Origin of the sequence: Bradyrhizobium sp. B120 (genome assembly GCF_049075665.1) — a bacterium.
In the GTDB taxonomy this organism is placed as follows: domain Bacteria; phylum Pseudomonadota; class Alphaproteobacteria; order Rhizobiales; family Xanthobacteraceae; genus Bradyrhizobium.
On the sequence record NZ_CP185242.1, the window covers coordinates 5,321,578 to 5,430,392 of the forward strand.

The following is a 108,815-nucleotide window of genomic DNA, read 5'->3' on the forward strand; positions in this document are numbered from 1 at the left end:
CCGGCCAACTGTCCACTGTCGCGCTCACCAGCGAAGCCACGCTGTAGAGCGCGAGCGCCGACATCATCACCGCACGGCGGCCGATCAGGTCGCCCAGCGTCCCCGCGAGCAGCGCGCCGAACAGATAGCCGACGAAGGTGCTGCTGCCGAGCACGCCGGTCTCGACATTGCTGAGCCCCCAGGCGGTGCGCAGCACCGGCAGGATGAACGCCAGCACGGCGGCGTCCATCGCGTCGAACAGATAGCCCAGGCCGCCCATCAGCAGCAGGTGCACATGGAAACGCGCGAACGGCAGGCGCTCGATGCGCGCCGAAATCATCGACATGAAATAGCCCCCCTCCGCCCCGCGGTCGGCACGCGCCGCGAGGTCAGTCCGGGGGAATGATAGACAAATCGGTATTATGGGAATAATTTATAATTGTTATCTGGCACATCACCATTGTGAATATTGCTCGTGTCCTTCCGCACGCTCGACCTCAATCTGCTGAAAGTCTTCGAGGCACTGATGACCGAGGGCAGCGTCACGCGCGCGGCGAGCGCGCTGACGATGACCCAGCCCGCCGTCAGCAACGCCCTCGCCCGCTTGCGCGACGCGCTCGGCGATCCCCTGTTCGTACGATCAGCCAGCGGGATCCGCCCGACGCAGCGCGCGGTGGCGCTGTGGCAGCCGATCGGCGATGCGCTGGAACACGTCCGCCACGCGCTCGACGAGGACGCTTTCGATCCGCGGCGCACCGAGGCCGAGTTCAGCCTGTCGATGTCGGATTACGTGTCCTCGCTGGTGATGCCGCGGCTCATCAACCGCTTCGGCGAAATCGCGCCGTCCGCGCGCATCCACACCTTGCCGAACACCATCCTGGAGATCGGCGACCGGCTCGAGGACAACCGGGTCGATTGCGTGCTGAGCGTCTATGTCAACGAGGCGCAGCAGCCGCCGGCCGCAATCCGCTCGCGCTCGTTATGGACCGTCGAATATGCCTGCATGATGCGGCGGGATCATCCGCTGGCGAACAGGAAGCGGCTCAACGCGCGCAGCTTCCTCAACGCCAAGCACGTCGATGTCAGCCTCGCCGGCAAGACGCTGCCGACCTACGACCAGTTCCTCGCCTCGCGCGGGCTGTCGCGCAATCTGGTCACGACCGTCAATCACTACAACGCCGCCTACGAGATCGTCCGCCAGTCCGACCTGATCGCGGTGCTGCCGCGCGATCTCAGCGCGCAGTCCCGCCACGCACCGCATCTGCATGCGGTGCCGGTGCCGCTGCCGGCGCCGCCGCGCATCGTCAGCCTGTTCTGGCACCAGCGCAACGACACCGTCCCCGCGCAGCGCTGGCTGCGCGAGACATTGGTGGAGCTGTTCGCACGGATGGAGTGAATGGGCGGCACTGATCGCGTCAGATGTAACCCATCTTCGCCCTCTTGGCATCGGGCTGCCTTCCCTCACTGGACATCTACCGGCAGTTCGCCTTGAGCCGGATCGCACTCTCTTACCCCCTCACACGAGTTGGCGGCGAGCAGCACCCTTGCATATCCGCTTGCAGCGGCTTCGGATCAAGCGAGAAATCGCTTGCGCACTATCAATAGTTGTGGAACCCTAGTTTCATACTTTGGGGACAACCATTATGTTTAGTCGATTTGCAGTCGCAGCATTTTGCTGCGCGGTGACGGCTGGCTGCGCAACCTTGCCTACCGAGCAAGCTGATGGTGTTTCACTAGCGCTCGTCGAAACTCGAGTGAAATGCGAGATTGGGCGAGCCTACAAAGAACTTGGCAGCAGGGTTGATGCGTCTGGCAAGCACGTTTTCCCGGACCTAAGCAGATGGGCCGCGGCCGTGACGTTGTCTATGTTGGTAGACACCACGGGAGGAATAGCCCCATCAGGTTCGGCGATCGGACCATTTGGTAGTCTAAGCCCTCTTGAGATATCTGCTGGTGCAAGCCTCAATGCCAAGCGTACTGCACTGTCCAACGTTTACACGGCGTTCGCAGAAGCTGCACTCCACGACTGTAGAAACATTCCTGTCGGCATCTTGCTCGAAGGTAATCTCGGCCTGGCTGAGTGGATTGTCCGCGTCTTCGAAGATCAACTCAAGGTTCAGCAGGCGGCCGAGGCAAGTGCTGGCTTCGGTCAGGCTTTGCCATTCACGGGCAAAGATAAGTCGATTGGATACACGCTCGATTTTCTTACCACCTTGAACGCCGGCGTAACTCCGAACTGGGCCTTCAGCGGTGGCTCGATAAAGGCTGGCATCTCATACGAAGCAAAGCTGACCAACTCGCTCGACATCGCGATGGTCGAGATGAGTCCAGGTGACTTCGAGAAGATTTTCCAACCCGTGCATATCAAAGCAGTGACCAAGCAGGTGGATGAGATCGATTCAAGCGGCCCCAATCTCGTGAAAAGGAAGAAGACCGTCATAGTGACTCCAGCGCGCACGGAATATCGCTATGTGGGAAGAACCGGGATCGGCTACGAAACTAAGGGCAACCTAGACGCCGTTTTACAACAATTGAACAACAAGCTCCTCGTTCAAAGCCTTAGGAGATAGCTCCACGGGACGCATGTAGCGTCCGGAGAGGTAGAAGCCGAAGACATTCGGCATCGATCATCCGATGCCCTCCGGCTATCTGGCCCTTCTGGCCTACCCGTTTGTCGCATGTTCTCGAAGCATAAGCGTGAAGATCCGTCGGGCGCCTAGGCGTCGGGGTCATCGGCCGTCGACCAACGAACCCGACGGGTGATGATTGCGAGGGTGGTGTAAGGCGGTGGAACGTGTTCGCCCCTGTCAGGTCGACGTGGGCGCGGGTTCGATCGACGCGGCGTCCGCGGCCGGCGACGGGACGCTCCGTGCCAGCGGACGTCCAAACAGCCGATGCAGGGCAAGGTAGCTCACCATCGCGACACCGATGCCGGTGAGCCACGACAGATCCACCCCGCCGGTCGCCAACGCAAGCGGGCCCTGCATGGCCTTGATCGTGCCCATCTGGAAGGCCCACGCCGCCGCGAAGCCGGCAGCAAAGGCGATCAGTCCCGCCCAGTTGAAATCACGATCCCGGCCCGGCTCCTCGTAGAGCGAACTGACATCGATCCGGCCGCGTCGCACCAAATAGAAGTCCGCGAGCGTCACGCCGGCCCATGGGCTGATCCAGACGATCAGGGCGACCATGAAATTGTCGAAGGCATGGGCAAAATCGCCCGACTGCAGGAAGCCGTACAGGATCGCGGAGGCGATCAGGCCGGACAGCACCGAGATCACCCAGCGCGGCCGCCGCAGATCGAGTGCCAGCGACGACAGCGCCGCTGAATAGATCACGACGATATTGGTCGCAATCGGGCCGTGGAGCAGCACCAGCAGCACCGGCAGCGCCATCGTGCCGAAGGCCGCGATGATTAGCTTCGACGGATCGGAGCCGGCGCCGGCCGACGCAATGGCCGCACCGAGAAAAGCGAGCCAGACCGTCGGCAGGAACATGCCGAGGAATGTCGCCCGAAACACCTTGGCGGCACCGAGCGAGGGCCTGGTGAACCGCGTATAGTCCGACGCATAGGTCAGCCACGAAATGCCCCAGCCGATGCCGATCGCGGTCATCAATTGCGTCGCCGCGGCGAATGCCGGCATGCCGGTTACGGTCGAGGCCTGCCACTTGATATCGACGCGCAGGAAAGCGAGCGCGGTCATGACCGCCATGATCAAGAGGATGAACGGCATGGTGTAGCGCTCGAACACCTTGATGGCATTGAAGCCCCAGGCCGCGATGGCGATCTGGAACAGCATCACCAGCACCGCGATCGCGTATTTGAGCTCGACGCCGCCGCCGATCCCCATCCGCTCCAGCGCCGCCATGCAGAGGTCGAGCACGATCCAGGTGTTGATCGCGACCCATCCCATCGGCATCAGCACCTGCGCCAGTGCCGGCAGATAGGCGCCGCGGCGGCCGAACGCCAGCCGGCCCAGCACCATCTGCGGCACGCCGGTGCGATGTCCCATCAGGCAGAAGGCGGCAAACAGCGCCGCACCGAACAGATTGCCGACGACGATGACGGCAAGCGTTTGCAGCAGGCTGAGGCCGAGCTGGATTCCGAGCGCGCCCAGCACCCAGTTGATCGGCGCGATGTTCGCGCCGGTCCAGATCCAGAACTGATCGAACGATGACGAGGTGCGGTGCGCCGCCGGCACCGGTTCAATTCCGTGGGCATCGAAGCCGGCCTCATCCTGCGCCGGAAGCTGTGTCTGCTTGAGCAACATGTTTCCCCCGTTGTCCGGCGCATTGGTTTGGGCCGGGATGGGGTATCTGAGCAGCAGGCAGCGCTGAGGCGATAATGAGAAATCCTCAAGCCGGGTTGAGACGACATCGAGAGTGAAGTTTGGGTGCCGAATGGCAACAGATCGCGCCGCGACCGGGCCCGATGATCGCGTCACTATGGCGCGCTGCTTCACTGTTGAGATTTTCTCAACTCAGCTGCCGGATTCGTCAATCACACCGAACCCGGCATTTGGTCATTGTGGGGCCAACGCATTGCTCCCAATCAGCCGAGGCCAGGGATGACGACACTTCTGCATATCGATGCCAGCCCGCGCGGCGACCGTTCGGTCAGCCGGAAACTCTCCAAATCGTTTGTCGAGCACTGGCTGACGCACGAGCCCAGCGCCACCATCATTTCGCGCGATGTCGGCCGCAACCCGCCGCCGCTCATCACTGAGGCGTGGGTCGCTGCCGCCTTCACCGCGCCCGGCGACCGCACGGCGGAGCAGCACGACGAACTTCGTCTCTCCGACGAACTGATCGACGAGCTTGAACGCGCCAATGTGATCGTCATCGGGGCGCCGATGCACAATTACGGCATGCCGGCGGCGTTGAAGTCGTGGTTCGACAAGGTGATCCGCATCGACAAGACCTTCAGCTTCGATCTCGCGCGCGGCGACTTTCCGCTCGAGCCGATCATGCGCGGCAAGGCGCTGGTGGTGCTGAGCTCGCGCGGCGAATTCGGCTTCGGCCCCGGCGGGGTGCGGGAGACCATGAACCATCTGGAGACCCACATCTTCACCTGCGCGCACTATCTCGGGGTGCAGGAGAGCCATCTGATCGCGGTCGACTATCAGGAGTTCAACGATGACCGCTACCGGCGCTCGCTCGCCGACGCCTCCGCCGCGATTCCGGTGCTGGTCCGGCAGTGTCTTGGAATCGACGGGCCTGTTAGTGTGGCCGCGGAATGATGCGCCGCTGTCCGCCGGCTGCACGAGGATGATCCGATGATCCGCAATCCCATCCCCTGGCCGAACGGGGCGCGTTGCGCCTGTGCGATCACGTTCGACGTCGACGCCGACAGTCTCATCCACATCGCCCGGCCGAAGGATTCGTTCGACCGGCTCTATCCGATCACGATGGGACGATACGGGCCGACCGTCGGCGTGCCGCGCATCCTGGAAACCTATCGCCGCCTCGGCCTGAAGCAATCGTTCTTCATGCCGGCCTGGACCATGCAGCGCTATCCGGATGCGGTGGAGGCGATCCTTAAGGCGGGCCACGAGATCGGCCATCACGGCTACATCCATGAGGACCCGACGGAGATTTCCTCGGCCGAGCAGCGCGAGGCCTTCGAACGCGCGCTCGGCATTCACGTCGCGATGACCGGGCGCAAGCCGCGCGGCTACCGCGCGCCGGTCTACAACGCCAACCAGACCACGATCGATCTCCTGATCGAGCACGGCTTTGTCTACGATTCGTCGCTGATGGCCGACGACATCCCGTACCAGATGCGCACGGCGCGCGGGTCGCTCTACGAGATGCCGCCGCACTGGGGATCGGACGACTGGCCGCCCTTCGCCCATTACGCGGAGATCGGCTACATGATGCCGGTCAAATCGCCGAGCGAGGGCCTTGCCGCCTCGTTCGAGGAGTTCGAGGCGGCCTATGAGGCCGGCGGATTCTGGATGGGGATCTGGCACCCGTTCCTCACCGGCCGACTTGCCCGCTGGCGCGTCGTGGAGCGCTGGCTCGAAGAGATCGTTGCCGAGCGCAAGGTCTGGTTCGCATCGCTCGAGGACATCGCCGCGCATCTCGACGGCCTGGTCGAGGCAGGCACCTATCAGGTCCGCGTCGAGACCCTGCCCTACTTCACGCAGCCCGTGTCATGACCTGTTCGGGAGCTGCACGAAAGGTGGCCGCCTCGGCTCGCAGCCAGTCGATGAACGCCGTCACCGCTTTGCGCCGGGCGGCACTCGGCGCATCGACGAGACGATAGGCGAAGCCCGCAAGTGCGGGGCCATCGAGCCGGCGCAACGTGCCCTGACGCAATTGCTCGTCCACCAGCGCATCGCTGCACAACAGCGGTCCGAGCCCGCGCTCGGCGGCGTGCAACGCCAGCGGCTCCTCGCTGTACCAGGAGATGCGAAAGTCCCGGCCGGGATCATGATCGGCCCCCGCGAGCCAGGCCGACCACGCCGGCGAATCCAGCGTGGCGTTCTTCCAGCGGTAGGCCAGCAGCGAGCGCGAGCGGACATCGTCAATGCCAAGACGAGCACCGGGCGGACAAATCGCGCTCGCCGCAACCGCAATGTAGCGATCGCTGAACAGCACCGACGTCTCGCCGGCGCGGTCAGCGCGGCCGTAGCGGATCGCCAGATCGACGCCGTCGGCGCCCGGCGTCCGCACCTCCTCGGTCGCATCGATGTGGACGACGAGGTGCGGAAACGCCGCGTTGAAGCGCGCGAGCCGCGGCATCAGCCAGCGCTCGGCGAAGGCGCGCGTGGTCGATACCGTGATCGCATTGCCGTCGGTCGGCGGACGGATCGCGGCAAACGCGCTCGCCATGCGGTCGAAGCCGTCGCGCAGCATGGGGAACACCGCGTGGCCCTCCGCGGTCAGCACGACCGCGCGGCCGGAGCGTTCGAACAGCTTGTGTCCGAGAATCGCCTCGAGTTGCCGGACCTGGTGGCTGATCGCCGTCACCGTGACACAGAGCTCATTGGCGGCGGCGGTGAAGCTCTCGTGGCGCGCAGCGGCTTCGAACGCACGGACGGCATTGAGCGGCGGCAGTTTGCGCATGATCGGTTCTCCGCGCTGACAGGATCAGGCGATGAGGAAGTGAGCGTCGGTCGGCCGCATGTCGTTCACCGGCACCATGTCCTGCGGACAGGCGGAAAACACGATGACGAGATCCATCTCGGCACGCAGCGCCACATACTGCCCGGCCTCGCTGACGGGAGGCTTGAAGTCCAGTTGTCCATGGTCGGCGACGGGCACATTCATGAACAGATTGAGCGGCGCCGGCGTCACCGCAGCCGACAGGCCGACCGCCTCGAGCGCGTGCGCCAGGTTCTGTGTGCAATTGTCGTGATGGCCGGCGGCGCCGAGCTCGCGATAGCGGTGAATGTCGCAGGCCGCGATCAAGGTGTCGTGGATCCCCGGCGTGGTGTCGGCGACCAAGGTGAGGATCGCGCGGCGCCGGTTGGTGGTCAGCGTGTCGCCCACGCGCGGAACGAGCCGCAGCATCGATGCGCGGCTATGCTCCATCGACATGAACTCGCCGGTGTCGCGGGCATTGAACGCCCAGGTATCGACCACCTGCTTGCCATGGGTGTTGACGACCATCACCGTCTCTCCCGCATCGAGGCGCGCCGCCACGCCGTTGCGGGCCGGAATCAGACGGGCGCGGGTCAGATCGATGGTTGCTGCGGTCATTTGGTGCCTCCTCAATGGCTCGTTGCGCCATTGGAGCACCGCTCGTCATGTAATCCTAATAATATTAATTGTGTCCATTATAGCAGATTCGTATAGTCGACCCATGCGCCTCAGACAGCTCGAATGCTTCCGCGCCCTGATGCTCCACGGCACGATGACCAGGGCGGCCGAACTGCTCGGCATGTCGCAGCCCGGCATCAGCACGATGATCGCGGGCCTCGAGCACGAGACCGGCCTCAATCTCTTCCTGCGCCGCGGCGGCCGCCTGCAACCGACCCCGGAAGCCAAGCTGTTCTATGTCGAGGCGGCGCGCGCCCTCGAAGCCGCCGAGAACGCGTCGCGCGTTGCGGCCGAGATCAGGTCCGGGCGGCGCGGTCACCTCGCGATCGCGGCCTATCCGAGCATTTCGATCAACCTGCTGCCGCGCCTGCTGTCGCAGTTCGCCAGGGGCAAGCCCGAACTGCAGATCAAGATCATCACGCGCAATTCCGCGACCGTCCGCGAGCTGATCTCGACGCAGCAATTCGATCTCGCGGTCGCCGAGCTGCCGCTGGATTATCCGACCTCGCACATGGAGGTGTTCTCGTATGAGTGCGTGTGCATGCTGCCGCATGCGCATCCGCTCGCGAAGCTGAAGCAGATCACCCCTGACGACCTCAACGGCGTCCCGTTCGTCACGCTGTTTCGCGGCGATCCGATCTACCAGCAACTGGCATCCGCCTTCTCCGAATATGGCGCGCGCTGGAACGTGGTGGCGGAGACCGAGTTCTTCTCGACCGCGTGCCAGCTCGTCGCCGAGGGCCGCGGCGTCGGCATCGTCGATCCCGTGGTGAGCAAGCCCTTTACCGACGGCCTCGCCATCCGCCCGTTCAAGCCGAAGATCCAGTACCAGATCGCGATCCTCTCCCCGACGCACGAAGCGCCGTCCCAGATGGCGCAGGATTTCGCCAAGCTGCTGCGGCGTGGGTTGCGGGGGTGAGTCGTGGTGGCGGCGCGAGACGCCTTGTCGGCATGCCCAGCGAAATGGGAGGAACGTGTCGAGTTGAAGTTCGTGGAAGCGAGGCCCTTGGCCAGTCCGTCTTCGCTTTCGCTCGCGCTCAAGCTACGCCGGACACGCTTTGCCCTGACGGGCCGGGCGTGGCTGCGCCACGCGTAGCCCGTCAGGGCGAAGCGTGGTGGGGGAGGCAGGACTCGAACCTGCGAAGCCATGAGGCGGCTGATTTACAGTCAGCTCCCTTTGCCACTCGGGACACTCCCCCGTCCAACAGCGTCGAACCGGCCGCGCGAGTGGCGGCGGACCGGGTCATCGAAATGACGCTGATAACCGGCCGACCCGAAACGGGTGCGCGGTCGGGCGCGTTTATGGGCGAAGGCGGTCCCCAAAGTCAACCAAGCCGGCGCGCAATTTGCCGGTTAAATTGCCATTCTGCGACACCCGTGACACAAGCCTCACATGAGCGATCGCGACCGCAAACCCAATTTCCGAGGCAAGGGCGGTAAACCCTTCCAAAAAGGGCCGAAATTCGGCCGCCCGCCGGCCCGGCGCGAGCGCGAATCCGGTTCCGACGGACCGGTGATTCTGTATGGCTGGCACACGGTGGCGGCGGCGCTTGCCAACCCGGACCGCCAGATCCGCAAGCTTTACCTCACCGAGAACGCCGCCAAGCGCCTCGCCGACGAAAACATCGCAACCCGGGTCACCCCGGAGCTCGTCCGGCCCGGCGATATCGACCGGCGCCTCACCCCCGATGCCGTGCATCAGGGCCTGTTGGCGGAGGCCGAACCCCTGCCCTCGCCCGGCATCGACACGCTGGCGCAGGAGGGCATCGTGCTGGTGCTCGACCAGATCACCGATCCGCACAATGTCGGCGCCATCCTGCGCTCGGCCGCGGCGTTTGCGGTGAAGGCGATCGTCACCACCGCCCGCCACAGCCCGGAGGCGACCGGCGTGCTGGCGAAGTCCGCGTCCGGCGCGCTCGAGCTGGTGCCGATGATCACCGTGCAGAATCTGGCACGCGCGCTCAACGAACTGAACGACCACGGCTTCCAGACCGTCGGCCTCGACAGCGAGGGCTCCGAGGATCTCGGCAAGGTGGCATTGCAACAGCCGCTCGCGCTGGTGCTCGGCGCCGAAGGCAAGGGCTTGCGGCAATTGACGCGCGAGACCTGCCGCGTCGTCGCCCGCCTCGACATGCCCGGCGAGATCAAGAGCCTCAACGTGTCGAACGCCTGTGTGCTCGCGCTCTATATCGGCGCCAGCCGGCTCGGGCTGATGTAAGCGAAAACGCCCGCTCGCTTGACGCGAACGGGCGCTGATATCTCGTCGACGATCGTTGGATCAGTAGTAGCGGCGCAGCACCGGATGGCCGTAGCGATGCGGCGCGTAGCCGTAGCGATAGCCGTAGTGCGGACGGTAGGGCCGATAGTGATGGCGGTAGCCGTAGTGGCGATAGCCGTAATACGGGCGGCCATAGCCTTGGCGGTAGTACGGGCGCGGCGCCCAATTGCCCGGACCGGTGTAGCTCGGTCCCTGGTTGACGTAATAGTACTGCTGCGCTGCGTCGGGGTAGGCCGCATCCGGGTCGGGCAGCCGTTCGACCGCGCCGTAACCGCCATAGCCGTAGCCGTAGCCACCGCAGCCCCCGCAGCCATAGGTCACGGCAGGCGCGGCATAAACCGGCGCACCGCAAGGGTTGAAACCGCACGCCATTGCGGGCGCGGTCACCATGACGGCCACGGCCGCAATCAGTCCTTTGATCATTTGACGCATTACTCTCTCCTGATGGTCTCTCTGTTCGTCGCGTAGCTCTTGGTGGCTATGAAGGCGCCCCGCGAGGGGCTGTTGATTTGGGACAGTTGATTTAGGGGCCTCGGGGACGCGGTGGCCGCGGGACCGGTCCGGGCAGCGGCCGCGGCCCGTTGAACTGCGGCGCGTAGATCACCGGCGGCGGATCGACCGGCACGTTGGACTGTGCCGGGAGCGGCGCGGATTGCGCCCCCCACGATTGATGATAACTCTCGGCCGGCTGCGGCAGGCGGCGGTTGGCCGGCGGCTCGATCTCGAGGCGGCCGTAACCCGGCATGTGGCCGAGGCTCGGATAATAGTGGCCGACATTCGGCTGGGGATCGATCGGGCGGCCGCCATAGACGGTCGGCACCATCGAGTCGTTGCGGGCCAGCCCCATCGCGCTTTCGACCACGGCGTAGGACGCGTCGACGCCATTGATGATGATGGGCACGCCGGGGCGATTGGGCACGACGATGTCGAAGCCGCCGCCGGCCAGCGCCGTCGAGGTCATCGCAGCCAATATCGTCAGCGCAAGACTTCCGCGCATGTTCACCCAGCGTCCCGAATTGTTCCACCCGCAGCCTAATCCAACGGCTTGGCGGAAGGGTTAAGGACGCAGGCCAAACTGGCGGTAAGCCTAACGCGTAAGCATCCGCATCAGGTCAATGCGGCCGTGCGGGATCAGGAATCGTTAACGGCGGTTCTGGGTGCGTATGCGTCAGGTGAACGCGTTCTCGATGATCGCGTGGATGCCGATCGCCATGGTGACCGCGCCGACCGCCATTTGCAGGCCGCGATTGGCCCAGGTCAGCCAGCGTGCGGAGGCCGCGAGCGGCACCGCGATCACACTGGACAGCACGCCCATCCCGATCATCGAGCCGACGCCGAACAGCGCGACATAGCCGAGCCCGATCACCGGGTTTGGGGCCTGCGACACCGTTAGCACCAACAGCGCCGCCGAGCCCGCCATGCCGTGCATCAGACCGACCAGCAGCGTGCGCCAGCGGAAGCCATGGGCGTGGCTGTGCGCCGTGCGGACGTGCGAGCTGGTTTCGCCGGCGTGACTGTGGGCGTGGAAATGCGTCATGCCATCGCCATGCGAATGGGTGTGGAAGTGTACGCGATCGCGCCACAGCCGCCACCACACATGCGCGCCGAGGCCGACCAGCATGATGCCGACCGCGGTCTCGATCGGCTGCGCGACCGTCTCGGGGATCGCGTGCCCGAGCAGGATCGCGGCGCCGGCGAAGACGAACAGCGTGAGCGTGTGACCGAGGCCCCAGGTCAGGCCGTGCTTGACGATGTCACCGACATGGGTGCGCCGCGCCGCGATGCTCGACACCGCCGCGATGTGATCCGGCTCCAGCGCATGCTGCATGCCGAGCAGAAAGCCAAGACTCAAGATTCCGAACATCAATCCCCCGCGCCGGCGCGTGACGGCAGATCAAACACCACATCGCCGATCTTGTCAGGCCGGCATCTCGTCAAACCAGCACCTCGTCAAACAGGCCTTGCATCGCCGCCCAGGAGCGGCGGTCGGCCCGCGCGTCGTAGAGCGCCGACTTCATGATCGAGCCGTCGGCGGACGGGTTGGTGAAGCCGTGCAGCGTGTTGCCGTAGCTGATCACCTGCCAGTCGGCAACCTTGGCGGCGCGCATCTCGTTCTCGAACGCCACGACCTGGTCGGACGGCGCCAGCGGATCATCGGCCCCGGTCAAGACCAGCACGCTCGCCCTCACCGCACCCGCTGCCGCAGGCTGCGTGGTCGAGAGCACGCCATGGAAGCTGACGACGGCCTTGAGGTCCGCGCCGTCGCGCGCGAGCTCGAGCACGACCGTGCCGCCGAAGCAGAAGCCGATCGCCGCGCAACGGGTAGCGTCGACCTCGGGCAATGCCGTGAGCGTCGCGAGCGCGGCGCGGGCCCGTGCGCGGAGCGTGGCAGGGCTTGTGCGCAAATGACCGATCAGCGCCATCGCCTGCTGCAGATCGGCGGCCTGCCGCCGCTCGCCGAACATGTCGGCGGCAAGCGCCACATAGCCGTGCTCGGCAAGCCTGCGCGCCCGCTCCATCGTGAAATCGCCGAGCCCGAGCCCTTCGTGGAATACCAGCACGCCGGGACGCTTTACGCCGCGGTCCTTGAACGCAAGATAGCCGCGCAAATTGGCGTCGCCGGCGGCGTAGTCGATGTCGCGTGCGTGCATCGAATTCCCTTCAAAAGCGCATGATCCGGAACGCATCGTGCGCGCGCGTTTGGGAACTTCACACTGGTTTGAACGCAGGGCAAGACCGCGCCGGAACAGGCACGGCACAGCGAGATTAGCTCTGCACTACGGCAAGAGGAGATCTCGCATGACACAGCTTAAGATCGTTGGCGCTGTCGCGCTCGTCGCCGCGGCGCTTGCGAGCCCCGTAATGGCGCAGCAGACCATCGGCACGCCCGCACGCTGCTCGAACGCAACTCCGGATGCCCGATGCCAGGCGATGGCTGCGGGCACGACCCGCACCACCTACCACCACCGCTCCGACCGGCGTGACCGCGACTGGCAGGGCAGCTACAACCGGTATGACCCCGGCCCCTTCGGGCCCGTCGACGCTGCAGCCGGTGTGGTGGGCGGCGTGGTCGGTGGCGCCGTCGGAACAGCCGCCGCGATCGCCACCGCCCCGATCGGCGGCGCGGAATATGCCCGGCAAAACGGCTTTGTCTGCACCCCCGGCACCTGGTTCCGCGGCAGCGACGGCCTGCGGCATCCCTGCCAGTAGCTCAGGCTAAACACTGATGTGCAAAAGGCGGCCTTCGGGCCGCCTTTTTTTGCCGCCGAGCCGGTGGAGGCGAAGCGGTCGATCCGGATCTCCCGGGTTCTGGGCCTTCGGGTTCTGGTCTTCAGGTTCTGGCCCCGGCGCACCAAGTCTGCTATGCGAGCGCGCAAATCATACCCATGTCGCCGGCTTAGCTCAGCGGTAGAGCAGCAGTTTTGTAAACTGAAGGTCGGGGGTTCAATCCCCTCAGCCGGCACCAGTTTTTCGCGAAAATCATTGAGACCGGTCGATTGACCGTCCCCCGGTAGGGGGTACCCAACCTAGTTGGTTTGGAGGGCGGGCGTTGGATAACCGGGGCGTGGAGGCTTGCACTCGCCGAAAACATCCCGCAAAATTGCTCAACAGGGAGCCACAAGCGGATTTCGGGCAGGGACCGGATGACGGAAAAGCAGTTGCGGGCGAGGACGTCGTTCCTGAAGGCAATGCTGTTGGTCTGCGCCCTGCTGATGGGCTACTCGGATCTCATCACCACCAACGAGATCTTGCAGCGGGGAATGGGCGAACTGAACCCGTTCATGTGGCTCACCCAGGAGTGGCTCGGTGAATGGTGGCTTATTGCCAAGCTGGGCCTAACCTACCTCGTGATATGGTTGCTCTGGCACGGCAACAGCGAACGCCAAGTGGCTTATGTGGTCGCCTTCATTGCACTGCCCGTCTACAATAATCTGTTCATCCTGGCGGGCGCCAATTGAGCTGACCTTGCGGTGATGCTGGCGAGCCGCCGTTAGCGCTGCCTGGCACGGTTGCCGAGACTCGCTGTTTCACAATGCACACTGCCAGGCGCGGTTCTGACTATGGACTGGTCCTATTATCTCGTCGGCGTTGCTGTTGCCCTGCTCCTCCTCGCCTATCGCCTGCATGGCGGGCTGTTCAGGAAGGACACGCTGCGGGACGAGAGACTGAATCGATTGATCGATGCACGCATCGATCGCATGGACCTGAAGCGCGACAAAAAGCACGAGCCGTCCGAGCTATGAAGACTGCTCAGCCACGCCTCGTCGCGCGCAGCTTCAGTCGGCCGAGATCGACCGTCGACCGCAGCAACCCCGCCAGCTCGTAGGAGAATACGGCAGCTCCGAGCATGGCGAAGCGGGCTTCGATGCCGGCGAACTGACCGAAGCACGATTCTTCGACGCAGATGCCGACGCGGTCCGTTGCTGCAAATCTCTTGATGATCCCGTGAACGTCGACCGTCCTGCCGGCGATGTCGCCTTCAAACCGAAGTGCCTGGGCATCGAGTCCTCCATGCGGATCTACACGGCTTGCGCCGCGCATTGTCCTTGATCGAAGCCGAGCACGTATTTGCGGCTCAATCAAAGAGCCTCGCTTGGATTACCCACAACGTTTAACGGAAGCCGTAGTCTTCCGGTCTCCACCAGATGCCAGGCATCACCGACGGCACTTGCGGAAACACGCAAGGCGGCGGCGACTCATCGAGAGAGCCTTGCTCGGCAGTTCGCAAGCAAAGCAGGATGATGTCCGTCATCTCAGTGCGCTTTGCGAAACGCAACTCGTAAGCCTGCCGCTGGACGCCGACGGCGGACAGCTGACCTATCAAGCTTGCGCCGGTCTCAAGCGCGTCTCGGATATCGGCGATCAGTAGCTGGTCAATGTCGACAGCGGTCGGGAACCAGCCGGACACCCTGCTCCCTGGCAGGAATCGTGGGATCATCCCCGTAGCATCACCCATCCGTTGCCTTGTTTCTGTCCTTGCAGCCCAAAACGCGGTATGCAGAATGAGGGATGGGACTCAGCCAATGACCTATTTGATCCTTGCCCGGGATGGCACCAGCCAAATCGTGCTGAAGCGCGACAGCGAAGACGCGGCCGAGAAGAAGGCGCGCGAGCTGAAGGAGATGGGTTGGTTCGAGGTCGAGGTCCGCGAGGACAAGGCCGGCCATCCGGTCGCGGCTACGACGACCGATCGGTCCAACACCCTTCAATAACGCCTTCGCTTCATGACGCCTTCCCTTCAATGACGTCTTGATGAACCTTTGCCGGACGGCCCTTACACATGTGTGAGGAGCCTACGATGTCCGACACAGCCCATTATCGCTTCCAGTCCGATCAGGCGCGACGGCTGGCCCGCCAGGTCACCGACGCCGCGGTGCGTGAAAAGCTGCTCGAAATGGCCGAGGAGTATGGCCGCTACGCCGACCTGATCGAGGCCCGCAGCATCGAACCGGCCCCCGTCGAGGCGATGGCTCACTAGGCTGACCCGCCCGCTCCCGCCGGCACACCGGGCTGGTGGACTCCCGACTTGAGCTCTCAGGTCTGCTCCTGACGCACTTTCTCAAGATTGATGTCAAACCGCGCGAAAACGCCTGAGGATTTGTTCGGAACATTATGCCCCCTCACGCGATTTTCCCCGCATGAGGGTACGCGAGACCAACCGCAATTTGATGCTTCTGGGCAGCTTCACGCTGCTGAGCGTGGCCGCTGCCGGCATCGTCGCCCTGCTCGATCCGGCGCCCGCGCCGGCCAACGCCGCGCCCCGGCCGGCCGCGAATCAGGCCCCGGTCCCAAGCCAAGCACTGACCCAGACGCGGGTCCGGATCGTCGGTACCCCGTTCGTCCCGAACACCAATCCCCGCCAGCGCTGACCGTCCTCGCGCCCGCGCACGTCACAATTTTGTCACCGTGCCTGCAAAACAGGCGTCTTCGTCAACCATCATGATTGCGAGTGCTTGCTTCCGCGGGGTTGCTCTGATGCAATCCGCGCGCTCAGGGTGCGCCATGAAGTGGATGAAGGAACGCGATCTCCTGATCGCGCAGACAATGGCTTTCGTACAGTCGGTGAAGGGCAAGCTGCCCGACGCCGAGCTGCCGACGCCTGCCCCGCGGACCGCCGTGCCGCCAGCGGCTGCCCCGCTGCCCGCCACCACGGCGACCATGGTCGAGCCAGCCCTTGAGACAAAGCCAGTCTTGGAGGCAAAGCCCGCCTTGGAGGCAAAGCCGGCTCCGGAAATCAAGCCTGCGGCCGAGGTCCAAAGGGTGGTCATGCCGCCGCCGCTGCCGGTGCCGACCGTGCTCGAGGGCCTGCCGCCCGCGCCGCCGCCTTTGACGGTGACCGTCGTCGAAGTCCCGCCGCCGCCGGCGCAGCCGCCGCAATTTGCCAAGCTCGACATCAGCGGCGACTTCGGATCCGAGGTGCGGGAGCGTGTTGCCAGTTTCCGCGCGCAGCAGCAGCGTTTCCTCAGGGAGCGCGAGGAATACTGCACCACGACCATGGCCAAGGTCCGCGCCGCGATCCGCGACAACAGCGAGCTGCCGCGCTCCGGCAAGTAACCGGCGCCCCTTCTCGCTGACCTTCAGCCGCGTGCGCCCGATTTCACCGGCTCGCTCAGGAAGCGCCCGCTCGATCGCGCCGGCGTCGGCTCCTCCACAGCGTCAACGGCAGGCTGCTTGCCTTCCACCATCGATCGCAGGCCGGCCACCGCCTGGGTCATCCGTTCGGCGAATTTGGCCGCGGCGCCATCGAGGAACGCCCGGTCCTTCGGCTTCGGCTTGGCGATCCGCAGCTCGAAACGGGACGTTCCGTCCGGGCCGTCGAGAACGGCCCGGGTCATGATGATGCGCGGCGCTCCGGGCACCGGCAGCGTGATGCCGACCGTGAAGTAATCGACCGGACGCCAGTCGAGCGTCTCCTCGACGTTGGTATGGTTGCCGTGCGCACAATGATTCTTGGTGCCGACACCGCGTCGCCCCTTGCCTGACTCCTCGACGATGTCGTCGGCGTCCCACCATTTCTGCCAATGCCCGGGCACGGTGATGAACTCCCACACCGTCTGCCGCGGCGCGGCGATGTCGAACTCCAGTATCGCGTAGGCGTCTTCGCGCGTCACCTCCATCCGCATTTGCGCGTCGTCGTGGCGCCACGCCGCCTCGAGATCGCGCGCCCACAGCGTCACATCGCCGATGATGTCGATGGTTTCCTGATGCGGGATCAGACCTTGTGCCGCCGGGTCGACGCCCATGGCACGGATCGCCGCGTCGCTGTAGAGCGCGTAGGCGCGCCCGCCGACCTTCTCGCCCACCGTGTTCTTGAGCAGCCGGTGGACCAGAATGACGTCGCGCCCGGCGAGCTCTTCCCTGCCGCCCATCTTCTGCTTCACCATCTCGCCGTGATGGACGACGAATTTGAAATCGAGATCGCCCATCGCGACGCAGGCCTTGCACTCGCAGGTCGAGGCCTGGCGAACGTCGCGCAGGCGCCGGCGGAATTTGAAATAAGCGCCCTCGATCGCGTCCTGCAGCAGCGAGCCGTCGATTGTCCCGGTCGAGTAGACGAAGGCGGCGTCGCCCTCGAACTTGGCGAGGCGAAACGGCGGGCGCAGCCCTTTCACCACCACGTCCATGAAATCGGCGATGATGTCCTGTGCATGGTCGAGCTCGACCGCCGCGAGGAAGTTGGTATAGCCGGAAATGTCGGCAATCGCGAAATATGCCGCTTCAGCCTTCGGAAGCATGGAGACCTCCCGCGTAACCTTTTCGTGCGATGACGCAGTCTGTCACACCGTATCGCGATCCGCGACCACTGTAAGCCGCCGCGCTCCGGCAAGTAGGCCGCTGTCTTTATCCCACCGCCCCGTCATGCCCGGGCTTGTCCCGGGCATCCACGTCTTGGTCTCCCATGCCAGGAAAGACGTGGATGGCCGGGACAAGCCCGGCCATGACGGATGCAGCACGTCCGGGCGCTAAAGTCAGCCGCCGCCGATCTTCTCCAGCACCGGCAGCAGATGCTTCAAGAACTCGGCTGGATTCTCGCTCATCGGGAAATGCCCGAGGCCCTTCATGATGGTGACCTCACTGCCGGCAATCCTGTTTGCCGCCGCCAGCGTCTCCTCCGGCGTGCAGGAATAGTCGTACTCGCCCGACAGCAGGAACAGCGGGCAGCGTTTGGTGTCGATCTCGGCTATGCGGGCGCGGATATCGCCGTCGATCTTGTAGAAATAGAGGTCGCCCTTGAACACGCCGGGCCCGCCCTGCATGTAGTGCCACAGCGTCTCCCACCGCTCTTTGTCGGGCGCGTCGGGCCCGACCAGACCCGAGACGATGGCGGCTGCGACCTCGCCGCCATGGACGTCCGGCCGGTGCAGGAAATTCAGGTCGTAATAGGGATCGACATGCGCGCCGGCCTGCAGGCCGATGATCGCGCGGAAGCGTTCGGGATGCTCGAGCGCGAGATGCAGCGCGATCCGGCCGCCGATCGAGCAGCCGATCACGATCGGCCGGTCGAGATCGAGCGCCTCCATCACGTCCAGGATCATCGCCGTGTATTGCGCCGAGGTGAGCTGGTACTCCTCGTCGTGCCAGCCCTGGGGCGGCGACGACTTGCCGTGCCAGGGCATGTCGAAGGCGATGACGCGATGGTTGCGCGTGACCCTGACATCGTTCATCAGGCCGCGATATTGCCGCCCGTCGGCGCCCGCGGTGTGCAGGCAGAGCAGCGGCGTGCCCTCGCCGGCCTCCTCGACATAGACGCGGTGCGCCCGGCCGGACAGCTCGAGATGCATGTAGCGGCCGATGATCGGCTCGAATTTGGCGCTCATGCGGCGGCTCCCTCGCGGCGCAGCTTGCCGAGCGCCTCCTTGAAGTAACGCAGGTTCGCCATGAAGATCTGCAGCTCGCCCTCGGCCTTCAGCACGCGGCGCTTGATCAGCGCCATCAGGTCGTTGGAGCCCGGCGGCGGCCGCTTTTCGCAGAACCGGTCCCACTCCTCGTCCGAGGTGCGCAGCGCAAACGACGACGACGGCATCACGAACGGGCCCTTGGTCACCGCCACGATCCGGCCCTCATGGATCGCGATCAGCCAGGCGGCCTTGCCGATCTCGAGCAGGAATGTCGTGGTGAGGTAACGGCCGCGCCGCACCAGGCCGGCGTCGCAATTGACCCGTTCCTTCAGCATCTCGATCATGACAGCTCCACCCCGATCGCGGCCCGTCCGCGCAGGCCGCGGCGGGCACTTGTTCTGCCGGCAATGATGGAAGGAATGGCCGGGCCGTCAATCGGTGTCGGCGTCGCGCGGCCACGGCGTTTTCGCGTGGGCCGCTACATAAAGGTTTTGGCTTGAGCCAAGTTTCCCTAGAGCCACGACCAGACCAGCGCCACGTTGGCGGCACAGGCTGCGAGCAGCACAACCGCAAGCGCGAGTTGCACGCGTTCGTAGGGGGGCTGGTGGATCGCTCTCATGGCTCGGAGCATCCGGCGATTCTACCCGAGGAGTCCCGGGGATTCTTTTTTCCGGGGTTTACCGCTCATTAAGGACTCAGGCCCCTCCGGCGAAAGGTCCGAAATGACTCATGTTTTCAGATGCTTGCCCGAATCCAGCTCACGGTTCCGTGATCGGAACGGCGATCTCGCGTGAAACCCGGGACGGGCCTTGGCGTTGTCGGTTGTTTGGGGAAACGACGAATGCCGTACGCGCTATTCTATCAAGACGCCAAGCTGAGCAAGGCCTACCCGACCGAGGCCGATGTCTGGAAGCTGGCCCGGAAGTCGGGCCTGGTGGTGGATACCGTCTCCGAGGAGGAGAAGTCCTCGCCGCGCCCGGTGCTGGACAATGACTACGAAATCCGGCCGTGCCAGCCCGAGCCGAACGAGGACCCGGTCAAGAACAAGGCCGATGCCGATCGCGAAGCACGTCTGGAGCCGCGGTTGAACTGAGGGACAGCGGGTCGTCCGGTGCGCATGGGCGGACCGGATGCCGATGCGGCCGTCGTGCTGCCCTTACGGCGTCGCCGTCGCCAGCGACGCCTGTTCGGCGGCGAGCGAGACGCAGATCTTCCGCCGATGCAGACCGCGGATCGACCCGGTCACCTTGAGCACCTTGCCGGCCGTGCAGGAGGCGTCCTGCACGAACACGACCTCGTAAGGCGCAAGCGCCAAGGGTTCGGATTTGAGGATGGTCTGGGCGAAGCACGGCACGGAGACCGCAGAGATGATCAGCCCTAACGCAAAACTACGCATGTTTGTTTGTCCACCAGCCCGGCGATCCCACAATAGCGCATCACGATGAAAGTTCCGTGCAATGCAGGAATTATTTTTTGCATTGCACGATCAGGCCTGAACATCGGGTGAATGTGGGGGCAAGCGGCAGACCAATGAAAAAGGCCGACCCGAAGGCCGGCCTTTCGATCTCGATGATACGAAGACGCGATCAGTAGCGGGAGCCGACCGGACCGCCCCAGCCGAAGCGGTAGTTGACCCCCAGCTTGACGGTATGCTCGTCGTTCCGGAAGCTCGCGCCGACGATGTCGGCCGGACCGCTGGTGAAATTGGTCTTGCCGAAATTGTAGTACTGGTACTCGGCCTTCGCCGACCAGTTCGGGGCGAACATGTATTCGAGGCCCGCGCCGACCGTGTAGCCGTCCTTGTGACCGCCATCGGTGGTGAAGGCCGCCGGCACGCCGCCGACCGACGCCGTAATGTTGTTGTTGTCGCGCCAGGCATAACCGCCCTTGGCGTAGAGCAGCGCCGGTCCCCAGGTGTAGCCGAGGCGACCGGTCACCGAACCGAGTTGGTCGGTATTGCCGGTCACGACCGTTCCGGCGGGGAACGTCAGGCCATTGTTCGAGGAGCTCGGCAGCCAGGAGTACTGCGCCTCGATGCCCATCACCCAGTTGGGCGCGAACTGATAGTCGAAGCCGCCCTGCACGCCACCCATGAAGCGCGCGTCGCTGCCCATCAGGTTGCTGCCGTCGGTGAACGCGCCGCCGACATGGCCGCCGATATAGAAGCCGGTCCAGTTGTAGACGAGCGCGGGGGCGGTATAGGGCGGCGGTGCCTTGGTATAGGTGCGGGCCGGCATGTCAGCCGCAAATGCCGGGCCCGCAAGGGCGGCCAGCGCGACTGTGCCGAGCAAAAATGTCTTCATCTTTGATCCCCGTTACGAACGCTGCGCTGTTAAGCCAAACAACGTGACGCCAATTAGGTTGCTTTGGGGCAATGCCTGACCTGTGATGTTTCCGAGCTGTGACAGGGTCGCAACAACGCCCGTTTGTTCCTTGGCACAGAAGGGTTTTTTCACCGGTTAAGCAGCCGTATTTCGGCTGTATGTAAGTCGCAAACGGCTAAGGTGAAGTTCAGCGCTCCCCGAAAAGTGATCAGAGCTCGCTAACGGTCCGGTGAGGCTTGCGACAACCCGCCGCGCCCCAAAGCGCGATGAGATCGCGCTTTGGCTCCTTCTCTGGGCATGATCTTGTCGGAAAACCGCTTCGCACTTTTCCGGATCATGCCTAGCGCGACATCTTTTCCAGATCCGGAAATGCCGCGTAGGACGCACCGGCGCAGGGCTCGGCGGCGCTGTCGAGGATGCGGTCGAGCCGGCCGTCGACGAACAGGACGCCGCGCTCCCGGGCAGGGCGGTAATTGCCGTCGGTCTCCTTTGCGCTGTAGCGCAGGCAGACAACGTAGCGCTGCCGGCCGCCGACCGTGCGCTGCACCGGCTCGGCAATCCCGCCTTCGCGGACTCCGACCGGATTGTTCAGGTAGGTCCTCATGAAGGCCAGGATCTGGTCGCGGTACCTGTCCGGAAACGGCTGGTTGGCGACGCCGCGATCGTCGGTAAAGGTGGTCGAGCTGCCGCCGTCGTCGCTGGTGAGGCAGCCGGCAAGCGGCATCGAGAGCAGCACGATCGCCGCCAGTTTTGATGAAGTCCGCAAAGTCAGCTGTTTCATGTTGCCCCGGCCGCGTCTCATAAACCGCCAGGCGGGGAATTCGCAACTCGGTTGTTGCCGCCCCGACGCACTCCGGCCCGTCGCCATTGGGGAAGCAATGGACGGACGGGCCGGTTCTGCATCCCCGCGCAAAGGCTTTGCCTTTGTCGCGGAGGGCGCCGCGGGGCAATGTGGATCGAACGACGCCCCTCGGATCAGGTTCAGTCGCGCTTGATCAGCCGCGCTTGGCCGGCACGACGTGCTTGGTGGCGACCTTCGCGTGGACGCGCTTGGTCGCATGCTTCGGCGCCTTCACCTTCAGCATGCCCATGTGCTTGTGGTGGCGGTGATGGCGATAGTGCTTGTGGTGCATCTTGGCGTTGGCGTTGCGCACCTTCGACGGCAGCTGCTCGCTCTTGATGACGGGGGCGGCCTTGGTCGCCGGGGCGGTCGTGGTCACCGGCGCGGGCGCAGCAGTCTTGCCGGCCTCAGCGGCGAGCGCGGGCGCTGCGATCACGGACATGGCGAGCAGCGCGGCGGAAATCGTCTTCAGCATGGTGGTCTCCTCTGCGGGATCGAGAGGTTTCCGGCCGGATGGTCGGCCTCACCGATCAATGCACGTGACCTTATGGGCCGCGCACTGAACCCGTTCTGAAGGGCATGGACGGAATTCATTCATGTGAATGACATCTTGGTCATGTTGGCCTGCCCCTGCCGGCCGATCGCAGGATCACGCAATCGTGGCATCGGCCGGGAATGTTCTGCACCCTCGGGTGTTCAAGTCAGCAGGCTTGGGTGTAGGATTACCGAGCACGATCAGGAACGATCAGGAGCAACCAGGAATGAGCAGGACGACGAAGTTTTTGGGCCTCGCAGTGCTCTCGATGACCCTCGCCGCCGGGCCGGTCATCTCGGCCTACGCCGCAGGCGGTGACAATCCCTCGCCGCCGGCTTCCGACAGCGGCAGCAAGGGCAAGAAGGCGAAGAAGGACAAGAGCTCCGCGATCGACGATCAGAAGTTCCTGGCCGGCTATCACGCCGCCTATGCCACGATCTACGACAAGCACGACTATACTGCCGCGATCGAGCAGCTGAAGGCGCTCGGCCAGGATGACCGTGCCGACGTCGCCAACCTGATCGGCTATTCCTATCGCAAGCTCGGCGACTACAAGGTCTCGCAGGTCTGGTACGAGCGCGCGCTCAAGGCCGATCCGGCCCATGTGCGCACCTGGCAGTATTACGGCCTCTGGCAGGTCGAACAGGGCAACCGCGATCAGGCGCAGTACCACCTGAACCGCATCGCCCAGCTCGCCGGCACCAGCAGCGATGAATATCGCTCGCTCGCCGCGGCGCTGGAGAAGCCCCCGGGCACCGGCCTGGTTTACTGAGCTAGGCAACCGTTCAAACATCGAGCCGGCGCAGTCACAATGACTGCGCCGGCTTTTTGCTGATCCCACGAACTACGACTCTTGCGCCATCCTGCCGACTACGCCTGCGGCAGGTCGGCCATCCGTGCCACATAGGCATCGAGCACGTCGTCGGCGCTGTAGGCCTGCCGCTTCGCGAAATCATCGCGCAGGCCGAGCTTGGCCGACGTCCTGAGCCGCGCGGCGGTTGCTTCGGTCATGATCGGCTGCAGGCCGATCTCGCGCAGCCCCTCCGCGACGCCGTCCATCTCGACCGCGCGGCGCTCGGCGTGCAGCACGTCGGTGCGCACGCACATGTCGACGAATTTGCTGTAGCGCGTCGCATCCATCGGTTCGCAAATGCCACGCAGCGCCTCGCTGCGCACCCCGGCCAGCGAGGCGGCGGTCAGCGCCTCCACGATCAGCGCCTCCATGCCCTTGGTCACCACGCTGCGCAGCATCTTCACCGCCGCGGCGGTGCCGGCCTCCGGGCCGGCGAGCTCGACGGTGAAACCCAAAGGCGCAAACAATTCGGCGAAGCGCGCGGCGCCATCGCCTGAGCAGTACAGCGGCACCGCCGCGCCGTAGATGCTGACCGCGCCCATCAAATTGGCATCGACGAAGGCGCCGCCGTTCGCCGCAACGGCATCGCCAACCAGCCGCTTGGCCCTGGGCGTCGAGGCATTGAGATCGACCACCAGCATGCCAGGCCGAACCAGGCTGGCTATGGCCTCGCCGACCGGCACGGCGGTGGCGACGACGACCGCGGAGAACACAATGTCGGCACGCGCCATCAACGCGGACAGGCTGTCGACCAGTTCAACCCCGCATGCGGACGCCATGCCCCGGAACCCTTCCGAGTATGGCGGACGATTGGTCTTGCCGTCGCAAAACACCAGCGGCGCCGGACCCCCCTTGGCCGCAAGATGTGCCGCGAAGCATTGCGCGGCCTCTCCGAAGCCGACGAAGCCGATCATCTGCTGGGTCATGCGAATGCCTTGCGTCATGTCGTGAGCGCCCGCCGTCGCGATCACGCCCATCGCATGGCGCTCCGTCCGCGACCGGGCCCGCATCACAACCAGACTCTAGCAAGAACCGTGCCCGCTACTCAGGATCGTGCAGCCGCAGTCGGCGAGGGCCCGGCGAGATCCCCAGGATTGCCGACAGTTACGGGTAGTGCTCGAGGCGCCGGTCTGGCTTTTTCGGACGACTCGCACCGACCGTATTGCCATCAGCGCTTTCCGCCGGTTTCGCCGGGTGCGCGGCCTTCGCCATCGGCTGGCCGCTATCGCCGGTCTGCTTGCCGGTATTGATCGCCTGGCCGGTGGTGATGTTGGCGGCCTGCCCGGCTCCCGCTGAGCCGGCCGATGGACCGGAGCTCTGCGCCAACACGGTTCCCGATAGCACCAATGCCGCCATCAGTATTGCCGCGTTGACTGTCATGGAGGGGGCCTTCTGCGCACGAATGATGCACAGCAACGCGCCGCTGCCACGGACGTTCCCCCGGCACCATCATTTAAGGTAAATGCAAGGCGAACTCCCGCGCCCGCGGTTGCTGGGGCTGCCGGCGGTGCTTCAGCCGACAGCCCCTGGTGCGCGGAGCGACGAGACAGGTGTCGCCTCACTTCGCCTTCTGGATCGCGGTGACGGTGTAGCCGCCGTCGCCCTCCTGGGCTTCGAACTTGACCTTGTCGCCGACCTTGACCTGCTTGAGCAGCGCGGGATCCTTGACCCGGTAGACCATCGTCATCGGCTCGTCCATGCCGAGGCTCTTGGCCGGGCCGTGCTTGAGCGTGATCTTGCCGGCGCCCTCGTCGATCTTCTTGACCTCGCCGTTGATGGCTGCGGCCTGCGCGAAAGCGCCGCCCAATGTCACCGCCAGCACAGCTGCGGCTGCAATCCGGATCATCCTGTTCATCGTCGTTGTCCTTTCTCTCGTTGCTGGTTTCATTTCACGATGACGCGGCCGGTCATCCCGTAGTCGCGGTGATCGGGGATCAGGCAGGAATATTCGAACGTCCCGGCCTTGGTGAACTTCCAGACGATCTCCGCGGTCTTCTTGGGCGCGAGGCGGACGCCGTTCGGATCGTCATGCTCCATATGCGGATGCTTCTTCATCACTTCGGCATGCTTCAGATTCTCCTCGGTGGTCGCGAGCAGGAATTCGTGATCCTCGGTGCCGGCATTCTTGATCACGAAGCGGATCTGTTCGCCGCGCTTGACCTCGATGCGGAACGGCGTGAACTCCATCTCCTTCATCTCGACCTCGACCGTGCGCGACGGCTTGCTGGGATCGCCGGGCTCGCCGGCCGAATAGGATTGGTGACCGTGTTTTTCATGGCCGCGCGACGGCGCCGCGGTGATCGACAGCGCAATGAGGGCGATGCCGATCGTGGTGCGGTGATTCATTGGATTCTCCATTCTGAGTTTGTTGCTTGCTTTTCGTTGGCCGGCGCGTCGATCCGCTACATCTTCATTCCCTTCATCGATGGCTTGGCTTTTCGCTCCGGAGCCGCCGGCGGCTGACGCGCGGGCTCGACGGTGGGCGCGTCGACCTCATAGGCAACGGTGCCCGCCGGATAATTGTAGGGACCGGGATCGGCGTAATCGTCGCGGCCGAGCCCCTCGCGGATCTTCATCACGGTGAACATGCCGCCCATCTCGATCGGCCCGAACGGTCCCGTGCCGGTCATCATCGGCAGCGTGTTGTCGGGCGCGGGCATCTCCATGTTGCCCATCGCCATGCCGGTTGATCCCATTGCCATGGCGTCGGGCGCGAGCTTGCCGACCGCCTTCGCCAGATCCTGGCGCGACACCCCGATGAAGTTGCGCACGTCGTGGCCCATCGCGTTCATGGTGTGGTGCGACTTGTGGCAATGGAACGCCCAGTCGCCGGGATTGTCGGCGAGCATGTCGAACGCCCTGACGGCGCCGACCGGCACGTCCGTCGTGGTCTCCGGATATTGCGCGCTCTGCGGCACCCAGCCGCCGTCGGTGCAGGTCACCGCGAAATTGTGCCCGTGCACATGGATCGGATGGTTGGTCATGGTCAGATTGCCGATCCGCACGCGGATCCTGTCGCCGAGCCGGATCGGCATCGGATCGATGCCGGGATAGACCCGGCTGTTCCAGGTCCACATGTTGAAGTCGGTCATCTCGTTGACCTTCGGCAGATAGGTGCCGGGGTCGATGAGGTAGCTGCTCATGATGAAGACGAAGTCGCGGTCGACCGGGCGGAACGCCGGATCGCGCGGATGCACGATGAACATGCCCATCATGCCCATCGCCATCTGCACCATCTCGTCGGAATGCGGGTGGTACATGAAGGTCCCGCTGTGCTTCAGCTCGAACTCGTAAACGAAGGTCTTGCCCGGCTTGATGTGCGGCTGGTTGAGGCCGCCGACGCCGTCCATGCCTGATGGCACGATCATGCCGTGCCAGTGCACCGTGGTATGTTCAGGCAATTTGTTGGTGACGAAGATGCGGACCTTGTCGCCCTCGACCGCCTCGATGGTCGGTCCCGGCGCCTGGCCGTTATAGCCCCACAGATTGGCCTTCATGCCGTCGGCGAATTCGCGCACCACCGGCTCGGCGACGAGATGGAATTCCTTCCAGTCGCCGTTCATCCGCCAGGGCAACGACCAGCCGTTGAGCGTCACCACGGGCCGGTAGTCGGGCCCGCTGGTCGGATGCAACGGCGGCTGCATCACCGCCCTGTCCATGGTCGGCGCCTCCGGAATGGCGGCAGCCTGGACGCGGCCGCTGACCGCGCTTGCCGTGACCAGCGCCGCGCTGCCCAAAAATCCTCGACGTGAAAACATCTACGTCTCCTCTCAATGATCGCCGGCCGCAGGCGCGGTCGAGGCGATGGCGGATGGTGTCGATGGCGCGGCCGCCGGGCCGCCGCCGTTGATCGCGGTCTGCAGGTCGGATTGCGCCAGCCAGAAGTCGCGTCTGGCGTCGATCGCGGCGCGCAGCGAGCCGAGCCGCTGCCGCGCTTCGGTCAGCAGCGCGAACACGTCGACCTGCATGCTGGAGAAGCGCAGCTGCATCTCCTCGGTGATGATCTGCCGCAACGGCAACACCTCGCGCTGGTAGTGGCTCGCGATGTCGTACGTGGAGCGGTAGACGCGGTAGGCGTCGCGCGCCTCGGAGCGGACATTGATGGCCTTCTCGGTCAGGCGGTTCATCGCCTGCCGGTAGGTCTCGGCCGCCTGCCGCACCCGCACTTCGCCGCCGTCGAAGATCGGAATCTGGAACTGGACATCGAAGCCGCGCTCCCTGAATGGCGGGCCTTCCGGATCGCGCGTCCGCCTGTCGATGCCGGCGACATCGAGCAGCGTGACGAAGCGCGTCGCCTCGGTGAGATCGAGCGCCTTGGCGAGAGCTACGATCTCCATCCGCGCGATCTGCAGATCGACGCGATGACCGACCGCCGCGACCTCGATCGACGGCTGTTCCAGTGGCCGCTTCGGCAGCAATGGCAACTTGCTGGGGAGTCGGAAGCCGAGATCGCCGTCCCAGAGCCCGAGCAGACGCGCGAGCCGCTCGCGCGAACTCGCCGCATTCTGCCGCGCGCTGGCGAGGTCCGCCGTGATCTCGGCGTAGAACACCTGCTCGCGGGCCTGGTCGAGCTTGTTCATGCCGCCGGTCTCGCCGAGTTTTTTGGCGAGCTGCGCGGTCGATTCGGCAGTCGCCTTCGCGTCCGTCAGCAGCGCGACCGTCTCGTTCGCGGCCACAGCCGCGACATGGGCACGCCGCACCTCGGCGGCGAGCCGCAAGGTAGCGAGCGCGGTCCTGAGCTGCGCCTGGCGGAAGCGTTCGCGCGCGATCTCCGAGCGCGCCGGCAAGGTCGCCAGCGCCAGGATGTCGCCGACCACCTGCCGCTCGACCTCGCTGGCGCCGTTGCCGGTGATGCGCGAGACCGAGAAGGTCGGATTCGGCGGCAGGCTGTCGGCGACGAGATCCGTCTCCGCCAGCGCCAGCTCGTTATAGGCAGCCTGCAAACCCCGGTTGTTCAGCAGCGCGAGCTGGACGGCGGCATCCGCGGTCAGGTTGCGCGCCAGCAGCCGCTTCACCGCGGCGTCGACGGTTGTGGCTTCGTCTTTGGTGCGAACGAAAGCAACGTCCTTGCCGATCGCCTTCTCGGTCACATCGGAGACGACGCCCATGCCGCTGTCGGGCGAGAACGACGCGCATCCCGCGAGCGCGGATGTCAGCAGCAGGATCGGCGCGATGGCCAGATGTCGCATGGCGCGCCCCTACCGATCAGATTTGGTTTGCGGCGTCACACCGTCGTTGCGCTCGCGCCAGGGCAGCGGCGTCGCCGGACGCAGGCTGCTGTAGGGCGCGATCGTCGAGCGGTAGCCGACGCTGGCCGTGCGCGCCGACGGGTTTGCCGGATCGCCTGCGGCGGCAAGCGGCCGGCCGTCGGCCATGCAGCCGGCAAGCGGTGCGGCCGCGAGGATGGCGGAGGCGATCCGCAACACGAATGTGGGTGGCGCGCGCCGGCCAAGCCGGTTGCCACGTCGTGTGGCCACGGCGGCGAGCCTCGCCCCGAAATGCGAAAACATGGATCTGTCCCGATCGTCAGATGAATGACAGGCATGCGCCCGCGAGCGCGCGGCGCAGCCACGATGTCAGCTGAGGATCAGGCGATGGGGGGACGATAGAGCCGCGCGGGCGCCTCGCCGTGCAGGCTCTGGAAGGCTTCAGTGAGACGGGTCGCGATCGGATGCAAGGGAGCAGCGACGGACGGAAGATCGGCCGGCAGCGCCGACACGCACATCATCGCGCAGCACGGTCCCGGCGCGTTCTTGCCGTCGTGGCTGTGCTTGACCGGTGCTTCAGCGCCATCGGCGGCGTGATGCATATGCATGCTGCCGTGATCGTGGCCGGCATGATCGTGCACGGCGCCATCCGCATGCGCCATCGAGGCATCATGCACGTGCGCCATGGCGACTGGCTGGACCTCATCGGTCAGGCACGGAAACGGCGCCCCGAATGCAAGCGCGATGGACGGCGCGAGGACGCAGAACAGATAGGCCAGGATGATGGAACATCCCGCCCGTACCCGCCCTGACCTCGTCAACCGCACCAACACCTGCGTGATCGCCCCGAACTCGCCTCGCCCGCACCGCGACTGCAAATCAGTTGGCCGCGAACCGCCATCCTATATACCCCCGCAGGGTATCATTCAATCCAGTTTGAACCCGCCAACGAATTCCCCGCCCCTGCTACACGCTGTCGCACGACCGGCGCAGCGACATCCGCTTCCGGCACCCTCGCGCGAAGCGCAAAGCCCTTCACGACGGCGAAGATCGCGGGAATCACGATCAGCGTCAGCAAGGTCGACGAGATCATACCACCGATCATCGGCACCGCGATGCGCTGCATGATCTCGGAGCCGGTGCCGGTGCTCCACATGATCGGCAATAGCCCGGCCATGATGGCAACTACCGTCATCATCTTCGGCCGCACCCGCTCGACCGCGCCCTCGATGATCGCGTGGTTGAGATCGTCGCGACCGATCGCGCGGCCCTCGGCAGCGCGACGCGCGGTGACCTCGGCCAGCGCCTGGTTGAGATACATCAGCATCACGACGCCGGTCTCGGCGGCGACACCGGCCAGCGCGATGAAGCCGACCGCGACCGCAACCGACAGGTTGAAGCCGAGCGCCCACATCAGCCAGAGCCCGCCGACCAGCGCGAATGGCAGCGACAGCATCACGATCATGGTCTCCGCCACCGAGCGGAAGTTGAGGTAAAGCAACAGGAAAATGATCAGAAGCGTCACCGGCACGACGATCTTGAGCCGCGCCGCGGCGCGTTCGAGATATTCGTATTGCCCGCTCCAGACCACGTAGGTGCCGGGCGGAAACTGCACGGCGGCCTGCACCGCGTGCTGCGCATCCGCGACATAGCCGCCGAGATCGCGATCGCGGATGTCGACATAGATGTAGGTCGCGAGTTGCCCGTTCTCGGTCCGGATCGTAGTCGGCCCGCGCGCCGGCGTGATATCGGCGACCTCGCCGAGCGGCACGGCTCCGCCCGCCGGCATCGGCACCAGGATGTCGCTGGCAATCGCGGCCGGATTGTCGCGCAGTTCGCGCGGATAGCGCATGTTGACGGTGAAGCGCTGGCGTCCTTCGACCGTCGTGGTCACGGTCTGACCGCCGAGCGCGGTAGCGATCGTGTCCTGCACGTCCTGCACCGCGATGCCGTAGCGCGACAACGCCTCGCGGTTCGGCGTGATCTCGAGATAGTAGCCGCCGAGGCCGCGCTCGGCATAGGCCGACGAGGTGCCGGGCACGCCCTTCACGACCTGCTCGACCTGGCGGGCGAGCTTGTCGATCACGGCGAGGTCGGGGCCGATCACCTTGACGCCGACCGGCGTCCGGATCCCGGTCGACAGCATGTCGATGCGCGCCTTGATCGGCATGGTCCAGGCATTGGAGACGCCGGGGAATTGCAGCGCCTTGTCCATCTCGGCGATCAGGCCGTCGAGCGTGAGGCCCTTGCGCCATTGCTGTTTCGGCTTGAGGTTGACCACGGTCTCGAACATCTCCGACGGCGCCGGGTCGGTCGCGGTCGCGGCGCGGCCGGCCTTGCCGTAGACCGAGACAACCTCGGGAAAGCTGCGGATGATGCGGTCCTGCATCTGCAGCAGCTCGGCCGCCTTGGTCACCGAGATCCCCGGCAGCGTGGTCGGCATGTAGAGCAGCGTGCCCTCGTTGAGGTCGGGCATGAACTCGGTGCCGAGTTGCCGGGCCGGCCATACCGTGACGGCGATCGCTGCGAGCGCGAGCAGGATCACCAGCGTCTTGGCCCGCAACACGCCGTTGATGACCGGACGATAGATCCAGATCAGGAAGCGATTGATCGGGTTCTTGTGCTCGGGGACGATCCTGCCGCGGACGAAGATCACCATCAGCGCCGGCACCAGCGTCACCGACAGCAGCGCGGCTGCCGCCATCGCAAACGTCTTGGTGAAGGCGAGCGGCGAGAACAGCCGCCCCTCCTGCGACTCCAGCGTGAAGATCGGCATGAACGACACGGTGATGATGAGCAGGCTGAAGAACAGCGCCGGTCCCACCTCCGCCGCGGCCTCGATCAGGATCGCGACCCGTGACCGGCCGGGCTCGGCCCGCTCCAGGTGCTTGTGCGCGTTCTCGATCATCACGATCGCCGCATCGATCATGGCGCCGATCGCAATCGCGATGCCGCCGAGGCTCATGATGTTGGAGCCGATCCCGAGCAGCTTCATCGCGCCGAACGCCATCAGCACGCCGACCGGCAGCATCAGGATCGCGACCAGCGCGCTGCGGACATGCAGCAGGAACACGAAGCAGACCAGCGCGACCACGACGCTCTCCTCGAACAGCGTGCGCTTCAGCGTGTCGATCGCCGCATAGATCAGGTTGGACCGGTCATAGACCGGCACGATCTCGACCGACTTCGGCAGGCTGGTCGCGATCTCCTTGAAGCGCTTCTTGACGTTTTCGATCACGTCGAGCGCATTGACGCCGAAGCGTTGCAGCACGATGCCGCTCGCCACCTCGCCCTCACCGTTCAATTCGGCGATGCCGCGCCGCTCGTCGGGGCCAAGCTCGACGCGGGCGACGTCGCGCAGCAGCACCGGCGTGCCGTTGTCGGTCTTGAGCACGATGTTGCCGAGATCGTTGATATCCCTGAGATAGCCCTTGCCGCGAATGACATATTCGAACTCGGAGAGCTCGACGGTGCGGCCGCCGACATCGGCATTGCTGGCGCGGATCGCATCGCGCATCCGCTGCATGGTGATGCCGCGGTCGCGCATCCGCTGCGGATCGAGGATCACATTGTACTGCTTGACGAAGCCGCCGACGCTCGCGACCTCGGCGACGCCTTCGGCCCTGGCGAGCGCGAATTTCAGATTCCAGTCCTGGATGGTGCGGGTGTCGGCAAGATTCAACTCTTTCGACATCACGGCATACTGGTAGACCCACCCCACCCCGGTCGCATCGGGACCGATGGTCGGCGACACGCCGGCCGGCAGCCGCGACGCCGCGCCGTTGAGGAATTCGAGCACCCGCGATCGCGCCCAGTAGATGTCGGTGCCGTCCTCGAAGATGACGTAGACGAAGGAGACGCCGAAGAACGAGAAGCCGCGCACGACCTTCGACTTCGGCACCGTCAGCATCGCCGTGGTCAAGGGATAGGTGACCTGGTCCTCGATCACCTGCGGCGCCTGGCCGGGATACTCTGTGTAGACGATGACCTGGGTGTCGGAGAGATCGGGGATCGCATCGAGGGGCAGATGCAGCAACGCGTAGAGGCCCGTGGCGGCCGCGAAGCCGGTGCCGAACAGCACCAGCAACAAATTGCGCGCCGACCAGGCGATGACACGGGCAATCATGGCCGACCTCCGTCCGTCATCTGACCGTCGGCCGCTGCCGCTTGCGCGGCGCCGGCCTCGGCAAAGCCCTTGATCGCCGCCTTCAGGTTGCTTTCGGCGTCGATCAGGAAGGTCGCCGAGGTGACGACCGCATCGCCTTCGGCAATCCCGTCGCGGATCTCGACATAGCCGTCGCCGCGCCGCCCGAGCTTGACCTCGCGCGGCTCGAACCGCCCATTGCCGCGGTCGATCAGCACGGTCTGGCGGCTCCCGGTGTCGAGGATGGAGTTTTCCGCCACCGTCAGCACCGGCGCCGCGCTGCCAATGTCGATCTCGGCGTCGACATACATGTCCGGCAGTAGCGCGAGATCGGCATTCTGCAATTCGATCCGTACCCGCGCGGTGCGCGTATCCTTGTTGACCTGCGGATAGATCACGCTGATCTGGCCCATGAACGCGCGGCCGGGATAGCTGCGGGCCCGCACCGCGACCTTCTGCCCGACCACGATGTTGCCGAGATCGCGCTCGGCGACATCGACCAGCGCCCACACGACAGAGACGTCGGCGATCCGGAACAGCACGTCGCCAGGCTGGGCCCGCATGCCCTCGATCGCGGCACGCTGCAGCACGATGCCGTCACGCGGCGACAACCACTGGATCGCGAGCGGCACCGTGTGGTTTTTCTCCATCTCGGCGATGACGGTCTCGGGAACGTCGAGATTGGTCAACCGCTGTTTGGAGCCGCGTCCGTAGGGCTCGATATTCGCGATCGCTTTCGAGGTCATGGTCGCGACATATTCGGCCGCCGCGGACGACACCGCAGGGCTGTAGATCTCCATCAACGGCTGCCCCTTGGTCACCCGGCTGCCGGTCGTGATGTCGGCGACCTTCTGCACATAGCTCTCGGCCCGCATCGCGATGACGGAGACCCGCCGTTCGTCGAGCTGGATCGTGCCGGGGGCACGGACCAGCGTGCGGATGCGGCGCAGCTCCGCCGCTTCGGATTTGACGCCGGTGCGCTGGATTTTTCCGGGCGACAGTCTGATCGAGCCGTCGTCGCTGTCCTCGCCGTCGTAGACCGCGATGTAGTCCATCCCCATGGAATCCTTCTTCGGCACCGGCGAGGTGTCGGGAAGGCCCATCGGATTGCGATAATATTTGACCTTGCGCTCGCCCTTGGCGGCCGTGGCGTTGCTGTCCGCCGGCATCGCCATCGGCGCTGCCGGCTCGTCGAAGCTGAGATCGGCGCCGGCGGCGACCGGCTGGTAGTCGCGGCCGTCAGGCGTCTTCTTCAGCGTCAGCGAGTAGGACGGCTTGCCGTCCGGATCGCGGAAATAGATCGGCGCGCCGGCTTCCGCCGCCTGCGCGGCTGAGGCGGCAAGATTTGCGCCCGGCCACGGCGGCAGGCCGCGACCAACATATGCGACGCCTGCCGCTGCAACGATCGCAGCGGCAACGCCTGCCAGTGCGAGCCGGTTCATTTCCCGGCCGTGACGACGAGCTTGCTTTCGACCGTGCCGGTCTCGCCCTGCACCTTCGCGCCGAGCGACAGCTGCCAACGCCCGGCCATGCCGAAGTTCGCCTTGAACCGATAGGTGCCGGGTTCGGTCCCCGGCATCGGCGTGACCTTGGTGGCCATCTCCTGCATGCCGTCCGGCGCCATGTCGAGCCGCGTCGCGAAGATCACGGCGTCAGGTACGGCCTTGCCGGTCTTCATGTTCATGAGCCGGACGGTGACGACCTTGTCCGGACCGGCCTGGACGGTCTGGTCGACGAGCTGGAATTCGTAATCCTTGATGTCGGCGAGCGCGACAGTGGCGGTGCCAGTCAGCGCTAGGCCGATGAGCGCGGCCGCTACGGCACGCGACGTATTGAACGACGTCATTTCGTTTCATTCCTCGATTGGATTTGGTCCGCCGCTTGCGCGGCATGCGACGTCCACGCGCCCCAGAGGTCGCGCGGCAGCACCGGCGCTTGCGGCGCCAGTCAGACCAAATGTCGAGGAGGATGGTCGGGAGGCGGGCGGACCAGCCCGTCAGCGACCAGATCGTCATGCGGATGCAATTGCAGCTGCGTCGACGGCCGCACCGCGAGGCCGACGGTCGATGGTCCCGCGTGCAGGACCTTCAACATGCAAATCGCAACCAGGGGACAATCCCGGCAATCATTGCTGTTCTGCTTGTCGGGGCAGCACGGCATATCGGCGGTCATGTCAGACATGTCCGCCATCTGGCTCATACCGGCCAGCGCAGATCCGGCCGCCGCGGGCACAGCCAGCGGCGCAATTGTCAGGCCTGCCGTCACGAGGACGGCGAGCAGCAATCTGAACAATTGGCGAACATTCATGTCGCGACAGTCTCACAAAGGACGGGTGCTGAAAAGGTCACCCTGTTCACAACTGCACCAGCGGGCGATTGGGTGGTTAATCGTTCATCCCGGCCTGGCGCCCGCATGCCGCGGCTATTGATATGGAGATTTCGGGCCACCGTGATAACGCCACGGCGTCCGGGTACCCTCCGGGGCACTTGCCGGTTGCAAGCCCGCCGCTCCCTGATCGTAGCCGAATGCAGACATCGGGTCGCGTTGCGCGGCAACCGTACCCGCCGGTGCGGTTTCTGAGGCCTCGTTGGGCAAGTATCTCCTGTCGGAGGCGGTCAGGCCCGCCTGCGCGGTTGCCGACGCCACCACCAGCGGCGCGAGGATTGAGAAGGCAAGAAGGCATTTGTTGATCGACATCATCGGCTCCATCATTTTCCTGAAGCGCATTGATTTGCGCTTCTGATCATGAGTTCGGAGCCAATGTTTCCCCGGTTACACGCTCACGCCGACGTGAGAGGTCTGGTCGCTGCCTTTCACCAGCGCAGCAGCCGCGGTCCTAGTAGCGCACCGGCAAGTGTGCACAGCACGATCGTGCCGCCGTACCACAGCGCGACAAAGGGCAACGAGTCGTCGGTGCAGTGGAGTGCATAGGCGACGGCGCTCACACCACCTGCGACAAGGCCGCCGAACGCCCCCGCCTGCACCAGATTGGTCGGCGCCGCCTTTCTGACTGCCCAGATCACCACGGCAAACGGCACGATCGCGATGATCGGAACCGAGATGAGGCATTCGAGCCATTGGTCTCCCATGACCATCCTGTCCCAGTGCGAGCTGGGGGCCTGTCCGAGGCTGATGGCGGCAAGCAGCATGATCGCCCCGAACGGGAGTGCGGCAAGTCCAAGCGAGATCTTTCGCTCGCCGCCCGGCCGCGCCAGCCGGGTCAGATAGACCGCCGCCGCGCCGACAGTCGCCAGCGCGAATGCGAGCTTCAGAAAGAGGAAGGTCACCGCGCGCGGCGTGGTCAGGTCGGCGCGGACGCCAAGCCCGGCAAGCACGAAGCCAAGCGCGGCGACCAGCGCCAGCCCGAGCGCGATAGCGACGGTCCGGCCGACCAGCCGCCGATCGACCGGCTCGACATTGTTGCTGAGCGTCGCGATGAGGTCATCGGTTTTCATGGCTTCGTCCTCCCGGCGATCAACGCGGCCAGAGCCTTCAGCCCGCGATGAATGCTGACCTTGACACTGGATTCCGATATGTCGCACCGCTGCGCCGCTTCTGCGACGCTCAATCCATCGAGCTTTACGGCCGCGATCGCACACTGCATGTTATCAGGCAATTGCTTGAGCAATCGCCTGAGGTCAAAGCTGCTCTCGGCGCCGATATGATCGTCATAGGCCGTGATGTCGTCGGCCTCATCGATCGGCACGTCGGCGCGCGAGGCCCGCGTGCGACGCAGGAAATCGATCAGCTTGTAGCGCGCGACCGCGTGTACCCAGGGCGTCAGTGGCTGTGCCGGGTCGTAGGTGTGCCGCTGGAGGTGAATTGCCAACACGGCCTCCTGCACCAGGTCCTCCGCCTCCGCCGCGCCGCGGCCGGTCCTCGCAAGCTTGCTCTTGTAGTAGGCACGCAAATGCCGGCTCAGGCGCTCCAGCAACGCCCGGTGGGCCGCCGCATCGCCATCCTGGCTGGCAAGCATCAGTGGCTTGAGCTCGTTTTCCGCGGTCGTCATGCAGCGCTTCTATGGTCTGGTTCGCTGAGGCGACCGGTTTGGTTACAGCCCGATCGGCCGGACCACGAATATTTTCGAAGCCGCGCCGGGTTTAGCTCAGTTCGCACATCATCCCGACAGTTTGCGGCTTCATCCCGGCTGGATAAGCCCGTCTTTGGCGACTGGCGATCACAATCCTGCCAGATGGGGCCTTGACCTGTGCAATCGCCGAAATGACATGAGGGACTGACCAACGGAGCCGCGGCCCATGCAACTCGTCTCCACCCTGACCTGTCCGGCCTGCGGATTTGCCGCGACCGAAACCATGCCGACCGATGCCTGCCAGTTCTTCTACGACTGCCGCGGCTGCGGCACCCGCCTCAAGCCGCTTGCCGGGGATTGCTGCGTGTTCTGCTCATACGGGACGGTCCCCTGCCCTCCGGTGCAGACGCGCGGCGCATGCTGTGGCGGATCAGGGGCAGCCTGAGCCCCCGCCACTGATTTGCCGGGCGGCGCACGCTCCCGCGGCGAAGATGTTTCGGTTTATCGGCTAGGCAGGCCCAGTCTCGCCGAGGCCAGCATGAAGCAAGCCCTGCGGCCGTCGATTCGAATGCGTCGCGTTAGTAGGACTGGGCGTAGGGTGCAGCATTCATCAGCAGCACACCAAAAAGAAGCACCAGATAGAGCATCGAAAACACGAACAAGCGACGAGCAGGCCGCCTTTCCTTGTCGTGGCTTCGACGTACCTGCCATGCGAGAAAGATCATGATCGCTCCCAGCATCGCCGCGGCCGCGCCATAGATGTCCCCCGCGAATCCCAGTGCATAGGGTAGCAGCGAGATCGGAACCAAAAGCGCGCTGTACAGAAGAATCTGGCGCTTTGTTTCGGTCTTGCCGGCGACCACCGGCAACATCGGCACACCGGCGCGGGCATAATCTCCAGCAAGATTGAGCGACAGCGCCCAGAAGTGGGGTGGCGTCCAGAGGAAGATGATCAAGAACAGGATGAGCGGCTCGAGCCCGACGCTTCCGGTGACCGCGACCCAGCCGATCACCGGAGGGAGTGCGCCAGCGGCACCGCCAATGACGATATTCTGCGGTGTTCGGCGTTTGAGCCACATCGTGTAGACCACGACGTAGAAGAAAATCGTGAAAGCAAGGAGTGCAGCAGCGGCCATGTTCAGCAAGGTGCCGAGGGCCAGGACCGCGCACGCGCCGAGCATCAATCCGAAAACCAGTGCTTCCGGGCGCGATACACGGCCGCCGGGAATTGGACGGATGGCAGTCCGCGCCATCACCGCATCGATGTCGGCATCGTACCACATGTTGAGCGCACCTGCGGCGCCGGCTCCCGCAGCTATGCAAGCAAGAGCAACGACGCCGGTGACGGGATCGATGCCGCCTGGTGCGACCATGAGACCGACCAGTGCGGTGAAGACGACCAGCGACATCACGCGCGGTTTCGTCAGTGCGACGTAGTCTCCGATGTTGGCATGGCTCCGGCGAAGAATTGAACGATTGATTTGCACGAGATTGATTCCTCGTCAGTTCGATACGCAAAAGGCCGTCGGTTGAAGGCCTCCTTCGCAGAGTCCCAGATGACGTGGCGAGTTCTCAGCCGTCCTGCCTCTAGCTCGCCGGCGCGAAAAACATGACCCGAAGCAGATGCGTATAGTCGGATTCGAACATCATGATCGCTACAAAGACCAGCACGAGCACCGGCGGCAACAGGATGGCGTAGGCCAACGCCAACCGCTCCCAGGCCATGTGCATGAACACGGCAACGATCAGGCCAGCCTTCAGCACCATGAACAGCAGGATCAGGGACCAGCGGAGATGGCCATGGATGCCGAAGAAGTCGACGAGGTATGAGCAGGTGCTGAGCACGAACAGCCATCCCCAGACCACGAGATAGAGCTTGATCGGATGCTGCTGGCCCTTGGCGTGCGTGGCTCCTGATGCGACTGCGTCGTGCACATACGCGTGCAGCCCATGTTGCGTTGCCTGCCCTTCCACATGTACCGCTGCGTTTGTCATGCGCCAACCTCACCAGAGATAGAAAAAGGCAAAGATGAACACCCACACCAGATCGACGAAGTGCCAGTACAGGCCCATGATCTCGACGATCTCGTAATACCCCCTGCGGCTCGTGAAGAAGCCGCGCCGCTCGACGTCGAAGTCTCCCCGCCAAACCTTTCGCGCGACGGCGATCAGGAAGATCACGCCGATGGTCACGTGGGTGCCGTGGAAACCGGTGATCATGAAGAAGCATGCGCCAAATTGCGGCGCGCCCCACGGGTTGCCCCACGGCCGCACGCCCTCCATGATCAGCTTGGTCCATTCGAAGGCCTGCATCCCGACGAACGTCGCGCCAAATGCCGCGGTGGCCAGCATCAAGGCTGCCGTTTTGGCGCGATCCCGGCGATAACCGAAGTTGACGGCCATCGCCATCGTGCCGCTGCTGCTGATCAGGATGAAAGTCATGATCGCGATCAGGATGAGCGGGATGTGCTTGCCGCCGAGATTGAGCGCGAAGACTTCGCTGGGATTGGGCCACGGCACGGTCGTCGACATTCGCGCCGTCATGTACGACAGCAGGAAGCAACTGAAGATGAAGGTGTCGCTCAGAAGGAAGATCCACATCATGGCCTTCCCCCAGGACACGTGCTTGAAGGCACGCTGGTCCGAGGCCCAGTCGGCGGCGATGCCGCGCAATCCGGGTATCGTGCCGGGCGACGTCTGGGGAGGTGCAAGTGTGGTTTCCGTCATCGCTTCCCGCCCTCGCTAGGTGAGTAACTGGCGACAGATGTCGATGAAATTGTCGGTCCAGCCCGTCAGCAGACCGAGCAAGATCAGCCACACCAGCAACAGGAAATGCCAATAGATGGCGCAGAGCTCCACGCTCAGGCGCATCTGCATCATCGGCGCGCCACGCCACACCTTGGCGGTCGTCCTGCCGAGCGCCACCAGACCGCCCATCAGATGCAGTCCGTGCACCGCGGTGATCAGGTAGAAGAAGGAATTGGCCGGATTGGACGCCACGAAATAGCCGGCGGCCTTCAGCTGCTGCCAGACCAACAGCTGCCCGGCCAGGAAGGTCACTGCGGATGCTCCGCCGATCAGCAGGCCGACGATCAAGCCGTCAATGTCGTCGCGTCGCGCGGCCATGTACGCCCATTGCAGCGCCACGCTGCTGACGACCAGCACGCCGGTATTGAACCACAACAGCCTGGGCAGGGGCAGCTCCCGCCAGTCCACCATGCTGTTGCGCATCGAGTAGGCGCTGATCAGGAGCGCGAACAACGAGCCGACGACCGCGAGAAACACGCCCAGTCCGATCTTCGCCGTCGGCACGGACGAACCGCGCTCACCGCGAAGATCGACGTCCACTCCTTGCTCGAGCCAGGGTTTGGCCGCCAGCCGTTGCTGCGAGAGCCACCATCCCGCGATCGCTGCGATTGTAACAGTGAACAGGATGATGGCACTCACGGATGGGCTCCCTGCGTCGCCAATCCGGCCGGCGGTTCATTCTGCGGCACAAAGTCCCTTGCGACGCCGGGCACGCTGTAATCGTAGGCCCAGCGATAGACGATGGGGAGCTCCTTGCCCCAGTTGCCATGCCCCGGCGGGGTTTCCGGTGTCTGCCACTCCAGCGAGGCGGCTCCCCAGGGATTGCTGCCGGCCTCTTTTCCCTTGAACAGGCTCCAGATGAGATTGAACAGGAAGACAAGCTGGGCGAAGCCGACAATCAGCGCCGCCACGCTCATGAACGCATTGAGGTCGTGGGCGGATGCCGGGACGAAGGTCGTCTCGCCGATGTCGTGATAGCGGCGGGGCATCCCGAGCAGGCCCAGATAGTGCATGGGGAAGAAGACCGCATAGGCCCCGATGAACGTCACCCAGAAGTGGAAACGTCCAAGCGCCTCATTGAGCATCCGTCCGGTGACTTTCGGATACCAGTGATAGAGCCCGCCAAACACGGCCATGATCGGCGCGATACCCATCACCATGTGGAAGTGCGCGACGACGAACATCGTGTCGGACAGCGGAACGTCCACAACCACGTTCCCGAGAAACAGTCCGGTCAGGCCGCCGTTCACGAATGTGATGATGAACGCGAGCGCGAACAGCATCGGCACCGTGAGATGGATGTCGCCGCGCCACAGGGTCAGCACCCAGTTGTAGACCTTGATCGCAGTCGGGATGGCGATGATGAGTGTCGTGGTGGCGAAGAAGAACCCGAAATACGGGTTCATTCCGCTCACATACATGTGGTGCGCCCATACGACGAAGCTGAGCGCACCGATTGCCACGATCGCCCAAACCATCATGCGATAGCCGAAGATGTTTTTTCGCGCGTGGACGCTGATCAGATCGGAAATGATGCCGAAGGCCGGCAAGGCGACGATGTAGACTTCGGGGTGGCCGAAGAACCAGAACAAATGCTGGAACAGGATCGGGCTGCCGCCGCCGTACTTCGTCAGCTGGCCCATCTCGACCAGCGTCGGCATGAAGAAGCTGGTTCCCAGGAGGCGGTCCAGCAGCAGCATGACCGAGGCGACGAACAGCGCCGGGAAGGCCAGCAGCGCCATCACGGTGGCCGTGAAGATGCCCCACACCGTCAGCGGCATCCGCATCAATGTCATGCCGCGCGTGCGGGCCTGCAGCACCGTCACCACATAATTGAGCCCGCCCATCGTGAAGCCGATGATGAACAGGATCAGCGAGGCCAGCATGAGAACGATGCCCCAATCCTGCCCGGGGGTACCGGAGAGAATCGCCTGGGGTGGATAAAGCGTCCAGCCTGCGCCGGTCGGCCCGCCGGGCACGAAGAACGTCGCGACCAGCACCAGCACGGCGAGCAGGTAGACCCAGTAGCTCAGCATGTTCACGTAGGGGAAGACCATGTCGCGCGCACCGACCATCAGCGGGATGAGGTAGTTGCCGAAGCCGCCGAGGAACAACGCCGTGAGCAGGTAGATCACCATGATCATGCCGTGCATGGTGATGAACTGAAGGTACTGATTGGCATCGATAAAGGAGAATGTGCCGGGAAATCCCAGTTGCAGCCGCATCATCCACGACAGCACCAGCGCAACCATCCCGATCGACATCGCCGTGATCGAGTACTGGACGGCGATCACCTTGGCGTCTTGCGAAAAGACGTATCTCGTCCACCAGCTATGCGGGTGATAGAGCTCGACCTCACCTACTTCGGCGGGCGGGATGCCTGCGACCTCATCAAACGGGATATCGACCATCGGAATAGCCTCCTTGGTCTTCCGCTCAGCGACGAGTTCACCTCATATCGGGCTGATCCTCGTCGGCATGTTCATTCGCTTCCAGTCTTGTACGCGGCCTTCGCGACGTCGTGCTGGCCTGACAACTCCGCAAACGTCCGCTGCTTCTCCAGCCACGCGTGATATTCTTTCGCTTCCTGCACGATGACCCTGCTCCGCATCTGCGCGTGCGCGGTACCACACAGCTCCGCACAGAGGACGTCGAATGTTCCGGTGCGGGTGGGCGTGAACCAGTAATAGGTCACCGAGCCCGGTATCATGTCCATCTTGGCCCGGAACTCGGGCACGTAGAAATCATGCAGAACGTCGATTGAGCGAAGCAACACCTTCACCGGCTTCCCAACCGGCAGATGCAGATCGTCGCTTTGAACGACGATGTCGTCCTGTCCGTTCGGATCGTTGGGATTCAACCCCAGAGGATTGTCGGGACTGATCAGGCGCGCATCTGACGTGCCGAGCCGGCCGTCTTTTCCCGGAAGCCGATAACTCCACATCCACTGTTGTCCAACGACCTCGACGTCGGTCGCGTCGTCGGGGACGGTGACGAACTGGTGCCAGACGACCAGGCCGGGCGCCAACATGGCGGCGACGCCGACTGCCGTCACGATGCTGAGCCACCATTCGAGCTTCTTGTTTTCGGGATTGTAGGCGGCCCGCCGTCCCTCCTTGTGGTGGAAGCGGAACACGCAGTAAGCCATGAACGCGATGACCGCGCAGAAAACCGCACCGGTGATCCAGAACGTCAGATTGATCGTGTCGTCGATGTAGCGCCAATTCGAGGCGATCGGCGTCCACCACCACGGGCTGTAGATGTGAAACAGCACCGAGGCGACTGCAACCAGGAGCAGTACGAGCGCGACAGCCATCCCTCATTCCTCCTTGCCATTGAAGGCTACGGAGACGAACGAAAGGGCGGAGCTCACGTCAAAGGTATGGTGTCAAAGGTATGGTGTCACGGACACCATCACCGTGCCTTTTGCCTCGCCCATTCTGCCGGTCGCGACGCTGGGACATCATGACAAAGGATCAACGTCACGGCCGCAATCTCATCGGAGCTTGGGGGCGTTCAGTGCATTCAAGATGGTACTCGTCGAGCCCGGCGTCAATAGAGGAGTATGTCCCGCCTCTGTCCGGCGCGCGTTGGCGCGAATGCATTGCGTGCCGGAGCGCACCGATCGGGACCCGCCATCGGATGGTGCATCGCAAAACCTGGCCTGTGCGATTGCACAATTTTCCCGACCGCGTTCGCCATCTTGCTTCTGCTGCGTATCGGACTAGTTTGATTGGACCGGTTGCGACGGATGTCGTCCGGCAAGCTCCTTCTGGTTGAATCTGATTTGCCGGACTCAGTCGCGATTTTCGCGCATGAGGCGGATGTGCGTGTGTTGATGGCGCTCCGTTCCCCTGCGGGCACAAGCAAGGAGACCGGAACCATGACCACCGTATTCGCACGACCCAAACTACAATTGTTCGGCGTCTCGACCGCCTTTGTCGTTCGCAAGATCAGCTTTTCCGACCTGGGCGACGCGCTGCGCCTGGGCTGGGAAGACTTCAAGGCCATCCCGACCCACGCAATCGTCCTGTGCGTGATGTACCCCGTCCTCGGACTTGTCCTGTTCAGACTTGTGATCGGCTATTCGGTGCTGCCGCTGCTGTTTCCGCTCGCCGCCGGCTTCGCCCTGATCGGTCCTTTCGCCGGATTAGGCCTCTACGAACTGAGCCGCCGCCGCGACCGGGGAGAGGAGCCAGGAGCCTGGGATGCAATGCAGGTGCTGCGCGCGCCGTCGTTTGGCGCCATGCTCGAACTTGGCATTCTGCTGTTCGTTCTGTTCGGGGTCTGGATCGCCGCCGCGGACGCGATCTACATTGCGACTTTCGGCTATGCTCCGGCTGCGAGCATTCCTGATTTCGCAGAGCGCGTGTTGACGACGCCCGAAGGCTGGTCGCTCATCATCGTCGGATGCGGCGTCGGCTTCCTTTTCGCCCTGGTTGCCCTGTGCGTCAGCGTCGTGTCGTTTCCACTGATGCTCGACCGCCATGCGACAGCGATCGATGCGATCCGCACCTCGATACGGGCCGTGATGATGAATCCAATTGAGATGGCCGCGTGGGGATTGATCGTTGCGGTATTGCTGGCCGTGGGCTCACTGCCATTCTTCGTCGGTCTCTGCGTCGTTCTGCCGGTGCTTGGTCATGCGACCTGGCATCTTTACAGGAAGGTGATCGAGCCCGACCCGAATCCTCCGCAAGAAGAGCCCCGCCCGCCGATCGGTCATCGCTACGCGGCCGATTTCCCGGCCTCGCTCTTCCCGTGGAGCCGTGAGCGTTAGTGATACCGGCGCGAGCTGGATCGCTCGCGGGGCATGGCGGACGTAGCTGTTGTCGCGCCGATGGCGATTGACGTCTCCCGTTGATTGTCTCTTTGGAGGCAGGTAAAGCGCTTGCGCAATTCGACGCTGATCGCGCCGGCGTCCCCCGGTGCGACGACCGCTCCATTGCCAGGTGCTCATCATGGCTTCTCCCGACGCATTGGCTGCCGTCTTCACTCATATCGAAGCCAACCGCGACAGCTTCCTGCAGCGCCTGATCGCTTATCTGCGCCATCCGAGCATCAGTGCCGAGAACATCGGCATCGCCGAGGTCGGCGCCCTGCTGGTCGAGATGCTCACAGGGATCGGCCTCGAAGCCGGCCTTGTCCCGACGGAGGGTTATCCGATGGTGGTGGCGCGCTGGGAGAAGGCACCGGGCAAGCCGACCGTCCTGCTGTACGGACACTATGACGTGCAGCCGGCCGACCCGCTCGAGAAATGGATATCGCCGCCCTTCGAGCCGACGATCCGGGACGGCCGGCTCTATGCACGCGGCGTCGGTGACAACAAGGGCCAGCACCTCGCCCAGATCCTGGCGATCGAATCCCATCTCAAGGTGCACGGCGAACTGCCCTGCAACGTCATCCTGCTGCTGGAGGGCGAGGAGGAGATCGGCAGCCCGCACATCGCCGGTTTCGTGCGCGCCAACGCGCATCTCTTGAAGGCCGATCTTGCCGTCACCGCCGACGGCCCGCGCCATGCCAGCGGCGCACCGACGATCAAGTTCGGCTCGCGCGGCGTCGTCTCCTTCGAGCTGCGCTGCCGCCATGCCAGCCGCGACGTCCATTCCGGCAACTTCGGCGGCGTTGTGCCGAACCCGATCTGGACGCTGGTCCACCTTCTCGGCACCATGAAGAACGCAGCCGGGGAGATCACCATCGAGGGGCTGCACGATGCCGTCGAGCCGCCGGCGGCTGAGGAACTGGCGGCGATCGAGCGCCTGCCGCTCGATATCGAGGCCGTCAAAGCGAGCCTTGCACTGAAGCGCCTCGACGCGCCCGCCGACCGCCCCTTCTACGACCGTCTCTGCTTCCAGCCGACGCTGACCATCAACGGCTTCCACGGCGGCTATGGCGGCCCCGGCACCAAGACCGTGCTGCCGAACGAGGCCTTCGTCAAATGCGACATCCGTCTCGTCGAAGCTCAGGACGCCGAGGACATCCTGCGCAAGGTCCGCGCTCACGTCGCCAAGCATGCGCCCGAGGTCGAATTCGTCGCTGCAGACATGGGGATGCAGCCCTCGAAGACGCCGATCGCCTCGCCCTACACCGCGCCGCTGCGCCGCGCCTTCGTTGCCGCCCATGGCCAGGAGCCGCTGCTGATACCGGCCGGCTTCGGCAGTCTGCCCAACTACGTTTTCACCAAGCTCCTGGGCATCCCTGCCTTCGTCACGCCCTATGCCAATCCGGACGAAGCCAACCATGCGCCGAACGAAAACATGACGCTGGACTGCTTCTACAGCGGCTTGCGCACCGGGGCCGCATTGTTGCACGAGCTCGGCCAGTTCCGGCGCGAGGGCTAGACCCGGCCTGTCGAGGCAATAAAACAAGACCCGTAAGGCCATCGCACAGGGAAAGCCGGGATTGCTCCGGTTACACCTGTGGCCCTACCTCCCCGTGCTTTTTGTTGCACCGGACCCATGGCTGCGATCGGCACCCGGCTTTCCCTGCGCCCTCTTCAAGCGAGAGGGCGCGCGAGCCGAAGTCACCCTCGACCCGCGAAGCACAGCCGTGCCATCCCTCAATCGGTCACGCCTGCTTCAACACCGCCGGATCGACCGGCATCTTTCGCAGCCGCTTGCCGGTCGCCGCGAAGATCGCATTGCTGATCGCAGGCACGATTCCCGATGTCCCGGTCTCGCCCATGCCGCCGGGCGGCTCGGTGCTCGGCACGATATGGACCTCGATGGCCGGCGCCTGATCGATCCGCAGCATCTGGTAGCTGTCGAAATTGCTCTGCTCGACGCGACCGTCCTTCAGCGTGATTTCGCCGTAGAGCGCGGCGGTGACCCCGAAATTGATGCCACTCTGCAGCTGCGCCTGCACGGTGTCGGGATTGACCACGGTGCCGCAGTCCATCGCGCAGACGACGCGGTGGACGCGGACCGAACCGTCCTTGGCCACCTCGATCTCGGCAATCTGTGCGAGGTAGCTGCCGAACACGAATTGCAGCGACACGCCGCGGCCGCGCCCGGCCGGCAGCTTGCCGCCCCAACCGGCCTTGGCCGCCGCGAGCTCGAGCGCCGCCTTGGCGCGTGGCGACTTGCCGAGCAGCGCCCGGCGATAATCGACCGGATCCTGCTTGGCGGCCGCCGCCATCTCGTCGATCATGCTTTCGGTGACGAACACGTTGTGCGAGGGCCCGACGCTGCGCCAGAACGCGGTCGGAATGCCGGGCGGCTCGACCCGGACATATTCGACGTGGAAGTTCGGAATGTCATAGACGAGATCGATCGCACCTTCTGTCGTGTCGGGGTCGAGACCGTTGCGGAACGCCGGCGGCGCCCATCGCGCAATGACGGAAGATCCCGCGAACCGATTGTTCCAGGCCACCGGCTTGCCCGATGCATCGAGACCGACCGCAATCCGGTCGCACCAGTACGGCCGGTACATGTCGTGCTGGATGTCCTCCTCGCGGGTCCACACCACCTTGACCGGCGCATCGACCTGCTTTGCGATCTGCACGGCGCGGATGACACCATCGACCTCGAGCCTGCGGCCAAAGCCGCCGCCGAGCAGATGATTGTGCACCACCACCTTCTCCGGCGGCAGGTCCAGCATCTTCGCGGCCACCGCCTGCACGCGCGACAGCGCCTGGTTGCCGACCCAGATTTCGCAGCCGTCGGCGCGAACATGCACGGTGCAGTTCATCGGCTCCATCGTCGCATGGGCGAGGAACGGCAGCTGATAGGTCGCCTCGAGCTTCGTCGCCGCGCCCGCCAGCGCCTTGTCGGCGTCGCCGATATTCTGCGCGACCGCGCCGGGCTTCGTGGTGGCGGCTTCGAGCTCGCGCGCGATATCTGACGTGGCGAGCTTGGCGTGAGCGCCCTCGTCCCATTCGATCGTGAGCGCCGCGAGACCTTTCTTCGCCGCCCCCATGTGATCGGCCACCACGGCGACGGCGTCATCGAGCTTCACGATCTGGCGCACGCCGTTGACGGCCTTCGCCGCCGCATCATCCACGCGCTTGATCCGCCCGCCGAACACCGGCGACTGCGCCAGCGTCGCGATCTTCACGCCGGGTGGCCGTGCGTCGATGCCGTAGACCGCCGAGCCGTTGATCTTGGAGGGCGTATCGAGCCGCTTGGCCGGCGTGCCGATCAGCTTGAACTCGGCCGGGCTCTTCAGCGTCACATTCTCCGGCACCGGCATCTGCGCCGCGTCGGCCGCCAATTCGCCGTAACCGAGCTTGCGTCCCGAGGCTGCATGATGCACCTCACCGTTCTCGGCGCGGCACGAGCCCGCCTCGACGTTCCAGCGCTTGGCGGCGGCTGCGACCAGCATCGCCTTCGCGGTGGCGCCGGCTTTCCGCATCGGCTGCCAGGCGCCGCGCATCGCATTCGAATTGCCGGTCGCTTGCACGCCGAGCAGCGGGTTGGCATAGAGCTTGTCGCTCGGCGGCGCATGCTCGAGCTGCACCTGCGTCAAGCCGATCTCGAGCTCCTCGGCGATCAGCATCGGGATCGAGGTGTAGGTGCCCTGCCCCATCTCGACATAGGGCATGGTCAGCACGACCTTGCCGTCGCCGCCGATCCGAATGAAGGCATTCGGCGCGAAGTCACCGGCGGCCGCGGCTTCGCCCTCGCGGCTCGCGAACGGCAGGCTCACGCTAAGTAACAGGCCGCCGCCTGCGATCGCGCTGGCGCGGAGGAAGTTGCGGCGCGACAGATCGGCGGAGCGCTCAGACACATTGTTCATCAGCGTCATGATCAACCTCCCGACTGCGCGGCTTGCTTGATGGCTTCGCGAATGCGGACATAGGTCCCGCAGCGGCAGATATTCCCCGACATCGCGTCGTCTATATCGGCATCGGTCGGCTTCGGCTTGCCTGCGAGCAAGGCGGCGGCGGACATGATCTGCCCGGACTGGCAGTAGCCGCATTGCGGCACCTCATGCGCGAGCCAGGCGTCCTGGATCTTCTTGCCCGCCGGCGTCTTGCCGACCGCCTCGATGGTCGTGATCTTGGAGTCGCCGATGCTGTCGATCGTCGTGATGCAGGAACGCACCGCGCTATCATCGAGATGCACCGTACAGGCGCCGCACAGCGCCATGCCGCAGCCGAATTTGGTGCCGGTCATGCCGAGCACGTCGCGCAGCACCCACAGCAGCGGCGTATCGCCATCGGCATCGACCGAATGACTGGTCCCATTGATCATGATCTGGAAAGGCATCCTGACACTCCTGTCCTGGTTCGAGACCCGCCCGGACTGCGCCCCTCCGGGCGCAACCGCGACATTCCAAAGCGATTGAACGCGCATTCGCGCCGATTGCTCACTTGTGGTAATAAATCCAATTCCAATGCAGCGTAACTGGCGCGATGATGCGCAATGAAATAACCATTGGTTTATAATCCATGGACCGACTGACCAGCATGTCCGTGTTCGCCCGCGTCGCCGATCTCGGGTCGTTCACCGCGGCGGCCAAAGAGCTGCGGATCTCGCCGACCATGATCGGCAAGCATATCCGTTTTCTCGAGGACCGGCTCGGCTCGCAATTGATCAACCGGTCGACCCGGCGGCAGGGTCTCACCGAGCTCGGCCGCAGTTATCTCGATCACTGCAAGCAGTTGCTGGAACAGGCCGAGGCCGGCGACGCGCTGGTCGAGGAGGCGTTGAGCGCGCCGCGCGGCAAGCTGCGCGTGGCGACCTCGGTCGCCTTCGGGTCGTACAGCCTGGCGCCCGCGCTGGTCCGCTTCATGAAGAGATATCCGGAAGTCTCGGTCGACCTCATCCTCAGCGACAAGATGGTCGATCTGCTCGAGGAAGGCCTCGACGCCGCGATCCGCGTCGGCACCCTGACCGACTCCACCATGATGTCGCGCTCGCTGTCGCCCTACACCGGCGTCGTCTGCGCCGCGCCAGGCTATCTCGCCGAACACGGCACACCAACGCACCCGGGGGATCTCATCCACCATGAATGCCTGCGCTATCCCGGCTGGTCGGACGGGCAGCGATGGACCTTCGTCGGACCGGAGGGCGAAGTGCATGTCGATGTCGGGAGCCGCCTCTTCATCAACAGCGCGTTCGGCATCCGCTATGCGGCGCTGGCCGGCGCCGGCATCGTGCTGATGCGCGACGAGCTGCTGGCCGACGATATCGCCGCGGGCCGGCTGCAGGTGCTGCTGCCGAACTACTCGACGCAAAGCCGCGCACGCCAGATCCTGTGGCCGAAGCACCGCAAGATGACCCCGAAGCTCCGCGCGCTGATCGACTTCATCGTGGAGACCTATGGCTGAGACCGATTGACCCAGTGCAATTCGGAAGATCATGTCGCGAGAACGCGGATGTATGACTCACCGCCGCGCAACACATTCGCTGTCGTCCCGGCGAAAGCCGGGACCCATAACCACCGAAGGGTGATTGTTGCGCGACGCTGGGGCCACAGCCCTCTTCAACAACACGACCCTGTGGTTATGGGTCCCTGCTTTCGCAGGGACGACGATCGGGATGCAGGAACGCGCCAGACATTCGATGTCGTCCTGGCGAAAACCAGGACGACGACAATATTGCCACGGGCAGCGCAACAACTCACTGTCGTCCCTGCGAAAGCAGGGACCCATAACCACCAATGTAAATTGATGCGCGCCGCTGGAACGACGAGTCCCGCTGACAACATCCGCCGCGGCGTATGGGTCCCTGCTTTCGCAGGGACGACGGCGGTATGCGTGGCGCCGGCGACGCAATCCACGCCGCCACCTTCCCCTCACTTCACCAGCGCCTCGACCTCCTTGCGGAAGGCCTGGCGCGAGCCGTCGCGGGAGTAGAACATGTGGCCGCCGGGATAGACCACGAGCTTGGTGCGGCTCGGACCCGCGAAGGCCGGCAGCTGGTCGAGGATGATCTTCGAGGCGAAGTAAGGCGTTGCGAGATCGAACAGGCCGTGACCGATCAGGAGCTTCAGCTTGGGGTCGAGCGCCAACATCTGGCGCAGCTGCGTCACCGATTCCGGCGGGCTGATGCCGTGGCCGAACTCCCAGCCCTTGCTCACGCTTTCGCTCAGCAGATGATAGGAGCCGTCCGGCCGCCAGTTCAGTCTGCGCGTCGTGAGGTCGACGGCGGCGCTGGTCAGCGGCGCCATCAAGGGATCGCCGGACGGATCGTTGAAGCGGAAGGAGCTGGAGTCCGGATAGGGATCGAAGCCTTCGATCGAGGCGTCGTAGCGGCCGGTCACCTTGCCGTTCTTGCGATCGAACTCGCGGCGGAATTCGCCGATGTCGAAGCGGCCGGCGAGCCTGCGGCTCACCGCCGGATCGATGCCGGTCAGGCTCGCGACCTTGTCGGCGAGCCGCGCGGTGGCCTCGGTATCGGCCTGCCCCTTGACGAGATCGAGCAGGAAATCGCCGCGCGCGTAGCTCTCGACGTCGGCAAGATCCTCGCGCGTCACCGGCCCCTTGGCCTGTCGCGCGACCGCCGTCATGGTCGGCAGGCTCGCGACATATTGCAGGAGGCTGGAGCCGGTATAGTCGCGGAAATCGAGCACCGGCGAGATCAGGATCAGGCCGCGTACGCCGACACCCTGCTGCATTTGCAGATTGCGCACCACCTTGGGTCCGCGAATGCCGCCATAGCTTTCGCCGGCGACGTATTTCGGCGAGGTCAGCCGGTCGTATTTCTCCAGCCAGCGGCGGATCACCAGCGCGACCGAATTGGCATCGCCATCGACGGTGAAGAAGCGCTTGCGCGCATCCTCCGAGGTGGTGACGAAACGGCTGTAGCCGGTGCCGACCGGATCGATGAAGACAAGATCGGTGAAATCGAGCCAGGTGTCGGCATTCGGCTGCAGCTCGGGCGAGGCCGAGGCCACCGCTCCGTCGAACGGCAGTCGCCACGGCCCGACATTGCCGAATTGCAGCCAGGCGGACGCGGAGCCCGGCCCGCCGTTGAACAGCAACGTCACCGGCCGGCTCGCCTTCTCGGCGCCGTCGAGCTGATAGGAGGTGTAGGCGATGTCGGCGAGCGGCTCACCCTTGTCGTCGAACACGCGGATCGAGCCCGCGGTCGCGCTGAAGGCGAGCGTGCGTCCGGGCAGCGCGACCGATTGCTTGGTCGTGGAATCCGACGGCAGGCGGTGCTGCTCGGCGGCAGGCGCGTTGGCCGCGGCGCTGGCGCTGGAGCCGGTCTCGCCGCGCCCTGCCCGTCCCTTCTGGCCGCTTGGGTTCTGGCCGCTTGGGGCCTGCGCGCTCGGCGACGGCGACGGCTGCGGGGTCTCGTCGTCGGCCCGCACCGCGGTTGCGAGGCAGGCCACCAGCAACGCCGCGGTGAGCTGTGTCGCAAAACTGTTAGCCATGCCGTTCACTCCCTGGGCCGACATTTACGCATATCACCAGCGAACTGCGCTAGTGTGGCGGCACCCGTTGGGCATCGGGTCTCTTACGGGACCATCTCGACAAGGCCGCCCGGGATGTATAGACGAGCGCGGCGTGTTCCGTGCCAAACGAGTTCGTGAGCGATGGCTAGCTCCAAGCGGTATGACAAGATCGCCTTCGTCGCCAGCGCGAGCTCGGAAGCGCAGACGGCGCTCGAGCAGCTGACCGCGATGTACGGCAACCATTCGGCCGCCGATGCCGACGTTGTGGTTGCGCTCGGCGGCGATGGATTGATGCTGCAGACGCTGCACGCCAACATGCGCAGCGGCAAGCCGATCTACGGCATGCACCGCGGCACCGTCGGCTTCCTGATGAACGAATATTCGACGCACGATCTGCGCACGCGGCTGGCGGCTTCGCGGGAGTCGCTGATCAATCCGCTGCTGATGCGCGCGACCGACATCCATGGCGCGGTGCATCTGCATCACGCCATCAACGAGGTCGCGCTGTTCCGGCAGACCTACCAGGTCGCCAAGCTGCGCATCCTGATCGATGAGCATGAGCGGATGCCCGAGCTGATGGCCGATGGCATCCTGGTGGCGACGCCGGCCGGGTCGACCGCCTACAATCTCTCCGCCCAGGGGCCGATCCTGCCGATCAACGCGGCGCTGCTGGCGCTGACCCCGATCAGCGCGTTCCGGCCGCGGCGCTGGCGCGGCGCGCTGCTGCCGAATTCCGCCTTCGTGGTGATCGAGGTAATCGAGGACGAGAAGCGCCCGGTCGCCGCGGTCGCCGACCATGACGAGGTCCGCGATGTCCGCCGGGTCGAGGTCTTGTCCGACAAGACGATCGCGATGCGGATGCTGTTCGATCCCGGCCACTCGCTCGAAGAGCGTATCCTGCGCGAGCAGTTCGGCTACTGACGGCGCACGGCCCCACCCTGCCCGGCAACCAATCATTAACCCCGGGCGGGATATGGTTAACGCTGGGTAATACCGCATTGGCCCGGTATGCCCGTTCGGGACCGGACCATGTATCGCATCGATTTCAACAAGCTGCGATTTTTGATTTGCGACGACAATCCGCACATGCGCCGCATCCTGCGGACGCTGTTGCATTCGTTCGGCGCGCGCGAGGTGTATGAGGCCGAGGACGGCGCCACCGCGCTCGAGATGTACACCCATTACGTGCCCGACATCGTCATCACCGACTGGTCGATGCCGATCTTCGACGGGCTCGAGCTCGCGCAGATGATCCGGCAGCCGGAATCCAAAGGCAATCCCTACGCGCCGATCATCATGCTGACCGGGCATTCCGAGAAGCGCCGCGTCACGGTGGCGCGCGATGCCGGCGTCACCGAATTCCTGGCCAAGCCGATCTCGGCCAAGGGCCTCTACCAGCGCATCATGAACGTGGTCGCCAATCCGCGCCCGTTCATCAAGACCAAGACCTATTTCGGTCCCGACCGCCGCCGCAACACCACCAACACCTATATCGGCCCCGAACGCCGCGGCAGCGGCGAGGTCGAAATCCTGCAACAGCCGTCGCTGCTCGAGAAGGCGCGCTCGACCATTTAGGATATCGCCATGGCGAAAGACAAAACCGGGACGATCGAGGTCAAGAGCTTCGGCACCCATCACGTCATCACGCAGCCGAACCCGCTGCGCAAGGTGCTGCTGCGCGTCCCCGAGAGCGATCTCGACGATCCGGTCGGCCGCGCCGAAAAGGCGCTCGCCGGGCTGTCGGGCGAGTTCAAGGAATGGATGACGATCGAGGCCGACCGCCTCTCCGCCGCGCACGCCACGGTGCAGCGCGAGGGCTTCAACGACAAGACGCGCGAGGAGCTGTTCCGCGCCGCGCACGACATCAAGGGCGATGCCGCGACATTCGGTTATCCCTCGGCGGCGGCGGCAGCCGAAAGCCTGTGCCGCATCATCGAGCACGCGCCTGACCTCGCCACGGTGCCGGCGCAGCTGATTGCCCACCACATCAACGCCGTGCAGGCGATCGTGCGGAACCGCACCAAGCTCGACACCGCGGTCGTGGCCGGCGTGCTGAGCAAGCAGCTCCGCGGTATCGCCGATGAATTCCTGACCCACGCCAACCGCGACCGCCCCGAGCATCTCGAGGCCATCCTCGCGCCGAGCATCGTACCCGGCGAATAGCCGCGCGCCGCGGCGGCGGCCACGGCTTCAATCATCGTCGATCACGGGAAAACGCGGCCCTCAGGCCGCGATCAGATCGTCGTCGTAAGGCAGCACCGCGACCGCGTCTTCCGCGGCGAGCTCCTCACAGAACATGCGCGCATCCTCGCGGGCTGATTCCGTCGCGAAGCGGCGCAGCAGGATCAGCAGCGGTTCGGCGGCCGAATGATCGGTCTCGCAATGGGTCAGCACGCGCTCGACCATGCGGCGATGCAGCCGCGCGGCACCGTCGCCGCTGTCGACATAGCCGACCTCGTGGCTGGCCTCGAGCGCGACGCGGAACGCCGCGTAGGTGGATTCCGGCAGGCCGGCGCGCCGCAGCAGCGCCTGCAGGCCGTTGCCGCCGCGGTCATTCAACAGCGCGGAAACCCGGCCATAGGGCAGTCCGGACAATTCGGCGAGCGCGGCCCCGAACAAATCGAGATTGCCCGACAGCAGCGCGCGCAGGATCAACCCGGCGGTGAGCTGGCCGGTGGCGCGCAGATGCGTGATCAGGTTCTGCATGTCGTCGCCGAAGGCACGCGCGGCGATGTTCACCGTGGAGCGCTCCTTCGCCTCGCCGGCGATGCGGTCGGCGCGGTCGGCGCCGAGCCAGTTTCGCGCGACGACGAACTGCGCCAGCGTGTCGGAGAGCTTTGCGACCAGCGCGAGCCGCGTCGCCGACGGCAAATCTTCCAGATGCAGCATCGATTCCCGGATGGCGGCGAGATGGCCGTGGCGCTCGACGATGCGGTCCCAGGAGAACGGCGCAAGCCCGGCGTAGGGATTCTCGATCAGCTCGAGCGCGGCTGCCGCCGACCCGACTTCGGCGATCGCCGCGGCGACCGAGGCCGGCAGATTGGCGCGGCGCGCGATCGCGCACTGCATCTCGTCGGAGCCGGTCGCGACGATGTCGACCAGGTCGGCATCGATCAGCAGCGGTGAATGCTCCAGCACCGGCAGCGCGATCGCCGGCTGGTCGGCCGACAGCGCCTGCACGATCGTAGCCGGCGCCTCCGCGCTGTATGCAAATACCTCGGCCATCGCCTGTCGCACCAACGGCGACGGGTCGTCGAGCAGCATCAGCAGCGCGCCTTCGGCTGCGATGCGGTCGTCCTCGGTGAGATCCGAAATGAGCCAGGCCCGGGCCAACGCCCGCGTCGCCTCTGCCCGCTCGCCTGCTGGAGCGGTCCTAATCCAACTAATGAACTGCCGAACGATCATGGTCCTGCCGGCTTACGCAACGAGACGGCATCGACCTACGATGCCAACTACAAGGAAAAATAAACCATGACGCTTAACAAAGGGTTCACCATAAACGTTTGGGATTATTGACGTTTCGTTAAGATGGCCACGGCGCGCCAACGCACCTGCGAGACAGCAACGCTAGCCGCTGCTGTAGGTGCCGTTCGGGTCGCTGAACAGATCAAGCCGCCCGGGCGCGCGGACCTTTGGCGTCGCCGACGTGGTCAGCGATGCGGAATTGCCCCACAGTTCCTGCACCGCCGGCGAGATCGGCTCCGAACGGTCGCCGCCCTGGTAGAGCGAGCGGAAGGCCGGCGCCGGCTGTGCCGATGCGACGGCCGAGGTCGCACCGGCCGATGAGGCCGCGCGGGCATTCGGGAAGGTCGAAAGATAGGACGCGGTGTCCATGGCCGGCGCTTGTGTCGGCGCAGCGCTCGCGATCGCGTAGGGGCTCATGGTGTCGCCGCCCGCCGCGGCAAAGGCCGTGCGCGTGTCCTTCGAATTCGCAGCCGCGGCGTAGCGTGTGGTCAACACCGAATAGACCTGGCTGACGCTGCGCGCGCTGCCCGACTTGTCGTAGAAGATCGACTGGTTGGCGGCGGCCGCTTTCGGAAACATCGCGGCGGCATTGGCGCTCGGACTGTCCTCGGCGTTCGAGATCAGCTTGCCGGCGCCGCCGACGCCCATGAAATGCGCCATATAGAGCTCGGCATCGGTCGGACGACGGCCGAGCGTGCCGGTGAGCTTGAAGCTGTTGGATTGAGTCAGCACCGCCGCCATCGACGACGCCGCATCGGGATCGTCGCGCAACTTCATCACCGCGTTGCGCGCGGAGGGATCGCTGACCGAATAGCTGCCGTCGGAATTCTTGGTGATGGCGTCGGCATATTGGCCGTAGCCGAGCTGGCTTCCGGCCTCCTTGACGGTGCCGAGCCAGGTCTGGTCGATGAATTGATAAAGCCCATGCGCCGACGAGGTCGTGGCGCCCGCCCGCGGATTGAAATTGGATTCCATCTTCGCGGTCGTGAGCAAATATTCGAAGCTCGTGCCGGTGGTCGCGGCCGCCTGCTTGATCGAACCGGCGACCTTCAGGCGCGAAGCATCGACACCTGCCGAAGCCGTCGCATTGAAGAGGTCGACCGCCATCTGTCCGGGTGCCTTGCCGGGCGCCGGCAATCGGCACCCATGTCCCGACAACCTGCCGCAATTATGGTTAATGGCACGTTAAGATCCAGAGAGCCGAGCAGGACCCGCTATTTGCGGTAGACCTGCGCCGGATCGAACAGCCGCTCGGCGTCGACAAAGGACAGGCTGACATTGCCGCCCTCGCCCTTCACGGCGCGATAGAAGCAGGAGCGCCGTCCGGTGTGGCAGGCGGCGCCGATCTGCTCGACCTTGATCCACACCGCGTCCTGATCGCAATCCATCCGGATCTCGATCACGCGCTGGGTCTGGCCCGAGCTCTCGCCCTTGCGCCACAGCGCATTGCGCGAGCGGCTGAAGTACCAGCCTTCGCCGGTCGCGATCGTCTTGCGCAGGGCTTCGTCGTTCATGTGCGCGACCATCAGCACGTCGCCGGTCGCGGCATCGGTCGCGACGCAGGTCACAAGACCTGTCGCGTCGAATTTGGGCTGGAAGGCCAGCCCTTCTTCGCGGTCGTGATCGTGGGTCGATGCGGACACGGCAAACCTCGCTTGGGAAAATGCGAGGTTACCGGCTCGGTCCTCGCACCAGGGACAGGAAACGCTGCTGCTCCGCCGGATTGTCGCGGAACATGCCGGTGAAGCGGCTGGTGAAGGTCGACGCACCATGCTTGGCGACGCCGCGCACCGACATGCAGGTATGCTCCGCCTCGATCAGCACCGCAACGCCACGGGGCTTCAGCACTTCGTCGATCGCGGCCGCGACTTGCGCGGTGAGATGCTCCTGCGTCTGCAGGCGGCGGGCGAAGATATCGGTCAGCCGCGCCAGCTTGGAGAGACCCACGACGCGCTCCACCGGCGTGTAGGCGATATGCGCCCTGCCGTAGAACGGCATCATGTGATGCTCGCACTGCGAGGTGAATTCGATGTCGCGGACCAGGACGAAATCGTCGTAGCCGGCGGTCTCGCCGAAGGTGCGGTTCAGCACTTCGGCGGGGCACTGATGATAGCCCTGATAGAGCTCGTCATAGGCCTCGACGACGCGGCGCGGCGTGTCGAGCAGGCCCTCGCGGCCGGTGTTCTCGCCGATATAGGCGAGCAAAGTCTTCACGGCGTCCTCGGCCTCCGCCCGCGACGGGCGCGGCTGGTCGGCGCGAACGGCCGCTGCCATGAATTCTGCAGGATCGAGCTCGGTGGCCTTCGCGTCGGCCGGCTTGTTGGGGCGAATCGGTTTGATCAAGGCGTCCATGTCTTCTCCGTTCGACCGGCCAGGCATTTGCCTTTGGCCGGATGTGTCACCGGGCAGACGGGGCGGATCGTCGAACCGCCGGGCGCCTGAGTCCCATCTTTGTAGCACCGCCGCGGCGCAAGTGGCCCGCGGTGGAAGCATAGCCGGGCTATGTTTCGGACGATGCCGTTCATATATAGGACGGTGAGACCCAGCCGCCAAGAGCGCCCGGCGCAGCCGGAACCAGGCATCTACCCCCATGCTGAACGACATTTATAACAAGCGGATCATTGAGTTGGCCGGCAATATTCCGCGCCTCGGACGACTGGCCGAGCCGGACGCCAGTGCCACCGCTCATTCGAAATTGTGCGGTTCGACCGTCAAGGTCGACCTCAAGATGGACGGCCCCGTGGTGACGGACTTCGCACATGACGTGAAGGCCTGCGCCCTCGGCCAGGCTTCCTCCTCGATCATGGCAAGCCATGTGGTCGGGTCGACCGCGGATGAGCTGCGCGAATTGCGCGAGACCGTCCGCAAGATGCTGAAGGAGAACGGCCAGCCTCCGCAGAGCGGCAAATGGGCCGACATCGCGCTGCTCGAGCCGGTGCGCGACTACAAGGCCCGCCACGCTTCCACCCTGCTGACTTTTGATGCCGTGGTCGATGCGATCGGCCAGATCGAGGCCAAGGCAAAGCAGCCGGCATAAGCCCGACCGCCAGCCTCAACCTTACTGCGACGGCTGGACCGGCGCCGGCGCGGCGGTGCCGCCGGTCGGCACCACGGCCTCCGCGGTCTTGGTCGCCTTGGCGGCCTGCGGCAGCGCCTCACCTTCCATCGCGCTGCTCGCGAAGCGATCGGCGTTCTTCGGCTTCGCATCGGCGACCGGGATTGCGTTGTCCTGATGCGGCAGCACGTCGGCGACTGCATCGGTGGTGACGAGATTGGTCAGCCGCAATTCGGCCGCCGACAATTCGTGCAGGTCTTCCCACGGCGGCACGCTGAGTGCGAGCGACAACAGCTCACCCGCCCCACCCATCTCGAAGGTGTATTTGGCAAGACGGCCGATATCGCGCTCGACGATCATCAGGTCCTGCGCGGTGTAGCTGGCGGCCTTGGCGTCATCGGCGCGATCGCCCATCCAGATTTGATGAACCCGGATGTGCGCGGCCGGTGGAACATAGCGCGTCTTGCCCGACAACAGCAGGAACACGCACATCGACTCGCAATAGGCATCCGGCAGCACGCTGGCGCGGTCGCCCTGTACGGCCGCATTGACGACGCTAGTGCCGACCGTAGTCAGCGCGCCAAGACCGCGGAAGCGGCGGCCGAGCGCGATTGCCTCGTTGACCGAGCCGCCGCTGGAGTCGAGCACGATGGTGGCGCCGCTGAGCTGGCGGCTGCGCGCGAATTCGTCGAATTCCTTGGGGCTGTCGGCCGTGATGATGCCGACCGCCGACACCCAGCCGCGGCAATTCGGCTGGCAGGCGATCCAGCTGAACTTCATCGGCAGCTTGCGTTCTTCGAGGGTCGAGCTGGTCTGCGTGGAGCTGCCCGCCCGTGCGGCGGTACCGGAAACCGCGACGCAAAGGGCAACGGCGCCGGTGAGCACCCAACTGCGCAATGAAAGCGAGTTCGCGAGCCTCAATTTGGTTCCTTCCCCCAAGCCCTCGGTGATGCGAGCGGTGGCAATGGCCCCATGGCAATGCGCCACGAATCTGTCATCGGCGCGTAATGGGAACGGTAGCGTTGCCGACCTGGGTCGTCCATAGAGCCCTTGCTGCAGCGCCACCGGTGCTGTGCAGTAATGGCCAACTGTGGCGTAAATATCTGCAATTGAACAGTTCCTTAGCTTGGAACCCCCGCAAGATTACGTACATACTTGCGTATGTCACCGACCGATCGTTCAACGACACACCATCCGCGATGCATGGACTGTGCCACCACCATGCGCCGCATGCCGCGCAATCTCGGCCGCGCCCTCATCTGGATCTACCGACACACGCTGTCGCCGCTGGTCGGCTACAACTGCCGGCATCTGCCGACCTGCTCGGTCTATGGCGATGAGGCGATCGAGCGCTTCGGACTCTGGGCCGGCGGGTGGATGACGCTGGCGCGCCTGCTGCGTTGCCAGCCCTGGGGAACCTCCGGCATCGATAATGTCCCGCAGACGAGGCCGCCTGGGGCACACTGGTATCTGCCGTGGCGTTACGGCCGCTGGCGCGGCGTCAACGACGCTTGATCTGTTGCGGCGCTCCCCAACGCCACGCGCATAGCTGTTCCGGCGGAACTGTGGCGATACTTGGCGCATTGTTTCATCGCCCGCATGGGATCCCCTCGGGGAGGAAACAACAATGCGCTGGAAACTCAGCCACAACGGGCACGATCCCCGGCAGATCGATCTGCTGGCGGTGCTTGCCCTGCTGGTCGTGATCGTTGCCGCCTACGGCTACTTCACCCACAATCCGAGCAAGCCGAGCACGACGGCGTTCATCGTGCCCAGCCAGAGCGTGAAGTGGTGACGCGCAGCGCGAACAGCCACAGTACCAAGCCTCGGTCCATCTGCTGACCTCACCCCATGTGGTGTTGACGACCGAGCGATCCGCGCCGTGCGGCATTGTCTGCATCCCGCATGCACCATAGGCTGCAACTATTGGGACAAATGTTTTTCTCGGGGGTGGGCATTGCAGGAAGGCTTGTACAAGCTCGAATTTCACACCGTACATGGCACCGGCACCGGTGTGCTCTACGCGACGTGCGGCAAGCTGCGCGGCGGCAACTCGGCCTTTGCCTTCGTCGGCAATTACACCGACCGCGGTGACGGCATTCACGTCAAGGTCTCGACCCAGCGGCATAATCCCGATCCCGCCTTCCGGCCGCTGTTCGGGACCGACATGATCACGTTGATGCTGAAGGGCACCGCGAACGGCGACATGGTCGATTTCGAGGGCGAAGCGCTGCAGCTGCCGGGCGTGAGCTTCAAGGCGTTCCTGACCCGGATCGCCGACTAGGAGCATTCGATCGACATGGGCGCCGATTCGCGCAGAGGGCCGCGCTAAAGCAAGAGCCTCACTCGGCTGCGGCAGCGCGCACCGTCTGTCGCGGCCGCGTCATGACCACGACCGCGAGGGCCGCCGCGACGAAGGCCGTGGCCACATAGCCCGCGCTGTGGAGCCATTCGCGCGCGAACAGCAATCCGCCAATCGCGGAGCCGATGGCCTGGCCGATGTAGAGCACCGAGGTGTTGAGCGACACCGACGCCGATGCGAGCGTCGGCGCCGCGCCGACCAGACGCACCTGCTGCATCGAATTGGTCGACGCAAAGCCGAGGCCCCACACCGCAACCGAGGCGGCCATCATTGCGTAGGCGCCGGCGCTCAGTGCCCAGCCGGCGACGCCCGCGAGCAGCAGCACCGTGAACAGCACCGACGTCTTCCAGGCGCCCCAAGAATCCACGATGCGGGTCGCGATCGCGATGCCGACGAACCCGAAGATGCCGTAGAGCGCGAACACGATGCCGACGGCGTCCGCGTTGGCACCGGTCAATTTGCCGAGCAAAGGCCCCATGAAGGTGAACACCACGAACTGGCCGGACATCTGCAACGTCGTGATCGACAGCAGCAGAATGACGGTCGGATTGCGGCCGAGATCGGCCCAGGTCCTCAGGTCGACCGGCGCGCCATGCAACCCGCCGGGCAACCGCCACCACAGCAGCAGGCAGCTCACGAGCCCGGTCAGCGCGATCGCGCCGTAGGTCACGCGAAATCCGTAACGGCTTGCGATGAAGGTGATCAACGGCAGCCCGATCGCAGCGGCGAGCGACCAGCCGAGGAAGATATAAGCGATCGTGCTGCCGCGCTTCTCCACCGGCACGATCAGCGCCGCGGTACCGGCGGCCTGTGGCGTGTAGAGGACACCGACCGCGAGCATGACCAAGCGGATGATCAAGAGACTGTCGTAGTCCGGCGCGAAGGCCGATGCCGCGTTGGTCAGCGTCAGCACCAGAAGCGTCGCCGTCAGCAGCGCACGCCGCTCGAACCGGCTGGTCAGCCACGCCGTCACCGGCGAGCCGACGCAGAGCACGATCGCGCCGAAGGTGATCAACAGACCCGCGGCGTGGATCGTGACGCCGAGCCCGCTCGACAGCTCCGACAGCATGCCGGCCGGCGCCAGCACCGAGCAGCCGGTGACGATATTGCCGAGCATCAATGCGGTGGGAGCGAAGCGTTTCACGCCGCGTTGATAGCAGACCCCGAAATCAATGCAACTGCATCTAAATGCATAGCACGTGATTGGTGGCAACTGATCGAATGGCGCCTCTTGCGCTCACGGCGACGGCGATGCGGCCGGCACCGCGTTGACGCTCGGCGACACAGCGGCCGGCAGCGGGCTCGCGGGCTTCGGGCCGGCGCTCGTTACCGGGCACGACGCCAATAGCTGCGCCCAGCCCTGCTCCAGCCCGGTCGTGTCGATATCGAATGTCGCGAAGTCAGGCTTGAGATCGGCTTTGGGATCGGCTTTGGAATCGGACTTGCCGCCCGACGACGGCGTGCTTTCGCCGATCTGCAGATGCGCGACCGCCAGCATCGCCTTGACGATGTCCGACCCCACCGGGTCGCTCCAGACCTCGTATTTGCCGAACCGCGCCGGCAACCTGCCGAATGCGATCGCCTTGGTGGCGCCGGCCATCATCACGACAGTGCTTCTGCCGGCGGCGCCCTCGTCGAACTCGCGCACGAACATCAACCGCCCGCGATCCTTGTTCTCGCAGAACAGCCGCCACTCCATCATGCGGAACGTGCTGCCGTCGCCCTTCTTCTGCTGCGCGATCTTGCGGACATAGGGCCGGGTTTCCTTTTCCACTGCCCACAGCGTTTGCGGCAGCGGCCGCGTATCAATTCCGAATCGATAGAGCTCCGGCCGCGTCAGCACGTGCAGGTTCTCGAACTTCACGGTCCGGATCAGCTCGCTGAGCTCATGGCTGATTCCCATCGCCGCGAGGAACAGGTTGCGGTCGCGATCGGCGCTGACCATCTCGCGCCGCCTGAAGTCGGCGACGACCTGCGGCGGCGGATGGCCGTGGACCACGAACATCAGCCTCGAGTTATGCACCGCGAGCACCGAGTCGGGCGCCACTTCACGGTCGGTCGCGCCCACGAACAGATAGGCGCAGGCCGAAACGCACATCGCGTTGCGCGTGGTGAGTTCGGCCTCGACCTCCCCCTTCGCAGCCTTGACCTTCAGGCAGGCAGCGTCGGTCTGCGTGCCCGTTGAACAGGCCGGCACGGTGGTGCGACCGACCCGGGCAATCGCCTTGTGTGTGCGCAGAAACCGCGCGATCGCGTAGGACTGCTCGACATTTCCGCCTGGCGAATGGAGGTAGATCGGAAGCTGCTTGTCCTTGATGGGAAAAAGGAAGGTGCGAATCCGCTGCGCGGCTTCCCGATCGATCTCGCCTTCGATCGCGATCCAGCGATCGCAACCGGCGCCGCAGGCATTCGCCGGTCCCTTGGCGAGGTAGATGGTCAGCTTCTTCGCAAAGCCGGCCTTCTCGACCGGTGCTTCTTCCGCCCGCAAGATGCCCGGGACCAGAAGCAACGCCACGAAAAGCAGGAGACGGGAAAACATGAACCTTGCGGATCGCGCGATGGCGGGAAAGTGGACAGTTGACGTTAAACGATGATCGGCAGCGTCGCAACGCTTGGTGCCGCCAAGTGCAGGCGAGCTGCTCTCGAATCGGTGCGGCCGGAGGCCCATTTTCTTGATATTGCCGGATTGCAGGCGTCAAATCCCCTGCTATACCGCTGCTTTCCGCTTACCTGCGCTCGTTCGCAGGAGTGAGCTACAGGAGACCTCGATGGCAGACACGCCCAAATCCGGTTCCGGATTCCAGTACAGCCTCTCTAACCTCAAACCCGCAGAACCCGTGAACAAGATCGCCCTCACCTTCCCTGATGGAGCGAGGCGCGATTTCCCGAGAGGGACCACCGGCCTCGACATCGCCAAAGGCATTTCGCCCTCGCTCGCCAAGCGCACCGTCGCGATGGCGCTCGACGGCACGCTCGCCGATCTCAACGATCCGATCGAAGCCGACGCCAGGATCGAGTTGATCAACCGTGAAGACCCGCGCGCGCTGGAACTGATCCGGCACGATGCTGCGCATGTGCTCGCCGAAGCCGTGCAGTCGCTGTGGCCGGGCACCCAGGTCACGATCGGCCCGGTGATCGAGAACGGCTTCTACTACGACTTCTTCCGCAATGAGCCGTTCACCCCGGAAGATTTTGCCGCCATCGAGAAGCGGATGCGCGAGATCGTCGCGCGCGACAAGCCGTTCACCAAGGAAGTCTGGGATCGCGAGAAGACCAAGCAGGTGTTCCGCGACAAGGGCGAGGCCTTCAAGGTCGAGCTGGTCGACGCGATTCCCGGCAACGAGCCGATCAAGATCTATTTCCAGGGCGACTGGTTCGATCTCTGCCGCGGCCCGCACATGACGTCGACCGGCAAGATCGGCAACGCCTTCAAGCTGATGAAGGTGGCCGGCGCCTATTGGCGCGGCGATTCCAACAATCCGATGCTGACCCGCATCTACGGCACCGCATTCGCCAAGCAGGAGGACCTCGACGCTTACCTCAAGCAGATCGAGGAAGCGGAGAAGCGCGACCATCGCAAGCTCGGCCGCGAGCTCGACCTGTTCCATTTCCAGGAGGAAGGCCCCGGCGTGGTGTTCTGGCACCCTAAGGGCTGGACCATCTTCCAGCAGCTGATCGCCTATATGCGGCGCCGGCTGCTCGGCGATTACAGTGAGGTCAATGCGCCGCAGATCCTCGACAAGGTGCTGTGGGAGACCTCCGGCCATTGGGACTGGTACCGCGAGAACATGTTCGCAGCGCAGTCCGCCGGCGACGAGGCCGAGGACAAGCGCTGGTTCGCGCTGAAGCCGATGAACTGCCCGGGCCACGTGCAGATCTTCAAGCACGGGCTGAAGAGCTACCGCGATCTGCCTCTGCGGCTCGCCGAGTTCGGCGTCGTGCATCGCTACGAGCCGTCGGGCGCGATGCACGGCCTGATGCGGGTGCGCGGCTTCACCCAGGACGACGCCCATGTGTTCTGCACCGAACAGCAGCTTGCCGATGAGTGTCTCAAGATCAACGAGCTGATCCTGTCGACCTACGCCGATTTCGGCTTCGACGGCGAGCTCACGGTCAAGCTCTCGACGCGGCCCGAAAAGCGGGTCGGCACCGACGAGATGTGGGATCACGCCGAGCGCGTGATGGCGACCGTGCTGTCGGAGATCAAGGCCAACGGCAGCAACCGGATCCGCACCGAGATCAATCCGGGCGAAGGCGCGTTCTACGGGCCGAAGTTCGAATACGTTCTGCGCGACGCCATCGGCCGTGACTGGCAATGCGGCACGACCCAGGTCGACTTCAACCTGCCGGAACGGTTCGGCGCGTTCTACATCGACCACGACGGCTCGAAGAAGGCGCCGGTGATGGTGCACCGTGCGATCTGCGGCTCGATGGAGCGCTTCATCGGCATCCTGATCGAGCACTATGCCGGCAACTTCCCGCTCTGGCTGGCGCCGACCCAGCTCGTGGTCACGACCATCACTTCCGAGGGCGATGAGTACGCCAAGGTGGTGGCGGCGGCGGCGCGTCGCGCCGGCCTGCGCGTCGAGATCGACCTGCGCAACGAGAAGATCAACTACAAGGTCCGCGAGCATTCGCTGGCCAAGATCCCGGCCCTGCTCGTCGTCGGCAAGAAGGAAGCCGAGACGCATTCGGTCTCGGTCCGCCGCCTCGGCAGCGAGCGCCAGACCGTGATGCCGACCGATGAGGCGATCGCCGCCCTGGTGGATGAAGCGACGCCGCCGGACGTGAAGCGGGCGCGATCCGTCGCCTGATCTTCACAATCGGTCTAAACTGGCTTTCGCAGGCTTGGTCGTGCCCCCATCTTGGGGGCACGACTCCACTTGAAGGACATTTCCGTGCCCGATGCCATTGAACTCCTGAAGACACGCCGCTCGATGAAACCGCGCGAGATGACCGGCCCGGGCCCGTCCGCGGCCGAGCTCGAGACCATCCTGACCATCGGTGCGCGCGTGCCCGACCACGGCAAGCTGGCGCCCTGGCGCTTCATCGTGTTCGAGGGTGAGGCCCGCGCCCGCGCCGGCGACGTGATCGCGAAGGTGTTTGCCCGCAAGAATCCCGGCGCGCCGGCCTCCGACATCGAGGTCGAGAAGAAGCGCCTGACCGATGCGCCGCTGGTGATCGGCGTGGTCTCCTTCACCAGGCCGCACCCGAAGGTGCCGCCGTGGGAGCAGGAATTATCGGCCGGCGCGAGCGCCATGAACATCGTCACCGCCGCGACCGCGCTCGGCTACGGCGCCTGCTGGCTGACCGGCTGGTTCGCCTTCGACCGCGACGTGCTCGACGGCCTCGGCCTGAAGCCGGACGAGAAGCTCGCTGGGCTCATTCATATCGGGACCCCGACCAAGCCGAGCGAGGATCGCCCGCGTCCGGTGCTGTCGGATATCGTGACGCGGTTCTGAAACCGCAGATCTGTCATTGCCGGGCTTGACCCGGCAATCCATCTACCGAAAGAATCTTCTGAAGAATGATGGATGGCCGGGTCAAGCCCGGCCATGACGAGTGGAGAATTACGCCGCCTTCGACGCGCGCGCCGCAAAGCCGCTCATCAACGCCGCGATCTCGTGCCCGGGCCGTGCTGCGCTGAACAGGAAGCCCTGCACCTCGTTGCAACCTTCGGCGCGCAGCCAGTCGAGCTGGTCGGTCGTCTCGACCCCTTCCGCGGTCGTGGTGATCTTGAGGCTGCGGCCGAGGCCCGAGATCGCGCGCACGATCGCCAGGCAATCGGAGCGCCGCGCGAGGTCCTTCACGAAGGAGCGGTCGATCTTGATCTTGTCGAACGGGAAGCTGCGCAAATAGCTCAGGCTGGAATAGCCGGTGCCGAAATCGTCCATCGAGATGCTGACGCCGAGTTCGCGCAGCTGATGCAGGATCGCGAGATTGGCCTCGGTCTCCGCCAGGAACACCGACTCGGTGATCTCGAGCTCGAGCCGCCGCGCCGACAGGCCGGAATGCGCCAGCGCCGAAATCACGGCCTGGACCAGATTGCGGCTGCGGAACTGCACCGGCGACAGATTGACCGCGACCTTCACGTCGGCGGGCCACTTCATCGCCTCGGCACAAGCCTCGCGCAGCACCCATTCGCCGAGCGCGACGATCAGGCCGATGTCTTCCGCAACCGGGATGAACTCCGCGGGCGAGATCATGCCCTTCTGCGGGTGCTGCCACCGCAGCAGCGACTCGAAGCCACTGATGCGGTCGGCGGCGATGTCGACCAGCGGCTGGTAGTGCAGCTCGAATTCGCCGTTGCTGAAGGCGGCGCGCAGATCGCGCTCCATGTCGCGGCGCTTCTGCGCCTGCTGATCCATCTCCGGCTCGAAGAAATGATGCACGCCGCCGCCGTCGGACTTGGCGCGATACAGCGCCATGTCGGCATTGCGCATCAGGTCCTCCGACGTCGTGCCGTCGCCCGGCGACAGCGCGATCCCGACGCTGGCGCCGACCACGACCTCGAGCCCGTCGATCTTGTAGGGCGCGCTCAGGGCATCGATCAGCCGCTCGGCAAAAGCGCTCGCTTCGTTCGGCGAGACATCCGCGGCAAGCACGATCGCGAACTCGTCGCCACCGAGACGGGCCGCCACGTTGTCGTCGCGGACCACCTCGCGCAGCCGCTCCGCCACCAGCTTGAGCAGCCGGTCGCCCATCGGATGCCCGAAGGAATCGTTGACGTTCTTGAACAGGTCGAGATCGATGCACATCACCGCGACGCGCCGATTGCCGGACCGGCTGCGCTCGAGCGCCTCGCGCAGGCGCTCCTGGTAGAAGTCGCGGTTCGGCAGGTTGGTCAGACCGTCATGGTGCGCCATGTGCGCGATCCGCGCTTCGGCGGCGCGGCGTTCGGTGATGTCGACCACCGCGACCAGATAGCCGTCGCGGCCCTCGAACGCCACCCTGCGTCCGAAGGTCAGCACATGGATCTCGGTGCCATCAGCCTTGATGTGCCGCCAGTCGCGGCTCGATTGATAGACGTCGCCGACCTCGCGCAAGGCGGCGCTGTGCATGGCCCACTCATCCTCCGGCCAGATCTGGCGCAGCGTCATGCCGAGAAATCTCTCCCGGCTGTATCCATAGTGCTGAACGGCGGCGTCATTGACGCTGAGGAACTCCATCGTGCCGGCGTCGAATACCCACATCGGCATCGGGTTGTTCTCGAACAGCAGGCGGAACGACTGCTCGCGCTGCTTCAGCGCGGTGACGTCGGAGACGGTCAGCGACAGCATGTCGCCGAATGCCGTGACGCCGAGCCGCAGGCAGCGATCGCCGCTGTCGATCTCGAACTGGCCGCCAGGACCGTTGCCGACGAATCCGCTTCCCACGAATCCGCGCAGGCGGTTCATCACCGCCGGCGCTGCCAGCGGATTGCCGCCGGCGCTGAGCCGGCGCCACAGCAATTCGGTCGCGGGCTGCATCAGGAGCCTTGCGGCGCCCTGGTTGAGATGCACGATCTGGAAGTCGGCCGCCTCGCCCCGCGCGTCGCGGATCGCAGCGAGCGACAGCACGCCCTCGTCGGTGGCCGAGAAAATCGTATCGAGAAGATTGTACTGCGCATTGCGCTCGTTGACATAGACGCCGACCAGGATGCCGCCCCAGCGCGACCGCGTCGGCAGCGCCAGCACGTCGAAGGTCCGCACCAGACCGTCGCGCACGCAATGCGCCGACGCGAGATAGGGCCGGCAGTTCTCGCGCGCATTCGAAGCAGCTTCGGTCAATGCCGTCGCGCAGTCCGGCGGCAGCGCGCTGAGTGGAATGTCCCAACGCTCGTCGTTCAGCCAGGTCTGGACATAGCGGCCGGTGTGGGAGACGCTGAGCACGCCGTCGACGTTGCGCAACAGCACGATGTGATCCGCGAGCCGGCCGAGACTGCCGAGCATCACGTCTTCATAATGCGGCAGCTTTTCGCCGGGACGGACTGCCGCCTGCCACTTGCGTTGCAGAACCGGAACGTCGGCGAACATCTCGGAATTGAACTTGGCCGAAGTCGTTGCTGATTTCTTGTTGGCCATGATCATGGCACGCCCCGTTCACGCAAACGCCGGAGCATGATCCGGAAAGTGCGACACAGCTTTCCGAAGGGATCATGCTCAAGCAAAAAGCCAAGGCGCGATGACGACACAGTTTGAACTCAGCGCGCTTTAGTCCCCGTGGCATCCAAGTCATGCCGCGGCTTAACGCCATGTAAAAATAGCGAGCCCGTGCGTCGCCGCCAGCGATTATGACAGCTCAAATTGGCGCGATGGTTAGTTCACGTTAGAGACTATGACAGCTGCATGAATGCAGCGCGGCCGGGCGTCAGCGCGCCACGACCTCGACTTCGCCATCGACGCCGTTGACGACGTTGAAGGGACGCTCGAACACCTTGCCCTCGTTCTTGGCGATCGCACGATACTCGCCTTCGGAGAGCACGACGCGCGGGAACGCGCCGATCGATTCCTTGATCACGTCGCCGCCCGGCGTGATCACCGACCATGCGGTGTTGGCGAGTGCCTCGCCGCCCTTCTCGCTGACCAGCTTGAGGGTGATGACGGCCGCGCGATGCGTGACCGTGACGTCGGTGAGCTTGCCCGCTCCGACGCGAATGTCGGAGCGCACCACCGAGTTGGCGTCACCATAGTTGGAGACGATGTAGTAGGTGCCCTCCGGCAGCAGCGCGACGTCGCCGGCGGACACGTTGGGCACCAGCGGGCCACGGTCCGAGCCATCGAACTGGCTGCCCTTGTAGATCGCAAACGAAATCTGGTTGGCCGGGATCTTGCTGGAGCCGACCCGGCCTTCGATCCGCAGGCCCCCGGCCGGCAGCACGAAGGACTCGCGGTCGGTCTCCGACTTCAGGCTGACGGCGCGGACCGCGCTGACGAGGCCGAGCGCGACATGGACGACATAGTTGCCGGGCGGCAGCACGACGTTGGGCGTCGCGCCGCGCTCCTCGCGGATCAGCTTGTAGGTGCCGTTGTCATCCGGCTTGTCGGCGAAAACCCGCCACACCAGCCCGGCATTGATCACCGGCAGGTCCTTGCCGTATCGCGCCGTCAGCGACAGCACCGCCTGCCCGGCGGTCGGCGAGCCGGCCGGCGGCGTCACCGGAGGCACGGTCGCGATCGACGGCTGGACGATGGTCGGCTGGGTCAGCGGACCGGGCAGGATCGGCCCCGAACCGGGCCCGGACGGCGGCGCCAGATTGAGCGCCGGGCCGGACGGTACGTCCGGAACCGAGGCAGGCGGGATCGGCGGCGGCCGGTCGCTGAAGAACTGCGCCGACACGGAAGTTGGGACCAGGGCCAGCAAAAATGCCGCAAGCGTCAATAGCGGAAGGAGCCGCATGCCCCGCCCGCATCCGCCGATGCCGTTGCCCCTCGAAGTCATCATCATGCTTTTCAACGAAAACGCGGCAAATTCAAGCCTTCTTCCAATGCTTTGTCACAGTCTCGGAGGCGCCATCCCCGGTTTGGAACCGCACGATCAAGCCGATGTTAGCCCTATCGTCGCGGTCAAGTCACATTCCCTGCCTACCGCGGTCCACCCGGGGCATGAATCATGCCTGTGGGGAATAACCATGAAACCGGACGACGCTGGCGCAGCCATGCCGCGCGGCCTAGTCTCGCGCTGGCAGGAGATTTGCCGTGTTGGATAGCTGGATGGGCCGAGGCCAAAAGAGCTCCGACGGCCCCGACAAGGTAGGACTGGGAACGGTTCGCCGGCCGGTGATCGGGCTTGCGCTCGGCGGCGGCGCCGCACGCGGCTTTGCCCACATCGGCATCATCAAGACCCTGCTCGCCCATGGCATCGTCCCCAACGTCGTGGTCGGCACCTCGATCGGCTCGGTGGTCGGCGGCGCCTATGCGGCCGGCCATATCGACAAGCTGGAGCAGTGGGCCCGCAGCCTGCAGCCGCGCAGCGTGCTCGGCTACCTCGACATCCGCCTCAACGGCTCCGGCCTGATCGGCGGCGCCAAGCTCGCCGCCGAGATCGAGGCCGCGCTGGGCCAGGTCATGATCGAGGACCTCACGGTCAAGTTCGCCAGCGTCGCAACCGAAGTCCGCACCGGGCACGAGATCTGGCTGACCCAGGGCCGCGTGGTCGACGCCATGCGCGCCTCCTACGCCCTGCCCGGCATCTTCGCGCCGGTGCTGATCGGCGACCGTTGGCTGGTCGACGGCGCGCTGGTCAATCCGGTGCCGGTTTCGGCCGCCCGCGCCCTCGGCGCCGAGATCGTCATTGCAGCGAACCTCTCCAGCGACGTGTTCGCGCACTCGACCACGATCTACAATCACGGGCCGTCCGCCGCGCCCGAGGTGACGGTCGCGGTGACTGCCGAGGCCGAGATCGAGCCGGAACCTCCGAAGCGGCGGTTCGGCCGCTTCTTCTCCGCCGAACGGACCGTGAAGCGGGAGTTCTTCGGCAGCGCCAGCCGGCCCGGAATCTCGAGCGTCATGGTCGACGCCTTCAATATCATGCAGGACCGCATCACCCGTGCGCGCCTCGCCGGGGATCCGCCCGACATGCTGATCTCGCCGCGCGTCGGTCAGATCGGCTGGTTCGACTTCCACCGCGCCGACGACCTTATCGCACACGGCATCCGCGCGGCCGAACGCGCCATCGGCGCGATCGAGGAAGCGATCGATATCCTGGTGCCGCCGTCCAACGGCGCGGGCACCACCGGGAAGTAGCGCTTACGCGGTCTTGCTCAGGCGGTCTTGATGTAGTCGCGCAGCGCTTCCTGCTCGTGCTCATATTCCTGCACGCGGCGCTTGACGACGTCGCCGATCGAGATCAGCCCGACCACCTTGCCGTCCTCGACGACAGGGAGGTGGCGGAACTTGCCGGTGGTCATCATCTCCATCAGGCCGCTGACCGTATCGGACTCGCGGCAACTCACGACCTTCTTGGTCATCACCGCGCTCACCGGTTCGTCCAGCACGCCCGCGCCGCGCTCTGACAGCACGCGCACGATGTCGCGCTCCGACAGGATGCCTTCCATCCGGCCCTGCTCGATCACCAGCACGGCGCCGATCTTGCGCTCGCCGAGCAGTTTGACCGCGGCCGAGAGCTTCGCGCCGGGCGCGACGCTCATCACCTGATGGCCCTTTGCATCGAGAATGGAACGTACCGTCATTGCCGCCTCCCTGAATCCGCTCGCGCCCGCTTCAGCGGGGCCGAGCCTGTTCGCCAGAGTCTTCAATCAACAGTTCCGCGCCGATTTCGGTTCCGGGGCGCGGTCGATAGCTGGGCTCGATGTGTCGGCCCGCTTTGTTCTGTGTCGCAAAGATGATGATGGAATTCGAACCGAGCCGCAAGCGGCGATCAGACGCGGCCGGACTGGTCCAGCGACGACGCATCCGCAGCATCATCTCGCGCGCGCGGAATCGGATCGAACAGCGAGAACAACAACAGCCCGGCGAGGAAGCCGCCGATATGCGCCTGCCAGGCGACGCTCGCGTCCTCGGCACCGAGCGACAGCGAGGTGGCGCCGAACAGGATATTGACGCCGAACCAGATCGCCAGGAACGCAAGCACCCGCCCGTTGCGCAGCGCCCGCCAGAGCGACAGCGCGGGCACCTTGGCGGCCGCGTCCGCATCACCGCGGCTGAACGACAGGAAGCTGCCCTTCACAAAGGCGAAGCGCATCGCCGCAGCCATCGTCCCCGACACCGAGGCCGACGCGCCGATCATCGGCGCAATGGCGTGCTCATGGGTCAACAAATGCGCGAGCGCGCCGGCGGCCGCCGTCACCGCCATGAAGACAAAAAACCGCACCGCACCGAAGCGCCGCGCCAGCGCGCTGCCGAACGGCAGCAGCCACAGCACGTTGAAGCCGATATGGGTGAGGTTGGCGTGCAGCAGCGAATAGGTGACGAAGGTCCAGACCTTGGCGCCGTCTCCGCCCGGGAAGGTGATGTCGAGCAGCGTCGAATCGTAGCGCTTCGGGATGAAGCCGAAGACGTCGATGGTCCAGTTTTCCATCTCCGGCGGCAGCAGCACCCGCAGATGGATCACCGCGATCAGGAGGATGTAGGCGGTGAGCGCCGGCGGCAAGGTCAGGATCGGCTCGCGCGGCGCCTCCGGCGGCGGCTCGAGCGGGGAATCGGGATGGGAGTCCAAGGGGTCGGCGACCTCGCACGCGGCTGTGCATCCCAGATAGGCGGCTTTCATACCGCTGTGCAAGTGCACAATCCCGAAATCGGACACGGGGTGTCGCCGCGTGGGATCAAGACAAAAGCGATCGGGACAAAAGAATAGGGAGGGCGCTGAGAACGCCCTCCCTGCTCGGCTGGTCTTCTCGTGCCCCAGAGGGATCGGGAGAACATCCCCACCCCTCCCCGCACGGTGACCAAACTGTTTGACGCCACCTGTGTACCAACCACGCCGGCGCTTGGGGCAGCCGGCGAACGGGAACGCGCGGACCCTACGCGCTGGTTCCACCGACGCCAAGGACATAGTTAAATTTACGTTAACAACACAAAGCTGCCGATAAGCCGCCCAAACCGCGGCCACGGCATGGACGCTGCACAGCCTTCCCTGCACAACAGAGAAGGGAAGGCGCCTGAGCAAAACCGGGACAGATGTGTCCCGCCGAGCCGGGTGCCGGGCAAGGTTCTTTAGATGAAACACAGCTCGAGCCGCGATTTCTTCGCCTATTGGAATGCGAAGCGCGGCACTGCGCGTGCACCCGACCGGAGTGAGTTCGAACCGTCCGCGGTGCGCGAGCTGCTGTCCGACATCTTCGTGCTGTCCTATGACGGCGAGACCCGCTTTCCGTTCCGCGTCGCCGGCACCCGCACCTCCGCCCTGCTCGGCTGCGACCTCAAGAACCGCAGCTTTTCCGCCCTTTTTACCGGCGAGAGCCGCGGCGAGATCGAGGACATCATCACCTGCGTCGTCGAAGAGACCCTGCCGGCCATCGCCGGCATCACCGCCACGACCGAAACCGGCTCCAAGGCGCACCTTGAATTGCTGCTGCTGCCCTTCACCGCCCGCGTCCATATGCCGGCGAGCCTGACCGGCCTGCTCGCCCCATTCGAGGATGACGTCACCCGGCTGCACGACCTCGTCCTGACCTCGTGGCGCTACCTGCATCCCCAGGAGCGGCTGGTGCCGCGGACCCTGCGCAAGCTCGCCATCGCGCGCGGCCTGATGGTCTACGAAGGACTGCGCTAGCCCCCGACGCCCGCCCCGGTCCGGCGGCGAGACCGGCCACGCCGGTCGCTTGCACCGCGGCCCGCGGAACTCTATTAGCTGGTTCGCCGCCATGGCGGGGGTGATCCGCTTATTGCAGTTGCGGCCGGGCTGGGCATGTTTCGCAATTCGATCAGGCAGAAGATCGTCGGCATCGCCGCGGGACTCATCGTCCTCGCGGTGATCACCTCGCTGCTGTCGATGGTGATGGCGGGCCAGGTCGGCCATCTCCTGGATGAGCTCACCAACCGCTACATCCCCGCCTATGGTCATCTCGCCCGCGTCAACATCCGCTCGCTGGAGCGGTCCCTGGCGATGCGCCGGATGATGATGGCGAAGATGCAGGCGCCGGGGGAAGCCAGCGGCTACGACGCGGCGCGCAAGACCTTCGACGAGATCGAGCCGACGATCAAGCGCGAGGCCGATGCGGCACGCGTGCTGATCGATTCGATCATCGCCGATCCCTCGACCCCGTCGGACAACGCCGCCCTCGGGCGCCTCGATGACCGCATCGACAATGCCGTCAACGATCTCTTGATGCGCCTGAACGCCGAGAACAAGACACTGCTCGACCAGCTCGACGCCCAGGACTTTGCGGCCGCGAAAGCGACCACACTGCGCGCCGATATGCTGCGCGACGACTTCAACAACAAGATCGAAGGCATTCGCACCGACATGCTGGCGCAGGTCGCTTCGGCCGCCGCGAAGGTGATGAGTGCCCAGCAGCGGGCGATCATCATCTCCGGTGTCGTGACCGCGATTGCCGCGATCCTCGGCTTCGTGTTCGCGATGCTGGTCGGCAGCGGCATCACGCGCCCAGTGATGCGGCTGCTGGAGGGCACCCGCGAGGTCGAAGCGGGCCGCCTCGACGGCACAATTGCGATCACGACCCAGGACGAGATCGGCCAGCTCTCCGCCGCCTTCAACCGCATGATCGAGACGCTGCGTCACAACCAGCGCATCCGCGAGACCTTCGGCCGCTACATCAATCCGCGGATCGCCGAGGGCCTGCTCGAGCAGCCGGCGATCGCCGCCACCGAAGGACAGCGCCGCATCATGACGGTGATGTTCTGCGACATGAAGGGCTTCACCAGCCTGAGCGAAGGCGTGACGCCGCGCGGCCTCGTCAAGATCATGAACCTCTATCTGTCGACGATGTCGGCGCCGGTCCATGCGCATCGCGGCATCATCGACAAATATATCGGCGACGCCATCATGGCCTATTGGGGCGCCCCCTTCGTCGAGGAATCCGAACAGACCCATCTGGCCGCGCTTGCCGCCATCGACATGATCGGCCAGGTCAACCAGCTGCGCAAGGATCTGCCCGAACTGCTCGGCGTGCGCGCCATCCCGGCCGATTGCGACATCCGGATCGGGATCGCCACCGGCGAAGCGCTGGTCGGCAGCATCGGCTCGGAATTCATGATGAGCTACACCGTGCTCGGCGACACCGTGAACCTCGCCTCGCGGCTGGAAGGCGCCAACAAGTTCTACGGCAGCCGCAGCCTGATCTCGGAGACCACCGCGAGCGCCTGCGCCGCGACCATCGAGCTGCGCGAGGTCGACCGCCTCGTCGCCGTCGGCCAGACCCAGCCGGTCGCCGTGTTCGAGATCCTCGGCAAGAAGGACGAGCTGACGCCGGCGCAGACCGAGTTGCGGCAGCGCTACGCCGATGGTCTCGCCGCCTATCGCGACCGCCGCTGGGACGACGCCGAGCAAGCTTTCGCGGCCGCGCTGGCTGCGGCGCCGGGCGACGGACCGTCGATCACGATGAAGGCACGCGTCGCAGCGTTCAGGCAAAATCCGCCGGCGGCGGATTGGGACGGCGCCTGGCACCTGGAGCAGAAGTAGCGACACTTGCAGCCCGCATGAGCCAACGGCTCGCGCGAAATGCACGCCCGATGACGGGCTCCGCGATATGCGGAAGGAAGGATCCCGGATATCGCTTCGCTCATTCGGGCTACACGCATTGACGCTGACCTGCCCCTTACATTGTCCTCGCGCGACCAGCGCGATTCTAACACCGATGTTAGTTTCGGCTCCGCCATTCGATGGTGCGAACAAAACATTCGGCGCACGTGCACGCGCGACGTCCGGAAGCGACAGTGCGATTGCCGCATCGGCAAACAATTTTTCAGAACGAACGGAATGTCTCTCGCGATCGGGAGTTAGTCCTTCAGGTCAACGACTGCCCACATCAAATCGGGAGATGCGCATGATCAAGTCACCGATGAAGCGCGCAATGCTTGCGGCATTTCTGACAGCGCCGATCATCCTGTTCCCACCGCACACCGCCCTCGCCGCCGGCGGAGGTGGTGGTGGCGGCGGAGGAGGACCAGGCGGCGGAGACTTCTACGGGTCGAGCTACAGCACACCTGCGCCGGCGTATCCTCAAGCGAAGGACAGAAAGACCACGCACAGGGTCAAGAAGCCGATCAAGCAATCCGGCTTCGATGATCCGGCATTCCGCGACGGCTATCGCGCGGCCTATGCGACGATCTACGAACGCAACGACTACGCCGCCGCGATCGATCAGTTGCACGCGCTCGGCCGCGACGATCATCCGAACGTCGCGAACCTGATCGGCTACTCCTATCGCAAACTCGGCGACTACAAGCAGTCGCAGGTCTGGTACGAGCGCGCGCTGAAGGCCGATCCCAACCACGTGCTGACGTGGAACTACTACGGCCTGTGGCAGATCGAACAGGGCAACCGCGACCAGGCGCAGTATCATCTGCAGCGGATCGCCGAGATCTGCGGCTCCGACTGCGAGGAGTACCGGACGCTGGCGGCCGCACTGGAGAAGCCGCCGGGTACGAACCTCGTCTACTGAACGCACCGGCGCTGAGCCGGCATGAGCGGAATGCGGGATCACTCGATCCGGCCCGGACATCGCTTCGCGCGTCCGGGGTGCACGCGCCGTTGGCTTCCTTCGGCGCCGTCCGCTATCGTGGGCACCCGAACCATTTGCGAGTCCGTCATGCCCGACCTGATTGATTTCGGTACGTTGCAGCTCAAATTCCTGCAGAGCAAGGAGACCACCGGCGGCAGCGTCGATCTGTTCGAGATGACGCTGCAGCCGAACGCCCGGATGCCGATTCCGCACTATCATGAGAGCTGGGACGAGACGATCTACGGGCTTTCCGGCGTCTCGACCTGGCGGGTCGACGGCAAGGAGATCGACATCGCGCCCGGCGAGTCCGTGTTCATCAAGCGCGGTGTCGTGCACGGCTTCACCAACCGCTCGAACGGTCCGGCGACCTGCCTCTGCCTCCTCAGCCCCGGCGCGCTCGGACCGCAATATTTCAAGGACATGGCGGCCCTGATGGCGGGGGGTGCCCCCGATCCAGCCAGGATGAAAGAGACGATGCTGCGCTACGGCCTGGTGCCGGTCGCCTCCTGACCGCTCGGCGAGCGGGCTTGCACCGCCGGCGGGCCCTGCTCAAAACCGCGTCGTGCCGAGCGGCAGGCCGAGCTTTACGCGGCCAACCAGCCCGTAGCTGATCGGTGTCATCGCGACATGCTTGATCGCGGCCTGGACGTCGCGGATCGAACGTTCGAGCGTGCCGGTCTCGAAGATCGCGGCCGTGCCGGCGGCCGCCGCGATCATCTCGACGACGCGGGCCGCGCTCTCGCCGGCGTTGGCGCAGGCGATCCGGTGCAGCAGCCGCGCTTCGATCAGGCGCTCGCCTCCGGCCTCGCTCGCCGCCATCAGTTCCGTCATGTCCTCGACCAGCAGCGCCCGCGCCGAGCGCAGTGCCGTTTCGGCTCGGCCGACCATCGACTGGACCAGCTCGCCGTCGCGCAGCTGGCCGACGCCACCCAGCCGCGGCTTCTTGCCTGCAAGCGTGATGAAGGCGTCGAGCGCGCCGCGCGCGATCCCGAGCGGCACCACCGAGACCGTCCAGGAAAACGCCGCCAGACCCGGCAGGCGGTACGGGATACCCGGCTGGGTCGGCTTGAAGTCGACCAGCGGATGGGTGTGGCTGAGCGGAACGAAGCAATCCAGCATCTCGAAGTCGCAGCTTCCGGTGGCGCGCACCCCGGACACGAACCAGGTGTCGTGGAGGCGGACGTCGGCGCGATCGACGTAGCAGCAGATCGGCGGGCCATCCTTGCCGTCCGGCCCCTTGACACTCGCCAGCCCCATGAACCTGGTGGCGTGGGGGGCGCCGCTGCCGAACGGCCAGCGTCCGCTGATCCGATAGCCGCCCTCGACCTCGACCGCCGTCCCGATCGCCCCGGTGGCGCTCGCGATGAACGCCAGCGGGTCGGCGAACCAGCCCCGCACCACCTCCTCCGGCAGATAGCCGCCGGCCCGGCTCATGCCGCCGCCATTGCCGACCAGCCAGCCGACCGAGCCGTCGAGCGCGGCGGCGGCCTCGACGATCGTCATGAAGTCGAGCGGTGAGAATTCCGGCCCGCCCAGCGCCTTCGGCAGATACAGCCGAAACATGCCGGCCTCGGCCAGGGCGCGGACGACGGCGTCGGGAAGCCGGCGCTCCCGGTCGAAATCCGCCCGTTGCTCGGCAATCAGCGGGGCAAGCCGCTCGAGCGCGGCCAAATGGCCGGCAACAGTGGGCAAGTCAGGATCTTGGGCAGGCTGGGGCATGACGCCTTCCTTTCCGAAACTGGCAATATCGGGAGTTCAGCGCGGCGACGCGGATTTGGCCATGGCGCCTGGCGTCGCAGAGGGATTGTCATCTCTTTGTCATGAATTGTGCAGACAGGTTCAGCGGACCAGTTTCGGGGACATGCATGGACTATTTCAAACGCTTCAACTTCCTGTTCGCGGCGCCGGTTTTCGAGGCCGACGACCTCGAAGGCATCCGCTTCAACCAGATCATCGCCGAAATCGAGCGCTCCGGCTTCGAGGTGGTCCGCGCCCGCAAGCTGGAAGATGCCGAGATCGCGGTGCAGACCGATGCGGCGATCGGCTGCATGGTGGTCGATTGGGGCAAGAAGGGTCTCGAGGGCAAGACCGCGGCGCTGATCAACCTGATGCGCCGGCGCGGCCTCGACTTCCCGATCCTCCTGCTGATCCGCCGCAAGCGGTTCGAGGACTTGCCGGTCGAGGTGCTCGATTTCATCGACGGCTACGTGTTCCTGTCCGAGGAAACCCCGTCCTTCATCGCCAAGAACCTGATCTCCAGGCTCAAGCAGTATGCCGAGAACCTGAAGACGCCGTTCTTCGGCGCGTTGGTCGACTATGCCGAGGAAGGCAACCAGCTCTGGACCTGCCCGGGCCACAATGGCGGCGTGTTCTACAGCCGCAGCCCGATCGGCCGGGTGTTCGTCGAGCATCTCGGCGAGGCCGTGTTCCGCGACGACCTCGACAATTCCGTGCTCGATCTCGGCGACCTCCTCACCCACGAGGGGCCGGCGCTGCGGGCGCAAAAGGAAGCCGCCAAGATCTTCGGCGCCGAGAAGACCTATTTCGTGCTCAACGGCACCTCGACCTCCAACAAGGTCGCGCTCGGCTCGCTGGTCACCGACGGCGATCTCGTGTTGTTCGACCGCAACAACCACAAGGCCGCCCATCACGGCGCACTCCTGATCGGCGGCGGCATCCCGGTCTATGTGCCGACGGTGCGCAACGCCTGGGGCCTGATCGGCCCGATGCGCTGGGACCTGCTCGACGAGGGGAGCTTGCGCGACCAGATCCGCAAGCACCCGCTGGTCAAGGACGAGAACGCCTGGAAGAAAGAGCGTCCGTTCCGCGTCGCCGTGGTCGAGCAGTGCACCTATGACGGCACCATCCACTCCGCCGAGATGATCCTCAAGCGGATCGGCCATCTCTGCGACTACATCCTGTTCGACGAGGCCTGGGCCGGCTTCATGAAGTTCCACCCGATCTATTCCGGCCGCTTCGCGATGGGGCTCGCCAATCTCGGCCCCGAGGCGCCCGGCATCATCGCCACCCAATCGACCCACAAGCAGCTCGCGAGCTTCTCGCAGGCTTCGCAGATCCACATCCGCGACCGCCATATCAAGGGCCAGAAGCGCCGGGTCGAGCACCGCCGCTTCAACGAAAGCTTCATGCAGCACGCCTCGACCTCGCCGTTCTATCCGATCTTCGCCTCACTCGACGTCGGCGCGCAGATGATGAAGGGCCGCTCCGGCGAAGTGTTGTGGGATGACACGATCCGGCTCGGCATCGAGCTGCGCAAGAAGATCCGCGCGGTGAAGCGCGAGTTCGAGGAAAAGGAGACGCGCGCCGAGCGGCGCTGGTTCTTCGAGCCGTTCGTGCCGGACCGCGTGATGATCCCCGACGTTGCGCGCGAAGGCGGCGTGCACAATGTCGCCTGGGAAACGATCTCGACCGATCAGCTCGCGACCAATCCGTCCTACTGGCAGCTCAGTCCCGGCCAAACCTGGCACGGCTTCCCCGAGCTGACGGAAGGCTTTGCGATGACCGACCCGAACAAGCTCACGCTGCTGACGCCGGGCTTCGATCACGCTACCGGCGCCTATGCCGACCACGGCATCCCCGCGCCGGTCGTGGCGCAATATCTGCGCGAGAACCAGATCGTCGCCGAGAAGAACGACCTCAACTCCCTGCTCTTCCTGCTGACGCCTGGCGTCGAGGCCAGCAAGGCCGGCACGCTGGTGTCCGGACTCGTCGCCTTCAAGAAGCTGCACGACGACAACGCGCTGGTCGAGGACGTCATCCCCGAATTCTTCCGCCGCCGCCCGCAACGCTACACCGGGGTGCGGCTGCGCGACCTCTGCGGCGACATGCACCGCTTCTTCCGCGACGGCGGCGTCAGCACGCTGCAGGCCAAGCAATTCCTGCCCGAACATCTGCCCGAGATCGCGATGTCGCCGCGCCAGGCGGCACAGTATCTGATCCGCAACGACGTCGACTATCTGCCGATCGACCAGATCTTCGGCCGCATCGCCGCGACGCCGTTCGTGGTCTATCCGCCCGGCATCGCCACCATCGTGCCCGGCGAACGGCTGTCGGAACGCAGCAAGCCGATGATCGATTACTTGCGGATGTTCGAGGCGAGCTTCAATGCGTTCCCGGGCTTCGAGGTCGAAGTCCAGGGCATCTACAAGGAGATCGACGACGCGGGCCGCGTCCGCTTCTACACCTATGTCGTGTCCGAATAGCCGAGCGGGCGCAACACAATGGAGAATGATCACAAGATCACCGTCCGATCCTCGCGCGACAGCGACGTCGATGCGATGCTGTCGATCTACCGCTACCACATTCGCCACGGCATCGAGGAGAGCGTCGACGATTCCGGCACGCCGGAGCCCGACGACCTGCGCGACCGCCGCAAGAATCTGCGCAACACGCGCCTGCCGCATCTGGTCGCGCTGTGCGACGGCGAGGTGGTCGGCTACGCCTACGTGGTCCAGTTCCGCAAGCGTCCGGCCTATCGCTACACGGTGAAGCATTCGATCTATATTCACCACGACTTCACCGGCAAGGGCGTCGGCGGCCGGCTGTTGCAGGAACTGGTCGACACCTGCGCGGCGGCCGGCTTCCGCCAGATGATCGGCTACATCGACAGCGACAATGCCGCGTCGCTGGCGCTGCACGACCGCTTCGGCTTTGCCCGCGTCGGCCATCTGCCCGGTGTCGCCTATCGCTACGGCCGCTGGTCCGACACCGTGATGGTGCAGCGCTCGCTCGCCGCCGGCTCGACCGCCCCGCCGCCTCCCGCGCCGCTGTCGCGGCGGTGATGGGGGGCTGCGCCATCCGCCGTCGTCCCTGCGAAAGCAGGGACCCATACTCCGCAGCGGATGTCGTGACCGGGACTCGTCATTCCACCATCGCGCAACAATGGCTAGAGGTGGTTATGGGTCCCTGCTTTCGCAGGGACGACATCGAATATGCTGCCCGGTCTCGGATTCACGTTTCCGCATTCTCGCGGCCGCGCGCCCCTATTCCAGCGTGAACCCGACCCGCAGCGCCACCTGGTAGTGGCGGACCTTGCCGTCTTCGATATGGCCCCGGGTCTGCACCACCTCGAACCATTTCATTTCCCGGATCGTCTTCGACGCGCGGCTGACGGCGTTCTCGATCGCCGCCTCGATGCTCTTGTCCGATGATCCGACCAGTTCGAGGATCTTGTAGACGTGGTCCTTGTCTTGCGTGGTGGGCATGTCGACCTCCTTGGGTGGATGCGCGATCCGGACAATTTGCACTCCGATCCGGACCGTCCGTCGTCCGATGCGGGCTGTCGTCAAACCAACAAATGCTGCGCGGCAACACACCGGACGAATTGAATCAACGCGTCGCGGCGCCTTTGGTGCCAGCATGCATTTCGTGCCAGGGAGGCACCCGCCCTTGTCCGCTCCGTTACCTATGGTAGCATGGTTTGACCTCGTATTCGGGAGCGATCGATGTCCACAGCGTCCAGCTCACCCGCCACACCTCCTCACAGCCTCGGATCCGGGCTTGCCAACCTTCGCGCGAAATGGGGTTGGATCGTTGCCCTTGGCGTGATCTACCTGATCGCAGGCGTGCTCGCCTTCGGCAGCGTGTTCTTTGCGACCGTCGTCAGCGTGCTGTTCGTCGGCGCCATGATGATCGTCGCCGGCGTTGCCGAGATCATCAACGCGTTCCAGTTCAAGACCTGGGGCAAGTTCCTGTTCTGGCTGCTGCTCGGCGCGCTCTATGTCGTCGCGGGCTTCATCACCTTCGAGAACCCGCTGCTCGCAGCTGCGACGCTGACGCTGTTCCTCGGCATCGCGCTGGTGGTCTCCGGCATCGTCCGCATCTTCCTGGCGTTCGGCATGAACTCGGCGGCGCCGTGGGGAATGGTCGCGATCTCCGGGCTGATCACGCTGGTGCTCGGGGTCATGATCCTGGCGCGCTGGCCGGTGTCGAGCCTCTATGTGCTCGGCATCTTCCTCAGCGTCGACCTGATCTGCGCCGGCGTCAGCTGGATCAGCATGGGCATGGCGCTGAAGCAGCGCGCCTGACTTCGCAAGCCGCAGGCGAACCGGCCGGCCCGGCATAAGGCGCGAGCCTTCGCGCCTTCACGTTGTCGTGTCCATATCGCCAAATCGCAGCTTCGCGCTCGAACCCACTTCCATCAGGTCCCGTCCAATTCGACGCGCGGACCATTCCGGTTTCGCCGAACCGAAGGATGGAATTGGCTATGTCGATACGATCAAGATTGTTTTCAGCAACATTATTCACCGTCGCGACGACCACTGCATTCACCGCGGCCGCCGTGCTGGCCACAACCGTCGCCACGACGGCGCTGACGACCACCGCAGCCCATGCATTTCAGCCGCGTGTCGTCCCGCCCTGTAGTTTCTTCCTGTTCACGGAGGGATGCGGGCAGCCTGCCCCACCTGCCGATCCGGGTCGTGCGCGCAACCGCGACATCTCGCCAGCCTACATGAAACAGTCCGATCCGCGCTACAATCAGAGCCTGCTGAACGCAGGCGGAGGTGGTGGTGGCGGAGGGGGTGGCGGTGGTGGCGGCCGCTAGCACGAACGCAGGGCGGGTTAGCCGTCGCGTAACCCGCCACACGTTTCGTGCGTGAAGAGAAAGCGGGTTACGCTTGCGCTAACCCGCGCCTCTCTCTGCGTACCCTCAGGGCTGCACGAGATGCCAGGCGCCGTTGAGGAAGCCGTCGCCGGTGATGTCGCCGGCCTTCTGGTCCTTGGCGAAGGTATAGAGCGGCTTGCCCTTGTAGGCCCACTGCTTCGAGCCGTCGTCACGCACGATGATGGTGTAACCGCCTTCGGCCTTGTCGCTGGCTTCCGCCTTCAGCACCGGCCAGGCGGTCGCACAGGGACCGTTGCAGGCCGATTTGCCTTCGGTGTCCTTGTCGAAGGTATAGAGCGACATGCCCTTGGTGTCGGTCAGGACCGAGCCCTTCGCCGTGGTGCCGGTCTTGGTCGGCGGTGCGGCAAGCGCGGCGGATGCGAGTGCGAACGAAGCGGCAGTAGCGAGCGCGAGTGCGAGCGTTGTCTTCATGATGTCTCCTTTTCGAATGCAATGGCTTGCATGCGTAGGACGCCGGAAGGCGCGCGCTATTCCGGCGTCGGCGCGGAAACAATTTCCGGCCGAGCGACGGGCGTGAGGGGAATAAAGCCGAGAGCGTGTGCCGATACCAGCAGCTACCGCCTGATCTCCTCGGCCGCGCGCACCAGCGGGCGGTCGGAGAGCTGGATCGGGCCGGAGAACGGCGTGCTCATTTCGAGGATCAGATAGATCGCGGCCGCGATCAGCGCCGCGGCGGCGATGTAGGTCGAGACCACCACCGCATTGCGCGGCGCGCGAAAGCCGAGCGTCGCGAACATCAGCGTCAACCACCCGACCAGGATGCAGATCAGCGGTGACGGGAACGAACCGTCGGACTGCTCGACAAAGGTCCAGCGCTGCTGCACCGCCTGGCGATAGACCGAGCGCGCGTCGTTCCACAGCGCGATCTTCTGCTCGTCGTTGAATTTCAGCTCGCGGAGGCTGGTGCCGACCTCGTCGAGCAGATGTTCGGACACCTCGTTCGCGCGCGAGATCGGGGTATCCTTGAGCGCCTGCTCGACATAGGCGAGCAGCCGCTTGCGCGGCTCGTCGGCGCTGGAGCCGAGCGGCCGCAGGCTGCGGTCGAGCAGGATGAGGTCGGTCGCGAAGACGTGCAAATTGCGGTCGACAGCCACATAGGTGTTGGCCGAATTGTTCATCATCAGGCCGAGCAGCAGCGACGGCATGGTGACGAACAGGGTCGCGACCAGGCGTACCGAGGTATTGGTCTCGTCGCTGCGGTGATGCTCCCCGAGCCGGCCATGGACCGCCATGGTCGCAAGCGCGGCACCGCTCAATAGCATGAAGATCAGGATGGCGACGACGACTGCAACCACGGCTTGCGAAGACCTGCGAGAGAATCAGGTGCGCAGGATAGCAAGTGCTGCGCGGCGGCGCATGTCCGGTTGACTGGCCCTCCCCACGCGCTATCAGTCCGGAGCGCTTTTTGGGGCGTCCGGCGCGCCCGAGGAGAGAAACAGTGCATATTGTCGACGACCGCGAGGTCAACCGCGTCCTGACCTTTCCGATCCTGATCGAGGCGATCGAGGCCGCGCACCGGCGGCCGAAGATCGCGGTGCACGACAGCTATCTCGGCGACGACAGGGGCCAGCAGCTGGTGACCCGCAGCGCGGTCGACGCCGGCCGCTTCATGATGACCAAGCTCTACACCAGCTTTCCGGGCAACCTTGCGCACGGCAAGCTGCCGGCCGTGCAGGCGGTCTGCGTGCTGTTCGACGGCAATGACGGGCGGCCGCTGGCGGTGATGGACGCCGCCGAGATCACCCATTGGAAGACCGCCGCGGACTCCGCGCTCGGCGCCAAGCATCTGGCGCGGCCGGACGCCGCGACGCTGCTGGTGGTCGGCGCCGGCGAGATGGCGCGCTGGCTGGTGCGCGGCCACCGCACGGTGCGGCCGTCACTGAAGCGGGTGCGGGTCTGGAACCGGACGGTCGAGCGCGCCGAGGAACTCGCCGCGCTGTTGAAAAGCGACGGCATCGCCGCCGACGTCGTCACCGATCTCGATGCCGCGACGCGCGAGGCCGACATCATCACCACCTGCACCCGCTCGCGCGAGCCGCTGGTCAGGGGCGCGAACTTGCAGCCCGGCACCCATCTCGATCTGGTCGGCGGTTTCACCCCCGACACCCGCGAGGCCGACGACGAGGCGGCGCGGCGCGCGCGCATCTTCGTCGACCGAAGGGAATCCGCCTTCGACGGCGTCGGCGACATCCTGCAGCCGATCGCGAGCGGCGCGATCAAGGAGAGCGACGTGCTCGGCGATCACTACGACCTCGCGACCGGCAGGGTCGCCGGCCGGCAGTCGGCCAGTGACATCACCTTCTTCAAGAACGCCGGCGGCGGGCATCTCGATCTGATGACCTGCGAGACGGTGCTTGCGCAGTTGGGGAAGCAGTTAGGATGACGGCGAAAACGTAGGGCGGGTTAGGCGAAGCCGTAACCCGCCGCGCCGCAGCGCAAGGAAAGACGGTGGATTACGCCTTCGGCTAATCCACCCTACTCCTTACGTCTCCCGCAGCCAGACCTCGCCGATCGAATGGTCGGAGCGCTTGCGCAGCACGACGTCGGCTCGCGTCCGCGTCGGCAGGATGTTCTCCCTGAGATTGGCGCGATGATGCTCGCGCCACAGCCGCTCCGCGACCTCGCGCGCGTCGCCGGGCGGCAGGTCCCGGTAGTGGTGGAAATAGGAGGCAGGGTTCCGGAACGCGGTCGGCTGCAGCCTGAGGAAGCGCTCGACATACCAGGATTGGATGTCGGCCTCATCGGCATCGAGGTAAATCGAGAAGTCGAAGAAATCCGACACCACCACCGGCGCCGTGCCGCGCGCCAGCAGCACGTTGAGGCCCTCGAACACCAGGATGTCCGGCTGCTGGATGACCTGCCGTTCCGACGGCACGATATCGCCGATCAGGTGCGAATAGACCGGCAGCTCGAGCTCACCTTCACCTGCCTTTGCAGCCGCGAGAAACCGCAGCATCCGCGGCAGATCGTAGCTCTCGGGAAAGCCCTTGCGCCGCATCAGGCCGCGCTCTTCCAGAACAGCGTTGGCATGCAGAAAGCCATCGGTCGTCACCAGCTCGACGCGTGGGTGATCCACCCAGCCGGCCAACAGCGCACACAGCACGCGGGCAAAGGTGCTCTTGCCGACGCCGACGCTCCCGGCCAGCGCGACGATGTACGGCGAATGGCGAGCCGGCCGGCCGAGAAACTCCGCCTTGACCTGCATCAGATTGCGCGCCGCCGAGAAATGCAGGTTCAACAGGCGCGTCAACGGCAGATATACGTCGCTGACTTCGGCCGACGTGATCGGCCCGTTCAAGCCGCGAAGCGCCGTGAGATCGGCGTCCGACAGCGTCAGCGACGTGCTCGCGCGCAGTGCGGCCCAATCACTGCGGCCGAAGGTCATGTTGGCGGAGAGTTCGTCGGGGTGGGTCATTCTCCGATCTTGCCGAGGCATGGACTGCCACGTCAATGGCGCAGAAACCGTAGGGCGGGTTAGCGAAGCGTAGCCCGCCGCAGCCCGATACGAGGAAGCAATGGCGGGTTACGGCTTTGCCTAACCCGCCCACCGCTCCCTACTCCGCGGCCTGCTGCGTTGGCGCATCGAGCGCGGCCGAGACCTTCGGCGGCGACATCGGCAGGCTGTAGAACCGCTTGCCGAGCGCGTGGTGGACGGCGTTGGCGACTGCGGCCATCACCGGGACCAGCGGCACTTCGCCGACGCCCTTGACACCCTGCGGATGCTTCGGGTTCGGCACCTCGACCAGCGCGCAGTCGAGCATCGGCAGGTCGGAACAGACCGGCATCCGGTAATCGAGGAAGCCCGGATTATCGACCTTGCCGTCCTTGTTGTAGATGTACTCCTCGTTCAGCGCCCAGCCGATGCCCTGCGCGACGCCGCCTTGCAGCTGGCCCTCAACATAGCTCGGATGCACGGCACGGCCGACATCCTGCACGGCGGTGTAGCGGATCACCCTGACGATCCCGAGATCGACATCGACCTCGACGTCGCAAATGTGCGTGCCGAAGCCGCCCTCGGCGCCTTGGGTATTGAGCTGTACGCTGGCGCCGATCGGGCCGCCCTGCGACGGCGCCTTTTCGGCAAGGTCCGCAAGCGTCAACGGCTCGAACTGGCCGGCGTTTGGACTGACGGGATGCGCGGCGCCGTTCTCCCACTTCACCGCCTCAGGGTCGATCTCCCAGATCTTCGCGGCGCGCTCGCGCAAGGTGGCGATCACCTTGTCGGCCGCCTGCGTCACCACCATCGAGGAGGCGAACAGCACGCGGCTGCCGCCGGTGAGATTGGAGAAGCCGACGGTCTGGGTGTCGCCGATGATCACGGAGATCCGCCTGTAGTCGATGCCGAGCAGCTCGGCGCAGATGTTGGCGATGCCGGCGCGCGAGCCGCCGATGTCGGGGTGCCCCGTGGTGACGACGACATTGCCGTCCTCGGTGATGTTGAGCTGCGCGGAGGATTCACCGCCGGCGTTGAACCAGAAGCCGGAGGCGACGCCCCTGCCCTGATATTTGCCAAGCGGCGCGGCATAATGCGGGTGGTTCTTCGCGGTCTCCAGCGTTTCGATATAGCCGATGCGTGGAAACACCGGGCCGTGCGCGGCCTTGGTGCCTTCCTTGGCCGCGTTCTTCAGCCGCAGCGCCAGCGGATCCATCTTCAGCGCTTCGGCCAATTCGTCGAGCACGCATTCCACCGCATAGGCGCCGATCGGCGCACCAGGCGCGCGATAGGCCGCGACTTTGGAGCGGTTGGAGCAGACGTCAAAGCCTTCCGACAGCACGTGCGGAATGTCGTAGGGCGCGAAGCTGCACCCGACCGCGCCGCGGATCGGCGAGCCCGGGAAAGCGCCGGCCTGCAGATAGAAGCTGCCGTGGGCGGCGACGATGGTGCCGTCCTTCTTGGCGCCGATCTTCACGGTGCTCTTCGAGCCCGAGGTCGGCCCGGTGGCCCGCATCACCTCCTCGCGCGTCATGACCATCTTCACGGGCCGGCCGGACTTCTTGGCGAGCAGGGTCGCGAGCGGTTCAAGATAGACGATGGTCTTGCCGCCGAACCCGCCGCCGATCTCGGCGGGAATCGCGCGGATGTCGCTCTGCGGGATGCCGGTCAGCATCGAGGTCATCGCGCGCACCATGAACTGGCCCTGGCTCGACGACCAGATCGTGGTCTTGCCGTCGGCGGCGACCGAGATCAGGCAGGCATGCGGCTCGATATAGCCCTGGTGCACCGGGCGCGTGGTGAAGGAGCGCTCGATGACGATCTCGGCGTCCTTGAAGCCTTGCGCGATATCGCCCTTCTTGGACTCGATGCGACCCATGATGTTCGAGGGCTTGCCGTCGAATTTGTTGAACTCGTGCAGGATCGGCGCGTCGGGCTTGAGCGCGTCGTCGATCTCGATCGCCCAGGGCAGCACCTCGTAGTCGACCTCGATCAGCTTGCAGGCTTCCGCCGCGATCGCCTCCGTGGTCGCGGCCACGGCGGCGACGGGATGGCCGGGGAACAGCGCCTTGTCGCGCGCCATCACGTTGCGGCACATCCAGCGCATGTCCTGGATGCCGAGCATGACGGCGCCCTTCTCGATCGTGAAGTCGACGATGTCACGCGAGGTGACCACCGCCTTCACACCGGGCAGCGCCTCGGCCTTCGCGGTGTTGATCGACTTGATGCGGGCGTGCGGATGCGGGCTGCGCAGCACCTTGCCCCAGATCATGCCGGGCATGGTGGTGTCGGCGGCGAACGCCGCGCGGCCGGTCACCTTGTCGACGCCATCGGGCCTGATGGTGCGCTGGCCGATCCATTTGTTGTTGACGACGTTCATGGGCGAGCCTCCCGCATTTCGGCGGCGGTCTCCATCACCGCGCGGACGATCTTGTCGTAACCGGTGCACCGGCAGAGATTGCCGGCGAGCCAGAAGCGGACTTCCTCTTCGGTGGGATTTGAGTTCTTCGCGAGCAGCGCCTCGGAGGCCACCAGCATGCCCGAGGTGCAGATGCCGCACTGAAGCGCGGCGTGCTCGAGGAACTTCTGCTGCAAGGGATGCAGTTTCTCGCCCTTCGCCATGCCCTCGATGGTCCGGATCTCGTGGCCCTCGGCCTCGGCCGCGAGCATCAGGCAGGAGCAGATCAGCCGGCCATCGAGCGTGATCGAACAGGCGCCGCAATCGCCGGAGGCGCAGCCCTCCTTGGAGCCGGTCAGCCCCAATTGTCCGCGCAAGGCATCGAGCATGGTCTCATACGGCTCGCACAGGAATTCGACCGGCTCGCCGTTGACGGAGGTGGTGACGTGCAGTTTCGGCATGGTGCTAGTGTCCTCCGGCGCGCTGGGCGGCGATCGCGGCGGTGCGCTTGAGCAGCACGCCGGCGGTTTTTGTCCTGTAGGCGATCGTGCCGCGCTTGTCGTCGATCGGACGGCAAGCGGCGCGGCATGCCGCAGCGGCGGCCTCGAGCGCGGCGTCGTCGAGCTTCGAGCCGATCAGCGCTTGCGCGGCCGGCGCGACCAGCAGCACGGTCGGCGCCACCGCGCCGAGGCCGACGCGGGCCGCGGTGCAGACGCCATCCTTCAGGGTCAGGCTGACGCCGATGCCGACCACCGCGATGTCCATCTCGGTGCGCGGGATCATGCGCAAGTAAGCGTCACCCGAGCCTTTGGGCCGCGGCGGCAAGGTGAAGCCGACCAGGATCTCGCCCGGCTTGAGGTTGGTGCGGCCCGGTCCGGCCGGCACGTCCTCGACTTTCATCTCGCGGCGGCCATTCGGACCCTGCACGGTGACAACGGCGCCCGCCGCGATCATCGCCGGTATGCTGTCGCCGGCCGGCGAGCCGTTGCAGAGATTGCCGCCGGCGGAGGCCCGGCCCTGCACCTGCTTGGAGCCGATCAGGTTCACGGCTTCGAGCACGCCGGGCCATATCTTGCCGAAGCGCGGGTGGTCCGCGAGCTCCATGCCGGAGACGGCGGCGCCGACGCGGAAACCGCCGTCGGCGGCCTCAGAGATCTCGGTCATCTCGCCGATCTTCTTGATGTCGACGATCAATCCCGGCCGCACCAGGCCGGAGCGCATTTGCACCAATAAGTCGGTGCCCCCTGCCATAATGCGGGCGGCACTCCCGGCGGCAGCAAATGCGCCGACCGCTTCATCAAGCGTGCGCGGTGCTACGTATCGGATATCGGTCATGACGGTTCTTCTGGTCTCCCTCGGCTGCTTGTTCCCTCAGGGATGTGCGGGATATGGCCTTATTGCTGGCCGGCAGACCGCAAGCCTACACGGCGGATCGCCGTCCGAACAGCCTGCGAGGTGCGGCAGGAAGCGCAGGCTCCTATGCAGGATGCGCGCTTGCGCGGTGCCGCGCGCTGCGGCCGCGGGTCATCAAACGTTCACGTCACGGGTCGATGCGAACCCACCGCCGAAATTCCGAGATTGGCGGCATGGCCCTTGCTTGCTTTGCGTCACGGATTGGTGAAGCATGCAGGTCGCTGCGGCCTGCGTGCCGGCGCAACGACAAAATCGGGGGACGGCGAATGGTCGAAGTTTCGCGCAGAACGCTCCTCAAGCTCGCGGCCAGCGTGCCGCCGGCGATCGCGGCCCCGGCTATCCTTTCATCAAGAGCCATCGCCGCCGGCAAGGGCAAGACCATATCGGCGGTGATGCATTCGGACCTGCGCATCATCGATCCCGGTTTCACCACCGCCTACATCACCCGCGACCATGGCTACATGGTCTACGACACGCTGCTCGGCATCGATTCAAGCTTCAAGGTCCGGCCGCAGATGGCGGACTGGACGATCTCGGACGACAAGCTCACCTACACCTTCACGCTGCGCGACGGCTTGAAATGGCATGACGGCGCGGCTGTCACGGCGGAGGACTGCATCGCCTCGCTGAAGCGCTGGACCGTCGTCGACGGCATGGCGCAGAAGCTGGCCGAGTTCACCGCCTCCCTCGAGGCCGGCGGGCCGAAGACGATCGTGCTCAAGCTCAAGGAGCCGTACGGCCTGGTGCTGGAGTCGCTGGCGAAGCCCTCCTCCTATGTCGCCTTCATGATGCCGAAGCGGCTCGCGGAGACGCCGCCGGGCAAGCAGATCGCCGAGCAGATCGGCTGCGGGCCGTTCAAGTTCGTCCAGGCCGAATTCCAGCCGGGCGTGAAGGCGGTCTATGAGCGCAACGCCGACTACGTGCCGCGCAAGGAAAAGCCGGATTGGCTGTCGGGCGGCAAGGTCGCGAAGGTCGATCGCGTCGAATGGATCACGATGCCCGACGCGCAGACCGCGATCAACGCGCTGCAATCCGGCGACATCGATTTCCTGGAACAGCCCTCGATCGACCTGGTGCCGGTGCTCGAAGCCAATTCCGATCTCACCGTGGCCGTGCTGAACAAGTTCGGCTTCCAGATCGAGGGCCGGATGAACTTCCTGCACCCGCCGTTCGACAATCCCAAGATCCGCCGCGCGGCATTTCTGGCGATGAACCAGAAGGACGTGCTCGACGCCACCGTCGGCAACGCAAAGTATTACGAGATCTGCGGCTCCTATTTCGCCTGCGACACGCCGCTCGCCAGCGACGCCGGCGCGGAGACGCTGATCAAGGGCAACGGCATGGCCGAGGCGAAGAAGGCGCTGGCCGCCTCGGGCTATGACGGCACGCCGGTCGTGATCATGATCCCCGGCGACGTGCAGACGCTGAAGGGGCCGCCGACCGTCGCAGCGCAGCTGCTGCGCGCGGCCGGCTTCAACGTCGACGCGCAGGTGACCGACTGGCAGACCGTGGTGAGCCGCCGCGCCAGCCAGAAGCTGCCCAAGGAAGGCGGCTGGAACCTGTTCTTCACTTTCACCGGCGCGACCGAGGTGATGAACCCGATCGTCAACAACCAGATCGCCGCGAACGGCAAGCGGGCCTGGTTCGGCTGGCCCGAGGACGCCAAGCTCGAGCAGATGCGCGACGCCTACGCGCGCGCCACCTCCCCGGAGGACCAGAAGAAGCTCGCGGTGGAGATCCAGAAGCAAGCCTACGAGCAGGTGATCTATGTCCCGCTCGGCCAGTTCCGCCTGCCGAGCGCCTGGCGCAAGTCGCTCACCGGTGTGCTGGACGGCCCGGCGCCGCCGGTGTTCTGGAACGTCGACAAGACGGAATAGGATCGGTGGCGCTTCTGCGCGCTGCCAAAATATCGAAAACAACCCCATGCAAAGGAGCCGAGGGCCGCCGGCGTTCGACGGGGCAACTTGACACGTCGGGCAAATCAGGCATATATTTCGAATATTCCGAAATCGTGCATGCAGCCCCTCGCCCGCAATGGCGGGGCTATCGCATATCGGCTCGATCTCCCACGAATGCGTCATGCCTGGCCTTGTGCCGGGCATCCACGTCTTGGTTTCCGCGCGAGAGAGACGTGGATGGCCGGGACAAGCCCGGCCATGACGACTGGGGAAACGGCAATGCCAAGCTTCTCGCTGCCATATACGAGTGCCCTCCCCCGCAAGCGGGAGAGGGAGCACAGCATCTTTGCGGCCGCTCGCTCGACCGCATCGCACGATCGTCACCTCACTGACCGTTGGTGCGGCGCGCGGCCTTCGGTGCCTCGTCCTTCAGCTTCTCCAATGCGCCGGGCATCATCTGCCCGAACATCGAGCTCAGCATCGCAGTCGGGATCAGGCCCGCGCTGTTGCCCTCCTGCCCCTGCCCGCCCGACATCAGGAATTGCGGCACCAGCGGCTGGCTGATCCGCGTCAGCGCATCGGCGAACTTCGCGAAGTTCTGCTCGGCAAGCCGGTATTCCGGGCCGCCATAGGCATCGACCGACAGCTTGGTCGCCTGCGCGTTGGCGGTACCGACCGCGAGCACCCGGTCGGCCTCGCCCTGGCCTTCGAGCCGCGACTGCTCGCCGACCGCGGCTGCGGTCACCTTCCTCGTCTCGGCATCCTTCTGCGCGCGGGCCAGCGCAGCCGCGCCCTCGTTCTCGTTGACCTTGACCTGGATCAGCGACTGCGTCAGCGCCGACTGCGCCGCCGCCGTCGCCTTGGCTTCATTGAGCGCGCGCTCCTGCACCGCGGCCTTCTCCTGCTCTTGATAGGTCTCGATCTGCTCGCGCGCGATCTGGCGCGAGCGGAGCTGGATCAGGATGTTCTCGATAGTGTGGTCACCGGGGGCCGCGCGCGGCGTGCCGATCAACACCTCCTGAAGGTCGAGCGAATAGCTCTCGAACCTCGCCTTCATGTCGTGCGCCGCTTCCGCCTGGATCGCGGCGCGGTTCTGCAGCAGCTCGATCAGTGTCATCTTCTGCGCGATGTTCTTGAAGAACGCGCTGACCATCGGGTCGAGCGTCTGCTCGACCAGCTTCTTCACGTCGCCGAAGCGCTGGATGATCATCGGCGCCTTCTTGTAGTCGATATGCATCACCACCGAGAGCGGCAGCGTCGGCTCGAACGCGTCCTTGGTGATCAGCGAGATCTCCGACAGGTTCTCGTCGAGCTTCATCGAACCGACCTCGCCGCGCATCCATTTCAGGATGAAGTTGACGGTCGGGATCACCTCGATCTTGCCGGCATAGGTGTTGAAGGCGTACTTGCCCGGCAACAGCGGGTCCTTCCAGACGCCGCGGCTGCCGTTGAGCACCAGTTCGCCATGGCGATACTGCTCGCCCGAGACGTCGTCGGTGCGCGGGCCGGTGTAGAAGATGACGACGCCGACATTGCCGACCGGGATCACCGTCTTCGGCACCGCCTCGACGGTCGCGAACAGGCGGTTGATGTACCAGGTGCCTTCGACGATGACCTGGAGCTGGCGGCCGCGATAGCCGCCGGCGCGCAGGAATTTCTCGGGCTCCTGGAAATTGTTGTGAAAGGTCGCAGCATCGCGCAGCTCGATGCCGACTTCGGGCGCGATGATCTCGCCCGGAGGCAGCGACGGGCCGTCATGCACCGTGACGACGCCGACCAAATCGTGATCGGCCGCCAGCACGACCGGCGCAAAGCCCCAGCGCTCGGTGATGGTGAGTTGCATGCTCTCCAGCACGCCGCGTTCCCGCTCGCTGAGCGCATGACCGTAGACGCGCTCGTCGGTGATGACGGCGAACTGCGTGGTGTTGATCGCATAGGTGCCTTCGCGCAGGATCTTACGCTGCGGCCCCTTCTGGCCGCCGCCGAGCAGGAAGCGGCGTGCGTCCTGGAAGTCCGACTTGTCTTCGGTATCGTTCGCGCCGAGCACTTGCGACGGCTCCAGCGCTGCACCGTCGCGCGCGAACACATAGGCGATCTTGCCCTGGCCGACGGTCACGAGGTCCGAGCGGTGGATGCGGTACATGAAGGGAAACATCACGTGCAAGCCGCCGCGCAGCACCTCCGGCTCGTAGCCGGCCTCACCGTTCAGTGCGATGAAGCCGCCGTCGACCGAGCCCTTGATCGCCCACAGCTTCTCGACGATGCCGACCTGATTGTTCGGAATGTAGCGAAATACGTTCGATATGCGCAGCAGGATCACACATGCGACCGCTGCAGCGATCCAAATGGCAGGCTGAGTTAAACCTGAACCATTAAGAAAACCGAGGAAGTCCATAGCCCATCTCCACAATTCGCAACTGGGCGGTTTGGGAGCCAAACCTCACCCAAGAATTGCGGTGCGGACATGTGGTGCGGCCTTGGCGGCGCAAGGCGTGAACATTATTCGCGCTGCCGATCTTTTTTTTGATGAGGGGATGAACCGCCGAACGCCTCGCGCGACATCGATTGGCGCGAACGATTTGCTGCGATTGCACATCATTCGCAGCAGCGCGCTTGACGCGGCGTTGGCGCGCAAGAGGCGCGAAGTCCCGGCCGGGGAGCTCACGCCTTCATAGCAATGTGGCTCGCTGATCAGCCGGGAATATGTCGACGCCGCTTCGGGCAAAACGCCCGACACATCGCGAGACCGCATGCGCGCGCTAATGCTATGGAGTCTGTTTGCTGAACCGGCGTCGCGAGAAACCGGCATGGAAGCACGCGGATTCTACCATGAGGGAATGCTTGCGTTGCAGCAGGCCGGCGCGCGCGACGTCCCGTCGACGACATCGGCAGCCGTGGAGCCGCGTGATGCGTAAGAGCTGGTACAGACCAGCAGCTGGAGCCGCAATCATCAGCCTCAGTCTGTTTGCTGCAGCCGACCTGCTCGCCGCAGACCGCAAATACGATCCCGGCGCCAGCGATAGCGAAATCAGGATCGGACAGACGATGCCCTATAGCGGCCCGGTGTCGGCTTTCTCCGTCATCGGCAAGGTGCAGGCCGCCTACTTCCGGATGATCAACGACGGCGGCGGCATCAACGGCCGCCGGATCAACCTGATCTCCTATGACGATGCCGCAACACCGGCCAAGACGGTCGAGCAGGTTCGCAAACTCGTCGAGCGCGACGAGGTCCTGTTCACGTTCCAGGGCGTCGGTAACGCCTCAAACATGGCGGTGCAGAAATATCTCAACGACCGCCGTATCCCGCAGCTGTTCGCGGGTGGGCGCGCCACGCGGTTCGAGGATCCGGTCAGCTTTCCCTGGACCATGGGGTTCGCGCCGAACCTGCGGACCGAGATCCGCGTCTATGTACGGTTCATCCTCGACAATTACCCGAACGCCAGGATCGGCCTGCTCTACCAGAACGACGAGAGCGGAAAGGAATATCTCGCGGGGCTGAAGGACGCGCTCGGCGCGCAGGCGCCGGCCATGCTGGCATCCGAAGCCCCTTATGATGCGACGGACCCGACCATCGATACGCAGGTGGTCCGGCTCAAGGCCGCAGCGGTCGATGTGCTGATCGACATGGCTGCACCGAAATTCGCCGCCCAGGCCATCCGCAAGACGGCCGAGCTCGGCTGGCAGCCGCTGCATTTGCTCGGCGTCGGCTCGTCCTCGATCGACGCGGTGCTGGTGCCGGCGGGAGTAGAGAATGCCAAAGGGCTGATCTCGGCAAGCTCGTTCAAGGAGGCCGCCGACCCGACCTGGGCCGACGATGCGGGCATGAAGCGATGGCGCGCGTTCATGGACTCGTATTATGCGGACGGCGACAGGAAGAGCCTCTTCACGGTCTACGGCTATAGCGCAGCCGAGCTGCTGGTGCGCGTGCTGCAACAATGCGGCGACGATGTCTCGCGCGACAACATCATGCGTCAGGCCGCCAGTCTGAAGGACGTCAAGCTCGACCTGCTGCTGCCGGGCCTTGCCATCAACACCAGCCGCACCGACTATCGCGTGATCAAGCAGTTCCGGATGATGCGCTTCACCGGCGAACGATGGGAACCGTTCGGGCCAATCGTCGCCGACTAGAGGCTCCACCGGTCATCTCGGATGCTCAACGTTTCGGGTTGCGCCCGCGGATGTGGTCAAAGCCTTGCTTGATTGCGGCGAAGCGCGCTTCGACCATCGGCTCAAATTCGAGGTCGGTGAAAATATATGGCCAGTCGTTTTCGATGCCCTCGCGGACGAGTTCACCGACATAGTTGGGTTCTATGCCCTGAGAGATGCGTGCCCGGACCATATTGATCTGCTCGGCACGTGGGCCCGAAGTCGGCAAGGTGCGGACCGCCCCCTCGAAGCGCTTGGGGAGATTGCGCCTTGAGTCCACGATTTGAGTGCGAATGAACCCTGGACACAGCACCGATACGCCAATCCCGCGGGGCGCGAGTTCATGCCGCAGGCCCTCGGAGAGCGCGACGACGCCATACTTGGAAACGTTGTATGCATTGCTCTCCCCTGAAATAAGGCCGGCGATCGAGGCTGTGGAGACGATATGTCCACCCTCGCCATGCTCCTCGATCAACGGGCCGAAAATCTCGATCCCCCAAATGGTCGCCATCAGGTTGACGCCCATGGTCCAATCCCATGACGCGTCGGTCCAGGCGCCATAGGGCCCACCGCCGCCGACGCCCGCGTTGTTGACGAGGATATGCACCTTGCCGTAGCGGGCCGTCGTGGCTTCGGCGGCCGCCGCGAGTTCGGCCTTGAGCGAGACGTCCGCTTTCACGCCTTCGACATCGACGTTGGTGAGCCTCAGTTGCTCGAGCGCCGCGGACAGAGCCGCTTCTTCGATATCGCAAAGCATGACTTTCGCTCCCGCCTGGGCGAGAGCGGTCGCGATCCCCAATCCGATGCCCGACGCTGCACCGGTGACGAACGCAGTCTTTCCAGCGAGTTCCTTCACGCGCATTCCCCCCGCGCAAGCGGACACCCTCGCCCGAAGACGCCAAGTGTCACCGGACGCTATATGACCGCACTTTCAAACGATTGGGAAGTGTGCGGGATGTCCGCTCCTGGTCCAAAGCGGACATCGTATCGGTCGGAGCCGACGTCGGCATTTGACCCATAGCGGACATAAAGGTCGATCTGTCCAATTATGCCGGTTCGACCGTTGCGCGACGTACGATGATCCGTTCACCCTCTTCAAGAAACTTGAGTTCGTCGTTGTATTCGCTATGGACCGGCCAGATGTCCACCGTCCGGCCCTTTACCTCCCGCTCGCAAACGAGAACGCTCCCTTCTTTCAAACCTGTGAGTAGGTCGAGGTAGTCGAGTTCAATGTAGTTACCGCGAGCATCGGCGAACATAAGATTATCGTGCACATGCCACGGCATGCCAAGAAAACCGATCAGGCAGTCTTCCTCGCGCTCGGCGTTCTGAAAACACAGAATTGCGTCACGGCCAAGATCGACCTCTACACGATGGTCGTTATGCAGTCGCACTATCATTCCGATTTCTCGGCATAGCTGGCTAACCAGAGCGAAGTCGTAGCGCATGGCAGGCACCAATCAGCGAGTTGATACGTTCATTGAGGAGGCGCCATCGCAGCAATTCCAGCCTACGATGTCGCCAATTGGCCCTTAGCCAACATCGATTCAGACCACCATCGAAGTCGGCTTTGGGGGAGAAGCCGATGCGGATTTCTTGAGAGCACGCTCTATCTCGGATGCCACCAGCGGCCGCCGATCACAACGCCTTCGGAGACGATCTTGCGATCGCCGGTCAGGTGTTCGCCGACCACGTCGACATAATCGAACTGCCCGTCCCTGATCGAGAGCAGCGTGGCGTCGCCGACGCTGCCGGGCTTGAGGCTGCCGAGCTCCGGCCGCCGCAGCGCCATCGCGGCATTGACGGTGGATGCGGCGATCACGTCCGGCAGCGACATCCCCATGCAGAGGAATTTCGACATCGTCGTCACCTGGTCGAACGCAGGACCGTCGATGCAGAGCTGATGGATGTCGGAGGAGATGGTGTCGGGATAGAAGCCGTTGGCGAGCATCGCGCGCGCGGTCTTGAAGGCGAAGGAGCCCTTGCCGTGGCCGATGTCGAACAGCACGCCGCGCTCGCGCGCCTCCAGCACCACCTTCTTCACCGTGCCCTGCGCGGTCGCGGGCGTGTTGGGGAACGGACGGAACGCATGGGTCAGCACATCGCCCGGGCGCAGGCGCGCGAGCACCTCCTCATAGCTCGGCGGCGGGTGATCGATATGCGCCATCAAGGGCATGCCGACCTCCTCTGCAACCTCGAGCGCGATCTCGAGCGGCACCAGCCCCGAAGTGCCCGAGGCGTGCAGGCCGACCCGCACCTTGATGCCGACGATGAGGTCGCGGTTCTCGTCCGCCACGCGCGCCGCCTCGACCGGATTCATCAGCCGCAACTCCTCGCTCTCGCCGACCATCACACGGTCCGAGAAGCCGAAGATGCCGGCATGCGAGACATGCAGATAGGCGAGGATGCGAACCTGGCTCGGCTCGATCACGTGCTTGCGGAAGCCGGCGAAATTGCCGGGACCGGCGCTGCCGGTGTCGACCGACGTGGTGACGCCGGAGTTGCGGCAAAATTCCTCCGCGTCGATGCCGAGCGAGGTGCCGCCCCAATAGACATGGGTGTGCAGGTCGATGATCCCCGGCGAGACGATCAGCCCGGAAACGTCGCGGACCTCAGTTGCGGGATCGGCCTTCAGCTCCCGGCCGACCGCCGCAACCTTGCCGCCGGCAAAGGCGACATCCGTCACCGCGTCGAGCTTTTGCGACGGGTCGACCACCCGTCCGCCGCGCAGAATCAAATCGAAAGGCATCGTCATCTCCGGATTTTCGGCCGGCACGATGATCGAGTTCGGCGCCGCCTGCAAGACGTTCAGCCGACGACGCGGGCCTGATGGGACATGGGTGCGGTCACCGTCGTCGTCTGATCCGCGCTGTTGTTCGCGGCCAACTCCGCACCCGCGTCCGTCCCCTTGGCCGACGCGACGATCGCTGCAACGGCCGGATGATGCGCTGCCTCCGAGGCTGCAATGGTCTCCTGGGCCCAGCGGTACGAGGATTCGAAGATTTCCTGGTGGCGATCGAAATCGGTCACGTCGATGCCATCCGGCGTCGGCGGGCGCATCACGAAGTCGAGCGGCGTCGTCGGCAGCGTATCGTAGCGCTGATGCGCGACGAGGCTTCGCCACAACACGTTGACGGCGCTCGGCGCTGATGGAAGCGCCTTCCGCCGGAATGGCGTCAGCAGCGACGCGAGCAGCTCGAACCTTCCCGGCAGCGCGGCATAGTCGACGTCGAACATCTCGGTCGCCGGCTCGCCGAAATGCACCACCAGATTCGGCCCGCTCTTCAGCTGGTGCATTTGCGCGAGTGGAACGTTGTCGACGAGGCATCCGTCGACCAGCATCAGGCCATCGCGGGTGTAGAACGGCGGCAGCAGGCCGGGGATGGCGCTCGATGCCCGCACCGCCTGCCAGAGCAGGCCGGTCCTGATCAATTCGAGATTGTGCGTCGACAGATTGGTCGCGACCGCCGCGAACGGCCGCCAGCAATCCTCGATCCGGCAATTGTGGCCGTACTGATCGGCGAGCGCCCGATCGAAGGCCTTGTGGTCAAGCAGCGCGTAGCGCGGCCAGGTCGGGCGGCGGAAGCTGCGGCTGGAGACGAAGATCTCATGGGTGCCGCGCTCGAGATGCTCGGCGTCGTAATTCTTGGCAAAGCCCGCCGCCATCGCCGAACCGACACTAGTGCCGACAAAGATGTCGAACATCGTGCCGCGCTCGCGAAACGCCTTGTAGACGCCGACATGCGCCGTGCCGAGGCTGCCGCCGCCGCCGGCGACAAACCCGACGGCGCGACCGCACAGGAAGCGCACCAGGCTCTCGATATCGATCTGGTCCTCGAGCGCGACATGGTGATGCATGAAGCAAGGCAGCCGCGCCAGCCAGGCCGCGGTGCCGCTGACCTCGTGTTGCCTGATATCGTGAACACGAACCAGGCGCCGCGCCGACGCCGGATGCACCCCGCACGCGAAGCTCTCGATCTCGGTGAGAACCGGCGGCGGAGCATCACCGCGGCAGGCGAGCACGACGAGGTCGGCCTGGCGAATGGTCTTTCGCGCCCATTCGGATGCTTCCGCACCACCGAAATAAGCCACCAGCGGCGCGTCGTACTCGATCCGGTTGAGCCAGTCGGCGACCTCGGATGAGTCCAGCGCGCGGCCGGGAAACATCGCCTGCACGCGCGCGAGATCGACGATCTCGGCGCCTGCTGCGGCAAGCCCTTCGCGCAACCTCCGTTCAAAGGCAGCCGGCACCGGCTCCCGTCCGCCCGCAATCAGCGCGACGGTGCGCGCCTTTGGTGACGCCCGGACGGGCAACAGGCGCGCGGTCTGGATGGCAAAGCGCTGCGCAAGCGCGGCAAGCAGCGCCTCGACGATGCCGGGCGCTTCCTGGACCAGCCTCGCATAGGCTGCGCGCGTCAACACCAGCACGCTGGAATCGCGGATCGCGATCACGTTGGCCGTGCGCGGTATGTTGGCGAAGAAGCCGATCTCGCCGACCAGCTCACCGGCGCGAAGCTCCGCAATCGGCTCGGGATGATCGGTCCGGTACACGGCGAGCGCGCCGTGCAGCACCAGGAACAATGAATCCGAGGCGCCGCCCTGCTCGACCAGCAGCTCGCCGCGCACCAGGTCGCGCCGGGTCATTGCGCCAAAGGCGATCAGCCGCTGCTCCGCGCTGAGCGTTCGGAACAGCGGAAAGTCCTCGGACAGGTTTCCCCACGCAAACGTTGCGCTCGGCGGCACACGGTTCGATTGCATGCGCGGATGTTAGCGCCGGGCCGCCGTCCCGGCGAGCGATATCAGGCCGCCCCCGGCGGCGCCCCGGCCGGCATTCCTTGGGAGCACTGCAACAGGAATAGCGACGCTCCCATTGGCCTGCATCATCCGACCAGCTCCGGCCACGGCACGATGGTCGACTTCACCGTCTTCATCGCCATCGCGTCCGCCACCGCGCGCGCGACGCCGTCCTCGGTGAACGGATAGATCGTCTGCATGTCGAGCCACGGATATTTGTTGCGCGTGCGGTACAGCATGTCGACGCCGAGCGGCAGGTCGTTGCCGGTAAAGCCCCAGGAGCCGAGCACGTTGAGGTCCTTGGTGCAGATGCGGTGCCACGACGTATTGATCGAGCCGGCGTCGGTGAACTGCCCCATCTCGACATAGGTGCCGCCGTCGCGCAGCATCTCGATGCCTTCGGGGCCGGCGCTCGGATGGCCCGAGCAATCCATCACGAGGTCGGCACCGAAGCCGCCGACGATATCGCGCACCGCCTTGATGCGCTGCTCCGGCGTCTTGAGCTGCTCGATATCGACGGTCGCCTCGGCGCCGAACTTGCGCGCCAGCGCCAGCCGCGGCAGCTCCGGCGCGCCGACGCAGATCACGCGCCCCGCTCCCATCTCCTGCGCGGCCGCGACCGCGAGGATGCCGATCGGCCCGGAGCCCTGGATCACCACGGTGTCGCCCCAGCTGAAGCCGCCGGCGCGGGTGGCGCGGTTGAAGGCGCGAATGCAGGAGGTCAACGGCTCCGACAGCGCGCCGAGCCGCAGCGACATGTCGTCGGGCAATTTGTAGATCTTGGTGCCGGGCAGCATGTCGAGATCGACATAGACATATTCGGCCCAGCCGCCCCACATGTGCGGCGCCTTGTCGAAGCCGAGATAGCGGCCGTAATACACCGGCGTCAGGCACTTGTTGGCGCTCTCGGGATAATGGATGCAGTAATAGCAGCGGCCGCAGGGCATCAAGGGCGGGATCATCACCTTCGATCCCACCTGCAGCGGCTTGCTCATGAAGTCTTCGGTGAACGCCTCGCCGCATTCGACGATCACGCCGCCGAGCTCATGGCCGAGCGTGAACGGCCATGGCAGCGGCTTCGGCCAATGTCCCTTCAGGATGTGCAGGTCGGTTCCGCAAACCCCGCAGGCGCCGACCTTGATCAAGGCCGCCTTTTTGCCGACATCCGGCCATGGCACGGTCCGGATTACAGGCTTGGCTCCAGGTCCGTCATGCGTGCATACGCGGATCTGCTGCATCGGTTCGCTCTCCCTGTCCTTGTCATTGGGCCGGGTTCGGCCGCACCGACTTTAGGTCAGGACGATCGGGATGTCATGAACGCCTGTCATGAAGGCCTTCATGACAGACCTCCATGAAAGGCCTTGGCGGGACGACGCGCTTCAAGTCTTGACGGGAGTATTTTTCCGCAAGGACGCATCGCAAAGAACCGTTGATTGTGAACGCAACTGAGGGCCAATAGGCTTGTAGCATTGCGGGGAACGACACCATGAATCCTGGTATCGAAGGCATCGTCGGCATGTACGTCAAGCTGGGCGAGCTGGACACGCTGCAACGAATGAAGGAACATCGGCAGAACCTGCTCGACCAATGTGTCGATACCGCGCATTTCAGCTTCGACGTGACGCGATCGATCTACAAGAGCGACCTCGAGGTGATCGAAGCCGGCATCGAGAGCCTCTCGGGCGAGGTCACCGGCCATGTCGACGTCTTCAACGAGAACCGGATCGCCGGCTGGGCCCTGTACGACCAGCACCCCGACAAACGGGTCACGATCGATATCTATTTCAACGGCGACCTTGTTGCCGAAGTCGTCGCCGATCAATTCCGCAAGGATCTTCTCAAGCTCAACAAGGGCGATGGGCACCATGGCTTCATGTTCGAGCCACCAGCCGGGTCCTATCAGCCGCCGCTGCAGCTCGAGATCCGCGCGGCGAAGCGCAAGGTGCTCAAGGCCGTGACGGTTGAGCCACCGGCGGTGCCGGCCGAACCGGCCATGGACGCCGAAGCCAAGTAGCCCGCCGCGTCGCCTGCGCACGGAGATCGTCACTTCATCGCGGTGCCGTCGGGTGCGAAGGCCTCGACCTTGTCTGAGATCACGAACGACATCAGGTCGTGCCCGATCACCAGCGGTCCCTGATAGGTCGTGCGCGTCCGCTTCAACAGCACGTCCTCCGGCACGTCCTGCGTCGGCGGCTGGCTCGCGAACACGATGTGCGAGTAGACCGCAAGCTTCGGCTTGGCCTGCGCGAAGATCTTGCCGGCCTGTTCCGGCGAGGTGTGGTGGTTCTCGATCGCCAGATAGTTCGGATAGGCCTTGAACAGGTCGGGGTCGATGATCGCGACCTCGTGGATCAAGAGGTCGGCGCCCTCGGCCGCCTTCGCCACCCGCTCGTCCGGCTTGGTGTCGCCCGACAGCACCACCTTCTTGCCGTCATACGCGACGACATACCCGAACGACGGCTTGATCTTCTCGCCGTGATTGACCTCGATCGCGGTGACCTTGACGCCGTTGTTCTCGTAGACCGGGCCGGGCGCGATGTCCTTGGCCGCGAACGCGACGCCCGAAGGCGGGTAGCCCTCGTCATCGATCCGGATGCGGATGTCCTCGGAGAACGCCTTGGTGAGATTTTCGGTCATCGCCACCGTGCCGTTCGGCCCGAAGATCACCATCGGCGTCTTGCGCGAGCCGAACGGCGTGCCGATCCATCCCGTCAGCCACATGTCGGGAAGGCCCACGATGTGGTCGGAGTGCAGATGGGTGATGAAATGCGCCGTGATCGCGCCGATCGGTATCTTCTTCTGGAACAGGCGGATCGTCGAGCCGCGCCCGAAATCGAACATCAGCTTCTCGGGCCCCGCCTCCACCAGCGTCGCGGCGCTGAAGCTCGAGAGCCGCGGCGTCGGCGTGCCCGTGCCCAGCAAGGTGACCCGCATCTCGGCGGCGCGTGCCATGCCAGTGCCGGCGAGGATCGCCGCAACGAGTGCAAACCAGAATTTCAGTCGCATGATCGAACGTCTCCGCCCCAAGCGCTTACTAAGCCGATGAGCTTCTTAAGCCAGGACAGGCTAGGTGAAGCGGCCGGAGATGCCAATGTGGACTGCGACATGACGGACGCGCGCTGCGGATTGACAGCAACGGCCGCTCCATCCAAACCTGCGGCACAATTTCAGGTTACGGAATGAAGCTGCAACCCGGGTCCGAACGTATCTTCGCGGACGACAGCACCGACCCGCTGGACGGGCGCGTGCAATGGGCGCCGGCAAAATCGCTGTGGCTCGGCGGCATGACCGCGGTCGCGATCGTGTTCGGGCCATTGCTGTTCTCGTGGAGCGCATTCGCGCTGTTGATCGTGACCAGCGCAATCACGCTGTGCTTCGGCCATTCGGTCGGCATGCATCGCCGCCTGATCCATGCGAGCTTCGACTGCCCGCTATGGCTCGAACGGTTCTGCGTCTATCTCGGCACGCTGGTCGGAATGGCCGGCCCCTACGGCATGGTGCGGCTACACGATTTCCGCGACTGGGCGCAACGCCAGGCGGCGTGCCACGCCTACTCCCGCCACGCCGCCGGCTTCTGGCGCGATGCCTGGTGGCAGCTGCACTGCACGCTGGTGCTGAAGCACCCGCCGGTCTTCCGGCTCGAACCGCGGCTCGCCGATGACCGCTTCTATGCCTTCGTCGAGCGAACCTGGATGTGGCAGCAATTGCCCTGGGCCCTTCTGTTCTTTGCGATCGGCTCGTGGAGCTGGCTGGTCTGGGGCATCTGCGTCCGGGTCGCCGTCTGCGTCACTGGGCATTGGCTGATCGGTCACTACTCGCATCGCAAGGGCGGACAGACCTGGATCATCGAAGGCGTTGCAGCCCAGGGCTACAATGTCGGCATCGCCGGGCTGATCAGCATGGGCGAGAGCTGGCACAACAATCACCACGCCTATCCCGGCTCCGCCAAGCTCGGGCTGCTGCCGGGCCAGATCGATCTCGGCTGGTGGCTGATCAAGGCCTTTGAGGCAGCAGGCCTCGCCAGCAACATCAAGACGCCGGACAATCTTGCGCCGCGCCCGGGCGCGCGCCGCGTCGGCGGTCCTGATAACGCCGGTGCGGTCGCACCGGGACATCGCGGCCCTGCGTTGTTCCCATAACCTGCACGCACAGATCGCCGTTGCGGAGCTGTCGCGATGCCGCTATATCGCCCGTGTCGGAAAAGGCAGACTTGGTTTGGTAAGCCCAAGTCCTTTCGAAATCGAACTCGTTTCGAAAACGAAAGCTCTGGTCTCCTGCCGCGTGCATGAGATCCCCACGACGAACACCGGACGCTATCGAAGCGTCCATTGTTCGTCCGTGTGGTTCTCAACCCGACGAACCGCTCCGGTCGAACATCGACAAAGGAGCAGTTCATGCACAACCACCACCCCCTTCCCCATGATGTCGTCATCGCCGGCGCCGGCCCGGTCGGCCTGTTGCTCGCCTCCGAGCTGCGGCTCGCCGGGCGCTCGGTGCTGATGCTGGAGCAGGCCACAGACCCGCGCTCGCCGCTGAAGCGGCTGCCGTTCGGCATGCGCGGCCTTTCGGCGCCAACCATCGAAGCGCTCTACCGTCGCGGGATGCTGGACGACATTGCGATGCCGCAGCGCGCGAAAGACGGCTCGGGCAGCAAGGCACCGAACGGCGCGCACTGGATGCAACAGCCGCGCCGCCCGGCGGGCCATTTCGCCGGCATCCAGTTTTATCACGACGATATCGACAGTTCGAAATGGTCCTATCGCCTGCCGGGTCCGGCCGGCACCAGCATGGCGGTCGACATGGAGTCGCTCGAATCCGCGCTCGCCGCTCGCGCAATTGCGATGGGCGTCGAGATCAGGCGCGGCGCGGCCGTCGAGGCGTTCGATCAGTCGGATGACGGCGTGATCGTTCGCGCCGCCGGCGAGACGTTTCATGCGCGCTGGCTGGTCGGTTGCGACGGCGGCCGCAGCACGGTGCGCAAGGCCGGCGGCTTTGAGTTTGTCGGCACCGATCCCGAGTTCACTGGCTATTCGGTCGAGGTCGAGATCGCCGATCCGGATACGCTCCGCCCCGGCCGCCACTACACGCCGACGGGCATGTACACGTACGCGCGTCCCGGCACCATCGCGATGGTCGATTTCGACGGCGGCGCCTTCCACCGCACTCATGAGATCACACGCGAGCACGTGCAGGCGGTGCTGCGCCGTGTCTCCGGCACCGCCGTGACCTTGACGGCGCTCCTGCTTGCCACCACCTGGACCGATCGCGCCTGTCAGGCGACGGCTTACCGGAACGGACGCGTGCTGCTCGCGGGCGACGCCGCGCACATCCATTCTCCGCTGGGCGGCCAGGGGCTCAACCTCGGGCTCGGCGATGCGATGAACCTCGGCTGGAAGCTCGCGTCCACGATCCGCGGCGATGCGCCGGCCGGTCTGCTCGACAGCTATTGCGGCGAACGGCATCCGGTGGGCACGCAGATCCTGGACTGGTCGCGCGCCCAGGTCGCGCTGATGCGGCCGAGCCGGAGTTCGCGCGCGCTCGAAGCCATCATCCGCGATCTGATCGCGACGCCGGACGGCGCGACCTATTTTGCCGAGCGCGTGTGGGGCGTTTCGCTGCGCTGCGATCTTGGCGGCGGCCATCCGCTGGTCGGCCGCAGCGCGCCCGACTTCGAGCTCGCCTGCGGGACGAGGCTCGGCGAACTGCTCAGAGATGGGCGCGGTCTGCTGCTCGACTTTGATCCGCGCTCTCCTCTGCGCGCGCTGGCCGAGCGCTGGCGCGGGCGGATCAGCTATCTCGCACGCGATGCCGCGGATCGGCTGGGCTTGCGCGCGGTGCTGGTGCGTCCCGACGGGTTTGTGGCTTGGGCCACAGACATCGAGCCGGATCTGGAGCAGACTGCTCGAGCCGCAGCGCGATGGTTCGGAGAACCTGACGCGGCATCTGAACGAGCCTAACGCCCTGGATACGGCGCATGTGAGCTTCACTTGTCGCTCTCGTTCCGTGTCCGGGTTCCCTTTCACAACCGTAACGCCCCGTTAACCCTATCAGCCTTAGGGTCGTCGGGGCTCCGAATGGACGGTGGCCGGGTTAGTTGTGATGTCGTTTGCACAGAAGAAAACTACCGTCGTCCCCGTTGCCGAGGAGCGGCGGCGCTTCCAGCGCGTCAAGGTGCACCTGCTCGGCCGCTACATGCTGCCCGACCGGCGCGAGTTTCCCTGCCAGATTATCAACATGTCCCCGGGCGGCCTCGCGCTGCTTGCGCCCGGCATCGGCAATGTCGGCGACCGCGTGATCGCCTATCTCGACCATATCGGCCGGGTCGAGGGCCGCATCACCCGCATCATCGACAACGGCTTTGCGATGACGATAGGCGCCACCGCACGCAAGCGCGACAAGCTCGCCGCCCAGCTCACCTGGCTCGCCAACCGCGACATCCTCAATCTGCCCGAAGATCGCCGCCACGACCGTATCGTGCCGCGCAACCCGATCGCCCTGCTCACCCAGGAAGACGGCTCGCGGATGACCTGCCGCATCATCGACCTTTCGCTGTCCGGTGCTGCGATTGCCGCGGAGAACCGCCCGCCGCTGAAGTCGCTGGTGATGCTCGGCAGGGTGCAGGCCCGCGTGGTGCGAAATCTCGAGGAAGGCTTCGCGCTCGAGTTCGTCCACGAGCAGTCGGCGGAAACGCTCGAAGAGAGCGTTACCGCGAGGTAAAGCGAAAAACCGCTCAAGACCCCCGTTTTCAGCCCGCGAAGGCGGCCACCGGTGCACCGGTGGCCGCCCTCGGCGCGTTTGGCGCAGTGAAATCGGCGGTTAACGGCCGGAGCGTTTGAGGCAACAAACCGCGCTGGCGCAGCGCTTGCCGCGTTAATAGATAAAATTTGAATCAATTGCAGATGTTTCAAATTTTACGCGAATTTGATTCAAGTAAAGATCGAATTCGCCGCAGCTTTTACCAGTATTCGCGTCAAATCTACTTCGCACACTTAGCGGCGGCGCAAAAGCTTTGTGCGAAACGTGGTCCCAACAAGAAGAACGGGGGCCACGATGTTTGGGTTCAGGGGACAGGGGAAAGGTTTGGCGGTTGCCGCCATTCTGTTTGCGACGTGCGTGTCGGCCAAGGCCGGCGAC

At 64.9% G+C, this 108,815-nt stretch carries 113 protein-coding genes and 2 tRNA genes (2 of these 115 only partly in view); 48 read left to right on the forward strand and 67 right to left on the reverse strand.

The window, feature by feature from the left end:
* Positions 1–325: the beginning of an MFS transporter gene (locus tag ACOIX3_RS24575; RefSeq protein ID WP_420964641.1), read on the reverse strand. Its footprint begins 1,031 nt before the window's first position; 325 of the gene's 1,356 nt are visible here — the first part of the coding sequence; it begins with the start codon at positions 323–325; its stop codon lies off the left edge, out of view.
* 123 nt (positions 326–448) lie between these two features.
* On the opposite strand from ACOIX3_RS24575, the gene ACOIX3_RS24580 reads away from it, so the two are divergent.
* Together ACOIX3_RS24580 and ACOIX3_RS24585 are read left to right on the forward strand one after the other, a co-directional pair.
* Positions 449–1,375, forward strand: a complete 927-nt coding sequence (locus ACOIX3_RS24580) for a LysR family transcriptional regulator (RefSeq protein ID WP_420964642.1) — start codon at positions 449–451, stop codon at positions 1,373–1,375.
* Between the two features lie 247 nt (positions 1,376–1,622).
* Complete coding sequence (locus tag ACOIX3_RS24585) at positions 1,623–2,549, forward strand: hypothetical protein (protein ID WP_420964643.1); 927 nt, start codon at positions 1,623–1,625, stop codon at positions 2,547–2,549.
* Between the two features lie 237 nt (positions 2,550–2,786).
* Here the strand turns inward: ACOIX3_RS24585 and ACOIX3_RS24590 are convergent, their stop codons facing one another.
* On the reverse strand, positions 2,787–4,247 hold the full coding sequence (locus ACOIX3_RS24590; protein ID WP_420964644.1) for a purine-cytosine permease family protein: 1,461 nt from the start codon (positions 4,245–4,247) through the stop codon (positions 2,787–2,789).
* A 297-nt stretch (positions 4,248–4,544) separates the two neighbouring features.
* Between ACOIX3_RS24590 and ACOIX3_RS24595 the strand changes: the two genes are divergently transcribed.
* Entirely contained in the window at positions 4,545–5,216 is a 672-nt protein-coding gene (locus ACOIX3_RS24595) for an FMN-dependent NADH-azoreductase (protein ID WP_420964645.1), read from the forward strand.
* A 36-nt stretch (positions 5,217–5,252) separates the two neighbouring features.
* The gene (locus tag ACOIX3_RS24600; RefSeq protein WP_420964646.1) at positions 5,253–6,137 is read left to right on the forward strand and encodes a polysaccharide deacetylase family protein; all 885 of its coding nucleotides are present in this window, start codon (positions 5,253–5,255) and stop codon (positions 6,135–6,137) included.
* Here ACOIX3_RS24600 and ACOIX3_RS24605 read toward each other — a convergent pair.
* Together ACOIX3_RS24605 and ACOIX3_RS24610 are read right to left on the reverse strand one after the other, a co-directional pair.
* The gene (locus ACOIX3_RS24605) at positions 6,118–7,047 is read right to left on the reverse strand and encodes a LysR substrate-binding domain-containing protein (protein WP_420964647.1); all 930 of its coding nucleotides are present in this window, start codon (positions 7,045–7,047) and stop codon (positions 6,118–6,120) included. The two genes, ACOIX3_RS24600 and ACOIX3_RS24605, sit on opposite strands and share 20 nt — an antisense overlap.
* 24 nt (positions 7,048–7,071) lie before the next feature.
* Positions 7,072–7,683, reverse strand: a complete 612-nt coding sequence (locus ACOIX3_RS24610; protein ID WP_420964648.1) for a DUF1989 domain-containing protein — start codon at positions 7,681–7,683, stop codon at positions 7,072–7,074.
* A 103-nt stretch (positions 7,684–7,786) separates the two neighbouring features.
* Here ACOIX3_RS24610 and ACOIX3_RS24615 point away from each other — a divergent pair, with 103 nt between their 5' ends.
* Complete coding sequence (locus ACOIX3_RS24615; protein ID WP_420964649.1) at positions 7,787–8,662, forward strand: LysR family transcriptional regulator; 876 nt, start codon at positions 7,787–7,789, stop codon at positions 8,660–8,662.
* Between the two features lie 194 nt (positions 8,663–8,856).
* On the opposite strand, the gene ACOIX3_RS24620 is transcribed toward ACOIX3_RS24615, so the two are convergent.
* Positions 8,857–8,942, reverse strand: a tRNA-Tyr gene (locus ACOIX3_RS24620).
* A 194-nt stretch (positions 8,943–9,136) separates the two neighbouring features.
* Between ACOIX3_RS24620 and rlmB the strand changes: the two genes are divergently transcribed.
* Positions 9,137–9,961: a 23S rRNA (guanosine(2251)-2'-O)-methyltransferase RlmB gene (gene rlmB, locus ACOIX3_RS24625; protein WP_420964650.1), complete on the forward strand. Its 825-nt coding sequence runs from the start codon at positions 9,137–9,139 to the stop codon at positions 9,959–9,961.
* Positions 9,962–10,021: 60 nt separating this feature from the next.
* Here the strand turns inward: rlmB and ACOIX3_RS24630 are convergent, their stop codons facing one another.
* The 4 genes from ACOIX3_RS24630 to ACOIX3_RS24645 form a co-directional block, all read right to left on the reverse strand.
* A complete protein-coding gene (locus ACOIX3_RS24630) occupies positions 10,022–10,453 on the reverse strand; it encodes a hypothetical protein (RefSeq protein ID WP_171947621.1) in 432 nt (143 codons plus the stop codon).
* A gap of 91 nt (positions 10,454–10,544) precedes the next feature.
* Positions 10,545–11,018 (reverse strand): hypothetical protein, encoded by a 474-nt coding sequence (locus ACOIX3_RS24635; protein ID WP_420964651.1) that lies wholly within the window; start codon positions 11,016–11,018, stop codon positions 10,545–10,547.
* A 171-nt stretch (positions 11,019–11,189) separates the two neighbouring features.
* Positions 11,190–11,885: an urease accessory protein gene (locus ACOIX3_RS24640; RefSeq protein ID WP_420964652.1), complete on the reverse strand. Its 696-nt coding sequence runs from the start codon at positions 11,883–11,885 to the stop codon at positions 11,190–11,192.
* Between the two features lie 70 nt (positions 11,886–11,955).
* Positions 11,956–12,672, reverse strand: a complete 717-nt coding sequence (locus tag ACOIX3_RS24645) for a dienelactone hydrolase family protein (protein WP_420964653.1) — start codon at positions 12,670–12,672, stop codon at positions 11,956–11,958.
* Positions 12,673–12,820: 148 nt separating this feature from the next.
* On the opposite strand from ACOIX3_RS24645, the gene ACOIX3_RS24650 reads away from it, so the two are divergent.
* From ACOIX3_RS24650 to ACOIX3_RS24665, 4 genes are all read left to right on the forward strand, one after another.
* Complete coding sequence (locus ACOIX3_RS24650) at positions 12,821–13,231, forward strand: hypothetical protein (protein ID WP_420964654.1); 411 nt, start codon at positions 12,821–12,823, stop codon at positions 13,229–13,231.
* A gap of 181 nt (positions 13,232–13,412) precedes the next feature.
* A tRNA-Thr gene (locus tag ACOIX3_RS24655) sits at positions 13,413–13,487 on the forward strand.
* Between the two features lie 178 nt (positions 13,488–13,665).
* The gene (locus ACOIX3_RS24660; RefSeq protein WP_224924475.1) at positions 13,666–13,980 is read left to right on the forward strand and encodes a DUF5658 family protein; all 315 of its coding nucleotides are present in this window, start codon (positions 13,666–13,668) and stop codon (positions 13,978–13,980) included.
* Positions 13,981–14,082: 102 nt separating this feature from the next.
* A complete protein-coding gene (locus tag ACOIX3_RS24665; RefSeq protein WP_420964655.1) occupies positions 14,083–14,265 on the forward strand; it encodes a hypothetical protein in 183 nt (60 codons plus the stop codon).
* A 7-nt stretch (positions 14,266–14,272) separates the two neighbouring features.
* On the opposite strand, the gene ACOIX3_RS24670 is transcribed toward ACOIX3_RS24665, so the two are convergent.
* Together ACOIX3_RS24670 and ACOIX3_RS24675 are read right to left on the reverse strand one after the other, a co-directional pair.
* Positions 14,273–14,563 (reverse strand): hypothetical protein, encoded by a 291-nt coding sequence (locus ACOIX3_RS24670; RefSeq protein ID WP_420964656.1) that lies wholly within the window; start codon positions 14,561–14,563, stop codon positions 14,273–14,275.
* Positions 14,564–14,633: 70 nt separating this feature from the next.
* Positions 14,634–14,930, reverse strand: a complete 297-nt coding sequence (locus tag ACOIX3_RS24675; RefSeq protein ID WP_420964657.1) for a hypothetical protein — start codon at positions 14,928–14,930, stop codon at positions 14,634–14,636.
* A 115-nt stretch (positions 14,931–15,045) separates the two neighbouring features.
* Here ACOIX3_RS24675 and ACOIX3_RS24680 point away from each other — a divergent pair, with 115 nt between their 5' ends.
* The 4 genes from ACOIX3_RS24680 (at position 15,046) to ACOIX3_RS24695 (ending at position 16,576) form a co-directional block, all read left to right on the forward strand.
* Positions 15,046–15,234, forward strand: a complete 189-nt coding sequence (locus ACOIX3_RS24680; RefSeq protein WP_420964658.1) for a hypothetical protein — start codon at positions 15,046–15,048, stop codon at positions 15,232–15,234.
* An 86-nt stretch (positions 15,235–15,320) separates the two neighbouring features.
* Positions 15,321–15,500, forward strand: coding sequence for a hypothetical protein (locus ACOIX3_RS24685; RefSeq protein ID WP_420964659.1), 180 nt, complete (start codon positions 15,321–15,323; stop codon positions 15,498–15,500).
* Positions 15,501–15,660: 160 nt separating this feature from the next.
* Positions 15,661–15,891 (forward strand): hypothetical protein, encoded by a 231-nt coding sequence (locus ACOIX3_RS24690; protein ID WP_420964660.1) that lies wholly within the window; start codon positions 15,661–15,663, stop codon positions 15,889–15,891.
* Between the two features lie 133 nt (positions 15,892–16,024).
* Complete coding sequence (locus tag ACOIX3_RS24695) at positions 16,025–16,576, forward strand: hypothetical protein (protein WP_420964661.1); 552 nt, start codon at positions 16,025–16,027, stop codon at positions 16,574–16,576.
* A 23-nt stretch (positions 16,577–16,599) separates the two neighbouring features.
* Here ACOIX3_RS24695 and ACOIX3_RS24700 read toward each other — a convergent pair whose 3' ends face one another.
* The 3 genes from ACOIX3_RS24700 to ACOIX3_RS24710 form a co-directional block, all read right to left on the reverse strand.
* The gene (locus ACOIX3_RS24700) at positions 16,600–17,757 is read right to left on the reverse strand and encodes a DUF2652 domain-containing protein (protein WP_420964662.1); all 1,158 of its coding nucleotides are present in this window, start codon (positions 17,755–17,757) and stop codon (positions 16,600–16,602) included.
* Positions 17,758–17,991: 234 nt separating this feature from the next.
* Positions 17,992–18,840 carry an alpha/beta fold hydrolase gene (locus ACOIX3_RS24705; protein ID WP_420964663.1) on the reverse strand — a complete coding sequence of 283 codons (849 nt, stop codon included), beginning with the start codon at positions 18,838–18,840 and terminating at the stop codon, positions 17,992–17,994.
* Entirely contained in the window at positions 18,837–19,205 is a 369-nt protein-coding gene (locus ACOIX3_RS24710) for a hypothetical protein (protein ID WP_420964664.1), read from the reverse strand. Before ACOIX3_RS24710 ends, ACOIX3_RS24705 begins: the two co-directional genes overlap by 4 nt.
* A 497-nt stretch (positions 19,206–19,702) precedes the next feature.
* Between ACOIX3_RS24710 and ACOIX3_RS24715 the strand changes: the two genes are divergently transcribed.
* On the forward strand, positions 19,703–19,954 hold the full coding sequence (locus ACOIX3_RS24715) for a hypothetical protein (protein ID WP_212309792.1): 252 nt from the start codon (positions 19,703–19,705) through the stop codon (positions 19,952–19,954).
* 63 nt (positions 19,955–20,017) lie between these two features.
* Here ACOIX3_RS24715 and ACOIX3_RS24720 read toward each other — a convergent pair whose 3' ends face one another.
* The 4 genes from ACOIX3_RS24720 to ACOIX3_RS24735 form a co-directional block, all read right to left on the reverse strand.
* Positions 20,018–20,257 carry a DUF6719 family protein gene (locus ACOIX3_RS24720; RefSeq protein WP_050402822.1) on the reverse strand — a complete coding sequence of 80 codons (240 nt, stop codon included), beginning with the start codon at positions 20,255–20,257 and terminating at the stop codon, positions 20,018–20,020.
* A 190-nt stretch (positions 20,258–20,447) separates the two neighbouring features.
* Positions 20,448–21,164 carry an outer membrane protein gene (locus tag ACOIX3_RS24725; RefSeq protein WP_420964665.1) on the reverse strand — a complete coding sequence of 239 codons (717 nt, stop codon included), beginning with the start codon at positions 21,162–21,164 and terminating at the stop codon, positions 20,448–20,450.
* A gap of 361 nt (positions 21,165–21,525) precedes the next feature.
* Positions 21,526–21,966, reverse strand: a complete 441-nt coding sequence (locus tag ACOIX3_RS24730) for a hypothetical protein (protein ID WP_420964666.1) — start codon at positions 21,964–21,966, stop codon at positions 21,526–21,528.
* A 214-nt stretch (positions 21,967–22,180) separates the two neighbouring features.
* Positions 22,181–22,501, reverse strand: coding sequence for a His-rich protein BRANT (locus ACOIX3_RS24735; RefSeq protein ID WP_420964667.1), 321 nt, complete (start codon positions 22,499–22,501; stop codon positions 22,181–22,183).
* A gap of 286 nt (positions 22,502–22,787) precedes the next feature.
* On the opposite strand from ACOIX3_RS24735, the gene ACOIX3_RS24740 reads away from it, so the two are divergent.
* A complete protein-coding gene (locus ACOIX3_RS24740) occupies positions 22,788–23,333 on the forward strand; it encodes a tetratricopeptide repeat protein (protein WP_375775366.1) in 546 nt (181 codons plus the stop codon).
* A 98-nt stretch (positions 23,334–23,431) separates the two neighbouring features.
* Here the strand turns inward: ACOIX3_RS24740 and ACOIX3_RS24745 are convergent, their stop codons facing one another.
* The 12 genes from ACOIX3_RS24745 to ACOIX3_RS24800 form a co-directional block, all read right to left on the reverse strand.
* Entirely contained in the window at positions 23,432–24,391 is a 960-nt protein-coding gene (locus ACOIX3_RS24745; protein WP_420964668.1) for a DUF1932 domain-containing protein, read from the reverse strand.
* A 127-nt stretch (positions 24,392–24,518) separates the two neighbouring features.
* Entirely contained in the window at positions 24,519–24,794 is a 276-nt protein-coding gene (locus ACOIX3_RS24750) for a hypothetical protein (protein WP_420964669.1), read from the reverse strand.
* Between the two features lie 178 nt (positions 24,795–24,972).
* Positions 24,973–25,269, reverse strand: coding sequence for a copper-binding protein (locus tag ACOIX3_RS24755; protein WP_420964670.1), 297 nt, complete (start codon positions 25,267–25,269; stop codon positions 24,973–24,975).
* Positions 25,270–25,298: 29 nt separating this feature from the next.
* The gene (locus tag ACOIX3_RS24760; RefSeq protein WP_249131580.1) at positions 25,299–25,760 is read right to left on the reverse strand and encodes a cupredoxin domain-containing protein; all 462 of its coding nucleotides are present in this window, start codon (positions 25,758–25,760) and stop codon (positions 25,299–25,301) included.
* A gap of 56 nt (positions 25,761–25,816) precedes the next feature.
* Positions 25,817–27,172, reverse strand: a complete 1,356-nt coding sequence (locus ACOIX3_RS24765; protein WP_420964671.1) for a multicopper oxidase family protein — start codon at positions 27,170–27,172, stop codon at positions 25,817–25,819.
* Between the two features lie 12 nt (positions 27,173–27,184).
* The gene (locus ACOIX3_RS24770; RefSeq protein WP_420964672.1) at positions 27,185–28,603 is read right to left on the reverse strand and encodes a TolC family protein; all 1,419 of its coding nucleotides are present in this window, start codon (positions 28,601–28,603) and stop codon (positions 27,185–27,187) included.
* A 9-nt stretch (positions 28,604–28,612) separates the two neighbouring features.
* Positions 28,613–28,924, reverse strand: a complete 312-nt coding sequence (locus tag ACOIX3_RS24775; RefSeq protein ID WP_420964673.1) for a hypothetical protein — start codon at positions 28,922–28,924, stop codon at positions 28,613–28,615.
* Positions 28,925–29,001: 77 nt separating this feature from the next.
* A complete protein-coding gene (locus ACOIX3_RS24780) occupies positions 29,002–29,454 on the reverse strand; it encodes a hypothetical protein (RefSeq protein ID WP_420964674.1) in 453 nt (150 codons plus the stop codon).
* A gap of 89 nt (positions 29,455–29,543) precedes the next feature.
* On the reverse strand, positions 29,544–32,747 hold the full coding sequence (locus ACOIX3_RS24785) for an efflux RND transporter permease subunit (RefSeq protein ID WP_420964675.1): 3,204 nt from the start codon (positions 32,745–32,747) through the stop codon (positions 29,544–29,546).
* The gene (locus ACOIX3_RS24790; protein WP_420964676.1) at positions 32,744–34,207 is read right to left on the reverse strand and encodes an efflux RND transporter periplasmic adaptor subunit; all 1,464 of its coding nucleotides are present in this window, start codon (positions 34,205–34,207) and stop codon (positions 32,744–32,746) included. The genes ACOIX3_RS24785 and ACOIX3_RS24790 overlap by 4 nt, the downstream gene beginning before the upstream one ends.
* Positions 34,204–34,611, reverse strand: coding sequence for a FixH family protein (locus tag ACOIX3_RS24795; RefSeq protein ID WP_420964677.1), 408 nt, complete (start codon positions 34,609–34,611; stop codon positions 34,204–34,206). The genes ACOIX3_RS24790 and ACOIX3_RS24795 overlap by 4 nt, the downstream gene beginning before the upstream one ends.
* Positions 34,612–34,712: 101 nt before the next feature.
* Positions 34,713–35,048, reverse strand: coding sequence for a hypothetical protein (locus ACOIX3_RS24800; protein WP_420964678.1), 336 nt, complete (start codon positions 35,046–35,048; stop codon positions 34,713–34,715).
* 304 nt (positions 35,049–35,352) lie between these two features.
* Between ACOIX3_RS24800 and ACOIX3_RS24805 the strand changes: the two genes are divergently transcribed.
* Positions 35,353–35,508: a hypothetical protein gene (locus tag ACOIX3_RS24805; protein ID WP_420964679.1), complete on the forward strand. Its 156-nt coding sequence runs from the start codon at positions 35,353–35,355 to the stop codon at positions 35,506–35,508.
* Between the two features lie 70 nt (positions 35,509–35,578).
* Here the strand turns inward: ACOIX3_RS24805 and ACOIX3_RS24810 are convergent, their stop codons facing one another.
* Together ACOIX3_RS24810 and ACOIX3_RS24815 are read right to left on the reverse strand one after the other, a co-directional pair.
* On the reverse strand, positions 35,579–36,220 hold the full coding sequence (locus ACOIX3_RS24810) for an NrsF family protein (RefSeq protein ID WP_420964680.1): 642 nt from the start codon (positions 36,218–36,220) through the stop codon (positions 35,579–35,581).
* Positions 36,217–36,774 (reverse strand): sigma-70 family RNA polymerase sigma factor, encoded by a 558-nt coding sequence (locus ACOIX3_RS24815; RefSeq protein WP_420964681.1) that lies wholly within the window; start codon positions 36,772–36,774, stop codon positions 36,217–36,219. Before ACOIX3_RS24815 ends, ACOIX3_RS24810 begins: the two co-directional genes overlap by 4 nt.
* Before the next feature lie 247 nt (positions 36,775–37,021).
* On the opposite strand from ACOIX3_RS24815, the gene ACOIX3_RS24820 reads away from it, so the two are divergent.
* Entirely contained in the window at positions 37,022–37,240 is a 219-nt protein-coding gene (locus tag ACOIX3_RS24820) for a GDCCVxC domain-containing (seleno)protein (RefSeq protein ID WP_342711876.1), read from the forward strand.
* Between the two features lie 133 nt (positions 37,241–37,373).
* On the opposite strand, the gene ACOIX3_RS24825 is transcribed toward ACOIX3_RS24820, so the two are convergent.
* From ACOIX3_RS24825 to coxB, 6 genes are all read right to left on the reverse strand, one after another.
* The gene (locus ACOIX3_RS24825; RefSeq protein ID WP_420964682.1) at positions 37,374–38,282 is read right to left on the reverse strand and encodes a heme o synthase; all 909 of its coding nucleotides are present in this window, start codon (positions 38,280–38,282) and stop codon (positions 37,374–37,376) included.
* Positions 38,283–38,382: 100 nt separating this feature from the next.
* Positions 38,383–38,790 (reverse strand): cytochrome C oxidase subunit IV family protein, encoded by a 408-nt coding sequence (locus ACOIX3_RS24830; RefSeq protein ID WP_342728355.1) that lies wholly within the window; start codon positions 38,788–38,790, stop codon positions 38,383–38,385.
* A 9-nt stretch (positions 38,791–38,799) separates the two neighbouring features.
* A complete protein-coding gene (locus ACOIX3_RS24835; RefSeq protein ID WP_342728354.1) occupies positions 38,800–39,522 on the reverse strand; it encodes a heme-copper oxidase subunit III family protein in 723 nt (240 codons plus the stop codon).
* 15 nt (positions 39,523–39,537) lie between these two features.
* Positions 39,538–40,242 carry a cytochrome c oxidase subunit 3 gene (locus ACOIX3_RS24840; RefSeq protein WP_420964683.1) on the reverse strand — a complete coding sequence of 235 codons (705 nt, stop codon included), beginning with the start codon at positions 40,240–40,242 and terminating at the stop codon, positions 39,538–39,540.
* Positions 40,239–42,014, reverse strand: a complete 1,776-nt coding sequence (gene ctaD, locus ACOIX3_RS24845; protein WP_420964684.1) for a cytochrome c oxidase subunit I — start codon at positions 42,012–42,014, stop codon at positions 40,239–40,241. The genes ACOIX3_RS24840 and ctaD overlap by 4 nt, the downstream gene beginning before the upstream one ends.
* A 71-nt stretch (positions 42,015–42,085) precedes the next feature.
* Entirely contained in the window at positions 42,086–42,919 is an 834-nt protein-coding gene (gene coxB / locus ACOIX3_RS24850) for a cytochrome c oxidase subunit II (RefSeq protein ID WP_420964685.1), read from the reverse strand.
* 567 nt (positions 42,920–43,486) lie between these two features.
* Here coxB and ACOIX3_RS24855 point away from each other — a divergent pair.
* Both ACOIX3_RS24855 and ACOIX3_RS24860 read left to right on the forward strand, forming a co-directional pair.
* On the forward strand, positions 43,487–44,383 hold the full coding sequence (locus ACOIX3_RS24855) for a DUF2189 domain-containing protein (protein ID WP_420964686.1): 897 nt from the start codon (positions 43,487–43,489) through the stop codon (positions 44,381–44,383).
* A 181-nt stretch (positions 44,384–44,564) separates the two neighbouring features.
* Positions 44,565–45,944, forward strand: a complete 1,380-nt coding sequence (locus ACOIX3_RS24860; RefSeq protein ID WP_420964687.1) for a M20/M25/M40 family metallo-hydrolase — start codon at positions 44,565–44,567, stop codon at positions 45,942–45,944.
* A 226-nt stretch (positions 45,945–46,170) separates the two neighbouring features.
* Here the strand turns inward: ACOIX3_RS24860 and ACOIX3_RS24865 are convergent, their stop codons facing one another.
* A complete protein-coding gene (locus tag ACOIX3_RS24865; RefSeq protein ID WP_420964688.1) occupies positions 46,171–48,348 on the reverse strand; it encodes a molybdopterin cofactor-binding domain-containing protein in 2,178 nt (725 codons plus the stop codon).
* A 2-nt stretch (positions 48,349–48,350) separates the two neighbouring features.
* Positions 48,351–48,812: a (2Fe-2S)-binding protein gene (locus ACOIX3_RS24870; RefSeq protein WP_420964689.1), complete on the reverse strand. Its 462-nt coding sequence runs from the start codon at positions 48,810–48,812 to the stop codon at positions 48,351–48,353.
* Between the two features lie 182 nt (positions 48,813–48,994).
* On the opposite strand from ACOIX3_RS24870, the gene ACOIX3_RS24875 reads away from it, so the two are divergent.
* Positions 48,995–49,876, forward strand: coding sequence for a LysR substrate-binding domain-containing protein (locus ACOIX3_RS24875; RefSeq protein WP_420964690.1), 882 nt, complete (start codon positions 48,995–48,997; stop codon positions 49,874–49,876).
* Positions 49,877–50,343: 467 nt separating this feature from the next.
* Here the strand turns inward: ACOIX3_RS24875 and ACOIX3_RS24880 are convergent, their stop codons facing one another.
* Positions 50,344–51,927, reverse strand: a complete 1,584-nt coding sequence (locus ACOIX3_RS24880) for a S10 family peptidase (protein WP_420964691.1) — start codon at positions 51,925–51,927, stop codon at positions 50,344–50,346.
* Between the two features lie 162 nt (positions 51,928–52,089).
* Between ACOIX3_RS24880 and ACOIX3_RS24885 the strand changes: the two genes are divergently transcribed.
* From ACOIX3_RS24885 to ACOIX3_RS24895, 3 genes are all read left to right on the forward strand, one after another.
* The gene (locus ACOIX3_RS24885; RefSeq protein WP_420964692.1) at positions 52,090–52,869 is read left to right on the forward strand and encodes an NAD kinase; all 780 of its coding nucleotides are present in this window, start codon (positions 52,090–52,092) and stop codon (positions 52,867–52,869) included.
* Between the two features lie 108 nt (positions 52,870–52,977).
* Complete coding sequence (locus ACOIX3_RS24890; RefSeq protein ID WP_092115128.1) at positions 52,978–53,523, forward strand: response regulator; 546 nt, start codon at positions 52,978–52,980, stop codon at positions 53,521–53,523.
* A 9-nt stretch (positions 53,524–53,532) separates the two neighbouring features.
* Positions 53,533–54,111, forward strand: a complete 579-nt coding sequence (locus ACOIX3_RS24895; RefSeq protein WP_420964693.1) for an Hpt domain-containing protein — start codon at positions 53,533–53,535, stop codon at positions 54,109–54,111.
* Positions 54,112–54,171: 60 nt separating this feature from the next.
* On the opposite strand, the gene ACOIX3_RS24900 is transcribed toward ACOIX3_RS24895, so the two are convergent.
* From ACOIX3_RS24900 to folE, 4 genes are all read right to left on the reverse strand, one after another.
* Positions 54,172–55,353 (reverse strand): DUF2336 domain-containing protein, encoded by a 1,182-nt coding sequence (locus ACOIX3_RS24900; protein ID WP_420964694.1) that lies wholly within the window; start codon positions 55,351–55,353, stop codon positions 54,172–54,174.
* 162 nt (positions 55,354–55,515) lie between these two features.
* Positions 55,516–56,520 carry a transglycosylase SLT domain-containing protein gene (locus tag ACOIX3_RS24905; protein WP_420964695.1) on the reverse strand — a complete coding sequence of 335 codons (1,005 nt, stop codon included), beginning with the start codon at positions 56,518–56,520 and terminating at the stop codon, positions 55,516–55,518.
* 107 nt (positions 56,521–56,627) lie between these two features.
* On the reverse strand, positions 56,628–57,056 hold the full coding sequence (gene hisI, locus ACOIX3_RS24910; protein WP_420964696.1) for a phosphoribosyl-AMP cyclohydrolase: 429 nt from the start codon (positions 57,054–57,056) through the stop codon (positions 56,628–56,630).
* 28 nt (positions 57,057–57,084) lie between these two features.
* Positions 57,085–57,765, reverse strand: a complete 681-nt coding sequence (gene folE, locus ACOIX3_RS24915; RefSeq protein ID WP_420964697.1) for a GTP cyclohydrolase I FolE — start codon at positions 57,763–57,765, stop codon at positions 57,085–57,087.
* A gap of 238 nt (positions 57,766–58,003) precedes the next feature.
* On the opposite strand from folE, the gene ACOIX3_RS24920 reads away from it, so the two are divergent.
* A complete protein-coding gene (locus tag ACOIX3_RS24920; RefSeq protein ID WP_420964698.1) occupies positions 58,004–58,450 on the forward strand; it encodes an iron-sulfur cluster assembly scaffold protein in 447 nt (148 codons plus the stop codon).
* A gap of 21 nt (positions 58,451–58,471) precedes the next feature.
* On the opposite strand, the gene ACOIX3_RS24925 is transcribed toward ACOIX3_RS24920, so the two are convergent.
* Positions 58,472–59,389 carry a hypothetical protein gene (locus ACOIX3_RS24925; RefSeq protein WP_420964699.1) on the reverse strand — a complete coding sequence of 306 codons (918 nt, stop codon included), beginning with the start codon at positions 59,387–59,389 and terminating at the stop codon, positions 58,472–58,474.
* A gap of 282 nt (positions 59,390–59,671) precedes the next feature.
* On the opposite strand from ACOIX3_RS24925, the gene yidD reads away from it, so the two are divergent.
* The 3 genes from yidD (at position 59,672) to ACOIX3_RS24940 (ending at position 60,752) form a co-directional block, all read left to right on the forward strand.
* Positions 59,672–59,983, forward strand: a complete 312-nt coding sequence (gene yidD, locus ACOIX3_RS24930; RefSeq protein ID WP_207830661.1) for a membrane protein insertion efficiency factor YidD — start codon at positions 59,672–59,674, stop codon at positions 59,981–59,983.
* Between the two features lie 112 nt (positions 59,984–60,095).
* Positions 60,096–60,263 carry a hypothetical protein gene (locus ACOIX3_RS24935; protein ID WP_420964700.1) on the forward strand — a complete coding sequence of 56 codons (168 nt, stop codon included), beginning with the start codon at positions 60,096–60,098 and terminating at the stop codon, positions 60,261–60,263.
* Positions 60,264–60,425: 162 nt separating this feature from the next.
* Positions 60,426–60,752, forward strand: coding sequence for a GrlR family regulatory protein (locus ACOIX3_RS24940; RefSeq protein ID WP_176530465.1), 327 nt, complete (start codon positions 60,426–60,428; stop codon positions 60,750–60,752).
* Positions 60,753–60,810: 58 nt separating this feature from the next.
* Here the strand turns inward: ACOIX3_RS24940 and ACOIX3_RS24945 are convergent, their stop codons facing one another.
* Together ACOIX3_RS24945 and ACOIX3_RS24950 are read right to left on the reverse strand one after the other, a co-directional pair.
* Positions 60,811–61,947: an MFS transporter gene (locus ACOIX3_RS24945; RefSeq protein ID WP_420971787.1), complete on the reverse strand. Its 1,137-nt coding sequence runs from the start codon at positions 61,945–61,947 to the stop codon at positions 60,811–60,813.
* Positions 61,948–62,067: 120 nt separating this feature from the next.
* A complete protein-coding gene (locus ACOIX3_RS24950; RefSeq protein WP_420964701.1) occupies positions 62,068–63,369 on the reverse strand; it encodes an ATP-dependent Clp protease proteolytic subunit in 1,302 nt (433 codons plus the stop codon).
* Positions 63,370–63,598: 229 nt separating this feature from the next.
* On the opposite strand from ACOIX3_RS24950, the gene thrS reads away from it, so the two are divergent.
* Together thrS and ACOIX3_RS24960 are read left to right on the forward strand one after the other, a co-directional pair.
* Positions 63,599–65,644, forward strand: coding sequence for a threonine--tRNA ligase (thrS, locus tag ACOIX3_RS24955; protein WP_420964702.1), 2,046 nt, complete (start codon positions 63,599–63,601; stop codon positions 65,642–65,644).
* Between the two features lie 84 nt (positions 65,645–65,728).
* The gene (locus ACOIX3_RS24960) at positions 65,729–66,292 is read left to right on the forward strand and encodes a nitroreductase family protein (protein WP_420964703.1); all 564 of its coding nucleotides are present in this window, start codon (positions 65,729–65,731) and stop codon (positions 66,290–66,292) included.
* Positions 66,293–66,400: 108 nt separating this feature from the next.
* Here ACOIX3_RS24960 and ACOIX3_RS24965 read toward each other — a convergent pair whose 3' ends face one another.
* Positions 66,401–68,899, reverse strand: coding sequence for a putative bifunctional diguanylate cyclase/phosphodiesterase (locus ACOIX3_RS24965; protein WP_420964704.1), 2,499 nt, complete (start codon positions 68,897–68,899; stop codon positions 66,401–66,403).
* 280 nt (positions 68,900–69,179) lie between these two features.
* On the reverse strand, positions 69,180–70,250 hold the full coding sequence (locus tag ACOIX3_RS24970; RefSeq protein ID WP_420971788.1) for a hypothetical protein: 1,071 nt from the start codon (positions 70,248–70,250) through the stop codon (positions 69,180–69,182).
* Between the two features lie 272 nt (positions 70,251–70,522).
* On the opposite strand from ACOIX3_RS24970, the gene ACOIX3_RS24975 reads away from it, so the two are divergent.
* Positions 70,523–71,554, forward strand: coding sequence for a patatin-like phospholipase family protein (locus ACOIX3_RS24975; RefSeq protein WP_420964705.1), 1,032 nt, complete (start codon positions 70,523–70,525; stop codon positions 71,552–71,554).
* A 17-nt stretch (positions 71,555–71,571) separates the two neighbouring features.
* Here the strand turns inward: ACOIX3_RS24975 and ACOIX3_RS24980 are convergent, their stop codons facing one another.
* Together ACOIX3_RS24980 and ACOIX3_RS24985 are read right to left on the reverse strand one after the other, a co-directional pair.
* On the reverse strand, positions 71,572–72,000 hold the full coding sequence (locus tag ACOIX3_RS24980; protein ID WP_342728324.1) for a CBS domain-containing protein: 429 nt from the start codon (positions 71,998–72,000) through the stop codon (positions 71,572–71,574).
* Positions 72,001–72,188: 188 nt separating this feature from the next.
* A complete protein-coding gene (locus ACOIX3_RS24985; RefSeq protein ID WP_420964706.1) occupies positions 72,189–72,986 on the reverse strand; it encodes a rhomboid family intramembrane serine protease in 798 nt (265 codons plus the stop codon).
* 501 nt (positions 72,987–73,487) lie between these two features.
* Between ACOIX3_RS24985 and ACOIX3_RS24990 the strand changes: the two genes are divergently transcribed.
* From ACOIX3_RS24990 to ACOIX3_RS25005, 4 genes are all read left to right on the forward strand, one after another.
* Positions 73,488–74,042, forward strand: coding sequence for a PAS domain-containing protein (locus tag ACOIX3_RS24990; protein ID WP_420964707.1), 555 nt, complete (start codon positions 73,488–73,490; stop codon positions 74,040–74,042).
* A gap of 135 nt (positions 74,043–74,177) precedes the next feature.
* Positions 74,178–75,911: an adenylate/guanylate cyclase domain-containing protein gene (locus ACOIX3_RS24995; protein WP_420964708.1), complete on the forward strand. Its 1,734-nt coding sequence runs from the start codon at positions 74,178–74,180 to the stop codon at positions 75,909–75,911.
* Between the two features lie 364 nt (positions 75,912–76,275).
* On the forward strand, positions 76,276–76,893 hold the full coding sequence (locus ACOIX3_RS25000) for a tetratricopeptide repeat protein (RefSeq protein WP_420964709.1): 618 nt from the start codon (positions 76,276–76,278) through the stop codon (positions 76,891–76,893).
* A 147-nt stretch (positions 76,894–77,040) separates the two neighbouring features.
* Positions 77,041–77,463: a cupin domain-containing protein gene (locus ACOIX3_RS25005; RefSeq protein ID WP_420964710.1), complete on the forward strand. Its 423-nt coding sequence runs from the start codon at positions 77,041–77,043 to the stop codon at positions 77,461–77,463.
* Positions 77,464–77,502: 39 nt separating this feature from the next.
* Here the strand turns inward: ACOIX3_RS25005 and ACOIX3_RS25010 are convergent, their stop codons facing one another.
* Complete coding sequence (locus ACOIX3_RS25010; RefSeq protein ID WP_420964711.1) at positions 77,503–78,672, reverse strand: acyl-CoA dehydrogenase family protein; 1,170 nt, start codon at positions 78,670–78,672, stop codon at positions 77,503–77,505.
* Positions 78,673–78,818: 146 nt separating this feature from the next.
* Between ACOIX3_RS25010 and ACOIX3_RS25015 the strand changes: the two genes are divergently transcribed.
* Together ACOIX3_RS25015 and ACOIX3_RS25020 are read left to right on the forward strand one after the other, a co-directional pair.
* A complete protein-coding gene (locus tag ACOIX3_RS25015) occupies positions 78,819–81,176 on the forward strand; it encodes an Orn/Lys/Arg decarboxylase N-terminal domain-containing protein (RefSeq protein WP_420964712.1) in 2,358 nt (785 codons plus the stop codon).
* A gap of 18 nt (positions 81,177–81,194) precedes the next feature.
* Positions 81,195–81,755: a GNAT family N-acetyltransferase gene (locus ACOIX3_RS25020; protein ID WP_420964713.1), complete on the forward strand. Its 561-nt coding sequence runs from the start codon at positions 81,195–81,197 to the stop codon at positions 81,753–81,755.
* A 201-nt stretch (positions 81,756–81,956) separates the two neighbouring features.
* Here ACOIX3_RS25020 and ACOIX3_RS25025 read toward each other — a convergent pair whose 3' ends face one another.
* A complete protein-coding gene (locus ACOIX3_RS25025; RefSeq protein ID WP_342728316.1) occupies positions 81,957–82,178 on the reverse strand; it encodes a dodecin in 222 nt (73 codons plus the stop codon).
* Between the two features lie 240 nt (positions 82,179–82,418).
* Between ACOIX3_RS25025 and ACOIX3_RS25030 the strand changes: the two genes are divergently transcribed.
* Together ACOIX3_RS25030 and ACOIX3_RS25035 are read left to right on the forward strand one after the other, a co-directional pair.
* The gene (locus ACOIX3_RS25030; protein WP_212309848.1) at positions 82,419–83,000 is read left to right on the forward strand and encodes an HdeD family acid-resistance protein; all 582 of its coding nucleotides are present in this window, start codon (positions 82,419–82,421) and stop codon (positions 82,998–83,000) included.
* Positions 83,001–83,197: 197 nt separating this feature from the next.
* Positions 83,198–83,518 (forward strand): hypothetical protein, encoded by a 321-nt coding sequence (locus tag ACOIX3_RS25035; RefSeq protein ID WP_420964714.1) that lies wholly within the window; start codon positions 83,198–83,200, stop codon positions 83,516–83,518.
* 105 nt (positions 83,519–83,623) lie between these two features.
* Here the strand turns inward: ACOIX3_RS25035 and ACOIX3_RS25040 are convergent, their stop codons facing one another.
* Complete coding sequence (locus ACOIX3_RS25040) at positions 83,624–84,010, reverse strand: hypothetical protein (RefSeq protein WP_420964715.1); 387 nt, start codon at positions 84,008–84,010, stop codon at positions 83,624–83,626.
* A gap of 143 nt (positions 84,011–84,153) precedes the next feature.
* On the reverse strand, positions 84,154–84,894 hold the full coding sequence (locus ACOIX3_RS25045; protein ID WP_420964716.1) for a hypothetical protein: 741 nt from the start codon (positions 84,892–84,894) through the stop codon (positions 84,154–84,156).
* Between the two features lie 143 nt (positions 84,895–85,037).
* Between ACOIX3_RS25045 and ACOIX3_RS25050 the strand changes: the two genes are divergently transcribed.
* A complete protein-coding gene (locus tag ACOIX3_RS25050; protein ID WP_420964717.1) occupies positions 85,038–85,982 on the forward strand; it encodes an ornithine cyclodeaminase family protein in 945 nt (314 codons plus the stop codon).
* 99 nt (positions 85,983–86,081) lie between these two features.
* On the opposite strand, the gene coaA is transcribed toward ACOIX3_RS25050, so the two are convergent.
* From coaA to ACOIX3_RS25070, 4 genes are all read right to left on the reverse strand, one after another.
* Positions 86,082–87,014 (reverse strand): type I pantothenate kinase, encoded by a 933-nt coding sequence (coaA, locus tag ACOIX3_RS25055; RefSeq protein WP_420964718.1) that lies wholly within the window; start codon positions 87,012–87,014, stop codon positions 86,082–86,084.
* Positions 87,015–87,153: 139 nt separating this feature from the next.
* Positions 87,154–89,412: a xanthine dehydrogenase family protein molybdopterin-binding subunit gene (locus tag ACOIX3_RS25060; RefSeq protein WP_420964719.1), complete on the reverse strand. Its 2,259-nt coding sequence runs from the start codon at positions 89,410–89,412 to the stop codon at positions 87,154–87,156.
* Positions 89,409–89,891: a (2Fe-2S)-binding protein gene (locus ACOIX3_RS25065; protein ID WP_420964720.1), complete on the reverse strand. Its 483-nt coding sequence runs from the start codon at positions 89,889–89,891 to the stop codon at positions 89,409–89,411. The genes ACOIX3_RS25060 and ACOIX3_RS25065 overlap by 4 nt, the downstream gene beginning before the upstream one ends.
* Positions 89,892–89,895: 4 nt before the next feature.
* Positions 89,896–90,756 (reverse strand): FAD binding domain-containing protein, encoded by an 861-nt coding sequence (locus ACOIX3_RS25070; RefSeq protein WP_420971789.1) that lies wholly within the window; start codon positions 90,754–90,756, stop codon positions 89,896–89,898.
* Positions 90,757–91,109: 353 nt separating this feature from the next.
* Here ACOIX3_RS25070 and ACOIX3_RS25075 point away from each other — a divergent pair, with 353 nt between their 5' ends.
* Positions 91,110–92,720 (forward strand): ABC transporter substrate-binding protein, encoded by a 1,611-nt coding sequence (locus ACOIX3_RS25075; protein WP_420964721.1) that lies wholly within the window; start codon positions 91,110–91,112, stop codon positions 92,718–92,720.
* Positions 92,721–93,126: 406 nt separating this feature from the next.
* On the opposite strand, the gene ACOIX3_RS25080 is transcribed toward ACOIX3_RS25075, so the two are convergent.
* Positions 93,127–95,136: an SPFH domain-containing protein gene (locus tag ACOIX3_RS25080; protein ID WP_420964722.1), complete on the reverse strand. Its 2,010-nt coding sequence runs from the start codon at positions 95,134–95,136 to the stop codon at positions 93,127–93,129.
* Positions 95,137–95,233: 97 nt separating this feature from the next.
* Here ACOIX3_RS25080 and ACOIX3_RS25085 point away from each other — a divergent pair, with 97 nt between their 5' ends.
* Together ACOIX3_RS25085 and ACOIX3_RS25090 are read left to right on the forward strand one after the other, a co-directional pair.
* Positions 95,234–95,416, forward strand: a complete 183-nt coding sequence (locus ACOIX3_RS25085) for a hypothetical protein (RefSeq protein ID WP_420964723.1) — start codon at positions 95,234–95,236, stop codon at positions 95,414–95,416.
* A 232-nt stretch (positions 95,417–95,648) separates the two neighbouring features.
* Entirely contained in the window at positions 95,649–96,869 is a 1,221-nt protein-coding gene (locus ACOIX3_RS25090) for an ABC transporter substrate-binding protein (RefSeq protein ID WP_420964724.1), read from the forward strand.
* Between the two features lie 25 nt (positions 96,870–96,894).
* On the opposite strand, the gene ACOIX3_RS25095 is transcribed toward ACOIX3_RS25090, so the two are convergent.
* The 5 genes from ACOIX3_RS25095 to ACOIX3_RS25115 all read right to left on the reverse strand — a co-directional run bounded on the left by ACOIX3_RS25095 (position 96,895) and on the right by ACOIX3_RS25115 (position 102,919).
* Positions 96,895–97,743 carry an SDR family NAD(P)-dependent oxidoreductase gene (locus ACOIX3_RS25095; protein ID WP_420964725.1) on the reverse strand — a complete coding sequence of 283 codons (849 nt, stop codon included), beginning with the start codon at positions 97,741–97,743 and terminating at the stop codon, positions 96,895–96,897.
* A 190-nt stretch (positions 97,744–97,933) separates the two neighbouring features.
* Positions 97,934–98,335 carry a hypothetical protein gene (locus tag ACOIX3_RS25100; RefSeq protein ID WP_420964726.1) on the reverse strand — a complete coding sequence of 134 codons (402 nt, stop codon included), beginning with the start codon at positions 98,333–98,335 and terminating at the stop codon, positions 97,934–97,936.
* A 161-nt stretch (positions 98,336–98,496) separates the two neighbouring features.
* Entirely contained in the window at positions 98,497–99,636 is a 1,140-nt protein-coding gene (locus tag ACOIX3_RS25105) for an amidohydrolase/deacetylase family metallohydrolase (protein WP_420964727.1), read from the reverse strand.
* Between the two features lie 59 nt (positions 99,637–99,695).
* On the reverse strand, positions 99,696–101,645 hold the full coding sequence (locus ACOIX3_RS25110) for a cyclic nucleotide-binding and patatin-like phospholipase domain-containing protein (RefSeq protein ID WP_420964728.1): 1,950 nt from the start codon (positions 101,643–101,645) through the stop codon (positions 99,696–99,698).
* 122 nt (positions 101,646–101,767) lie between these two features.
* Positions 101,768–102,919 (reverse strand): zinc-binding dehydrogenase, encoded by a 1,152-nt coding sequence (locus ACOIX3_RS25115; protein ID WP_420964729.1) that lies wholly within the window; start codon positions 102,917–102,919, stop codon positions 101,768–101,770.
* 248 nt (positions 102,920–103,167) lie between these two features.
* Here ACOIX3_RS25115 and ACOIX3_RS25120 point away from each other — a divergent pair, with 248 nt between their 5' ends.
* Complete coding sequence (locus tag ACOIX3_RS25120; protein ID WP_229168199.1) at positions 103,168–103,695, forward strand: hypothetical protein; 528 nt, start codon at positions 103,168–103,170, stop codon at positions 103,693–103,695.
* 29 nt (positions 103,696–103,724) lie between these two features.
* Here ACOIX3_RS25120 and ACOIX3_RS25125 read toward each other — a convergent pair whose 3' ends face one another.
* Positions 103,725–104,687 carry an MBL fold metallo-hydrolase gene (locus tag ACOIX3_RS25125; RefSeq protein WP_420964730.1) on the reverse strand — a complete coding sequence of 321 codons (963 nt, stop codon included), beginning with the start codon at positions 104,685–104,687 and terminating at the stop codon, positions 103,725–103,727.
* Between the two features lie 173 nt (positions 104,688–104,860).
* On the opposite strand from ACOIX3_RS25125, the gene ACOIX3_RS25130 reads away from it, so the two are divergent.
* The 4 genes from ACOIX3_RS25130 to ACOIX3_RS25145 form a co-directional block, all read left to right on the forward strand.
* Positions 104,861–105,820, forward strand: coding sequence for an acyl-CoA desaturase (locus ACOIX3_RS25130; protein WP_420964731.1), 960 nt, complete (start codon positions 104,861–104,863; stop codon positions 105,818–105,820).
* Between the two features lie 255 nt (positions 105,821–106,075).
* Entirely contained in the window at positions 106,076–107,638 is a 1,563-nt protein-coding gene (locus ACOIX3_RS25135; protein WP_420964733.1) for an FAD-dependent monooxygenase, read from the forward strand.
* Positions 107,639–107,780: 142 nt separating this feature from the next.
* Positions 107,781–108,398 (forward strand): PilZ domain-containing protein, encoded by a 618-nt coding sequence (locus ACOIX3_RS25140; RefSeq protein WP_092115166.1) that lies wholly within the window; start codon positions 107,781–107,783, stop codon positions 108,396–108,398.
* A gap of 333 nt (positions 108,399–108,731) precedes the next feature.
* On the forward strand, positions 108,732–108,815 hold the 5' end (the start) of the coding sequence (locus tag ACOIX3_RS25145; protein ID WP_420964734.1) for a transglutaminase-like cysteine peptidase. It continues 531 nt past the right edge of the window; only the first 84 of its 615 coding nucleotides appear in the window; the start codon lies at positions 108,732–108,734; the stop codon falls past the right edge of the window.

What these genes read in the sequence shown, in the direction of transcription:
- ACOIX3_RS24875 (WP_420964690.1), top strand. Translation starts at nt 48,995, where the DNA reads ATGGACCGACTGACCAGCATGTCCGTGTTCGCCCGCGTCGCCGATCTC.
- ACOIX3_RS24590 (WP_420964644.1), bottom strand. Translation starts at nt 4,247, where the DNA reads ATGTTGCTCAAGCAGACACAGCTTCCGGCGCAGGATGAGGCCGGCTTC.
- ACOIX3_RS24935 (WP_420964700.1), top strand. Translation starts at nt 60,096, where the DNA reads ATGCGCTGGAAACTCAGCCACAACGGGCACGATCCCCGGCAGATCGAT.
- ACOIX3_RS25105 (WP_420964727.1), bottom strand. Translation starts at nt 99,636, where the DNA reads ATGCCTTTCGATTTGATTCTGCGCGGCGGACGGGTGGTCGACCCGTCG.
- ACOIX3_RS25075 (WP_420964721.1), top strand. Translation starts at nt 91,110, where the DNA reads ATGGTCGAAGTTTCGCGCAGAACGCTCCTCAAGCTCGCGGCCAGCGTG.
- ACOIX3_RS25065 (WP_420964720.1), bottom strand. Translation starts at nt 89,891, where the DNA reads ATGCCGAAACTGCACGTCACCACCTCCGTCAACGGCGAGCCGGTCGAA.
- ACOIX3_RS24660 (WP_224924475.1), top strand. Translation starts at nt 13,666, where the DNA reads ATGACGGAAAAGCAGTTGCGGGCGAGGACGTCGTTCCTGAAGGCAATG.
- ACOIX3_RS24980 (WP_342728324.1), bottom strand. Translation starts at nt 72,000, where the DNA reads ATGACGGTACGTTCCATTCTCGATGCAAAGGGCCATCAGGTGATGAGC.
- ACOIX3_RS24720 (WP_050402822.1), bottom strand. Translation starts at nt 20,257, where the DNA reads ATGCGTAGTTTTGCGTTAGGGCTGATCATCTCTGCGGTCTCCGTGCCG.
- ACOIX3_RS24905 (WP_420964695.1), bottom strand. Translation starts at nt 56,520, where the DNA reads ATGGCGGTCGACCTCTTCAATGCGACGGCTTCGGCAGGTGTCGATGCT.
- ACOIX3_RS24795 (WP_420964677.1), bottom strand. Translation starts at nt 34,611, where the DNA reads ATGACGTCGTTCAATACGTCGCGTGCCGTAGCGGCCGCGCTCATCGGC.
- ACOIX3_RS25135 (WP_420964733.1), top strand. Translation starts at nt 106,076, where the DNA reads ATGCACAACCACCACCCCCTTCCCCATGATGTCGTCATCGCCGGCGCC.
- ACOIX3_RS24775 (WP_420964673.1), bottom strand. Translation starts at nt 28,924, where the DNA reads ATGTTTTCGCATTTCGGGGCGAGGCTCGCCGCCGTGGCCACACGACGT.
- coxB (WP_420964685.1), bottom strand. Translation starts at nt 42,919, where the DNA reads ATGGCTGTCGCGCTCGTACTGCTCCTGGTTGCAGTCGCCTCGGTGCTG.
- ACOIX3_RS24600 (WP_420964646.1), top strand. Translation starts at nt 5,253, where the DNA reads ATGATCCGCAATCCCATCCCCTGGCCGAACGGGGCGCGTTGCGCCTGT.
- ACOIX3_RS25000 (WP_420964709.1), top strand. Translation starts at nt 76,276, where the DNA reads ATGATCAAGTCACCGATGAAGCGCGCAATGCTTGCGGCATTTCTGACA.
- ACOIX3_RS24900 (WP_420964694.1), bottom strand. Translation starts at nt 55,353, where the DNA reads ATGATCGTTCGGCAGTTCATTAGTTGGATTAGGACCGCTCCAGCAGGC.
- ACOIX3_RS24785 (WP_420964675.1), bottom strand. Translation starts at nt 32,747, where the DNA reads ATGATTGCCCGTGTCATCGCCTGGTCGGCGCGCAATTTGTTGCTGGTG.
- ACOIX3_RS24585 (WP_420964643.1), top strand. Translation starts at nt 1,623, where the DNA reads ATGTTTAGTCGATTTGCAGTCGCAGCATTTTGCTGCGCGGTGACGGCT.
- ACOIX3_RS24895 (WP_420964693.1), top strand. Translation starts at nt 53,533, where the DNA reads ATGGCGAAAGACAAAACCGGGACGATCGAGGTCAAGAGCTTCGGCACC.
- rlmB (WP_420964650.1), top strand. Translation starts at nt 9,137, where the DNA reads ATGAGCGATCGCGACCGCAAACCCAATTTCCGAGGCAAGGGCGGTAAA.
- ACOIX3_RS24745 (WP_420964668.1), bottom strand. Translation starts at nt 24,391, where the DNA reads ATGGGCGTGATCGCGACGGCGGGCGCTCACGACATGACGCAAGGCATT.
- ACOIX3_RS24605 (WP_420964647.1), bottom strand. Translation starts at nt 7,047, where the DNA reads ATGCGCAAACTGCCGCCGCTCAATGCCGTCCGTGCGTTCGAAGCCGCT.
- ACOIX3_RS24645 (WP_420964653.1), bottom strand. Translation starts at nt 12,672, where the DNA reads ATGCACGCACGCGACATCGACTACGCCGCCGGCGACGCCAATTTGCGC.
- ACOIX3_RS25125 (WP_420964730.1), bottom strand. Translation starts at nt 104,687, where the DNA reads ATGCGACTGAAATTCTGGTTTGCACTCGTTGCGGCGATCCTCGCCGGC.
- ACOIX3_RS25025 (WP_342728316.1), bottom strand. Translation starts at nt 82,178, where the DNA reads ATGCCCACCACGCAAGACAAGGACCACGTCTACAAGATCCTCGAACTG.
- ACOIX3_RS24650 (WP_420964654.1), top strand. Translation starts at nt 12,821, where the DNA reads ATGACACAGCTTAAGATCGTTGGCGCTGTCGCGCTCGTCGCCGCGGCG.
- ACOIX3_RS24740 (WP_375775366.1), top strand. Translation starts at nt 22,788, where the DNA reads ATGAGCAGGACGACGAAGTTTTTGGGCCTCGCAGTGCTCTCGATGACC.
- ACOIX3_RS24885 (WP_420964692.1), top strand. Translation starts at nt 52,090, where the DNA reads ATGGCTAGCTCCAAGCGGTATGACAAGATCGCCTTCGTCGCCAGCGCG.
- ACOIX3_RS25015 (WP_420964712.1), top strand. Translation starts at nt 78,819, where the DNA reads ATGGACTATTTCAAACGCTTCAACTTCCTGTTCGCGGCGCCGGTTTTC.
- ACOIX3_RS24860 (WP_420964687.1), top strand. Translation starts at nt 44,565, where the DNA reads ATGGCTTCTCCCGACGCATTGGCTGCCGTCTTCACTCATATCGAAGCC.
- ACOIX3_RS24725 (WP_420964665.1), bottom strand. Translation starts at nt 21,164, where the DNA reads ATGAAGACATTTTTGCTCGGCACAGTCGCGCTGGCCGCCCTTGCGGGC.
- ACOIX3_RS24880 (WP_420964691.1), bottom strand. Translation starts at nt 51,927, where the DNA reads ATGGCTAACAGTTTTGCGACACAGCTCACCGCGGCGTTGCTGGTGGCC.
- ACOIX3_RS24870 (WP_420964689.1), bottom strand. Translation starts at nt 48,812, where the DNA reads ATGCCTTTCCAGATCATGATCAATGGGACCAGTCATTCGGTCGATGCC.
- ACOIX3_RS24890 (WP_092115128.1), top strand. Translation starts at nt 52,978, where the DNA reads ATGTATCGCATCGATTTCAACAAGCTGCGATTTTTGATTTGCGACGAC.
- ACOIX3_RS25115 (WP_420964729.1), bottom strand. Translation starts at nt 102,919, where the DNA reads ATGCAGCAGATCCGCGTATGCACGCATGACGGACCTGGAGCCAAGCCT.
- ACOIX3_RS24755 (WP_420964670.1), bottom strand. Translation starts at nt 25,269, where the DNA reads ATGAACAGGATGATCCGGATTGCAGCCGCAGCTGTGCTGGCGGTGACA.
- ACOIX3_RS25080 (WP_420964722.1), bottom strand. Translation starts at nt 95,136, where the DNA reads ATGGACTTCCTCGGTTTTCTTAATGGTTCAGGTTTAACTCAGCCTGCC.
- ACOIX3_RS24855 (WP_420964686.1), top strand. Translation starts at nt 43,487, where the DNA reads ATGACCACCGTATTCGCACGACCCAAACTACAATTGTTCGGCGTCTCG.
- ACOIX3_RS24865 (WP_420964688.1), bottom strand. Translation starts at nt 48,348, where the DNA reads ATGACGCTGATGAACAATGTGTCTGAGCGCTCCGCCGATCTGTCGCGC.
- ACOIX3_RS24975 (WP_420964705.1), top strand. Translation starts at nt 70,523, where the DNA reads ATGGGCCGAGGCCAAAAGAGCTCCGACGGCCCCGACAAGGTAGGACTG.
- ACOIX3_RS25100 (WP_420964726.1), bottom strand. Translation starts at nt 98,335, where the DNA reads ATGCGCTACGACTTCGCTCTGGTTAGCCAGCTATGCCGAGAAATCGGA.
- ACOIX3_RS24715 (WP_212309792.1), top strand. Translation starts at nt 19,703, where the DNA reads ATGCCGTACGCGCTATTCTATCAAGACGCCAAGCTGAGCAAGGCCTAC.
- ACOIX3_RS24695 (WP_420964661.1), top strand. Translation starts at nt 16,025, where the DNA reads ATGAAGTGGATGAAGGAACGCGATCTCCTGATCGCGCAGACAATGGCT.
- ACOIX3_RS24830 (WP_342728355.1), bottom strand. Translation starts at nt 38,790, where the DNA reads ATGACAAACGCAGCGGTACATGTGGAAGGGCAGGCAACGCAACATGGG.
- ACOIX3_RS24760 (WP_249131580.1), bottom strand. Translation starts at nt 25,760, where the DNA reads ATGAATCACCGCACCACGATCGGCATCGCCCTCATTGCGCTGTCGATC.
- ACOIX3_RS24965 (WP_420964704.1), bottom strand. Translation starts at nt 68,899, where the DNA reads ATGATCATGGCCAACAAGAAATCAGCAACGACTTCGGCCAAGTTCAAT.
- ACOIX3_RS25020 (WP_420964713.1), top strand. Translation starts at nt 81,195, where the DNA reads ATGGAGAATGATCACAAGATCACCGTCCGATCCTCGCGCGACAGCGAC.
- ACOIX3_RS24685 (WP_420964659.1), top strand. Translation starts at nt 15,321, where the DNA reads ATGTCCGACACAGCCCATTATCGCTTCCAGTCCGATCAGGCGCGACGG.
- ACOIX3_RS25090 (WP_420964724.1), top strand. Translation starts at nt 95,649, where the DNA reads ATGCGTAAGAGCTGGTACAGACCAGCAGCTGGAGCCGCAATCATCAGC.
- ACOIX3_RS24765 (WP_420964671.1), bottom strand. Translation starts at nt 27,172, where the DNA reads ATGTTTTCACGTCGAGGATTTTTGGGCAGCGCGGCGCTGGTCACGGCA.
- ACOIX3_RS24735 (WP_420964667.1), bottom strand. Translation starts at nt 22,501, where the DNA reads ATGCTGAAGACGATTTCCGCCGCGCTGCTCGCCATGTCCGTGATCGCA.
- ACOIX3_RS24700 (WP_420964662.1), bottom strand. Translation starts at nt 17,757, where the DNA reads ATGCTTCCGAAGGCTGAAGCGGCATATTTCGCGATTGCCGACATTTCC.
- ACOIX3_RS24750 (WP_420964669.1), bottom strand. Translation starts at nt 24,794, where the DNA reads ATGACAGTCAACGCGGCAATACTGATGGCGGCATTGGTGCTATCGGGA.
- ACOIX3_RS24610 (WP_420964648.1), bottom strand. Translation starts at nt 7,683, where the DNA reads ATGACCGCAGCAACCATCGATCTGACCCGCGCCCGTCTGATTCCGGCC.
- ACOIX3_RS24770 (WP_420964672.1), bottom strand. Translation starts at nt 28,603, where the DNA reads ATGCGACATCTGGCCATCGCGCCGATCCTGCTGCTGACATCCGCGCTC.
- ACOIX3_RS25120 (WP_229168199.1), top strand. Translation starts at nt 103,168, where the DNA reads ATGAATCCTGGTATCGAAGGCATCGTCGGCATGTACGTCAAGCTGGGC.
- folE (WP_420964697.1), bottom strand. Translation starts at nt 57,765, where the DNA reads ATGGACGCCTTGATCAAACCGATTCGCCCCAACAAGCCGGCCGACGCG.
- ACOIX3_RS24990 (WP_420964707.1), top strand. Translation starts at nt 73,488, where the DNA reads ATGAAACACAGCTCGAGCCGCGATTTCTTCGCCTATTGGAATGCGAAG.
- ACOIX3_RS24820 (WP_342711876.1), top strand. Translation starts at nt 37,022, where the DNA reads ATGCAACTCGTCTCCACCCTGACCTGTCCGGCCTGCGGATTTGCCGCG.
- ACOIX3_RS24595 (WP_420964645.1), top strand. Translation starts at nt 4,545, where the DNA reads ATGACGACACTTCTGCATATCGATGCCAGCCCGCGCGGCGACCGTTCG.
- ACOIX3_RS24995 (WP_420964708.1), top strand. Translation starts at nt 74,178, where the DNA reads ATGTTTCGCAATTCGATCAGGCAGAAGATCGTCGGCATCGCCGCGGGA.
- ACOIX3_RS24815 (WP_420964681.1), bottom strand. Translation starts at nt 36,774, where the DNA reads ATGACGACCGCGGAAAACGAGCTCAAGCCACTGATGCTTGCCAGCCAG.
- ACOIX3_RS24640 (WP_420964652.1), bottom strand. Translation starts at nt 11,885, where the DNA reads ATGTTCGGAATCTTGAGTCTTGGCTTTCTGCTCGGCATGCAGCATGCG.
- ACOIX3_RS24680 (WP_420964658.1), top strand. Translation starts at nt 15,046, where the DNA reads ATGACCTATTTGATCCTTGCCCGGGATGGCACCAGCCAAATCGTGCTG.
- ACOIX3_RS24705 (WP_420964663.1), bottom strand. Translation starts at nt 18,840, where the DNA reads ATGAGCGCCAAATTCGAGCCGATCATCGGCCGCTACATGCATCTCGAG.
- ACOIX3_RS25010 (WP_420964711.1), bottom strand. Translation starts at nt 78,672, where the DNA reads ATGCCCCAGCCTGCCCAAGATCCTGACTTGCCCACTGTTGCCGGCCAT.
- ACOIX3_RS25005 (WP_420964710.1), top strand. Translation starts at nt 77,041, where the DNA reads ATGCCCGACCTGATTGATTTCGGTACGTTGCAGCTCAAATTCCTGCAG.
- ACOIX3_RS24945 (WP_420971787.1), bottom strand. Translation starts at nt 61,947, where the DNA reads ATGCTCGGCAATATCGTCACCGGCTGCTCGGTGCTGGCGCCGGCCGGC.
- ACOIX3_RS24690 (WP_420964660.1), top strand. Translation starts at nt 15,661, where the DNA reads ATGAGGGTACGCGAGACCAACCGCAATTTGATGCTTCTGGGCAGCTTC.
- ACOIX3_RS25140 (WP_092115166.1), top strand. Translation starts at nt 107,781, where the DNA reads ATGTCGTTTGCACAGAAGAAAACTACCGTCGTCCCCGTTGCCGAGGAG.
- ACOIX3_RS24810 (WP_420964680.1), bottom strand. Translation starts at nt 36,220, where the DNA reads ATGAAAACCGATGACCTCATCGCGACGCTCAGCAACAATGTCGAGCCG.
- ACOIX3_RS25030 (WP_212309848.1), top strand. Translation starts at nt 82,419, where the DNA reads ATGTCCACAGCGTCCAGCTCACCCGCCACACCTCCTCACAGCCTCGGA.
- ACOIX3_RS24835 (WP_342728354.1), bottom strand. Translation starts at nt 39,522, where the DNA reads ATGACGGAAACCACACTTGCACCTCCCCAGACGTCGCCCGGCACGATA.
- ACOIX3_RS25040 (WP_420964715.1), bottom strand. Translation starts at nt 84,010, where the DNA reads ATGAAGACAACGCTCGCACTCGCGCTCGCTACTGCCGCTTCGTTCGCA.
- ctaD (WP_420964684.1), bottom strand. Translation starts at nt 42,014, where the DNA reads ATGGTCGATATCCCGTTTGATGAGGTCGCAGGCATCCCGCCCGCCGAA.
- ACOIX3_RS24920 (WP_420964698.1), top strand. Translation starts at nt 58,004, where the DNA reads ATGCTGAACGACATTTATAACAAGCGGATCATTGAGTTGGCCGGCAAT.
- yidD (WP_207830661.1), top strand. Translation starts at nt 59,672, where the DNA reads ATGGACTGTGCCACCACCATGCGCCGCATGCCGCGCAATCTCGGCCGC.
- thrS (WP_420964702.1), top strand. Translation starts at nt 63,599, where the DNA reads ATGGCAGACACGCCCAAATCCGGTTCCGGATTCCAGTACAGCCTCTCT.
- ACOIX3_RS25130 (WP_420964731.1), top strand. Translation starts at nt 104,861, where the DNA reads ATGAAGCTGCAACCCGGGTCCGAACGTATCTTCGCGGACGACAGCACC.
- ACOIX3_RS24710 (WP_420964664.1), bottom strand. Translation starts at nt 19,205, where the DNA reads ATGATCGAGATGCTGAAGGAACGGGTCAATTGCGACGCCGGCCTGGTG.
- ACOIX3_RS25110 (WP_420964728.1), bottom strand. Translation starts at nt 101,645, where the DNA reads ATGCAATCGAACCGTGTGCCGCCGAGCGCAACGTTTGCGTGGGGAAAC.
- ACOIX3_RS24670 (WP_420964656.1), bottom strand. Translation starts at nt 14,563, where the DNA reads ATGCGCGGCGCAAGCCGTGTAGATCCGCATGGAGGACTCGATGCCCAG.
- ACOIX3_RS24950 (WP_420964701.1), bottom strand. Translation starts at nt 63,369, where the DNA reads ATGTTTTCCCGTCTCCTGCTTTTCGTGGCGTTGCTTCTGGTCCCGGGC.
- ACOIX3_RS24615 (WP_420964649.1), top strand. Translation starts at nt 7,787, where the DNA reads ATGCGCCTCAGACAGCTCGAATGCTTCCGCGCCCTGATGCTCCACGGC.
- ACOIX3_RS24630 (WP_171947621.1), bottom strand. Translation starts at nt 10,453, where the DNA reads ATGCGTCAAATGATCAAAGGACTGATTGCGGCCGTGGCCGTCATGGTG.
- ACOIX3_RS24665 (WP_420964655.1), top strand. Translation starts at nt 14,083, where the DNA reads ATGGACTGGTCCTATTATCTCGTCGGCGTTGCTGTTGCCCTGCTCCTC.
- ACOIX3_RS25060 (WP_420964719.1), bottom strand. Translation starts at nt 89,412, where the DNA reads ATGAACGTCGTCAACAACAAATGGATCGGCCAGCGCACCATCAGGCCC.
- coaA (WP_420964718.1), bottom strand. Translation starts at nt 87,014, where the DNA reads ATGACCCACCCCGACGAACTCTCCGCCAACATGACCTTCGGCCGCAGT.
- ACOIX3_RS24730 (WP_420964666.1), bottom strand. Translation starts at nt 21,966, where the DNA reads ATGAAACAGCTGACTTTGCGGACTTCATCAAAACTGGCGGCGATCGTG.
- ACOIX3_RS24790 (WP_420964676.1), bottom strand. Translation starts at nt 34,207, where the DNA reads ATGAACCGGCTCGCACTGGCAGGCGTTGCCGCTGCGATCGTTGCAGCG.
- ACOIX3_RS24635 (WP_420964651.1), bottom strand. Translation starts at nt 11,018, where the DNA reads ATGCGCGGAAGTCTTGCGCTGACGATATTGGCTGCGATGACCTCGACG.
- ACOIX3_RS24970 (WP_420971788.1), bottom strand. Translation starts at nt 70,250, where the DNA reads ATGACTTCGAGGGGCAACGGCATCGGCGGATGCGGGCGGGGCATGCGG.